The sequence below is a fragment of the Pseudoalteromonas sp. DSM 26666 genome (assembly GCF_900116475.1).
Taxonomy (GTDB): domain Bacteria; phylum Pseudomonadota; class Gammaproteobacteria; order Enterobacterales; family Alteromonadaceae; genus Pseudoalteromonas; species Pseudoalteromonas tetraodonis.
This window is the reverse complement of the sequence record NZ_FPAR01000010.1, coordinates 1-115,343: the sequence shown is the minus strand read 5'-3', so window position 1 is coordinate 115,343 and position 115,343 is coordinate 1. Positions and strand designations below refer to the sequence as shown.

The 115,343-nt window shown below is 41.1% G+C and carries 90 protein-coding genes and 4 tRNA genes (1 of these 94 running past the window's edge); 46 read left to right on the top strand and 48 right to left on the bottom strand.

Translation table 11 applies throughout. The features are described from left to right. Together BM380_RS15795 and glmS are read left to right on the top strand one after the other, a co-directional pair. A protein-coding gene (locus BM380_RS15795) for a DeoR/GlpR family DNA-binding transcription regulator (protein ID WP_016898983.1) crosses the window boundary here: on the top strand, positions 1-551 show its 3' portion. 214 nt of this gene lie to the left of the window's left edge; the window shows 551 of its 765 coding nt (coding positions 215-765); the start codon falls outside the window, past its left edge; it ends in the stop codon at positions 549-551. 46 nt (positions 552-597) lie between these two features. Further along, positions 598-2,418, top strand: coding sequence for a glutamine--fructose-6-phosphate transaminase (isomerizing) (gene glmS, locus BM380_RS15790; protein ID WP_090495154.1), 1,821 nt, complete (start codon positions 598-600; stop codon positions 2,416-2,418). Positions 2,419-2,472: 54 nt separating this feature from the next. On the opposite strand, the gene BM380_RS15785 is transcribed toward glmS, so the two are convergent. Next, a complete protein-coding gene (locus tag BM380_RS15785) occupies positions 2,473-2,835 on the bottom strand; it encodes a hypothetical protein (RefSeq protein ID WP_139232433.1) in 363 nt (120 codons plus the stop codon). A gap of 425 nt (positions 2,836-3,260) precedes the next feature. On the opposite strand from BM380_RS15785, the gene BM380_RS15780 reads away from it, so the two are divergent. Then, positions 3,261-4,553, top strand: a complete 1,293-nt coding sequence (locus BM380_RS15780) for a DEAD/DEAH box helicase (protein ID WP_090495151.1) — start codon at positions 3,261-3,263, stop codon at positions 4,551-4,553. A 97-nt stretch (positions 4,554-4,650) separates the two neighbouring features. On the opposite strand, the gene BM380_RS15775 is transcribed toward BM380_RS15780, so the two are convergent. From BM380_RS15775 to BM380_RS15765, 3 genes are all read right to left on the bottom strand, one after another. Then, positions 4,651-7,872 (bottom strand): S41 family peptidase, encoded by a 3,222-nt coding sequence (locus tag BM380_RS15775; RefSeq protein WP_090495148.1) that lies wholly within the window; start codon positions 7,870-7,872, stop codon positions 4,651-4,653. Positions 7,873-8,017: 145 nt separating this feature from the next. Further along, positions 8,018-9,415 carry a 5-methyltetrahydrofolate--homocysteine methyltransferase gene (locus tag BM380_RS15770; protein WP_090495147.1) on the bottom strand — a complete coding sequence of 466 codons (1,398 nt, stop codon included), beginning with the start codon at positions 9,413-9,415 and terminating at the stop codon, positions 8,018-8,020. A 32-nt stretch (positions 9,416-9,447) separates the two neighbouring features. Beyond that, positions 9,448-11,853: a TonB-dependent receptor gene (locus BM380_RS15765; RefSeq protein ID WP_090495145.1), complete on the bottom strand. Its 2,406-nt coding sequence runs from the start codon at positions 11,851-11,853 to the stop codon at positions 9,448-9,450. 330 nt (positions 11,854-12,183) lie between these two features. On the opposite strand from BM380_RS15765, the gene BM380_RS15760 reads away from it, so the two are divergent. The 3 genes from BM380_RS15760 to BM380_RS15750 all read left to right on the top strand — a co-directional run bounded on the left by BM380_RS15760 (position 12,184) and on the right by BM380_RS15750 (position 14,001). After that, a complete protein-coding gene (locus BM380_RS15760; RefSeq protein WP_090495162.1) occupies positions 12,184-12,675 on the top strand; it encodes a Fur family transcriptional regulator in 492 nt (163 codons plus the stop codon). After that, complete coding sequence (locus tag BM380_RS15755) at positions 12,675-13,091, top strand: MerC domain-containing protein (RefSeq protein WP_090495144.1); 417 nt, start codon at positions 12,675-12,677, stop codon at positions 13,089-13,091. Before BM380_RS15760 ends, BM380_RS15755 begins: the two co-directional genes overlap by 1 nt. A gap of 73 nt (positions 13,092-13,164) precedes the next feature. Beyond that, positions 13,165-14,001 (top strand): alpha/beta hydrolase, encoded by an 837-nt coding sequence (locus tag BM380_RS15750; protein WP_090495142.1) that lies wholly within the window; start codon positions 13,165-13,167, stop codon positions 13,999-14,001. 44 nt (positions 14,002-14,045) lie between these two features. Here BM380_RS15750 and BM380_RS15745 read toward each other — a convergent pair whose 3' ends face one another. The 3 genes from BM380_RS15745 to cynR all read right to left on the bottom strand — a co-directional run bounded on the left by BM380_RS15745 (position 14,046) and on the right by cynR (position 16,369). Then, positions 14,046-14,948 (bottom strand): homocysteine S-methyltransferase family protein, encoded by a 903-nt coding sequence (locus BM380_RS15745; protein WP_090495140.1) that lies wholly within the window; start codon positions 14,946-14,948, stop codon positions 14,046-14,048. 181 nt (positions 14,949-15,129) lie between these two features. Then, entirely contained in the window at positions 15,130-15,375 is a 246-nt protein-coding gene (locus BM380_RS15740) for a DUF3297 family protein (RefSeq protein ID WP_008112798.1), read from the bottom strand. A 100-nt stretch (positions 15,376-15,475) separates the two neighbouring features. After that, complete coding sequence (gene cynR, locus BM380_RS15735) at positions 15,476-16,369, bottom strand: transcriptional regulator CynR (RefSeq protein WP_016898996.1); 894 nt, start codon at positions 16,367-16,369, stop codon at positions 15,476-15,478. A 105-nt stretch (positions 16,370-16,474) separates the two neighbouring features. Here cynR and BM380_RS15730 point away from each other — a divergent pair, with 105 nt between their 5' ends. From BM380_RS15730 to BM380_RS15705, 6 genes are all read left to right on the top strand, one after another. Continuing rightward, positions 16,475-17,134 (top strand): carbonic anhydrase, encoded by a 660-nt coding sequence (locus tag BM380_RS15730; protein ID WP_028834724.1) that lies wholly within the window; start codon positions 16,475-16,477, stop codon positions 17,132-17,134. Positions 17,135-17,158: 24 nt separating this feature from the next. Continuing rightward, positions 17,159-17,629, top strand: a complete 471-nt coding sequence (cynS, locus tag BM380_RS15725; protein ID WP_090495139.1) for a cyanase — start codon at positions 17,159-17,161, stop codon at positions 17,627-17,629. A gap of 78 nt (positions 17,630-17,707) precedes the next feature. Beyond that, a complete protein-coding gene (locus BM380_RS15720) occupies positions 17,708-18,916 on the top strand; it encodes a CynX/NimT family MFS transporter (RefSeq protein ID WP_090495138.1) in 1,209 nt (402 codons plus the stop codon). Between the two features lie 186 nt (positions 18,917-19,102). Then, complete coding sequence (locus BM380_RS15715) at positions 19,103-20,692, top strand: alkaline phosphatase (protein WP_090495136.1); 1,590 nt, start codon at positions 19,103-19,105, stop codon at positions 20,690-20,692. An 11-nt stretch (positions 20,693-20,703) separates the two neighbouring features. Beyond that, on the top strand, positions 20,704-22,500 hold the full coding sequence (locus tag BM380_RS15710; protein ID WP_090495160.1) for an alkaline phosphatase: 1,797 nt from the start codon (positions 20,704-20,706) through the stop codon (positions 22,498-22,500). Between the two features lie 120 nt (positions 22,501-22,620). Next, positions 22,621-23,349 carry a hypothetical protein gene (locus BM380_RS15705; protein ID WP_090495134.1) on the top strand — a complete coding sequence of 243 codons (729 nt, stop codon included), beginning with the start codon at positions 22,621-22,623 and terminating at the stop codon, positions 23,347-23,349. Here BM380_RS15705 and BM380_RS15700 read toward each other — a convergent pair. The 9 genes from BM380_RS15700 to BM380_RS15660 all read right to left on the bottom strand — a co-directional run bounded on the left by BM380_RS15700 (position 23,324) and on the right by BM380_RS15660 (position 33,758). Then, positions 23,324-25,219 (bottom strand): monovalent cation:proton antiporter-2 (CPA2) family protein, encoded by a 1,896-nt coding sequence (locus tag BM380_RS15700; RefSeq protein ID WP_090495132.1) that lies wholly within the window; start codon positions 25,217-25,219, stop codon positions 23,324-23,326. The genes BM380_RS15705 and BM380_RS15700 overlap by 26 nt on opposite strands. A 102-nt stretch (positions 25,220-25,321) precedes the next feature. Continuing rightward, complete coding sequence (locus BM380_RS15695) at positions 25,322-26,215, bottom strand: DUF4097 family beta strand repeat-containing protein (RefSeq protein WP_090495131.1); 894 nt, start codon at positions 26,213-26,215, stop codon at positions 25,322-25,324. 207 nt (positions 26,216-26,422) lie between these two features. Then, positions 26,423-28,957 (bottom strand): TonB-dependent receptor plug domain-containing protein, encoded by a 2,535-nt coding sequence (locus tag BM380_RS15690; protein ID WP_090495129.1) that lies wholly within the window; start codon positions 28,955-28,957, stop codon positions 26,423-26,425. Between the two features lie 275 nt (positions 28,958-29,232). Then, positions 29,233-30,078: a DUF4198 domain-containing protein gene (locus tag BM380_RS15685; RefSeq protein ID WP_090495128.1), complete on the bottom strand. Its 846-nt coding sequence runs from the start codon at positions 30,076-30,078 to the stop codon at positions 29,233-29,235. Positions 30,079-30,112: 34 nt separating this feature from the next. Beyond that, complete coding sequence (locus BM380_RS15680) at positions 30,113-30,622, bottom strand: DUF2271 domain-containing protein (protein ID WP_090495126.1); 510 nt, start codon at positions 30,620-30,622, stop codon at positions 30,113-30,115. Continuing rightward, entirely contained in the window at positions 30,622-31,254 is a 633-nt protein-coding gene (locus BM380_RS15675; RefSeq protein WP_013466239.1) for a PepSY-associated TM helix domain-containing protein, read from the bottom strand. The genes BM380_RS15680 and BM380_RS15675 overlap by 1 nt, the downstream gene beginning before the upstream one ends. Before the next feature lie 82 nt (positions 31,255-31,336). After that, a complete protein-coding gene (locus BM380_RS15670) occupies positions 31,337-31,732 on the bottom strand; it encodes a YbaN family protein (RefSeq protein ID WP_090495124.1) in 396 nt (131 codons plus the stop codon). Positions 31,733-31,874: 142 nt separating this feature from the next. Next, complete coding sequence (locus BM380_RS15665) at positions 31,875-33,161, bottom strand: porin (RefSeq protein ID WP_090495123.1); 1,287 nt, start codon at positions 33,159-33,161, stop codon at positions 31,875-31,877. Positions 33,162-33,272: 111 nt separating this feature from the next. Further along, the gene (locus BM380_RS15660; protein ID WP_008466785.1) at positions 33,273-33,758 is read right to left on the bottom strand and encodes a MarR family winged helix-turn-helix transcriptional regulator; all 486 of its coding nucleotides are present in this window, start codon (positions 33,756-33,758) and stop codon (positions 33,273-33,275) included. 415 nt (positions 33,759-34,173) lie between these two features. Between BM380_RS15660 and BM380_RS15655 the strand changes: the two genes are divergently transcribed. The 4 genes from BM380_RS15655 to BM380_RS15640 all read left to right on the top strand — a co-directional run bounded on the left by BM380_RS15655 (position 34,174) and on the right by BM380_RS15640 (position 40,087). Then, entirely contained in the window at positions 34,174-35,028 is an 855-nt protein-coding gene (locus BM380_RS15655) for a D-hexose-6-phosphate mutarotase (protein WP_008466787.1), read from the top strand. A gap of 16 nt (positions 35,029-35,044) precedes the next feature. After that, complete coding sequence (locus tag BM380_RS15650; RefSeq protein WP_036950028.1) at positions 35,045-35,590, top strand: PH domain-containing protein; 546 nt, start codon at positions 35,045-35,047, stop codon at positions 35,588-35,590. After that, positions 35,580-37,130 (top strand): PH domain-containing protein, encoded by a 1,551-nt coding sequence (locus tag BM380_RS15645; RefSeq protein ID WP_090495121.1) that lies wholly within the window; start codon positions 35,580-35,582, stop codon positions 37,128-37,130. The genes BM380_RS15650 and BM380_RS15645 overlap by 11 nt, the downstream gene beginning before the upstream one ends. A 143-nt stretch (positions 37,131-37,273) precedes the next feature. Next, positions 37,274-40,087: a TolB family protein gene (locus BM380_RS15640; protein WP_090495119.1), complete on the top strand. Its 2,814-nt coding sequence runs from the start codon at positions 37,274-37,276 to the stop codon at positions 40,085-40,087. 17 nt (positions 40,088-40,104) lie between these two features. On the opposite strand, the gene BM380_RS15635 is transcribed toward BM380_RS15640, so the two are convergent. Together BM380_RS15635 and BM380_RS15630 are read right to left on the bottom strand one after the other, a co-directional pair. Then, positions 40,105-41,268, bottom strand: coding sequence for a tetratricopeptide repeat protein (locus BM380_RS15635; RefSeq protein WP_090495118.1), 1,164 nt, complete (start codon positions 41,266-41,268; stop codon positions 40,105-40,107). Positions 41,269-41,316: 48 nt separating this feature from the next. Next, a complete protein-coding gene (locus tag BM380_RS15630) occupies positions 41,317-42,450 on the bottom strand; it encodes a PepSY-associated TM helix domain-containing protein (protein WP_090495116.1) in 1,134 nt (377 codons plus the stop codon). A gap of 272 nt (positions 42,451-42,722) precedes the next feature. Here BM380_RS15630 and BM380_RS15625 point away from each other — a divergent pair, with 272 nt between their 5' ends. Continuing rightward, on the top strand, positions 42,723-43,337 hold the full coding sequence (locus BM380_RS15625) for a PQ-loop domain-containing transporter (RefSeq protein WP_016899022.1): 615 nt from the start codon (positions 42,723-42,725) through the stop codon (positions 43,335-43,337). Positions 43,338-43,402: 65 nt separating this feature from the next. Then, positions 43,403-44,191, top strand: a complete 789-nt coding sequence (locus BM380_RS15620; RefSeq protein ID WP_090495114.1) for a PhzF family phenazine biosynthesis protein — start codon at positions 43,403-43,405, stop codon at positions 44,189-44,191. Between the two features lie 52 nt (positions 44,192-44,243). On the opposite strand, the gene BM380_RS15615 is transcribed toward BM380_RS15620, so the two are convergent. After that, a complete protein-coding gene (locus tag BM380_RS15615; RefSeq protein WP_090495113.1) occupies positions 44,244-46,766 on the bottom strand; it encodes a zinc-dependent metalloprotease in 2,523 nt (840 codons plus the stop codon). A gap of 292 nt (positions 46,767-47,058) precedes the next feature. Here BM380_RS15615 and BM380_RS15610 point away from each other — a divergent pair, with 292 nt between their 5' ends. The 4 genes from BM380_RS15610 (at position 47,059) to BM380_RS15595 (ending at position 54,459) form a co-directional block, all read left to right on the top strand. After that, positions 47,059-48,237: an efflux RND transporter periplasmic adaptor subunit gene (locus BM380_RS15610; RefSeq protein WP_028834707.1), complete on the top strand. Its 1,179-nt coding sequence runs from the start codon at positions 47,059-47,061 to the stop codon at positions 48,235-48,237. Positions 48,238-48,250: 13 nt separating this feature from the next. Beyond that, positions 48,251-51,382, top strand: a complete 3,132-nt coding sequence (locus BM380_RS15605; RefSeq protein ID WP_013466226.1) for an efflux RND transporter permease subunit — start codon at positions 48,251-48,253, stop codon at positions 51,380-51,382. A gap of 277 nt (positions 51,383-51,659) precedes the next feature. Beyond that, the gene (locus tag BM380_RS15600; RefSeq protein WP_013466224.1) at positions 51,660-52,235 is read left to right on the top strand and encodes a hypothetical protein; all 576 of its coding nucleotides are present in this window, start codon (positions 51,660-51,662) and stop codon (positions 52,233-52,235) included. Between the two features lie 151 nt (positions 52,236-52,386). After that, positions 52,387-54,459, top strand: a complete 2,073-nt coding sequence (locus BM380_RS15595) for a S9 family peptidase (protein WP_090495111.1) — start codon at positions 52,387-52,389, stop codon at positions 54,457-54,459. Between the two features lie 64 nt (positions 54,460-54,523). Here the strand turns inward: BM380_RS15595 and BM380_RS15590 are convergent, their stop codons facing one another. After that, positions 54,524-54,997, bottom strand: a complete 474-nt coding sequence (locus BM380_RS15590) for a Dps family protein (protein ID WP_090495109.1) — start codon at positions 54,995-54,997, stop codon at positions 54,524-54,526. A gap of 399 nt (positions 54,998-55,396) precedes the next feature. Here BM380_RS15590 and BM380_RS15585 point away from each other — a divergent pair, with 399 nt between their 5' ends. After that, positions 55,397-55,606: a hypothetical protein gene (locus BM380_RS15585; RefSeq protein WP_016899028.1), complete on the top strand. Its 210-nt coding sequence runs from the start codon at positions 55,397-55,399 to the stop codon at positions 55,604-55,606. Here the strand turns inward: BM380_RS15585 and BM380_RS15580 are convergent. Beyond that, complete coding sequence (locus BM380_RS15580) at positions 55,603-56,208, bottom strand: PGAP1-like alpha/beta domain-containing protein (RefSeq protein ID WP_028834704.1); 606 nt, start codon at positions 56,206-56,208, stop codon at positions 55,603-55,605. The genes BM380_RS15585 and BM380_RS15580 overlap by 4 nt on opposite strands. Positions 56,209-56,392: 184 nt before the next feature. Beyond that, the gene (locus BM380_RS15575; protein ID WP_090495108.1) at positions 56,393-56,929 is read right to left on the bottom strand and encodes a YaeQ family protein; all 537 of its coding nucleotides are present in this window, start codon (positions 56,927-56,929) and stop codon (positions 56,393-56,395) included. 91 nt (positions 56,930-57,020) lie between these two features. Between BM380_RS15575 and ylqF the strand changes: the two genes are divergently transcribed. Further along, positions 57,021-57,965 carry a ribosome biogenesis GTPase YlqF gene (gene ylqF / locus BM380_RS15570; RefSeq protein ID WP_013466219.1) on the top strand — a complete coding sequence of 315 codons (945 nt, stop codon included), beginning with the start codon at positions 57,021-57,023 and terminating at the stop codon, positions 57,963-57,965. 425 nt (positions 57,966-58,390) lie between these two features. Next, on the top strand, positions 58,391-61,846 hold the full coding sequence (locus tag BM380_RS15565) for a PAS domain-containing hybrid sensor histidine kinase/response regulator (RefSeq protein WP_090495106.1): 3,456 nt from the start codon (positions 58,391-58,393) through the stop codon (positions 61,844-61,846). A gap of 104 nt (positions 61,847-61,950) precedes the next feature. Here BM380_RS15565 and BM380_RS15560 read toward each other — a convergent pair whose 3' ends face one another. The 4 genes from BM380_RS15560 to BM380_RS15545 form a co-directional block, all read right to left on the bottom strand. After that, positions 61,951-63,495 (bottom strand): tetratricopeptide repeat-containing sulfotransferase family protein, encoded by a 1,545-nt coding sequence (locus tag BM380_RS15560; protein ID WP_090495104.1) that lies wholly within the window; start codon positions 63,493-63,495, stop codon positions 61,951-61,953. 71 nt (positions 63,496-63,566) lie between these two features. After that, positions 63,567-65,963, bottom strand: coding sequence for a TonB-dependent receptor (locus BM380_RS15555; RefSeq protein ID WP_090495102.1), 2,397 nt, complete (start codon positions 65,961-65,963; stop codon positions 63,567-63,569). 370 nt (positions 65,964-66,333) lie between these two features. Then, a complete protein-coding gene (locus tag BM380_RS15550) occupies positions 66,334-66,996 on the bottom strand; it encodes a response regulator transcription factor (RefSeq protein ID WP_010392247.1) in 663 nt (220 codons plus the stop codon). 102 nt (positions 66,997-67,098) lie between these two features. Continuing rightward, positions 67,099-69,387: a TonB-dependent receptor gene (locus BM380_RS15545; RefSeq protein ID WP_090495100.1), complete on the bottom strand. Its 2,289-nt coding sequence runs from the start codon at positions 69,385-69,387 to the stop codon at positions 67,099-67,101. A gap of 257 nt (positions 69,388-69,644) precedes the next feature. On the opposite strand from BM380_RS15545, the gene BM380_RS15540 reads away from it, so the two are divergent. From BM380_RS15540 to fusA, 6 genes are all read left to right on the top strand, one after another. Beyond that, the gene (locus BM380_RS15540) at positions 69,645-70,946 is read left to right on the top strand and encodes a GntP family permease (protein ID WP_090495099.1); all 1,302 of its coding nucleotides are present in this window, start codon (positions 69,645-69,647) and stop codon (positions 70,944-70,946) included. A gap of 9 nt (positions 70,947-70,955) precedes the next feature. After that, entirely contained in the window at positions 70,956-72,137 is a 1,182-nt protein-coding gene (locus BM380_RS15535) for an E22 family MetX-like putative esterase (RefSeq protein WP_090495097.1), read from the top strand. Positions 72,138-72,141: 4 nt separating this feature from the next. Beyond that, on the top strand, positions 72,142-72,903 hold the full coding sequence (locus BM380_RS15530; protein WP_090495095.1) for a 3-hydroxybutyrate dehydrogenase: 762 nt from the start codon (positions 72,142-72,144) through the stop codon (positions 72,901-72,903). Between the two features lie 9 nt (positions 72,904-72,912). Continuing rightward, positions 72,913-73,620, top strand: coding sequence for a CoA transferase subunit A (locus BM380_RS15525; protein WP_090495093.1), 708 nt, complete (start codon positions 72,913-72,915; stop codon positions 73,618-73,620). A 10-nt stretch (positions 73,621-73,630) separates the two neighbouring features. Next, positions 73,631-74,290 carry a CoA transferase subunit B gene (locus tag BM380_RS15520; protein ID WP_016899057.1) on the top strand — a complete coding sequence of 220 codons (660 nt, stop codon included), beginning with the start codon at positions 73,631-73,633 and terminating at the stop codon, positions 74,288-74,290. A 278-nt stretch (positions 74,291-74,568) separates the two neighbouring features. Beyond that, the gene (fusA, locus tag BM380_RS15515; RefSeq protein ID WP_090495157.1) at positions 74,569-76,653 is read left to right on the top strand and encodes an elongation factor G; all 2,085 of its coding nucleotides are present in this window, start codon (positions 74,569-74,571) and stop codon (positions 76,651-76,653) included. Positions 76,654-76,835: 182 nt separating this feature from the next. Here fusA and mdoH read toward each other — a convergent pair whose 3' ends face one another. The 14 genes from mdoH to BM380_RS15445 all read right to left on the bottom strand — a co-directional run bounded on the left by mdoH (position 76,836) and on the right by BM380_RS15445 (position 93,410). Then, on the bottom strand, positions 76,836-78,800 hold the full coding sequence (gene mdoH, locus BM380_RS15510) for a glucans biosynthesis glucosyltransferase MdoH (protein ID WP_033103539.1): 1,965 nt from the start codon (positions 78,798-78,800) through the stop codon (positions 76,836-76,838). Continuing rightward, positions 78,772-80,391, bottom strand: a complete 1,620-nt coding sequence (locus BM380_RS15505) for a glucan biosynthesis protein G (RefSeq protein ID WP_064662681.1) — start codon at positions 80,389-80,391, stop codon at positions 78,772-78,774. Before BM380_RS15505 ends, mdoH begins: the two co-directional genes overlap by 29 nt. A gap of 323 nt (positions 80,392-80,714) precedes the next feature. Beyond that, positions 80,715-83,378, bottom strand: coding sequence for an ExeM/NucH family extracellular endonuclease (locus BM380_RS15500; protein ID WP_090495092.1), 2,664 nt, complete (start codon positions 83,376-83,378; stop codon positions 80,715-80,717). Between the two features lie 273 nt (positions 83,379-83,651). Further along, positions 83,652-84,659: a porphobilinogen synthase gene (hemB, locus tag BM380_RS15495; RefSeq protein ID WP_008108557.1), complete on the bottom strand. Its 1,008-nt coding sequence runs from the start codon at positions 84,657-84,659 to the stop codon at positions 83,652-83,654. A gap of 13 nt (positions 84,660-84,672) precedes the next feature. Next, positions 84,673-86,532 (bottom strand): sensor domain-containing diguanylate cyclase, encoded by a 1,860-nt coding sequence (locus tag BM380_RS15490; protein WP_090495091.1) that lies wholly within the window; start codon positions 86,530-86,532, stop codon positions 84,673-84,675. After that, complete coding sequence (locus BM380_RS15485; RefSeq protein ID WP_016899061.1) at positions 86,532-87,317, bottom strand: TatD family hydrolase; 786 nt, start codon at positions 87,315-87,317, stop codon at positions 86,532-86,534. The genes BM380_RS15490 and BM380_RS15485 overlap by 1 nt, the downstream gene beginning before the upstream one ends. Then, on the bottom strand, positions 87,317-87,826 hold the full coding sequence (locus tag BM380_RS15480) for a hypothetical protein (protein WP_090495089.1): 510 nt from the start codon (positions 87,824-87,826) through the stop codon (positions 87,317-87,319). Before BM380_RS15480 ends, BM380_RS15485 begins: the two co-directional genes overlap by 1 nt. 1 nt (position 87,827) lies before the next feature. Next, positions 87,828-88,568, bottom strand: coding sequence for a twin-arginine translocase subunit TatC (gene tatC / locus BM380_RS15475; RefSeq protein ID WP_013466202.1), 741 nt, complete (start codon positions 88,566-88,568; stop codon positions 87,828-87,830). A 49-nt stretch (positions 88,569-88,617) separates the two neighbouring features. Continuing rightward, entirely contained in the window at positions 88,618-88,950 is a 333-nt protein-coding gene (tatB, locus tag BM380_RS15470) for a Sec-independent protein translocase protein TatB (protein WP_013466201.1), read from the bottom strand. A 5-nt stretch (positions 88,951-88,955) separates the two neighbouring features. Beyond that, on the bottom strand, positions 88,956-89,216 hold the full coding sequence (gene tatA, locus BM380_RS15465; RefSeq protein WP_090495086.1) for a Sec-independent protein translocase subunit TatA: 261 nt from the start codon (positions 89,214-89,216) through the stop codon (positions 88,956-88,958). Between the two features lie 79 nt (positions 89,217-89,295). Continuing rightward, a complete protein-coding gene (gene ubiB, locus BM380_RS15460) occupies positions 89,296-90,897 on the bottom strand; it encodes a ubiquinone biosynthesis regulatory protein kinase UbiB (protein ID WP_090495084.1) in 1,602 nt (533 codons plus the stop codon). Between the two features lie 17 nt (positions 90,898-90,914). Further along, entirely contained in the window at positions 90,915-91,574 is a 660-nt protein-coding gene (locus BM380_RS15455) for a ubiquinone biosynthesis accessory factor UbiJ (protein ID WP_013466198.1), read from the bottom strand. 12 nt (positions 91,575-91,586) lie between these two features. Further along, positions 91,587-92,342 (bottom strand): bifunctional demethylmenaquinone methyltransferase/2-methoxy-6-polyprenyl-1,4-benzoquinol methylase UbiE, encoded by a 756-nt coding sequence (ubiE, locus tag BM380_RS15450; RefSeq protein WP_008108541.1) that lies wholly within the window; start codon positions 92,340-92,342, stop codon positions 91,587-91,589. A 108-nt stretch (positions 92,343-92,450) separates the two neighbouring features. Beyond that, positions 92,451-93,410 (bottom strand): GGDEF domain-containing protein, encoded by a 960-nt coding sequence (locus BM380_RS15445; RefSeq protein WP_016899066.1) that lies wholly within the window; start codon positions 93,408-93,410, stop codon positions 92,451-92,453. A gap of 334 nt (positions 93,411-93,744) precedes the next feature. Here BM380_RS15445 and BM380_RS15440 point away from each other — a divergent pair, with 334 nt between their 5' ends. Next, complete coding sequence (locus tag BM380_RS15440) at positions 93,745-95,523, top strand: DUF885 domain-containing protein (RefSeq protein ID WP_090495083.1); 1,779 nt, start codon at positions 93,745-93,747, stop codon at positions 95,521-95,523. Positions 95,524-95,600: 77 nt separating this feature from the next. Beyond that, positions 95,601-97,082: an FMN-binding glutamate synthase family protein gene (locus BM380_RS15435; RefSeq protein WP_090495081.1), complete on the top strand. Its 1,482-nt coding sequence runs from the start codon at positions 95,601-95,603 to the stop codon at positions 97,080-97,082. A gap of 70 nt (positions 97,083-97,152) precedes the next feature. Here the strand turns inward: BM380_RS15435 and mtnK are convergent, their stop codons facing one another. After that, the gene (gene mtnK / locus BM380_RS15430) at positions 97,153-98,370 is read right to left on the bottom strand and encodes an S-methyl-5-thioribose kinase (protein WP_217644061.1); all 1,218 of its coding nucleotides are present in this window, start codon (positions 98,368-98,370) and stop codon (positions 97,153-97,155) included. Between the two features lie 130 nt (positions 98,371-98,500). On the opposite strand from mtnK, the gene mtnA reads away from it, so the two are divergent. Beyond that, complete coding sequence (gene mtnA, locus BM380_RS15425; protein ID WP_090495077.1) at positions 98,501-99,526, top strand: S-methyl-5-thioribose-1-phosphate isomerase; 1,026 nt, start codon at positions 98,501-98,503, stop codon at positions 99,524-99,526. Between the two features lie 63 nt (positions 99,527-99,589). Here the strand turns inward: mtnA and BM380_RS15420 are convergent, their stop codons facing one another. The 3 genes from BM380_RS15420 to BM380_RS15410 are packed head-to-tail and all read right to left on the bottom strand — an operon-like array spanning position 99,590 to position 101,429. After that, positions 99,590-100,132 carry a 1,2-dihydroxy-3-keto-5-methylthiopentene dioxygenase gene (locus tag BM380_RS15420; RefSeq protein ID WP_090495076.1) on the bottom strand — a complete coding sequence of 181 codons (543 nt, stop codon included), beginning with the start codon at positions 100,130-100,132 and terminating at the stop codon, positions 99,590-99,592. Further along, positions 100,129-100,815, bottom strand: a complete 687-nt coding sequence (mtnC, locus tag BM380_RS15415) for an acireductone synthase (protein WP_016899071.1) — start codon at positions 100,813-100,815, stop codon at positions 100,129-100,131. Before mtnC ends, BM380_RS15420 begins: the two co-directional genes overlap by 4 nt. Next, entirely contained in the window at positions 100,812-101,429 is a 618-nt protein-coding gene (locus BM380_RS15410; RefSeq protein ID WP_036957053.1) for a methylthioribulose 1-phosphate dehydratase, read from the bottom strand. The genes mtnC and BM380_RS15410 overlap by 4 nt, the downstream gene beginning before the upstream one ends. 107 nt (positions 101,430-101,536) lie before the next feature. Here BM380_RS15410 and BM380_RS15405 point away from each other — a divergent pair, with 107 nt between their 5' ends. Genes BM380_RS15405 through BM380_RS15395 form a run of 3 tightly spaced genes read left to right on the top strand, consistent with a single transcriptional unit; the run spans position 101,537 to position 104,923 of the window. After that, positions 101,537-102,679, top strand: a complete 1,143-nt coding sequence (locus BM380_RS15405) for a methionine aminotransferase (protein ID WP_090495074.1) — start codon at positions 101,537-101,539, stop codon at positions 102,677-102,679. Then, a complete protein-coding gene (locus BM380_RS15400) occupies positions 102,667-103,440 on the top strand; it encodes an amidohydrolase (protein WP_090495073.1) in 774 nt (257 codons plus the stop codon). The genes BM380_RS15405 and BM380_RS15400 overlap by 13 nt, the downstream gene beginning before the upstream one ends. A 58-nt stretch (positions 103,441-103,498) precedes the next feature. Then, positions 103,499-104,923 carry a mannose-1-phosphate guanylyltransferase/mannose-6-phosphate isomerase gene (locus BM380_RS15395; RefSeq protein WP_090495071.1) on the top strand — a complete coding sequence of 475 codons (1,425 nt, stop codon included), beginning with the start codon at positions 103,499-103,501 and terminating at the stop codon, positions 104,921-104,923. Positions 104,924-105,026: 103 nt separating this feature from the next. Here the strand turns inward: BM380_RS15395 and BM380_RS15390 are convergent, their stop codons facing one another. The 3 genes from BM380_RS15390 to BM380_RS15380 all read right to left on the bottom strand — a co-directional run bounded on the left by BM380_RS15390 (position 105,027) and on the right by BM380_RS15380 (position 108,505). Then, on the bottom strand, positions 105,027-107,183 hold the full coding sequence (locus tag BM380_RS15390; protein ID WP_033103589.1) for a response regulator: 2,157 nt from the start codon (positions 107,181-107,183) through the stop codon (positions 105,027-105,029). 80 nt (positions 107,184-107,263) lie between these two features. After that, positions 107,264-107,920 (bottom strand): helix-turn-helix transcriptional regulator, encoded by a 657-nt coding sequence (locus BM380_RS15385; protein WP_008108518.1) that lies wholly within the window; start codon positions 107,918-107,920, stop codon positions 107,264-107,266. Positions 107,921-108,133: 213 nt separating this feature from the next. Continuing rightward, a complete protein-coding gene (locus BM380_RS15380; protein WP_064662696.1) occupies positions 108,134-108,505 on the bottom strand; it encodes a histidine triad nucleotide-binding protein in 372 nt (123 codons plus the stop codon). A gap of 92 nt (positions 108,506-108,597) precedes the next feature. On the opposite strand from BM380_RS15380, the gene BM380_RS15375 reads away from it, so the two are divergent. Then, entirely contained in the window at positions 108,598-109,200 is a 603-nt protein-coding gene (locus BM380_RS15375; protein ID WP_064662697.1) for a DUF2057 domain-containing protein, read from the top strand. A 57-nt stretch (positions 109,201-109,257) separates the two neighbouring features. On the opposite strand, the gene BM380_RS15370 is transcribed toward BM380_RS15375, so the two are convergent. Then, positions 109,258-111,099, bottom strand: a complete 1,842-nt coding sequence (locus BM380_RS15370; RefSeq protein ID WP_090495070.1) for a M1 family metallopeptidase — start codon at positions 111,097-111,099, stop codon at positions 109,258-109,260. A 142-nt stretch (positions 111,100-111,241) separates the two neighbouring features. Here BM380_RS15370 and murB point away from each other — a divergent pair, with 142 nt between their 5' ends. The 8 genes from murB to BM380_RS15330 form a co-directional block, all read left to right on the top strand. Next, on the top strand, positions 111,242-112,252 hold the full coding sequence (murB, locus tag BM380_RS15365) for a UDP-N-acetylmuramate dehydrogenase (protein WP_090495068.1): 1,011 nt from the start codon (positions 111,242-111,244) through the stop codon (positions 112,250-112,252). Then, entirely contained in the window at positions 112,249-113,241 is a 993-nt protein-coding gene (birA, locus tag BM380_RS15360) for a bifunctional biotin--[acetyl-CoA-carboxylase] ligase/biotin operon repressor BirA (protein ID WP_090495066.1), read from the top strand. Before murB ends, birA begins: the two co-directional genes overlap by 4 nt. Then, positions 113,238-113,936 (top strand): type III pantothenate kinase, encoded by a 699-nt coding sequence (locus BM380_RS15355; protein WP_013466180.1) that lies wholly within the window; start codon positions 113,238-113,240, stop codon positions 113,934-113,936. The genes birA and BM380_RS15355 overlap by 4 nt, the downstream gene beginning before the upstream one ends. Before the next feature lie 126 nt (positions 113,937-114,062). Continuing rightward, positions 114,063-114,138: transfer RNA gene (locus BM380_RS15350), tRNA-Thr, on the top strand. A gap of 39 nt (positions 114,139-114,177) precedes the next feature. Beyond that, positions 114,178-114,262, top strand: a tRNA-Tyr gene (locus tag BM380_RS15345). Between the two features lie 46 nt (positions 114,263-114,308). Beyond that, positions 114,309-114,383 (top strand) — tRNA-Gly (locus BM380_RS15340). Positions 114,384-114,393: 10 nt separating this feature from the next. Then, positions 114,394-114,469 (top strand) — tRNA-Thr (locus tag BM380_RS15335). Positions 114,470-114,604: 135 nt separating this feature from the next. Next, the coding region (locus tag BM380_RS15330; protein WP_139232432.1) for an elongation factor Tu at positions 114,605-115,343 on the top strand (739 nt) is incomplete at its 3' end.

Genomic DNA, 115,343 nt, shown 5'->3' with positions numbered 1-115,343 from the left:
ATTCTAAGCGCAAAGTAGCGATTGCTAAGGCAGCAGCGGCGCTTATAAAAGATCATAACCGCATTATTATTGACAGCGGCCGCACTACTGCAGCGATGATCCCTGAGTTAGCTACCAAGCAGGGGTTAGTTGTTATGACTAACGCAATTAAAGTGGCAACACGTTTATTAGCACTTGAAAACGAGCCAACCCTTTTGATGACAGGTGGCACGTGGGATCCGCATTCAGAATCGTTTCAAGGGCAAGTAGCTGAAAATGTTCTATGCTCATATGATTTTGATCAGCTATTTATAGGTGCCGATGGCATTGATGTAGCGCGTGGAACAACCACGTTTAATGAGCTTGTTGGATTAAGCCAAGTGATGGCTAAAGCGGCGCGCGAAGTTATTGTGCTGGTTGAGTCAGAAAAGATTGGCCGAAAAATACCAAATTTAGAATTACCGTGGCAAACAGTAACCACATTAATAACCGACAGTGGCTTAGCAAGTGATAAGCGTGCAGCCATAGAGGCGTGTGGTGTAAAACTAATTTGCGCAGAGATTATGGAATAGCAACTACATCGTGAGTTGCTAGAATTAAAAAATTAATGGAGACACTATGTGTGGAATCGTTGGGGCTGTTGCAGAACGTCCAGTAAATAAAATCTTAGTTGAAGGCCTTAAGCGTCTTGAGTACCGTGGTTATGACTCAGCAGGTGTAGCTTTACTTGAAGGCAATACTCTTAATACAGTTAAAGCAGTAGGTAAGGTTGTAAACTTAGAGTCAGCACTTGAACAAGCTGGTGTTAGCGGTCACACAGGTATTGCACACACTCGTTGGGCAACTCATGGCGGTGTAACTGAAGCCAATGCTCACCCACATGTTTCAAGCAATCAATTAGCGCTTGTACATAATGGTATCATTGAAAACCACGCAAGCTTGCGTGCAGCACTTAAAGGCGACGGTTACGAGTTTTTATCAGACACCGACACTGAAGTCATGGTGCATTTAATTCATCAGTTACGTCAGCAGCACACGACTTTATTAGCGTCAGTTCAAGCAGCTGTTAAACAGTTTGAAGGCGCATTTGGTACCGTTGTGTTTGATAAAGCGAATGATAACGAAATTATTGTAGCGCGCTCAGGCAGCCCGTTAGTTATTGGTTTAGGCCTTGGTGAAAACTTTATTGCTTCTGATCAACTTGCATTATTACCGGTAACTCGCAGCTTTATCTTCTTAGAAGAAGGTGATGTAGCGCGTATTACTCGCGACACCGTAGAAATTTTTGATGCAGATAGCAACGCGGTTGAGCGTGAAGTTGTTGAATCAAACATCACACAAGATGCATCAGGCAAAGGTGATTACCGTCACTATATGCTAAAAGAAATTTATGAGCAGCCACTTGCAGTACGTAACACCCTTGAAGGACGTTTAAACGACGATCGCGTAGCGATTGATGCCTTTGGCGACAGTGCACAGCAAATATTTAAAGACGTAAAACACGTACAAATTATTGCCTGTGGAACGTCATACCACTCTGGTATGGTTGCTCGTTACTGGCTTGAGCAATTTGCAGGTGTTAGTTGTAACGTAGAAATTGCCTCTGAGTTCCGTTACCGTCAATCGTTTGTACACGAAAATAGTCTGCTAGTAACGATTTCACAGTCAGGTGAAACGGCTGATACTTTAGCTGCACTGCGTTTAGCTAAAGAGCAAGGCTATATGGGGTCAATGACTATTTGTAACGTACCAGGCTCATCGCTTGTACGAGAATCAGACCTTGCCTTTATGACCAAAGCTGGTGCTGAAATTGGCGTTGCATCTACTAAAGCATTTACTACGCAGCTTGTTGGTTTGTTAATGCTTACTGCGTCTATTGCGCAAGAAAAAGGCTTAGATCAAAGCACGATTGTTAACGCTATTAAATTGCTTCCAGCTAAATTAGAGGAAACGCTATTGTTGGCTGATGGTATTGCAGACCTTGCAGAAGAGTTTGCTGATAAGCACCACTCACTGTTTTTAGGTCGCGGATCGCAATACCCAATCGCAATGGAAGGCGCGCTTAAGCTTAAAGAGATTTCATACATCCACGCTGAAGCATACGCAGCCGGTGAGCTTAAACATGGCCCATTAGCGCTAATTGATGCCGACATGCCAATTATTGTTGTAGCACCAAACAACGAATTGCTTGAAAAGCTTAAATCAAACGTAGAAGAAGTACGTGCTCGCGGCGGCATCATTTATGTATTCGCTGATAAAGACTCACACTTTGAGTCAGACGACACAATGCGTGTAATCAACGTAAACCACGTAGATGACGTAATTGCCCCTGTTGTATATACAATTCCACTACAGTTGCTGTCGTACTATGTAGCGGTCATTAAAGGCACAGATGTTGACCAACCACGTAACTTAGCAAAATCGGTTACTGTTGAGTAAAATCAAAATGTTATAATTTTTTGGTTGAATGTGAAAGGCGCTTTATGCGCCTTTTTAGTCTACGCGATTACCTAAATCATAGGCAAAGTAGCCATAGGCAATTATTAGCATCAAACCTAAAAATGATATGTGCATTACACGAGCTAAAATTAAATCTATAGGCCGAGCGTGTCGTAAAATCGCTTCGTCATTAACAACCGTCGCCTTTGCGGGTTTTTGCCGCCTTATTACTTTGCCATACATGCTCACTCTTATACCCAGCCCTTTATCCCAAAGTGGCTCATGTATCCCTTCTTCGCGCATTTTTTTCTCAATGTGTTTCCTTGAAATACGAGTGAAGCATAAGGTTGAAATGAGATAGCTAATTACTATCGGCAGAGATATAAATAAAAATATCTTTTCAGGTATCACATACATAGTTTAATGCTAGCCCCTCTCAAAATTAGTGTTGAGAACTAGCTCCGAAAAATCTTAGCTCTATGCTAAAGTCATGAGATAGCAGGTTTGATTTATCTTTTTATAAAAAGATAAATCAAACTGAGTCATGGTATTCCCAGTGTCTAAATTCAATTCACTTGAGTAGTGAAAATAACATATTCAAATTATTAAAATCAAAAATATAAAGTTTCCTTATGAAAGCCTTAAACTGTGATTAGTAATTATTAAGAAAGCTATTTTTGTACTACAAAACAGTTGGTGGCGAGCTAACTTTGCTCAACGGGGTAATTTAGCTGTGTGGGTACTAATCAAGGTAAATATTTAAAATCACTAACCCCTACTTAATACGTGCTAAATACGCTAAAATTACAGGCTACTTTTTTAGCAATAAGCCCGTAATAAATATGACCTCAGCCGCAAGCCCTAGCACGTTTACCGAACTTGGCCTTATCCCAGAGCTACTAGCTCGTTTAACCGAGCTGGAATATACCCAGCCTACGCCAATTCAAGCTAAGGCAATACCCAATGTATTAGCGGGCAGTGATCTTATTGCTGGTGCAAATACCGGCTCTGGTAAAACAGCGACCTTTGCATTACCGATATTGCAAAAAATATCACAAGGTGCACTCAAGCGAGATACCAAGGGTAACTATGTATCGGCGCTTATTTTGGTACCTACCCGTGAGCTTGCAACGCAAGTAGCTGATAATGTTAAATCGTATTCTGCTAACTTTAATGGCGCCATTAAAACGGTGGCGGTATTTGGTGGTGTGTCGGTTAATACCCAGATGCAGGCACTTCGCGGCGGAGCTGATATTATCGTAGCAACCCCAGGGCGTTTACTCGATTTAATCTCAAGCAACGCCATTAAGCTCGATAAAGTAAATACCTTAGTGCTTGATGAAGCTGATCGCATGTTAAGCCTTGGCTTTACCGAAGAGCTTGCAGAGCTGTTGGCGTTAATGCCAGCTAAAAAGCAAACCATGTTGTTTTCAGCTACTTTCCCAGAGCAAGTAACGCTTTTAACGCAAGAGCTTTTAAATAATCCGGTTGAAATACAAGTACAAAGTAAAGAAGAGAGCACGCTTGTACAGCGCGTATTTACAGTTAATAAAGGCGAAAAAACCACGGTTTTAGCGCATTTAATTAAGCAGCACAAATGGCGCCAAGCGCTGATTTTTGTCAACGCTAAAAAAGACTGTGAGCACTTAGCCAGCAAGCTTGAAAAACGTGGCGTGAATGCGCAAGTATTCCATGGCGATAAAGGCCAAAGCGAACGTACTCGCGTAATAGAAAAGTTTAAAAATGGCGAAATAGAAGTACTAATAGCCACGGATATTGCCGCCCGTGGTTTAGACATTGCCAAACTGCCAGTAGTGATTAACTTTAACTTACCGCGTAGCCCTGCTGATTACATGCACCGTATTGGCCGAAGCGGCCGTGCTGGTGAAGTAGGCCTAGCGTTATCGTTAATTGATTATGAAGACTTCCATCACTTTAGAGTTATTGAAAAGAAAAACAAACTTCGCTTAGAGCGCGAAGAGGTAGCCGGCTTTGCAGTAAATCAAGCAAACCTTGATGCGGCTGAGGCGCTAAAAAACGAAAAGCCAATGGCCAAGCCTGAAGGCACAGGTAAGAAAAAGAAGAAAAAATCCAACCAAGAAGATGACGTATGGAGCGGCTGGAGAAAAAGATAAGCCTTAATACATATAAGTTATTAAACCCGAATTATAAAAAAACCTGCAAATTTGCAGGGTTTTTTATTGGTATTAGCTTGTTTAGCTATGCAGCAAATTAAAACTTAGAAGGTGCTGGTGGTATCACTAAGGGTTGTTTAGGATTTTCTTTAAGCTCCTTTAATAACTCTTGTACAGCACGCTCTATTGATGGGTCTTGGCCTTTATAAATAAGCTCAGGACGATCGATTACTTTAATATCTGGTGCAACACCTTCGTTTTCTATGATCCAGTTACCTTTTGTATCTAAAATACGGAATGTAGCAGCAATTACTTGCCCGCCGTCTACAAGGCTTGGGTTACCAGAAATACCAATTAAACCACCCCATGTACGGGTACCAATTAGCTTACCTAGACCAGCTTGGCGGAAGTAGTAAGGAATTGCATCACCACCAGAACTTGAATAGCCATTTATTAGCATGGCTTTAGGACCATTGTGTGCAAACTGCGGTGTTTTAGTTGGTTCTACACCACGGCGTTTCCAATAGTTAAGCGGTTTACGCGCAAGCCAGGTGATCATATGCTCAGGAATAAAACCGCCGCCATTGTAACGGTCATCAATAATCATGGCATCTTTGGTTGTTTGCGGCATGTAGTTTTTAAACATGGCGCGATTGCCCTCATAGGCTGTATTTGGCAGGTGCACATAGCCAATACGCCCATTTGATAGCTTATTAACGTAGGCTGCACGCGAATTAACCCAGTCTAAATAACGTAGGCCTTGCTCACTTGCTATCGGTTTTACAGTTATTTGCCATGCGCCTTTGCTACGCGGCTTGTTGTTTAGCACTAGCTCTACTTGCTCGCCTTGGGTGTTTTCAAGGAGTTCGTAAAAGTTAGCAACGTCTTTTACCGAGCGGCCATTTACCGCAATAATGTAATCGCCGTTATGTGCTTTTACACCTGTGGTGCCAAGCGGTGAACGGAAATCGTCATGCCAGTTTTCACCTTTAAAGATTTGTTCTATTTTTACATAACCAGATGGGTCGCTTGCAAGCTTAGCGCCTAATAAACCATGGTTTTTACGCTCTGCTTTAGGCATATCACCCGACTGCACATAAATATGGCCAGAGTTAATTTCACCGGCAATTTCGCTAAGAACATAATCAAGGTCGCTACGATGGCTAATGGCATCAGCCATAGGTTGGTATTTAGCTAAAATAGCATCCCAATCTTGTCCGTGATGGTTTTCGTCGTAGAACCAATCGCGCAGTGTGCGCCAACCTTCTACATACATTTGTTGCCACTCTGCTTGCGGATTAATTTTAAGCGTCATTTTGCTTAAATCGAGCTTATTTGCGTCTAAATCTTGTTTTGGCTTAGGTTCAATTAAGCTGTAACCGCCATCTGTATGTACAAGTAGGTGTTCGCTATTGCTTGAAATGGTGTAATTACTAACGCCTTTGGCGATTGTTTCTAGCTCACTGTTGTGATCGGTGCCTATTAGCTGTAAACCGCCATTAGCAAGAGTCAGTACGCCGTCTTTTACTGCGGTTAAGCCACGGTAATCGCCCGCAGGGGCATTAAGTGCGGTAACACGTTGCATAAAGTCATTGCTTTGCAGTGCATTTTTAACTTTTTTGTCGTCTTCTTTTTCATCTTCTTTATCTTGGACAATCGTGGCTTCATCACTTTGTAAGGCAATAAGCGGTTTAACACTATCGTTTACTGCAGCTGCATAAATACGAGTTGCACGATTAAACATGTAATCAAACTCGTAGCTACTAAATGCCAGGTTAAAGTCGCGCTCTGAGCTAAAGTAAAGATATTGACCATCAGGCGAAAAAGTAGGGTTTTGCTCATTACTCATTTCGTCTGTTAAGCGCGTTACCTTTTTCTTTTTAAGGTTGTAGTGCCATAGCGAGGTATAACGGTTTTCATTATTTTTAACAAATACAATGTCTTGGCTGTTAGGCGACCAAGTATATTGAGTAATGCCGTCTTCGTCGTAAATACCGGTATCAATTTTGTGTTGCTTGCCCGATTTTGCATCTAACCACCAAAGTGTGTTGTTTTTATCTGAAAACAACAATTTAGAGCTATCTGGTGACCAAATAGGCGTAAAGCGCCAAATAGTGCCATTGCTAGTGAGTTGCTTAATAGCATTATTTTTACTGCGATCTTTTAAGTAAATTTCGTACTCGCCGCTTTCATCGCTCATGTAGGCTATGTAGCGCCCATTTGGTGACCAGCTTGCATCTATTTCGCGGCTTTTTTCTGTGTAAGATAAGTTGCGTGTAGGCCCTTGTTTAATTGGTACACTAAACAGCTCACCACGGGCAGTAAATACAGCGCGTTTACCATCGTGAGAGAGCGACATAGAATCAATAAAATCGCTAACATTTTTGCTATACGGCATTGCGTATTGGCGCACGCCAGCAATGTTAATGCTTAGCTTAGCGCTTTTTTGTGTTTTTGCGTCAAAGCGATATAAATAACCGCCGTTTTCATAAACAATCGCATTTGGGCCAGCTGAAGGCCAAAGTACGTCAAAGTTTTTATAGTTGGTAAGTTTTTTTGGTTCGCTGCCTTTACGGTACTGGTAAAGGTTTAGCGTGTAATCACGGTCAGACACAAAGTAAATATCGTCACCGACCCAAGTTGGTTGCTGGTCGGTTGCACGGTTTGTAGTTAGTTGTTCTGAGGTGTTTTTTTCTAAATCATAAATCCATACATCTTGCGCACGACCACCACGAGTACGTTTCCACGTACGAAACTCTCGGTCAATTGGCGTATAAACATACTTGCTGCCATCTGGAGATAGCATGCCGCCACCAGTTTCTGGAATCGCTAATGGCTGTTCAAGTCCGCCATCTGCAGGAACCATGTAAGGGCGGCCCATACGTTTTCCCCATGGTGTGCGGTTAGCTCTAAATACCACATTTTTACCATCGGCGGTCCAATCTAAAACGCGGTAATCAAAACCTCCACGCGGTGGCATTGGGCCAACGTCATTATAATAAGTAAGTTGCTTTAGGTTTGAACCGTCACTGTTGATCACATAAATTTGTCGGCTACCGTTATACTCGGCTGAAAATGCAATGCGCTTACCGTCAGGGGAAAACTTAGGAAATGTTTCAAAGCCAATATGGTCGGTTAAGCGTTTGCTTTCGCCTGTTTGCGTATTCGCAATATAAATATCGCCACTGTAGACAAAGGTAACGGTTTGGTTATGGATATCTGGAAAGCGGAGTAAACGAGTGTCTTTAGTCTCATAGGCCGATACACCCGGCGCGATTGCTGCAGCCAAGGCAAGAGCCAATGTTGTTAGTTTTTTCATGGAATTACATCCTATATTAATAGCTATACCATCATAACAATAAGGTGAAAAATAGCGATGCACTTACGATAAAAGGTCTGTTACAAAATGTGAATAAAAAAGGTTGGCAAAAAGCGCCAACCTTTAAGTAAATACAGATATAAAATTAATGTTCGTGTGCGTGTTCTTCCTCTTGTGCAATACCTAACCAAGTGATTGCAGCTGGTGGGAATGTAAGCTCTAGTTCGCCTTCAATTTCTAAGTCTTCTAGGTGTACTTGCACAACGTGTTGGGCTATTGGGTCGGCTACGTAAGCAAACTGACCATTTTGCGCTACTGTCATACTAAACTTCATGCCTTCAGGCATAGTTGTTACGTCTTCTTGCGTAATATCAACTTGACCTGCTAGCTCCCAGTGTATGTGATCGTCGTGCGCATGCGCCTCAAGCACATTTAAAAAGCCTAGGCTGTCTAAAACTAAAAAGTGCTCGCCATTCGCTGAGAAAGAGTAAGAAACAGCGCTTGCGCCATCGGCTAGTTGCCATTCAAATTCTTCCATTTCAGCTTTCGCAGGATTTATACTCACAATCACAGCAGGGCCGCCGCCGTGACCAGACGCTACGCCAATAAAGGCCTCGCTATCTTCGTGGCCATAAATACTACCAATGCGTAAGTCGCCGACGGCATCAATATTTACTACTTTTTCAGCGTGGTATTCGTCATCATGCTGGTGGGCTAATAGCACACCGTCACTACAGCCGAACGCTACGTAATCATGGTTTTGTGCTGCGCCGTGCAAATCAGGGCATGTTAACTCTAACGTTTGTTCAAGTTCGTATTCGCCATCATGAAAGTGATAAACCCCTACCTGATCCGGCAAAATTTTAGCGTTTGATGTACTTTGAGCATCATCGCGGCGAATGGTCGCTAATAAATGCTCTCCACGAGGTTCTGCTACACCATGCATATTAATGTCGTAACTAATACCAGGTAAGGTCGCTGTTGAGTTTGTTATGTCGTTATCTGTTAATACTTCAACAGACGCAGTTGTGCCTGATGCTGCATCACCATCGTAAAATACCGCTAATTTACCATCGTGCTTTACCAAGTGAGTAGGGCGACTGCCGCTAGTTAGCTCATAACTGCTAAACTCAGGGCTTTGTTCGTAATCATGAAGGTGTGCGCCGTGATCTTCACGCCATAAGCCACCGTCTATAAAGCCGAGGTAATCTTGAGCGCGGCTAGCAATCACGGCATAACGAAAGTCAGGCGACGACGATAGCGTGTTTGAATCATTAGTAAGAGTGAATGTATCAAGAAGCTCATTGTCGTCTAAGTCGAAAAAGTTCGCTTCGTTGCTATCGCCAGCAAGTATCGCAAGCCTACCTAATGAATCAATAGTGTATTCATCACCGTGGTCGCCACCATCGCCATGATCGTGGCCGTCATCAGGTACTTCTATTGGGTCTTTTTCGACAATGTTTGTTTCTGCATCACCACAAGCGGTGATTAATGTGCTGCTTATTGCCAGTGCAATTAATTTTAATTTGAATAGTTTAGTCATGATAATTTCCTTTATTTATAATTTTTTAGCGCTTAAAAGTAACCGCGAATACCTAGTGCAAAGCTACGACCTGGACGTGGTGCTATATTCTTTAAAAATGAGCTATGCACGCGCGCTTCTGTGTCTGTTAAGTTAGTGCCACGTAGATACACAGACACATCTTGATTTAGCACTGATAAGTCATATGAAACGCTGGCATCAAGTATGGTGTAGCCGTTTGTGGTTGTTTCTTCTGGCGCGGTACGGTCTTGCTCTTGATAACGAGTTACGTGAAGGTGCGCACTCAGCTTATTTGTTTGGTAGCTAAACTCAGTACCAAAACGTAGCGGTGGTGTGCGCGGTAAATCGCCACCGTCTTTAAGGCGTGCACGAACGTAATCTGAGAATAAATCAACTTTAAACTCATCGGTTAACTGCCATGCAAATTGGGCTTCAAAGCCATGTAAAATTACGTCATCTGTTTTAAATAAATAAACTGGGAGTTCAGATGAGTGATCATGCTCGTCACCGTGGTCATGATTATGCTCATCACCATGGTCGTGGCCGCTTTCGGCGTATAGGCCTGTGTCGATTTGGTAATAATAATTGTCGACTTGGTTGTAGAAAGCATTAAGAATGAAACCGATATCACCTTGGGTTTTACGAAACGTTAAATCAATATTGTTTGCTGTTTCTAGGTCAAGCGCTTGCTCAGATAAACCAAAATGGCCGTCTTCATGAATATCAAATAGTGCGCCTACTTCATAAGTACCAGTTCCAATGTGAGGGCCGAATGATAATAGCTCCGACACCGAAGGAGCACGCTCAGAACGAGATACCGATAAACCCAAGTTGTAGCTAGGTGCAAAATCCCACACGACACCTGTTGATAAACTGACAGGAGTGAATTCTTGTTCTACGTCAAATACGCGAGTATTGCCGGCATGTTCTTCATGAGCATGATCGTCATGAACATCGGTGTCATGGTGTGCGTGTGCATCAATGTTAGGTAGTAACACGTTATCAGCATCGATGGTTACCCGTTCAACTCGGCCACCTAATTGCACTAAAAAGTCACCAAAGTGTTTTTCTTCCATTAGCGCTACAGCAAAGCTTTGTGTTTGTGACGGTGGTGTGAATGCCTCAGAGCCTTGCGCTTCAACATCACTGTGTTTGTAATGAAAGCTCAAACCACCATTCCACTGCGCAAACGGGTTATGCATTAAGTCTACGCGTAACTCATTGGTTTCATTTTCAAACGTGGTGCCCACCGCACCATGTTCAATTTCAGCATGTTCGTAATCTGTAAAACCTGCGCGCAGATTTACTCTATTAAGCCATTTGTTATCAAGGTTATACTCACCTAGCAACTGCACTTTAGTTTGCTCTAAGTCGGCATATACGCTTTCTTCAGCGCTGTGTTCTTCTTCGCCACCATGGGTGTGGCCTGGAATACCGTATTGACGATTAAGTTGCTCAACAGCTATACCAACAAAACCTTGATCAAATAGATAGCTAGTACCTAAGGTAAAGCCGTCAGACTCCTCATTGCTGTTTGCAACGGTGTAATCGCCACTATGCTCTTCATGGTCATCGTGGGCTAATTCAGCGGCCACAGGGATTTCATAGTCATCAGCTTCACGCCAAAAGGCATCAGCATAAAATGCAAAAGAATCAGTTCCTGTAGTGGCGTTAAACGAGGCTACTTTTTGATTATCAACAGAGTTGTGCTCAAGGTTCCACTCACCGCGAGTAGTGCTATCTGTTGGCACGCGATCATCAACTACATTAACCACACCACCAATTGCGCCGCTGCCATAAAATAATGTGGCAGGGCCACGTAATACTTCGATTTGTTTTGCGGTTGATGCCTCTGATGCGACTGAGTGATCAGGGCCAACGCGCGAAACATCACTGACATCAAGGCCATTTTGTGTAATTAGAACACGCGGCCCGCTTAAGCCACGAATAATAGGAGTACTGGCTACTTTTGCATGAAAGTTAGTATTAACCCCCGGGAGTTTTTCAAGGCTATCGCCAAGGGTTGCAGCTTGCTGCCGTCTTAATTGTTCGCCAGATAACACGCTAACGGGAGACGAGGATTCCATTGCCGACATGTGAATAGGCGTCGCTTCAATATCAATTACTTCAATGGGTGAACGTTCTAAGTTAAAGGTAATTGATTGGCTTTTATCATCACTAAATGTGATATCTCGATGCAGATGGGCATAACCAGGGGCGGTAATATGAAGTTCTTTTAAACCACTTTTTAAATCAGTTATTACGAACTTACCGCTTGCATCTGTTACTGCTGTTATATCTGAGCCTTCAACTTCTACAGTTGCGTTGGTCACAACTTTACCTTGGTTGTTTAGAACAACACCTTCGATGGTATTTGCAAGCGTATTTGTTGGTAGTAGGGCTGCTATAAACAAAGCTAATTGAGATTTTCGTGTCATTTGAATTCCTTTGCGAATGTTATATTGTATCAATTGTGCTTGAAATGTTATATTGTATCAATAGTTAATTAACTAAAAATCACTCAGGATATATAATTTGGCTGCTTCATCTACATAATTTAAATTAAATTTATTTAAATTCAGTACTTTAAGTTTTTCTGTCATTGTTTAGGTGTTGTTCGTGGGGGATCTGTTTGCTGTAAAGCAAAAGTTAGTTGTTACATTTATTTAGCTCTAGTTAATAAATTTTTAGGTAAAACCACAGCGGAGGCATTGAGCAACAAGGATGGCAAAGTTAAAACATCAGCCCACTACATTAGAGTGGGTAATATGAATAAGCAGCAATTTAAAGAGATGATGGGTTTTGCGATAAAAAGATGTGAAGCCTTTGAAAAAAAATTAACGCCAAAACGTCAGCAGGTATTTGAAATTCTATTGAAAGCACATAAACCTTTGTCTGCTTATGAGTTAACAGATCAATTTAATAAGCAAATAAATACACCGATTTTGGCAATGTCCGTTTATCGGATATTAGGTTTTTTAGAGTCGGTAGGTCTGGTACATAGATTAAAGTTAGAAAATAAGTTTATACCGTGCAGTCACGTTAATGATGATAGAGAGCATCAACTATCGATGTTTTTAATTTGTAGCTCTTGTAATAAAGCAAGTGAGGTGAGTGACCTTAACAATTCGGTTAAATCTTTGTTTAGGGAACTGAAAATGAAAGGGTTTACGCCAGCAACTTCGCAATTAGAAATCTCAGGTGTTTGTTTTGGTTGCCAGCAAGGTACCGCTAACACAATTAAAAAGAAGGATAAATAATGAAGCTGACTCAAACGACAGCAGACAAGTTTGCCATTGGGCTTTCGTTAATGTGCACGGTGCATTGTTTTGCAACACCGGTTATTTTAGCGCTGTTGCCAAGCTTTGCTGTACTACAAATAAATGGTGAACAGTTTCACTTATGGGTTCTTGCTGCAGTATTACCAACAAGCTTATTAGCTTTAAGCTTAGGCTGTAAAAAGCACAAACGTACACGTTATATGGCGTGTGGAGTTGTTGGTCTAGCTTTTTTGATAATTGCAGTATTGCTAGGTCAAGAAGAGACCGAAAAAGCACTCACTTTAATTGGCTCCGCTTTTATCGCATTAGCCCATTGGTTTAACTACCAACAGTGTTTTAAAAAAAATAACGAAAAATGCCGCTGTTCAGGTGATAAATCAGACCAACTTGTTTAACACTGCCAGTGTTAAACATAGCGACTATGTGGCATTGTAATTATAAATATCGTTTTTTAGGTAAACTAATTTAGTGAATACTGCTTTAAAGCTTTTGCTGTTACTTTGTGTTTTCATCTGTTTTAAATTAAGCGCAAATACCCCTTACGAAATCCCCAGAAGTACTGTTGTAGAGCTTACGGAGCCCTCAACTAAGCGTGTTTATTCTATTTTTATTCAATTGCCTAAGTCATATTCAGAGCAGCCTAATAAAACGTATCCTGTTATTTATTTAACCGATGCGCCGTATGCATTTCCTATAGTTGCCGGTGCCACACGGTTTCCAATGAATAGCGGCAAGATGCAACAGGCTATTATTGTGGCGATTGACTATGAAAAAGGCTCGAGAGGATCTAATAGTCGAATTAGGGATTACACACCGACTCAGACTCAAAATTGGAAGAAGCAAACGGGTAATGCCAAAGGGCACGCTACGTTTTTGCAAAGTACGGTATTTACTTTTATCGAAAAAAATTACCGAGCAAGCAACACGCAAAGAACGTATATAGGTAACTCGCTAGGCGGCTTATTTGGCGCCACTATTTTATTTACAGCACCTGATTTATTTAGCAATTATATTATTGGCAGCCCGTCGGTTTGGTTTGATAACAATGCACTGCTAGCGTTAAAAGCGAATAAGCCCCAAATGCCAATAAAGGTTTATGTATCTGTTGGGGCAAAGGAAACGCCAGCCTTTGGTGAAGGGCAAAATATGGTTGAAGGCGCAGCGCAACTTGTGCAAAAAATTAACGCGCTTAATAGTGATAATATAAAATTAAAAAGTGTTGTTATTGAGGGAGCGCAGCATGCCACTGCATTCCCAACCACAGCAATACAAGGGCTCGATTGGGTATTGGGAACCAGTCAATAAGCTCGAAAGGGATTCTCGATACTTTTGTAATTAAATAAATGATATTAAAGCGCTTCAATATCGCTTTTCCACTTTACCAGCGCTGCTATGAATTCGGGGCCAATACCACAGCAGCCGCCAATAATTGTTGCGCCTAGGCTATGCCATTGCTTTGCAAACGCTACATACTCAGCGGGTGATAAGTCGCGGTAACCTTGCGAGCCTTCATTGGCTTTATAATCGCTGGCGATTGGTGTAAAACCATTTGCAAAGACCCCTAAATCAACATTTTTATTCTGCTGTTTTAGTACACGATTAGTGTCGCGTAGCGCTTGTTCAATAACCTCAGGGATAGAGCAGTTAAAGAATATGCCCGCTATATTATGTTCGAGTAATGCTAAGATAGCGTCGGATACTAATTCACCAGAGCGCAATGTCGCTTGTTCGCTTACTTCATCATTTAAGGTAAATGCGTAATAACATGGTTTGTTTGAATTCTTAAGCACCCTTGCCATAACCCGCGCTTCTTCAATGTTTGATATGGTTTCACCAATCCAAACATCGACATATTCGTCTTGTGCTTTATACAGGGTATTTAAAATAGTAAATGCGCGATCACTTTGGAAAAAATCAGCACGATACGAGCCAAAGGCAGGAGGCAGTGAGCCGGCAACGAGTACCGTTTGCTTTGCGTTTTGAGCCACCTTTTTTGCAATAACCGCTGCCTGCTCAGCAAGCGCAGCACCTTGTGCTTGGTAAAGCGTTTCACCTAAGTGAAAAGGTACACAGGCATAGCTGTTAACGGTAATTATTTCAGCCCCCGCATTTATAAAAGCTTGATGCGCTTGAGTTACGCATTGTGGTGCTTCTATTAAAGCTTGTGCACTCCAAAGTGGCTGTGAAAATGGCGCGCCCATGCGTTTAAGTTCACGACCCATGCCGCCATCTAATATTGTTAACCTACTCATAATGGACTTCTATACGTCTAAATAATTAAGGCTATTCAAACATACTTTTTGAAAATTCATAATGAAACTTCATCAGGTTGAGTATGAAAAAAGTTCAACATGTTAAAGCTGTTTTTAAAAGGCACAAAAAAAGCGACTACCCAGTAAGTAAGGTGTCGCTTTTCTTTTTACAAGTAAGCAATTACTTGTAAAACGCTTCTACAGTGCCTTTTACTTTCATAAGTAATGGCTGACCGCGACGGTCTAGCGCTTTAGGTGCCGCTACTTTTATCCAACCTTCGCTGATGCAGTATTCTTCAACGTCAAAACGCTCTTTACCGTTAAGTGTAATACCGATTTCATGCTCAAATACTTCTTCTACATAAAATTTGCTACGTGGGTTGATAGACAGTTGATTTGGTAATTCTGGTTTGTTTGTATCAGTCATATTGGTGATCTGCGTTGAATTAATTATGCGCTATTGTAGGCAATAGCTGGCTTATGCTCAAGCACGACATTCATAAACTGAGCGGCTTTTAGTTTTATCGTTATATGTTTGAGCTTATTGCCTCAGCGGTGCTGTGAGCAAGCTCTATAAAAGCGGCTGTTGCGGCACTTTGGTAAGCATCTTGTCGCTGTAATAACACCGCGGTACGTTTTAATAATGAAGGTGCAAGAGTAATGGCAACTAACTCTTCGTGTTTACTCGCTATGTTAGAGGGAAGCAAAGTAGCTAGTTGTGTATGGCGCACTATTTCAATAACGGCACTGAGTGAATTGGCTTCCATAAGTACATTAGGCTGCACCTTGTGTTGGCGACAATGACGTTCAATTTGTTCGCGAGTTGCAAACTCATTACTGAGCAGCACCAGTGATTGTTCATTTAAAGTGCTCAGGTCAATACGGTGTTTGCTAGCTAAAGCATGGTGTTTATTTACTACTAAAGCGAGTGTCTCTTGTAATAAAGTTTGGGCGTGTATGTCTGCACTATGGTTGCCTTCAAAGGCTATACCTACATCAAACTCATCATCTAACAAACGATTTTCCATGCGTTCTTGCGACATTTCTTCCATGCTTAAGGTGATGTTGGGGTAGTGCTGATGAAATGCGTTGACTAATGGCCCAATAAAATAAGTAGTAAACGTCGGCGTAATAGCCACTCGCAATGAACCTCGGCTGAGGTTTTGTACATCATGAATCGCCCGCTTACCTTCTTCTAAATCCTGCAAGGCTCTGTGTGCATAACGAGCATATACCTCACCCGCATCGGTTAACTTTACGCTGCGCCCTGAGCGGTCAAATAAAGGTGCACCGAGGGTTTCTTCAAGCTGTTTAATTTGTTGCGACAACGCAGGTTGAGACACATATAAGGACGCTGCTGCTTTGGTGAAGTTTTTGTGCTTGGCAACGGCCAAAAAGTAATTGATGTGGCGAAGTATCATAGCTAACTATAAGTATTTCTTATCGGTATCATAATATACCAGTCTTTTACCTTATTAAAAAGCGGGCGTAATATTCACCTCATCGACAATATAGAGACACCCGTTATGAAAGATATCATTGAAGGTTTTTTAAAGTTTCAAAGTGATGCATACCCAGAGCGTGCCGATTTATTTAAAAATTTGGCTACTAAGCAAAATCCACGGACTTTGTTTATTTCATGTTCTGATAGTCGTTTAGTGCCTGAGCTCGTAACACAACGTGAACCTGGTGGATTATTTGTTATTCGCAATGCCGGAAACATCGTCCCATCTTACGGGCCTGAGCCTGGCGGGGTTTCTGCATCAGTTGAATATGCAGTTACTGCACTGCAAGTAACCGATGTGGTTATTTGCGGCCATTCTGATTGCGGAGCAATGACGGCAATAGCAACCTGTAAGTGCATGGATCACATGCCTGCTGTTGGCAGTTGGCTGCGTTACGCCGACTCAGCTCGCATTGTCAATGAAGCGCGCAATCACGCAAATGAACGTGAGCGCATTGAAGCTATGGTACGCGAAAACGTTATCGCACAACTTGAAAACATTAAAACCCATCCATCGGTGCGTCTTGCGCTTGGCGAAGGTCGCTTGGCATTACATGGCTGGGTTTATGATATCGAATCTGGCGGCATTGAAGCTTTAAATGGCGCAACGAATACGTTTGTTTCCCTTGTCGAACATACCGATGTTCGTGCATATCCAATTCAGCTTCCTGTAGCTGTTTAACCAACCATTGTAAGAGGTACTATTATGATCCAATCTCAAGTGAGCAACACGGCGCGCCTAGCATTAACCGATATAATTATTGCTGCAAAAGCAGAAAAAAATCTGTCGTTTGAACAAATTGCAGAGGGCACAGGTTTAAGCGACGTTTACGTGACGGCGGCTTTATTAGGCCAGCACCCATTGCCTGCAGAAGCCGTTGAAAAAGTGGCACAAACGCTGGGCCTTGATGCAAGTGCGGTTGAATTACTTAAAGCTATTCCACTACGTGGTAGTGTCGAAAACAATATGCCAACCGATCCGACTATTTACCGTTTTTATGAAATGATGCAAGTATACGGTACAACGTTTAAGGCATTAGTTCATGAGCAGTTTGGCGACGGTATTATTAGTGCAATTAACTTTAAAGTAGATATGAAAAAAGTTGAAGATCCTGAAGGTGGCTCACGTGCTGTAATTACGCTTGATGGTAAGTTCTTACCTTACAAGCCTTTCTAAACGCTTTATAATATTTTGTAAATAAACAGTCGGCGCTAAGCGCCGGCTTTTTTTGGTTATTAAGGATGGTTTTTATTGATGAGTAATCACAGCACTTCTACTTCTTCTTATGTATCGGCACTTTCGCTTTTTTGGCCAATGTTAATTATTGCTGTGCTCGCAATGACCTTACGACCCACGCTTACCTCTACCGGCCCATTACTTGAAGAAATTCGTTTAAGCACTGGGCTTGGTTTACAAGGGGCGTCTTTGTTAACTGTACTCCCTATGTTTTGTATGGGTGTGTTTCCATTATTACTTCCTTGGCTTGGGCGTTATTTAAGTGAAAATGCGTGGATTGCTGGTGGATTGTTTGCAATTGCATTAGCTGGTTTTTGGCGTTTGTGGCTTGGCAGTGGTTGGGCGTTAATAATCAGTGCGCTATTGGGCGGTACAGGCATTGCAATAGTGCAAGCGATGGCTCCAGGAGTGGTTAAACGTTGGTATCCACAGCGAGTTCCTTTAGCTATGGGGGTATATTCTGCCTCACTTATGGCAGGCGGTGGTATAGCTGCAATATTAACGCCGCGGGTGGCGGTGCACTATGGCAGTTGGCAAGCAGGGCTTGGAGTGTGGCTTATTATTCCTGTTATTGCTCTGTTGCTTTGGTGGTTAAGGCCGCAGGAGCCGATGGACGCAAAGCATAACAGTATTAAGCTTAATTTATTTTTTAACCAGCGAGCATGGTTACTTGCTGCCTATTTTGGACTCGCTAATGGCGGTTACGCGTGCATGATTGCTTGGTTACCTAGTTACGCTCAGGATTTAGGATGGAGTGCACAAAATAGTGGGGAGCTTATTGGCGTTATGACTGTTTTTCAGGTAATTGGTGCATTGGGTGCACCGGTACTTTCAGCAAACCGCTTAGACAGGCGACCTTGGTTATTTTTTGCTGTTGCGATTCAGCTAATAGGTTTTATAGGATTAATATTGATGCCCGATTCTATGATGAACGTTTGGGTGGGGATGATAGGGTGTGGTTTAGGTGCTTGTTTTTCGCTAACACTCACCGTAGCGCTCGATCACTTGTCTAATCCAAAATTGGCAGGTGTACTCACTGCGTTTGTCCAAGGTGTTGGTTTTATTATTACCGCTATCGTACCTTATATAGCAGGTGTTTTACTTGATGTTACTGCACGCTATCAAGCATCTTGGTTTATGTTGGTAATAACGCTAATTGCAATGCTGTTTATGACAATCCGCTTTGCTCCTGCAACGTATGCAAAAGCAATAAATATTACTCATTAACTATTTAATGGGGTTTAAGCTTTTTTAAATCCCATCCCCTTTCACTTTTTCTGCGTTTTATTGCCACCGTCATTTTTTCTTCATCAAAATTACCTTTATTAGTCATATCTCTTTTTTAGAGTACAGCGGTTGATGTTTTTTGTGTTCACACTTTTAAAAATAACCACTACATAATGGGAATTACGGATGAAAATTAAAAAAGTTGCTGCGGCAATCGCACTAACCTGTGCGTTTAGTGCCGTTAGTCATGCCAATGTTTTACCGCAAAGTCAAAAAGACAGCAGCTGGTACAGCGCTGCCCAAGCAAAACTAACAACAAAAACAACGCAAGCGCAGGCAATTAAAAACACTAAAGCTAAAAATGTTATTTTATTTGTAGGCGATGGCATGGGTATTTCTACCTTAACGGCAGCGCGTATTTTACAAGGTCAACGCAATAATCAGCTTGGCGAAGAAGGCTATTTAAGCTTTGAGCAGTTCCCTTACTCTGCGCAAGTTAAAACCTATAATGTGGATGCACAAACGCCAGACTCTGCAGGCACCATGACGGCCATGATCTCAGGTGTAAAAACCGATGTGGGTGTTATTGGTGTTGATGAAGATATTGAGCGCGGTGAGTGCTCAACGGTGGCTGGTAATGAGTTACTTACAGCCACTGAGCTTGCTGAAATTAAAGGCCTAGCAACAGGAATTATCTCTACTGCCCGCATTACTCATGCAACGCCTGCGGCAACCTATGCTAAATCGGCTGATCGCAACTGGGAAGATATCTCAGACATGCCTGAGGCAGCAGTGAATGCTGGCTGTGAAGATATTGCCTCACAGCTGGTTAATTTTGAAAAAAACCTAGAAGCACGCTTTGTCGGAACCGATGTTGATGGCTTAGATTTTGTGATGGGTGGCGGCCGTCGTCACTTTTTACCAAAAGAGGCCGCGGCTAATTCTACTGACGCTATGAGCGCCGTAGAAGGCGATCGTACCGATGAGCGTAACCTTGTTACTGAGTGGCAAACACAGTATCCAAATGGCACTTATGTGATGGATGAAGCCGGTTTTAATAGCATTGTCGATGACGCCACTAAAGTATTTGGTTTATTTAACGAATCGCACATGCAATACGAAGCTGACCGTGCCAACGATATAGCAGGCGAGCCTTCACTTACCGATATGACCACCAAAGCCATTGATGTACTGGGTAAAAACGAAAAAGGGTTTTTCTTAACGGTTGAGTCGGGGCGCATTGACCATGCTCACCATGCGGGTAACGCATACAATGCACTTAATGACACCATTGAATTTGCAAAAGCAGTACAAGCTGCCGTTGATAACACCAATCCAGAAGAAACCCTTATTTTAGTTACAGCTGACCACAGCCATGTATTTACTATTGCAGGTTACCCTAAACGTGGTAATCCAATTTTAGGTAAGGTGGTTGCTGTAGGGCAAACTACACCAACGCTAGCTGCTGATAACATGCCATACACCACAGTAGGTTATGCAAATGGCCTCGGTTTTAGAAACTTAATCGATGAAACGGATGCGGACGCAAGCTATGAAACAGCTGCGGTTGCAGGACGTGTTGAGCTAAATGGTGTTGATACAACAACGCCAGGTTTTCACCAAGAAACCACGGTACCACTGAGCTCTGAAACACACGCAGGTGAAGATATTTCACTGCATGCAACCGGACCGGGTGCTCACCTAGCTCAAGGTGTTATTGAGCAAAACGTTGTATTTCATTTAATTAATCAAGCTCTTGAACTAACTCAGCAATAATGGCGGCTCACATGAATAAATTAACAGTACTTTCTTTAGCAGTAATGGTCGCATTAACGGGGTGTTCGAGTGATGACGACAAAAACAGCAATAATATTTTAGCGGTCGATCTCCCAATTGCAGTGGGATCTGCGCAATGTATCAATGGCGGCGTAGAAACACAAAGCGGTGTTGATACCAATACAAACGGGCAATTAGAGAGCAACGAAGTAACGCACACTAACTTAGTCTGTAACGACCCAGCCACCTCATTAACGAGTGAGCAGCTGGCGTCTCTTAGCAATAACGTATGGTTTAGTGATGCACAAACTAAGCTCGCCGGCGCGCAAGATGCTGCAAGTAAAGTGGTAACTGAATCGGGTAAAGCTAAAAATGTGATCTTGTTTGTTGGCGATGGAATGGGTATTTCTACTGTGACAGCTGCCCGTATTTTAGCGGGGCAATTACAGGGTGAAATGGGTGAAGATCACCAATTAAGCTTTGAAACCATGCCGTACTCTGGGTTTGTAAAAACCTATAACGTGGATGCACAAACGCCAGATTCTGCCGGTACAATGACGGCAATGGCCTCAGGTGTAAAAACCGATGTGGGTGTAATTGGTATAGACGAAGCGGTTGAACGTGGTAGTTGTGCATCAGGCAAAGGACATGAGCTTGTTACGTCATTAGAGCTGGCTGAGATTGCCGGTAAGTCTACGGGTATTGTTTCTACTGCGCGTATTACTCATGCAACACCTGCGGCAACCTACGCTAAATCGGCAGACCGTAACTGGGAAGATATTTCAGATATGCCTGCTTCTGAGTCAGCTAATTGTGAAGATATTGCCTCACAGCTGGTTAACTTTGAAAAGAACCTAGAAGCACGTTTTAGTGGTGTTGATGTAGACGGAATTGAAGTGGTTATGGGTGGCGGGCGTCGTCACTTTTTACCAAAAGATGCCGCGTTTAACTCAGCTGATGCTGTTAGTGCTGTAGAGGGCGATCGTACAGATAATCGCGACTTAACCGCCGAGTGGAAAACGCAATATCCAAATGGTGCTTATGTGATGGATCAAGCGGGTTTTGCTGCTATTGATGCAACCACAACTGAGCGTGTATTTGGTTTATTTAATGAATCTCACATGCAGTACGAAGCCGACCGTGGCAATGATATTGCAGGCGAGCCTTCATTATCACAAATGACCGAAAAAGCGATTGATGTGCTTAATAACAACGAGCAAGGCTTTTTCTTAACGGTTGAGTCGGGACGTATTGACCACGCGCATCATGCGGGTAATGCATACAACGCACTTAACGATACTGTAGAGCTGGCTAAAGCAGTAAAAGTAGCGATGGAAAACACCAACCCAGAAGAGACGCTAATTGTAGTAACAGCCGATCACAGTCACGTATTTACCATTGCGGGCTACCCTAAACGCGGTAACCCAATTTTAGGTAAAGTGGTTGGTGTAGGGCAAACAGAGCCCAGCCTTGCTGCCGACGATATGCCTTATACTACAGTTGGTTACACTAATGGTTTAGGCTACAGAGACCTAGGTGCAGAAACCGATGCTGATGCATCTTACTTAGCAGCACCCGTTACAGGGCGTGTTGATTTAAGTAATGTTGATACTACAACGCCAGGTTTTCACCAAGAGGCACTTGTGCCACTATCATCAGAAACTCACGCAGGCGAAGATGTAGGTGTGTATGCAATGGGCCCTGGGGCGCATTTAGTAACAGGTACTAATGAGCAAAGCTTTTTATTCCATGTTATGGACTTTGCCGCTGACTTTGTAAAAGCCGCGGATGAAAAAGTAGCGCAATAAACCTTGCGATATAAAACAACCCGCACACTGTGCGGGTTTTTTTATGTCATTAAACTGCCATTATTTTTGGTTATGTTAAAGGCAATTAAGCTAAAAGCGATTAACTAAAGAGATAGTCCAATGAAAAAAGTATTTTTAATAATGAGCGCATTATTTAGCGCAAGCAGCTTTGCTGAGCAGTGCGATATAAATCCACAGGTATTAAAAGCCACTTACACTATTATTAATAAGGCTCCACAAGCGCTTAAAAATAATAAGGAAAACAGCCAAACTCTCACCCTTTGGCGAAATGAGCAACAAGTGGCGCACCAAAGCCAAGTTATAACAGAGCTTTGGCAACATACGAGCAACAATCAAATACGGCCTATTCGTTATTTTAATGCGCAGCAGCGCGGTATTGAATATCAGCCCTCAGAGGTGCAAGGAGTGCAAAACTGGAGTGCAAAAGTACAGCTGGTAGATAATCATCTTATTGAAAAAATGACATTAGTGAGCACCGAAGGTGAAGGCTGCAACGAAATAAAAAATTACAGCTTAGAAGAAAATAACTCTCAGTATAACTTGGCATTTTTTACCCATTCAAAACTGGTAAAAACATTTAGCATTAGTAACCTAGCGAATAAAGCAAGCATGTCACTTAGCTTAGACGCGGTGCAAAATGACACACCAGCTATTAAGGCTCAGTTTGCAAAATGGGATAACTTTCAAACCACCGACTATGCCGACATTGGCGATAACGAAAGCGACCCATTTTTAGCAAAAATGATTAACCTAGGCTTTATAGAGCACGGCGCCACCGGTTTTTATAATCCTCAAGGTGAGGCTATTCAAGGTGGACATCATCATTAGGTCGTTTTTTGGGCTTAGCAGAGTCTTCTGTTAAGCCATTTTCATAATCGTTGGCATCACAGGTATTTAAATTTTGCTGTGCTTGCTTATCTTGCTGTAATACCTGTTTTAAATCTTCCATACGTTGGCGTACTGCAACGCCGTAGCTGGCATCATCTCCCCAAAGCTCAGAAAGTTGTAACACAGATGCACGGTCATGATCCCTAAATAATTTACCAGCACGCTCAGCGTCTTCTTTGCTATTGCCAAGTAGCTGCAGTGATTCTATGGCTAAGTTAATGGCTGAGTCGACGGTTTCGCGGTTAAACGCATCCACTTTTAGATTCAGTAGTTGATACGCATGGCGACGATCGATTGCGCGCGCCACTATTTTTAATTGTGGGTAGTTTTTATGTGCCAGCTTAATAATTTCAATGGTTTTATCTGGGTTATCAATCGCAACAACCAGCATTTGTGCAGTATGCGCGCCTGCGGCTTCAAGCAGTTCTTGGCGAGCAGCATCACCGTAAAATACGGTGTTACCAAAGCGGCGCAGCAGTTCTATTTGGCTTGGGCTGTGATCAAGTACGGTAATTTCGTAGCCTTGTGCATGTAATAAACGTCCCATAATTTGCCCAAAGCGGCCATAGCCCGCAATAATTACATGTTTAGCGGTATTTATTTGTTCTGGTTTATCAAACTCAGGCTTAGTGCTACTACTGCGTTTTTGTATTTGCTCATACAGCATCAGTAATAAAGGAGCTATCAACATAGATACCGCAACCACTAAGGTCACTAGACTGGTTTGTTCTGGGGTTAAAATACTTAATGTGGTGGTCACGCTTAAAAGTACAAAAGCAAATTCACCACCTTGTGCTAGTGCCAATGTAAACAATAGTTTTTGCTTTGAGCTAATTTTAAATGTGACAGCAAGGGCAAACAAAATGCAGGCTTTAATGACAATTAATAAGGCAACTAAAGCAACCACGGTACTAAATTGATTAAATAATAGCTCAAAATTAATTGAAGCCCCTACAGTGATAAAAAATAGTCCTAGCAATAGGCCTTTAAAGGGCTCTATGTCGGCTTCTAATTCGTGTCTAAATTCACTTTCGGCCAATACTACACCGGCTAAAAAAGTACCTAAAGCAGGTGATAGGCCAATACTGTGCATTACAAGCGAAATAGCCACGACCAAAAACAATGCAAAAATAGTAAATATTTCACGCATGTGAGTTTGTGCGATGTATCTAAACAGTGGTGCCGACACATATTTACCGCCAGCAATGATAGCGGCAATAACGCCAACAGAGACGCCTACTTGTTGCCAAACAGGCCAGTCAGCAATGATTGAATCGCTAATTTGTTTTGAGCTACTTGGTGCAGCAAACGCGAGTAAGGGGAGTAGCGCTAAAATAGGAATAATGGCAATATCTTGAAATAATAAAACCGAAAATGCATTTTGCCCAGCTTCTTGCTTTAACCAGCCTTTTTCTTCGAGGCTTTGCAATACAATCGCGGTAGAAGAAAGTGCCAGCATTAAACCAATGGCCAATGCGGTTTGCCAATGCATGGTAAAAAACCAATAACAAAAGGCAAAAATAACCGCCGCAGTTAGCACCACCTGTAAGCCACCAAGCCCTAAAATAGAGTGCCGAAGCTTCCATAGTCGTGAGGGTTGTAGTTCAAGTCCGACCAAAAATAGCATCATCACTACGCCAAATTCGGCAAAATGCATTACATCGGTTTGATCCCCTACGACTCCCAATGCATAGGGACCAATCAGTATGCCAGCAATTAAATAACCCAGTACTGATCCTAAGCCAAGTCGTTTGGCAATAGGAACAGCCACAATGGCGGCGGCTAAATAAATTAAAGCAATTTCTAACACGCGTTTATCCTAATAATTTCAAGACATTTAGCATGGCTTAGGTGTTAGTAAAATACAATAACTGATGTAGTGAACAGCCATTTATTTCGCTTTATTAGTGTATTAGCGGTCTAATTTTACAGTGCCTGAAATATTATCAATACTGACATCACCCGAGCCTGCTTCTGTAATAGTTAGCGCTTTAGCGTAATTAACGCGAATATCGCCAGAGCCATCTTCAATCGTCACGCTTGAGCCAATATGTTCTATCAACATATCTCCTGAGTTATCGTCTACGGTGACTTCGCCTTTAATATGTTTAATAGTTATGCCGCCCGAGCCATCTTCAACATTTAATACGCCTGTTACGTTAGTCACTTGCATTTCGCCAGAGCCATCTTCAATAGCGACATTACCACTGACATTATCAATATCAATGCTGCCTGAGCCGTCATTTAATACTAAGTCGCCGACCACATTTTTTACGTAAATACTGCCAGAACCATCATCAATATTTAGGCTTTTAGCACCATTGATAGATAAGCTGCCAGAACCATCTTTTACATCAATATTGCTTTGCATCTCGTTAATAACAATATCGCCTGAGCCGTCGTTAATATCTAAATTTAGGGTGTTAGGTACGGTAACAACTAAATTGATACTTGGTGATTGCCCGCTGTAAAAGCTAATCCCATTATTACTTGTATTTTGTGCAACAAGTTTTGCTTGTGTACCGCTTTTCTCAAGGGTGAGTTCGTATTCATCGTCAATGTCGGCGGTGTAGATGATGGCATCAACGCTAATATTGGTTGCAGTATTAGAGCCCTGAATATCGAGCGAACCGGCACCACTTAATATCGTTAGGTGCTCAAGGTTATTGCTTGGTAGTGAAAGCTGCTGGGTTTGTTTAACTGATGCGACACTGGGCGATATGTGAAATACACAACCGCTGAGTAATAAAATGCCGCTAATTAGTGAAACGGGCTTAGTGAAGTTGAATAGAGTTGATGCGCTCATGTTTAGTCCTTTGATATTGATTATTTTAGTTAATATACAAAGTATAGAGCAAAATTGAGGCCGAAATGTAAGTTGTTGTTTTATATGAGATGGCAGCAGTAGTTAAAAAGTTAAAATGCCAAAATATGGTTAAAAATACTAAATGTTAATAAAAAGGATGCACACTGCATCCTTTTGTAATTACTCTATTGTTAATGGGCGTTTTACTTAAAAATTGTAAGTAATGTTACCGTATAAAAAGCGCCCATCTAAACTGTAGGGTGTGTAAGGCGTGTACGGAAATATTTGGCCAAAGTTAGAGTAGCCAATATTATCTACCGTTGCTTGAGGGTACTGATCAAATAGGTTATTCGCACCTACTGCAAACTTCCACGCTTCGTTAGGACGATAAGCGACTTCTAAATCAGCAATCCATTTAGCATCTAAATATTCATCACCCTCGCTGGTGGTTGAAATATCTGCCACTTCCCCATAGCGAGTTGCACGCAAGGTTGTTTGCCATTGGTTAAAGCTCCAAACAGCCGATAGGTTTAGTTTGTTATCGGGTGTGCCTTGCTCAAAACGGCCTACTTCACGACGGGCAAATACCACGTAGTCATCGCCTAAAGAATTTAGCTCGCTCGGGTTTGCATCTACATGAGTCACTTCGGTATCGTTAATGTTTGCCGCCGCATTTAAGCGCACATCACCCAATGTATTTAAATCAAGTGTGTACGTTGCCACAATATCAACACCTTGCGTGCGCGAATTGATAGCGTTGGTAAAGTAACGAACACTTTCGGTATTTAGTTCGCCAGCATTAGCTAGAATTTGCTGCACAGCGTTACCGCTTAAGTTTTCAGAGAGCACAATCCGGTCATCAATATCAATGCGGTACGCATCAACTGTTAAGCTAAAGCCACCTTGGGTATAAACAAATCCAGCGGTAACGTTAACTGAGTCTTCTGCATCGAGCTGTTTTGCACCTAACGCTTGGGCTGCAGGTGCAGAGCTTGGGAATAGACCAACTTCAAAAGGCTGGTTATTTTCGAGAATAGTCGATATTTGACGGTACGAGCTTTGTGCAAGTGACGGCGCACGAAATCCAGTACTTGCCGCACCACGCAACGATAGGTTGTCGTTAATACTGTAACGCGTGGCTAATTTTGAAGTAAATGTGTTACCAAAATCGCTGTAATCTTCATAGCGACTGGCTAAAACAATATTCCATTTATCAGTTAAGTAAGTATCAAATTCAGCAAATACAGCAACATTATGACGACTTTCATTGGTTGCGCTTTGCGGCCCAAACCCAGGAAGCACTTGCGCACCGCCAGCAGCAATTGGGTTGCCGTTGTTATCAAGCGCAGTAATATAAGAGGCTTCCTCGCCTAGCTCTATTTTATAGCTTTCACGGCGATACTCAGCACCAATAGTGAAAAACACATCATCGGGTAGACCAAAATCAACGCTGGTATTGGCATCAAAGTTAACTAAAAACTGATCGTAAACCATGGCGCCGTTATCAAACTCAGTTTGGCTGTTAGTACCTAACGAAGTATTGAGGCTATTTACAACCCCTAAACCAAAGTCATTTCGGCCGTAGTTGGTGCTTACATCCCAAGTCCAGTCGCCACTATCGCCTTGTAAACCAAGTGCCAGCGAGTAATCTTTTACGTCGGTAGCAATTTGTGGCAAAAAGCCATTAGGGTATAGCTCTAAAACATTGCGGCTGTCTTTTGCACGACGGTAAAATCCGCCCGAGTTACCTTCACGCTCTGAATAGCTACCAAACGAATAAACATTAAAGCCATTCTCTAAATCGTATCCCATATTGTAAAACAAAGCGTAGTCTTCCAACGCTGCTTTACCAAAACGGTGATTGTAGCGATCAATTGTAAATTCGCGTGGGTCTAGGCTGCCATCATCTAGGCGGTTGTATTGTTCGCGTGGATCAAAACCAGAGCGTTGAGTTGAGTCGTTATCACGGTATTCAATTGATACATTTACAAAACCATTGTCTGTTAATGAAAAACCTGAGTTTGCGCTAAGTGTGCGGGTACTACCGTCGTTAACGTGACGATCGTCGCCTAAATTAAATGCAAGGTTGCCGTTATCATCCGCATAAGTGCTATTTAGTTGCGGTACACCGGCCATTTGGCTGTCGTATTGGCCATAAGTTACGCTAACACTGCCGCCTTCGGTGGCATCTTTTAAAACAATATTGATTACTCCCGCAATGGCGTCAGAGCCATATTGTGCTGCAGCCCCATCGCGCAGTACTTCAACACGCTTAATTGCAGAGGTTGGGATCATGTTTAAATCAACCGCGGTAGAGCCGCGACCAACCGTGCCCCCTAAGTTTAATAACGCACCAGAGTGGCGACGCTTACCGTTAATAAGGACTAAGGTGTGATCGGGTGCAAGGCCTCTTAAAACCGCTGGGCGAGCATGATCGGTGCCATCAGAGAGTGTGGCACTTGGGTAGTTAAAGCTCGGGACTTGGTTAGCGAGCACTTGGCTAATTTCAAGTTGCCCCGTACTTGCCATATCGTCACTGCTAATAATATCTACAGGCACAGTACTTTGCGCAATACTACGCAAACTGCGGCGCGTGCCTGTTACTGAAATTACTTCGATATTTTCTTCGACTTGGTTAGTTTGCTCAGCTGCATTAGCAGCTGAAAAAGAGGCGCTAAGTGCGGTGGTAATAGCCAAGCTAAGTGCTAATTTTTTATTAGCTGATAAATGCTGAAAAGTCATTGAGCGTGCCTTGAAGATTTTGAAAAGGGCGCATCATATATAAGCGGCTAATGCATCGCAAAGATCTAAATTGACTAAGTTATTTAACTATTTTCATAAAAATAAGTGATCGGAATAATAGATTGAAATAGGAACAGACAAGGAGGCTAAAATATAGGATTATGCTTATTTAGGCAGCGAAAATGACTAACTTGGTTTAAAGCTTTGCTAAAGGGTTTAAATTATAAAGAAGCTACAGGCCAAGCGATTAATGTGGCCTGTAGGGAATTAAAAAGTTATTCAGGTGCTACTTCAAGGGTGGTAAATAATACATAGCGGCTGGCGTCTACACCTTTTTCGTTTACTGTCACTTTTTGAGAGGTTTCGATTAGGTATAGGCCTGGCTCTTTCCACGTTGTGCTAAACATGCCGTTTTTGTCGGTCGTTACTTTTATTTCGCCACGTTCGTTACGGTAGCGTGTATCGCCTTTTAAAATGCTTACTTCAATGCCTTCGCCAACCGGCTTTCCATCGCTTATTAGCTGAAAGCGCGCTTGCTCGCCAACAAATAAATCGTTTGGATGCGTTGGGCCGCTAAGCTCTAAGCCTTGACCTAATTGTGCTGGTTTAGAGGTACCATTATGACTAACAAAGGTATCAACAGTAGAGATGGTTTTAATTGTAGTGATGTCGCTGGCGTCTTTAGGTAGATTGGCATCTGCTTTTTTGGCGAATACACGGCTTCGCTCACCTGCTGTATTTTTGTAGAATGTCATGTACATAGGTTTTTGCGTCATCGCAATATGATAGGTGCCTTGTTGCTGAAGTTTTACTGCAGCAGAGCTTTTGCGTTGTAGGTAATAGGCACGAATGGTATCGGTAACTTGCTCGCCATTTGGGGCAAGTGCCATAAGCAGAGTGTCGTCGTACTCTGCGCCTTTTGTGCTTGGACGAAATGCTTTATCAGGTGCAAAAATTTCGTTAGAAATACTCGCATCAATCATTACATAATGGGCTTTATCCCCTGATAGCGAAGTATGCGAAGGTAGTAACCAGCGGCCATGTGCACTTGCAGCTGTTGATACCAGCGCTGATAAACTCAGTGCGCCAATGAGTGCTGTTTTTAATAAATTAACGTTCATTATTTTTCCTTTAAATTTGAATGATAAGTAGGGACTACCTAGCGGATACAGTGACAAAGCTGGTTGAAAATTCGTTTTTGCCATCAATGGTTATTTTTCCTGATTGGGTTAAATCAAGCTCAATACGGCTGTAATCACGCCCGCCTTCTTCACGAACAACTTCAACATTTAACAGGTATTTTCCTGCGATAACTGATTTGCCATTAAGATCGTTTCCGTCCCAATTAATGGTATAAGTGCCTGCGCGTTTGGTTGCGCTACTAACCCCATCGAAGTTTGCATCACTTTTACCTGCTTTACGCCACCATTGGCGTAGGTCTTTAAACCATTCCGCTTTTTGTACCCAAAGCGCTAAAGTTGTGACATGTTTTCGCTCTGGTGTTTCGAGCCAAACTGCAACATAAGGGCGATGATAGGGCTGCACATCTAACTCAGGTAGAGTTAATTCGATTTCTAATTGGGGCGATTGCGCTGCCACCGAAGTGTGAAAACACACGGCAATTAACAGCAATACGGTGTTAATTAAAGATTTAAACTTGAACATTAAAATACTCCTTTAATTTGTGGAACCCAGCATAAATAAATAACCAATGGTGTTGCGATTCCTAATACGGTTATCCATATTCCTGCTAAGCGTTTTTTTCTGTTTTGAAATAAAATAATCATGCCGGTGATGGCAAATAGAATCATCAGCACCGCTGATATATCAATAACCCAGCTCCATACTTCTCCTGAATGACGACCTTTGTGCAAATCACTGATAACACTTAAAAACCCCCCGGTTTGATAATCGAGCAACAATTCACCACTGATAAAATCAAACTCTGCATAGGCATAGCCTGCTGGTAATGGGTAGTCGAGCATAACCAGTGAATCTTGCTTTTCCCATTCAATGCTTTTTACTTTATTAAGCCCATAGTGTTTGGCTAAGTAAGCTTCAATTTGGGGATAAATAGCAGGTAGGCTATTTAATTGTGTATTTGCTTGAGTAAGCAGATCTTGGGGGATTTGGACCGTAATTTGGCCATTGTTTTTATCGTTTTTTAACCAGTCAACATGGTTTAGCACTATACCGCTTACACAAAATAGAATAAGTAAAAAAAACAAAGCGGTGGAAATATAGATATGTAGAGTACGACTTGTACTATATAAAGTGCGTTTATTAACAAAGGGCATAAAAGGTACAAACTTATTTAATTTATACGGATGATAATGATTTGCATTAGCTGTTACAAATTTATTTACCAAACTTTACACTTTATTTTTTAGGAGGAGCTGAGGGCTTAGAAATTAAGTAAGCCATAACCAGCACTTCAACAACAGCCACTAGGGCAATAATCCAAGCTGGAGGGCTGGTGTATAATAAAAATATAAAGCCTATTAGCATACCTATACCTGCAGCATACTTTGCCTTTACAGGAACCACTTGATGGGCGCGCCAATGTTGTAATGTTGTACCAAAGCGAGGGTGGTTTAATAGCCAAGATTCAAGCGCGCTAGATGAGCGAGCAAAACAGGCTAAGGCTAAAATTAAAAACGGCGTGGTTGGCATAACAGGTAGGGCAACACCAATAATGCCCAGTAATACACACAGTAGCCCCAGCAATTTAAAGCCGAAATTTTTATAATAAATAAAAACGTTTTTTATGCTCACTTTAGCTCTTTTTTAATTAATTAAACGGTAAAAGGGTAAGCTAATTAAAAGGTAAAATGAAGAGAAAATGGCTTAGTTGCATGTTATCAACTAAGCCATTTAGGGTTAGCAAAGGAAAAGAATTTCCTGATTGCACTACCTATTAAAAGTAATAGCCTAAATTAATATTAAAACGGCGCTCGGTATCGCCATCACCAATAATGGTACCGCCAATAAAGGGTTGATTGCGGGCTTGTACGAAATCAACATAACTAAAGAATCCGCCAGCAGTAATGCTCATACCGGTTACATTCATCCAAGTATTGGCGCTATTATCTGACTTGTTGTAGATGATCCCATAGTCGTTATAAAACTGCAGGTTGGTAACTTGGCCCCACTCTATTGCGTAGTCATAGGCAATATTAAAGTTGGTCATTGTGGCTTGGCTCGATACACTATCATAATAGTCAAAAGCACCCACCGCAAAGCGGTTATTACCATCGTCTAAGTCGTAGTTATATTCACCGTGTTGCAATTGAATATTCCAGTTATTAATGTTGCTGTTTAAGTGAACAGCCCAAGCACTGTAATTACCAGCGCGGTCTTCACCGTCGTGAAGTCCGCCACTGAGTAACGATACCCCGATGTCAGTGGTGATATTTTTACTATGCTCAAGCTGATAAGTAGCGCGACCAGCAAAGGTGTTGTATTCACCAAGTTGCTTTGCAGGCTCGGCATAGGTGCCTTCATCTGCAGGACGACTACCAACAATATCATAAGAGTAACGATGATTTTTGTCTGATGCTGAGCCATCAACTCCACCCAGTTCATCATTTTTGAAAAAGCCTAAATCAAGTGTCCAGTTGTCTTTAAGTTTGCGCTTAGCAACCATACCTAAATCAAAATCATCTTCTAGGCCCACATAGTAGTTAGTGCTAAAAAAGTAGCTGTGAGAATTATAAGGGCCGTTACCAAACGGCACGGCTGTTATGCCTGCCTGAGCTTCCCAGCCATCAATAAATTCGTACCCTAAGTAAGCGTACTTTACGACAGTCATATAATCGTAAAAGCGTATTTCACCATTGACTGAAATATCATTAATTTCGCCAGAGACATTTAACCGGAAAATATCAAAATCAAAGTCACCACCGCGATCTTCATTGTCTTCATCGTAAGAGTTTATACCGTAGTTAGCGCGAATAGCACCTCCTACCTTTATTCCAGATGATTGCTTTTCTTGCTGTGCAGTGTCTGTAGAAGTAGCTTGCAACTGTTTACTAACTTGGTCTACTTGCTGAGACTTTTTTTCAGCGAGTTTGCTTTCAAGTTTATCTACTTGTTGCTTTAACTGCGTTAATTGGCTTTGGAGAGGTTGAAGATTTGATGCATAAGAATTGCTAGCAACACCACTTAAAATTAATGCGAGTGTTAGTTTTGAGAGTTTAGTCATAATAGCCGTTTTGATTGTGATTAAAAAAATAAAGGCGCAACGATGCGCCTCTTAGTGTGGAAAAAGGAGAAAATGGCAGACTAATTTAGTTTATTGTTTTTATACTGCGTTTTATTCTTTAGTAGAAGTTTGAAACAGTGCGCCTACTTCTAAAAGAGGAGAGGCATCTAGCTTATCTGCATCCATCATTGCGGCAATACGTTGCATTGATGAAAGTAGTAGGCTCTGTTCCCATTCAGCAAGCGCTGAAAATTTTTCGATAAAGTGTTCTTGCAAGGGCTGAGGCGCTTTTTCGAGTAATTCTTTACCTTGTTCAGTAAGGTATAAGCTGACCCGGCGTTTGTCCATTTGACTACGAACGCGTGTTACCAAATTCTTGCTTTCTATTCGGTCAAGAATATTTGTGACCGTTGCCGGACTTAAATTGACGTTTTGCGCAATACGACTGGCGGTAATACCATCAGTTTGAGACACTTCTTGCATAATAAGCAGTTGTGGTCCAGTTAAACCCGCTGTTTTATTAAGTTGTTTTGAATGTAAGTCAATCGCACGGATCACCTTGCGTAAAGAAACTAGTAACTCGTCATATTTTTGCATTTGTTTGTCTCATGAAAGGCGAATCAGTTGCCGTAATCACGAAATGTTACACATCAAATAAATTGAATTCAAATTATATATGTTGTTTTAGCCCGCTGTTATTAGTTTTTATTGGTTTTTATTAATTTGAGCAGTAATTAAAATGGAATTTATTATCTTTATTTTATTAAAAGTTAATAACACTCTGTTTGCTAAGGCTGCGCACCTTACGTAAGTTAAAAGCGATACGCAAGCCACAGGTTTAAAACTTTAGTCGTAATTGAGCCGTTGATGTGGCATAAAAATATAGTAACTAACTCAATTTAAATAACTATTCTATGTAGCTTATGCTTTAAGCATGCATTATTGTTTGTGTACAGTAATCTGAATTCAGGTTAAGTACTAAAAAATTAGTCTCAGTGTTAAAGGAAATAAAATGCAATTATCACCCTCAGTATGTATTGAGCGTACACATAGCGGTTTGGAATTTATTAGTATTAATAGTCGCCAATGTAAGGCGAAGATATTTTTACAAGGTGGGCAAATAACTGAGTTTACACCCAAAGGAAAATTGCCACTATTGTGGGTGTCTGGGGATGAAACCTTTAGCGAAGGGAAGGGCATTCGTGGCGGTATTCCTATTTGCTGGCCTTGGTTTGGTCAACATGAAAATAAAGACTTTCCAGCACATGGTTTTGCGCGCACGCACGTATGGCAAGCCGATGAAGTGCATGAAACCGAGAACGAGATTACTGTTAGTCTTAAATTACCAATGAAGCAGATAGATTCTACCTTTTGGCCTCATCAATCTTCTTTAAGGGTTGAGTTTATTTTATCTGAGCAGTTAGAGGTGCGTTTAACCACCTGTAATTTAGGTAACACCCCATTTAGTTATACACAGGCGCTGCATACTTACTTTCCAACTGATGATATTAATAATACTCGCGTAACAGGGCTGCAAGGGGCGCAATACATAGAATTTGGCCAAGGGCCTTATCAGCAAAGTGATGTGGTTGGTTTTACCCGTGAAACCGATATGGTTTATACCCAAGCCGCGGCTGTGCAAACCATTGAAACTCCTCAAGGGATGATCAGCGTTAGCAGAGAAAACTCGCGCTCGTGCGTGTTATGGAATCCATGGATTGAAAAATCAAAGCGACTATCAAATTTTGCCGATGATGATTATAAAAGCATGTTATGCCTAGAGGCTGCGAATGTACTTGAAGATGCGGTTACGCTTGAGCCAAAACAAAGTCATACCCTAGTAACAACAATTAAGTGGCTTGGCTAAGCCTACCATACGTGTAATGGAGCAAAGTGTGTTTACTAATCAACAAATAACCGACCTACCGCAACATAAAAGCATAGTGTTTGAGCCGCTTGCGGACAAAGCATTGTTGCATGCACAATTGAATTGGTTGTTATTTTTCATTCCTTTTTGCTTAGTACTAGCGGCTGTTTGCTATTTTAATACAGACTTTGCTGCTATGGCGCAAGGTTACTTATTGGTTGCTGTTCCGCTATTAATTTTACTGTGTATGTTATATAGCGTGTTCAGCATAAAATTACAGGGCAGCGCGTTGCGTACCCACGATATTGCTTTTAAAAAAGGCATTATTTGGCAGCAGGTGACAATTTTACCGTTAGCGCGTGTGCAGCATATTGAAATACACCGTGGGCCCATAGAGCGAAAGCTTGGTTTAGCCAGTTTAAGACTTTATAGCGCCGGCGGTATGAGTGCCGATTTACAAATTAGCGGCCTGACCCACGAAAAATGCAAAAATATTCGTCAGTTTGTACAAAGCTATCGCCACGATGAAACCGCAAGCGAGGTAGCTGCCAGTGAGTGTTGATGCTGCGCAAATAACGTCACCTTCACTTAATTGGCAAAAAGTGTCGCCCTGGGCGCTGGCTTATTTTGTAATGCATTTTAGTGTGCGCTTCATAAAAGACGGCTTATTTAATTTACTGCCCGTGTTGGTGGTATTTGTTACCCAAGTAGAAAATAAACTATTTTGGGGGCAAGTTGGGCTCGCGGTTGCTTTGACTTCATTGCTTGCCTATTGTTTTTTGTATTACCGTAGTTTTCGTTTTTGTATTACTGACGATCATGAAATTTTACTTAATAAAGGCGTATTTAAAAAAGAGCGACTTACCTTAAAATTTTCTCGAGTGCAAAACGTAAATATAGCGGAGCCATTTTACTTCACCCCCATAGGGTTAGTTAATTGTATTTTTGATGCGGCAGGCAGTGTGGCTCAAGAAGCTGTTTTGCCAGGGGTAACTAAAGATTACGCGCAACAAATGCGTAAACGAGTGTTTGACTATAAAGCGCAGCAACAACCATCAGTAGAGCCCGCTGATACAGCGCAATCTCATATTGAAGAGCAGAGCGAAAATAGCTTACTCATCTCAAATAAAGAAATAGCTAAGTTTGGTTTAATGTCGAATATGGCTATTTTAGCACTTGCGGCAATTGCCCCTTTTATGAATGTGGCCATCGACTTTTTAGAGCAGCAATTTATAACAAAAATAGAGAGTTATTATCAACAAGAGCTCGGTTTGATGGCTAATGCAGCTGTGTTTGCAATAATTACTCTGATCATTATTTTGGTATTTATAGCGGTACTTTTATCGGTAACTATGTCGCTCATTCGTTTTTATAACTATCAGCTTTACTTTAAAAATAATAAATTCAAACGTATTGCAGGGCTGTTAGAGCGTCATCAACTATCAATTAGTTTAGACAAAGTACAGTCAATCGTTATTAAGCAAAACCTAGTTGCTAGGCTATTAAAACGCTTTACTGTGGAGTGTTTGCAAGCCAGTAGCGGCGGTGCTGCAAGCATGGCGAAAAAGAATAAACAAACCTTAGTGCTGCCTGTACTCACGCAGGAGCAAGTTGATAATGTGTGTCAGTGGATTTATCCGTGGTTTGACAGTAAAAAGCTGGCATTCAATGCGGTAGAAAGGGCGTTGTTATATAAAAACACGGTGTTTTATGCTTTGCTACCGAGCGTTGCTTCTGGTTTTTTTATTAGCTTTATGCAACTTAATATATTAATTGCATTAGCATTATTCTTGGTATTAGCCGCGTTAGTGTTTTTATCTTATAAACGTTATGGATATTACCTTCATCAACAAGATGGGCGTTTTTATTTGGTGGTACGCAAAGGTATGATTGGTGTGCATTACCGGGTATTTGAGCTGTACAAAGCACAAAGCGCTCGCAGTGTGAGCACCTTTTTTATGCGTCGTTCTGGCTTAAAAAGCCTGTATATACAACTTGCTGCAGGCGGTGCGTACGTCCCATATTTAAAACAGCAAGATGCTGACTTCATTATAGATTTTACACTTATGCAGGCTGAGTCAGACCCTCGCAGTTGGATGTAACTTCCTTTGTTCAAAACTCAGATTAAATAATAAAGCGGGTGTAAATACACATTTGCACATGCTTTATTACACTTTTTTACTGCCCGTTTTTTCCATTTGATAATACTCTAAACATTATCAAATGTACTATTTAAGGGATTATTGTGAAAAAGTCACTCATTGCATCAGCCTTATTATTGGCTGCACCTAGCTTTGCTGCTAATTGGCAAACCATTCATACCGAGCATTTTAATGTGCACTTTAGTAGTGAGCATACTGATTTTGCTAAATCGACTGCTGTGGAGCTGGAAATTGTTCGCACTAAAGTGCTTGAGCAACAAAACCGTGCGCTTGATAAAATCGTCGATGTGGTAGTGTTTGACCCTCTAAATGCAGCGAATGGCTTTGCCTTACCAACCTCTAATAATCCTGTTATGGCGCTTTTTACTACGCCACCGCAGTCGGATACCGTGATATCAAATTCATCGGGTTGGCAGCAATTGTTGGTGTTGCACGAATACATTCATTTAGTCCATTTAGCGCAGCCAACCCGTAACGACTGGCAGCAAAAGATTCGCGGTGTATGGGATATATACGATTTAACCTATGGTGATACACCGCGCTGGGTAGCCGAAGGGTACGCCACTATAATCGAATCAAAAATGACAGGTCGAGGGCGCTTATTTGATAACTATGCTGAGGCAATACTTAGAGAGTTTGCTCAGCAGGGAGCGCTTCCCACCTATGGGCAACTAAATAGCGATGAGGGCTTTATGGCGGGCTCTATGGCGTATTTAATGGGAAGTCGTTTTTTATATTGGCTAGAGCAAAATTACTCAGAGCAGCTACTCGATAATGTATGGGTTCGTATGCGAGCAGTGAAATCACGAGATTTTGACGACGCATTTTCTGGTGTATTTGGGCAAAGCGCTGCAAGGTTATATCGTCGATTTATTGCAGAGTATACCTATAAAGCGATGCAACAAGAGCAAACCGAATCACCACTTAATAGCAAGCTTTGGTTAGAACTTGATTTATACGCTAGCAATCCAGCTCTTTCAAATGATGGTAGCAAAATTGCGATAGTTGAACGTGATGAAAAGAGTAAAACAAAACTAATAATTTACAGTACAGAAGACAACACCAAAGCACGAGATAAGTTTACTAAGGTGCAAAAGGAGCTCCTAGAGAACGATAAGCAAGATGTTCCTGATACCCCGCCAATCGTGTTTAAGCGCGAACAAAAACAAGTACTAAATCAAATTAATCGCGCAGGTATTGCTAACCCGCAATGGGTAAATAACAACACACTTTATTTTAATGCCTACAGTAGTGAAGGATCGGGAACTTATAACAAAGTGTCTGACATTTTTAGCTACAACACCGACACTGGCAACATAGAGCAACTTACAGAGCTGGCCGGTATTCGCCGTTTTAGTGTTACCCGTGATGGTGAAACACTTTACGGTGAGCAAATAAGAGCTGGGTATTCTGAATTAGTAAAAGTCGATCTTAATACACAAGCAATCACGCCATTTTTTACTAAGAGCTTAAAAACAAGTTATGATTACCCGACACTGAACCCCGATGAAACAAAATTAGCTTACTTATCAGCATCATTAAACGAAAATTGGCAGTTGTATATACAAGGCTTAAACGGTGATGCCAGGCGGTCAATCCCAATGCCTAACGGGTATCAGTATTTAAGTCAGCCGAGTTTCAGTCAAAACGGGGAGTCTATCTATTTTGTTGCTGGCCTAAATAATAAAACTGATATTTATAATTATCATATAAAAAATAACACCCTCACCCGCTTAACTAACGGGCAAGAAGCGCTCGCATACCCGATTGAGGCTGAAGATGGCTCACTACTTTACTTCTCCATTAATGCCGATGGCCCTGATGTAAAAACGCTAACAACAAAAAACCGCACAGCCGTGACTGATTTCGCTGTAAACAGTGAAGCTCCATTGTTGATGGTAAATAAGCATACTCTGCCACCGGCAAAAATATATACCGATGAGATAGCAGAACAAAGCGATTACGCAGTACTTGATCAGCAAGCGACGTTTGCCTTGGGATCTCAGTATTATTCAGCGTCAACCAGTTTGCTAAGTGTAGGTATAAAAAGTAGCGACCTATTAAAACAACTTGATTTACAAGCGGGTTATAACATTGATTTGCATGACGGTGCATTACATGGCGGCTTTATACAAGCAAAATACAATGCGTTAAATACAAAGTTTAAGCTTGCGCTATTTGATTATAATTTGGATACATCACATCAATATCAACCTAGCTTAAACGCTGATATTGAAGCCCGAGGTGGTTATGCTGCAGTAAGCCACCCATTGAAATTTGGCCAGTTACATTTAACCCCAGAATTGGCCTATAACTATACAGATTATAAAAATAGCCATAAAAATTGGACACGGTTGAGTATTGCTCAAAGCTGGCAACATGACCGCCAAGCATTTGCTATTGGGCAGAGTATTTATGCCAGCATTTATGATGGGCAGAATCACAGTAGTCATTGGCAAGGTTATGACTTGGCAGCAAAAATATTTGGTAAAGCGTTTGATATACCACTTTTTGTTAACTTTGAGCAAAAGCAAAGAGATGACAGTAGCCTGACATTAGGCGGCTTTAGTTCTAATTTAATTAATCAGCAGCAAAGTAGTGAATTTGTGCTTGCTGCTGAACTGCCTTTTTATAGTGCAACCACTGAGCGCTACCAAGGGTATGGTGGTGGCGTTAGCTTTAAAGAGGGGATGCCTTGGCTTTATTACAAACAACATCAATTAGATAGCAACGTTTATGCACAAAGTTACGGCTTAAAATACCAAGGTGACTTTAGCTTTGGTATGGGGCCTGCGGGCGTTAATGACTTAACCTTTGATATGGGGTTGTCGCGAGTAGAAGGTGACAGCTTTGAAGATGAAATGCGCGCGTGGTTAAGCTTTTACTATTCATTGTAAAAGCCTATTTAGCTAAGTTACTTACTCGCTTTTAAGGACAGTAACTTAGCTTGATACACATTTAACTTTTGCTTGTCTTTTTCGAGCTCTATCGCTTTCTCAAGTAATTTTTGTGTTTGGTGATTTTTTCCTTGTTGATAGCGAATTTTAGCAAGCTCTAAATAAAGTTCTGCAATATACGGCGCTTTTGTTATGGCTTGTTCAATATGCTCTGTAGCGGTATTAATTCGTCCTGTTTCTAGGTCATTTTTTGCAATAACTAAAAGTTCATAAGGATCTTTTTCTACTTCAGCAAGTCGGCTTGCTAATTGTTCAACAAGTTGCTGATCACCAATTTGTTTGGCTAAAACTTGATAATTACTAAGTAAATTTATATTTATCAGCTTATTATCTAAAGCAGTTTGGTAAATAAGCTGTGCACTTTTTAAATCGCCAGCTCGTCGATGTAAAATTCCAGCCATATTAAATAGCTCAGGATCATAAGGGGTGTATTTATTTGCTTGTAAAATAAGAGAGTACGCTTGATCAAGCTGCTTATCTAAAAGCGCGTCAGCAGCTAAGTTACTATAAAATTTAGAGATTAAATCATTATAATTAGCACTATCAGAATACACACTACCTCTGGTTGGGAAGTAGTCTATTAAGGTTCCTGGGCGAAAAAAAGTGATCACATTTTCTTCTTTTTCAGGCAGTTCCTCTTCTGGGGCATAAACTTTAGTTCTAAAATGGTTTGCTACATAAACCAAGTTATCTTCCTGTGCGTAAACTGGCTCGCTAGTCATTTCTTGAAAGCTGGTTTTAAGCCCTAATGTTTGTGCATAACTTTGGGTAAGAACAGCAAGGCTGATACAGTTACCTTGTGCAAGGTTGAGAGATTGAGATGATGTAAGCGTATCGCCATGATACTTAAAATTAGAGAGCTGATTTTCAAGGTAGTTATAAATAATACGGTCACTACGAATATTAGCTGTTTGTTGTTTTGTTACGAAGGCTAAAAAGCGTGCTTTTTCTGCCTCGGGAAGTTCAAATATAACCTTTTCAGAAGGTGTGGTTTGTTGTACAAATAATGTGTGATTAATTAATGAACTTAATTGTACGCGCTGAGTTTGCGTATTGATTTTGCTGCTGCACCCCACAACAAATAAAAAAGTTAAACTTATTATTACCTTTAACATATTCATTAACTCACTCCCTCGTTGGTTTCACTTTACAAGGGAGTGATTGTTTTATCAAGCATTCGCGCTTCGTCGTTGAGTTAAGCGATTTTTGTGTGATTGCTTTTTACGTTTACGGCGTGTGAGCCATAAATAAAAGCCTGTACCAGCGAGCCATACAGGGCTAAGGCCAACAATACACCATAGTATTTTACTGATAAGCCCAGCAAAATAACCAAAGTGTAGTTTTCTAAAACTGTCTATTACTTGCCAACCAGCACCAGCCTCTCGAATATCCCAGTTAGCGATGTGTTCACCTGTTTGCTTATTATAGGTTATGGTATTGGCATATTCACTGGTAAGTGGGTTACTGGTATTTACTTCGCCATAAAGAGTGATATTTTCATCGGGCTCTCGTGGAAAAACTAAAAAAGTTGTATTAAAAGTGGGTATTTGCAGCTTGCTATCATTAAGAATCCGCTCAAAAGAGATGTCGTCACTATATAATTTATTTGTAATAGTGTGGTGCTCTTCTTCTGCGTGTTCTATTACTTCGTGATACCACACTGCACCATTAAAATAACCACCTGTAATCGCTAAAACGATAAGGATAGGTGAGCCTAAAACACCGGTCATCTTATGAATGTCACTGAGTACTATTTGTAACGTTGCGCGCCAGCGTACGCTAAATAGTCGCTGCCAAAATTTGCGGTAAATAATTAAGCCAGTAATACCTAAAGTTAATAAAAATAAAGCAAAAAAGAACCCTAATACGGTGCCTGTTTGCCCTGGTAAACTTTTTAAGTCGTTAAGTAAAAAGGTGTAATGGAGCTCTAAAAACCAGTCGGTAAAATAATGAGTTGTGCTTACGGGTTCTGATAAAACTTCTCCTGTGTATTGGTCTAAATGCAACTTATACCAATCGTCAGTGCCACGCTTAACCAAATAAAGCCGGTCGGCGGTGGTGTTATTAAAAAGCTCCCAGCTTCCTACTACATACTCAGGAAAGGCTGCTTCGGCTTTATCTATTAATGAGTCCATAGGTAAGCGAGCAGCTTGCTGCTGTACCACAAAGTGTTTGTCAGGCATCAGTAAGCCGTCTATTTCACTTTTAAACACTAAAACACTGCCAGTAATGCTAATAACAATTAAAGGAATAATGGCAATTAGCGCCAACCAACTATGAATTTTAAACAGTGTTTTTCTCATTATTTTAGCTTGTATGTTAAATTACACGTATGCGCATGATAACAGTTATCATTTGTATTGCAATTAGTTGAAGTGGCGTGCTGTGAAGTTTTAGTAACGGTTTTTGTATACTCAAGTTGCCATCACTAAAAACTAAAGTAAGCATGAAGCTTGTATAAAACCTAGCCAGCCCTACAATGCGCGCACACAAATAAAGCCTTTAAAAACAGATGTTTAAAAAATGTTTTATTTCTTCCTTTTTATTAACAACAATGTAACGAGCGAGGTTTGCTTTGGCGTATTATTTGCCTATTTTGTCAGTGTTTATTTTGGTTTTTAGTTTTTTACCGCTACTTAATAAAATTATTAAAAACCGCAGTGTATCGGGTGTATCACTGCTGATGATGACATTTGGTTTAGCGCAAAGTGTGTACTTTATTAGCTACAATCTTTATTTTGCTCGCTTTTATATTGCCTTGCCGTTTTTTGCGACAGGATTGTTGAGTGGTTTAATTTTATACTTTTTTGCCCGTTATAATGCCGCTAAACGTCAGAAGCTGCAGTTACTTGGCATGCTTAGCTTTTCGTTATTACCTTTTTTGTTGCTGTTAAACCCTAACCTAGATACTGCCTCTGTGCTAAACGGCTTAACTTATGTGGGCTTAATTATGAGTTCGGTTCGGGTTATGCCACAAACCTATAAAACACTGCGAACAGGGAATATTAGTAACCTGAGTGCGCGCTATTTTAGTTTGCAATTTATAGCAGGTATCTGTGGTTTGTTTGCAGAGCTAGCCATGCCAGTGCAAAGTACTTCGCATATATTAATGTTTATTATGATATTGCTAACTAATGCGCTGCAATTTGCGTGTATGCAGTATTATCGCGTACGTCCTGTGTTGGCATAAAATTATAGTGACCGTTAATTTCATTTGTGGCACTTTGAGTGACCAATAAATAAAAAGTGCCCACTATGAAATTAACTATCCATCAAATCGATGCATTCAGCAGTGAACTGTTTAAAGGTAATTATGCTGCCGTGATCCCACTGGAATCTTGGCTTAGTGATGATCTTATGCTGAATATAGCTTCGGAAAACAATGTGTCTGAAACCGCTTTTACTTGTCAGTCGGCAGATGGAAGCTTTTCGATACGTTGGTTTTCGCCATTAATGGAGATTGATTTTTGCGGCCATGCTACTTTAGCGGCGGCCTATGTGCTTTGTGAGCAACATAGTATATCGCAGGTGTACTTTAGTGCAGAGGCGGTGGGCAAACTGATTGTTAATAAAAATAACGATGGCAGCTTTGCTATGATCTTTCCTAAACAAGCCCCTGAAGAGGTTCAGCTCATCCCTGATGCTCTATTAGCTGGCCTGTCTATACAACCTGTTAAAGTGCTGAAAAACCGCCAAGCTTATTTTGCTATTTATGACAATGAGCAGCAGGTTGTAGATCTGAAAACAACCAATGAACAACTAAAAAAATTAGCCCCATTAGATGTGATTGCAACAGCACCGAGTGTTGAGTATGACTTTATTTCTCGTTATTTTTGGCCTGCCAGTGGGGGTGATGAAGACTTTGTAACCGGCTCAATTCATACTGGGCTTGCCCCTTATTGGGCAGGGCAGTTTGGAAAAAATTATCTCAGTGCTTATCAAGCCTCACAACGAGGTGGGAAGCTACACTGTGAAGTGGGCAATACAACAGTGACATTAACGGGTCATGCCGTAAGGTACCTTAAAGGCACTATTTACCTTTGAGTTAGTGTAAAAAAGGCCACGTATAACGTGGCCTTGGTTTACTCAGTGTTATTTACGCTTCTAGCGCTTTGCTAATTAAGCGGTCGATATATTTTTTATGTGCTTTGGTTGCGGTATCAGCGCCCCATGCAACCTTTTTATCGGCTATTTGAGTTAGCTGATATAGCGCGGCTGTTTTCGCTAAGTTATCGTATTTACTTGCTTTTTCTAGACCTGCAATCGCAATTAGCTGATTAACATATTCAATCTGTAAATTATGACTGATTGAATTAGCGGTTTTACTATCAACAAAGATACTCGCAGTTAAATCCTCCATAAATTGCGTAAGGCTGTATTCATTACCATATAAAGCAGTATCTGAAATACGCAGTAACACAGCAGGATGTAGTAGTTGCGCTAGTACACTCTTTTGCATACCTAAAATCATTTTATGCGGTTTAGGGTCTTCGTTTTTACCGTAATGATTAAACCCACGACGCTGCTGCTGCATAAAGTTATACAATGGCTGCATGCTTTGCAGTACATTTGGAGCAAACACATACTCAGCTAAAATAGCCATTGCTTGGGTTTGACGCTCAAGTGGTACCGGTGTAAAAGGCTTTGCTGCATTTTCATCGCCCACGACGGCACGCTCTACATACACGCCACCAATTTGACGAGATACCACGCCTGCTTGTGCACGATACTGGCCAAATAGGCTGTTAGCTGAAGTAACAAGCTGTTGGTAAGACTCACCTTTTACTGTAGCTTTGTCTTTAAGTTCTGCAAAGAGCGTATTGATCAGTGCCATTCTATCTGCCCCGTAAGCTGCAGGGTTAGACGACAAGTCACCTATCATCACGCGAGGGTCTATATGGCGGCCAGGGGCACGCATATCGTCGGCATCGTTACCAAAGGCCAGTGCATGTTCGCTTGAGCGAGCGAGTATTTTATCAAGGCGAGCTTGCTCTGCTGCTTCATCTTTAAGTGCTGCGCTGTAGCCGTAATTTATTGCCCAATCATCGTATGGACCTGGTTTAGTTTGGAAAATATCGCCTTGAGTCACACCCGTTGGTGCTATATTTGCTGGCGCATAGTCCATTACCGAGCCGGTAACTATGCCTTGGGTTTTACTTTTGTCGTGAACTTCTTTCTCATCCCACAAAATAGAAGACTTCATGTTGTGATTAAGACCTAGAGTATGCCCTACTTCATGTAAAACCAGCTGAGTTAAGCCTTGGCGTAACATTTGGGTATCTTCAATATCAGCGCCATTTGCTAAGCCCTTGGCCATTATTAGGCTTTGCTGTAATTCATGACCTAAAGAGCAATTGAGTTCTGAATAGTTGGTTGGCTGTGTATGGCTCATCGTGCCTTGAGTATACAGTGTGTCGTATATCCAGCGGTTTTTCATAAATACAAACTCAAGCATAATGTCTGAGCCTAAAATTTCACCGGTTAACGGGTTCGCTAATGCTGGCCCATACCCACCAAACGGTGGTTTGGGTGATGAAGTCCAGCGTAGTACGTTATAGTTAATATCGCCGGCATCCCAATCGGCATCGTCAGGTTGTATTTTCACTTCAAGTGCATTTTTAAAGCCTGCTTTTTCAAATGAGGTGTTCCAAGCAAGTACGGCATCACGCACGGTGTCACGCCATTCAACCGGTGTGGTGTTTTCTATCCACCAGGTAATCGGTTTTACTGGTTCTGAAAGTGCAGCGTTTGGATCTTTCTTTTGTAAATCCCAGCGCTTAATGACATCTTGGTATGGCGCCCAGTCGGTTGACGTCATTTTATCAAACTGATTGGTGAAATAACCAATACGTGCATCATCAAAGCGAGGTTGGTAATTGTTTTCTGGTAAAGCCACAAATGAATGTTGTACTTTTACCGACACACTTCGGGGGTCGCTTATCGCACCTGAACCTCGAACGGTTGGGCTGCTATTGGTAAAAACATAATCAACAACCACATCTAGGTTGTTAGGGTATGGGCGCTGTTTGATGATGCGTGATTTTTTATCGTCTAATTTACCTACTTTAAAACGCTTTTTAGCATTTTTATCGTTCGGGTTAGGCGTAGGAGACACTTTATGTAGCGCTTCACTTAAAAAAAGCTTATTTACATTAAAGGCTATTTTACCTTCTTCTTGTTTTTCTATTTTTATACTTGCAAGCACGGCTTCGCTGATATTAGCTTCACTGGCTTTGGCAAGTGCGCTATTTTCGTTAAATAAGTAGCGAGGGGTTTTACTAATAATATCAATACGATCAAAGTATTTTCTAAATTCAATCAGCTTTGTTTCACGATACGACCCACGAAAATGACCCGTATCAGTTACACCATCAATGGTATGCGCAAAGTACACAAAGGGCGTATCGAGCTGTGATTCGTTTATCACCATTAAGTGATCGCCGGTTTTTTCATCTTGGTAAAGATTAAAAATACCCGCAAATTCGGTTTGCCCTTTAATCATTTCAGTTAATGTTTGTGGTTTCTTTTCTTCTTTTTTTTCTGCTGCAACAGCATAGCTGCCACTAAGCGCTATACTCAGCGCTATACTCAGCGCCAAGGTAAGTGTGGTTAATTTCATCGTTTAGTCTTTTTTAGTTGTTAATTTAATTTTACTGTACGGTGTATCATGCTTTTTCGCACAGTATGATTAATAAATACTAACCTAAAGTGATTAGCTTTATGATTTATAATGGTAAAAGATTGTAACAATACATTTATAAAGCGGCTTAACAGTGCTTTTGACTTACCTTTTATTTGCTGAAGAAGACCTTATTTATACCTTTTTGTAACAGTTGCTTACAAATGTCACGTTAATGTTTCATTAAGCTTTGGTATCATAGTGCTAATAGTAATTTGGGAGAAATAAACAGATGCAAGGTAATGTACTTAGATGGGCTTTTCCATTTGTAGCACTGGCATTAGGTGTTGCTGGTTTTGTTGCAATTAATGCGATTGCAAAAGAGTCAGACAAAAAAGAAGTCATAGACACTCGACCAACGGTGCAAGTTGAAGCCGTTTCCGCCAACGATCATCAAGTTATCATTAATAGTTATGGTGAAGTGCAGCCACTAGAAAATACCCAACTTTCAGCGCAAGTGTCAGGTGAAGTCGTCAGCTGGCATCCAAGCTTTGTGGCGGGTGGTGTTGTGGGTCGCGGCGAAACCTTATTTACTATTGAAAAAGATAACTACGAGGCTGCGGTATTGCAAGCTGAAGCTGAACTTGCCCGCGCTCAAGCGATGTTAATTGAAGAGCAAGCGCAAGCCAAAGTCGCAGAAGACGAAGCAAAACGTTTCCCAAATAAAGCACGTACAGATTTATTTTTACGCAAACCACAAGTGCTGAGTGCGCAAGCATCAGTTAAGTCGGCGCAAGCAGCATTAAAAAGAGCCCAACGCGATTTAGACAATTGTGAAATCACCGCACCTTACGATGCATTAGTGGTTAGTCGGAATGTGGGGGTTGGCCAGTTTGTTAGTATGGGCGCTCAAGTTGCCGAGCTGAATAATATTGAAACCGCTGAAGTGATTATTCCGATCGCTGGCTTTGACAGTGTGTTTTTACCTGAGCGCGTTAAAGGGGTAACGGCAACCGTTATCAAAACAGGATTCAATGGGTTTACTCGCCAAGCAGTAATAGACCGCGATTTAGGGATTGTTGATAACGCGACTCGCATGAGCAGTTTAGTGGTAAGAATTGAAGATCCTTACGGACTGACTAATCAGCAGCCTGCAATTAAATTTGGCACTTATGTACAAGTAAACTTTGCCGGCACTATGCTCAATAATATTTATCGTTTACCGCAAGAGTTAGTAAATAACCAAACCGTGTGGATAGTTAATGATGAGCAACAGTTAGAGCCGCGTAAAGTAAAAGTGATTCGTGAAGAAGGCGAATATTTTTATATTAGCGATGGCTTACAAGCCAACGATAAGCTCGTTACCACCTTACCGGAATACCCTCAAAAAGGCATGGCAGTAAAAATAGCCGGTTTAACAGAGACTAAAAATACAGATGCAGCAGAAAATGCATCCACTGAAAAACTTTAAGGTAGGGTGAGTTATGAATAACACAGAACAGCCCAATACAACCAAACAAACAGGGTTAATTGCGTATTTTGCTAACAACTCTGTTGCTGCCAATTTAATGATGTTTTTTATTATTGTAATGGGGCTTATAAGCTACTTTACCATTCAGCGACAAATGTTCCCTAATATAGAAGTTAACTATATTACTGTAAATGCAAACTACCCGGGGGCGTCGCCACAAGAAATTGAAGAAAGTATCTTAATAAAAATTGAAGAGTCGCTAAAAGATATAACTGAGATAAAAAAAGGGGTATATCGCGCTTTTCGTAATGGGGGTTCTGCCAGCCTTGAAATTAATACTGACGCAGAGCTTACCGACGTTCTCGATAAGGTAAAACTGCGAGTAGATGGTATCGCGACTTTTCCTGCAGGAATGGAGCCGGTTACCATTAGCCAAATAGAGTTTCGCCAAGATGTAATTGGCATGACGCTCGTTGCCGACCTACCGCTAAATGAGCTTAAGCCAATCGCAAATCAGGTTGAAGATGAACTCTTGCAGTTATCGAATGTATCTTTAGTGGTAAACGATGTGCCACTGGATGAAATTGCCATAGAAATAGAACCCGATACATTGCGCCAATATAATTTAACCTTATCGGATGTAGCGAACGCGGTACGTCGTTATTCGGCTAACTTTTCAGCCGGACAATTAAAAACTGATGCGGGTGTTATTTCGGTTCGAGTAGAAAATCAGTTTTATTCTGGTGAAGAGTTTAGGCAAATTCCGGTAAAAATTGGCGCCAATGGTGCCAAAGTGTTGCTACAAGATATTGCTATAATCAAAGATCAGTTCGTTGAAGGTGAGCGTTACTTTAAATTTAATGGCGAAAACGCGGTTTATTTATCGGTAAAAGCCACCGAAGATCAAAACATTATTCCGGTGGCCGATTCGGTTAAAGCGTATATTGATCAAAAAAATAAAGAACTGCCATTGGGTGTACGTATAGAGCCGCTAATGGACTTTACTTACTATCTAAATGCACGCTTAGACATGATGAAAGCTAATTTGCTGCAAGGTGCAATTTTAGTCGCTATTATGCTTTCGTTATTTTTACGTTTTAAGCTCGCCCTGTGGGTAATGATTGGTTTACCAGTGTGCTTTTTAGGTGCGATGATGCTGATGCCGTTATTTGGTATCACAATTAATATTGTGTCTTTATTTGCCTTTATTATGGTGCTGGGGATTGTGGTGGACGATGCCATTGTCATAGGTGAAAGTGCCTACACCGAAATAGAAAAAAAAGGCGGCGGTGTTGTTAATGTGGTTAATGGCGCTAAACGAGTGGCAACCCCTGCCACCTTTGGTGTACTAACAACCATTGCGGTATTTGCGCCGTTTACGCTTTCAAGCGGCCCTGAAAGTTCCTTTTTTATAGGTATTTCAGTGGTGGTGATTTTATGTTTAATATTTAGCTTGATTGAATCTAAGCTGATATTACCGGCGCACATTGCGCATACTCACTTTTCTCCTATTAACCCTGACGGTTGGCGAGCACGCTTTAATAAGCGCTTTTTTGGCTTTGTAAATGGGCCGTATAGGCAGTTTATTGTTAATTGTATAAAGTGGCGTTGGACGGTGCTGTTTAGTTTTATTGCGCTACTAATTTTCACCTTTGCGTTAATATCGTCAAATCAAGTGAGAATGATCCCATCGCCTAAAGTGCCGCATGACTTCCCGCAAATTAATGTTGAGATGAACGATAACGTATCAGACATTCAAACTATTAATGCTATTCGCCAAATCGAAGCCATGGTGCTTGAAATAGATAAGCAAACCGAGCGCGAAGAAGGGCAAAAGATGATTCGCGATGTATTGGTATTTAACCAAGGTCGTACAGAGGCGCAGTTATTAGCGCCATTGGTTGATGAAGATTTACGCCCTTATAATGCCTTTGAGCTTTCGCGCCGCTGGCGTGAAGCGATGCCTAATATTGCGGGCGTTAAATCGTTAACTATTCAGGATGATGTTGGCGGTGGAGGTGGCGGCGGTAACGGTGAGTTTGGTTACTTACTGTATGGCTCTGATATCGATACATTGAATGAAGCAGGGCGTCGCTTTATTGGATTATTGCAGCAGCAAGAAGGCTTATTTGATATAAGCTCTACCATTGACCCTGCTAGCAAAGAAGTACAAATGAGCTTAAAACCAGTCGCCTTTGACTTAGGGTTAGATTTGGCCTCAATTGCAAATCAAGTCGGTGCCAGTTTTTATGGTGGCGAGGCGCAACGTGTTATTCGTCGCGGTGAAGAAGTACGGGTGATGGTACGTTACCCTAAGCTTACTCGCGAAGCGTTTTCATCGCTTAAACACGCGGTTATCACCACGCCCCAAGGCAAAGAAGTATTGCTAGGAGATGTGGTTGAGCTAACTGAAACCCCTGGTATTAGTTATATTCGTCGTGAAGGCGGTTATCGCACTGTTTATGTGTATGGCAACATTGATGAGGAAGTGATTGAGCCAGGCGAAGTGGTTAAGCAAGTAAAAGAAAATTTACTACCACAACTGTTGGACGAATACCCAAGTGTTAAGTCAGAACTAGGTGGCGCAATTGAAGAACAACAGGCGCAAGCTAATGAGCAATTGTTATTTTTTGCTGGCGGTATGATTTTAGTTTATATATTACTTGCCGTGCCGTTAAAAAGTTACTCACAACCTCTCATTGTAATGTCGGTTATTCCATTTAGTTTAACGGGAGCAATATGGGGTCATTTTTGGTTTGGTTTAGATATTAGTTTAATGTCGGGCTTTGGTTTAATTGCTGCTGCAGGGGTGGTTATTAACGACTCTTTGGTGATGACTGATTTTATTAATCAGGCGCGTCGAGCTGGTATCAGTATAAAAGATGCGGTTATTGAAGCAGGCTGTGCACGCTTTAGGCCCATATTACTTACCTCAATTACGACCTTTGCAGGGGTATTGCCGATTATGTTTGAAACCAGTTTACAAGCCAAATTTGTAATACCTATGGCGGTAGCTCTGGGCTTTGCGGTTATGTTTGCAACACTGATCACCCTTATTTTGGTGCCGTGTTTGTATATTATTTTAACCGACATAGGCGCGCTATTTAAGCGCCCGTTCGCAAGTAAAAAAGCGAGCGTAAGTTAACATCACCCAGATCATGTAGCTGAAAAAAGCCAACCGTTTATAAAGCGGTTGGCTTTTTTGTTTTATGCTCATTAGTGCAAACTTTAGTATTGTTTTTAAACTCTGGTTACATTCTTTTGTTTGATTATTGCAACATTGCGAATTACAATCAGTCGGTATTGGTATTACACAATGGTTTTTAACCTAATACTTTAGTTAACGCATATTAGCTCACGAGCTAGTTTGCCTGTTGAAAGCCATATGATATGGGCGACGTTTGACTCTTTAAGGTGTTGCAGTGTTTATACATTCATCATTAACATGTGGAGAATGGTTAACTATTGGCTGTCTTGGGCTCGATCAGTATAGCCAGCTCTTTGTTGGTGATACGGTTAGTGTGAGCTTTTACGATGAGCATGGCGAATTAACTCAGCTAGCGTTTGATTATGAAATACTCTCTCCAGAGCAGGGCGAACCGCATGCTTGGAGTTTGCTGGTGGTTGAGCATATTAATATGCATATTCCGCTTGTGTGCGCTGGCAGAATGACAGAGCAAGGATTGGTGGTTGCGTACCGACATAACAAAATATTTGCACTTGAAAGCAGTGGTATTTGTAGCGCGGTGGTTCACTTTAATCGCGCTGAAAAAAATAAAAAATTAATCACAGTCAATAGCCTTGGATACGACGCGGTTTATCCTCAAAATGGCGATATGTACAGTGCGGGCACCAAAGTATTACAGCCAAAAACAGGGCATATATACCAGTGTAAGGCATGGCCATTTAGTGAGTTTTGCCGTGTGAATGAGAATAGCGCTATGTTTGAGCCAGGCGTTGGTGAAAGCTGGGCGATGGCTTGGCAGCAAATACAGTAAATCAACTTCCCTTAGGTATAACGACAACAATAAAAATTCTCGTAGTTTTTAGTTATCGAATTTATACCGCTTTAGCCCACTCAACTATGAGTGGGCTTTTTTATTTTTATGATAAACTGACCGCCATTGTTATTTTTTAAGCGGTTTTTTTGTGTCTTCTTCTGATTATTCTTTAAGCTTATTACCTAATTTCCCTGTTGCTAAAAAGCAAGCTCATGCGCTGACTACTCATGCTAAAACACGCAGTGATGATTATTATTGGATGCGCGATGATGAGCGACAAAATGCCGATATACTCGCACATTTAGCGCAAGAAAATGCCTATTGTGATGCACAATTAGCTGCCATTAAGCCACTACAAAATACATTATTTGAGGAGCTTAAAGGTCGTATTGTAAAAGACGATAACACTGTACCGGTAAAAGACGGCCAGTATTGGTATCACTCAGAGGTTCGCGGAGATGATGAATATGCGCGTCATTATCGCAGCCGCAGTATGGCAATGGCTGATAAAGAACTACTACTTGATGTTAATGCACTTGCCAATGGCTATGAATTTTATGAGTTAGGGGAAGTGGCACTGAGCCCCAACGAGCAATTAATGGCTTACTCTGAAGATACCGACGGCAGACGGATATACACAGTACGGTTTAAAGATTTAAGCAGCAATAAAATGCTCGACGATGTACTTGAGATTACCGAGGGGCAAGTTGTTTGGGCGAACGACAATAAAACCGTATTTTATGTAAAAAAGGATTTAAAAACCTTATTGGGTTATCAAGTTTTTAGACATGAACTAGGGACTGAGCAACACCAAGATGTACTGGTATACGAAGAGCAAGACAGCAGCTTTTTTATGGGCTTAGGTAAAAGCCGTGATGAAAGCTTAATTATTATTGATTTGGCGAGCACAGAAACTAACGACATGTGGGTGCTTGATGCCAATCAACCGCAAGGTGAGTTTACCGCTTTAATGCCGCGCGAAGAGGGGCATGAATTTGATATCGATAAGCTTGGTGATATTTTTTATATAGTAACTAACTGGCAGGCCAAAAACTTTAGATTAATGACCGCAACAAGCGACACCATTGCTGATAAAAACCAGTGGCAAACACATACCCCTCATCGTGAAACTGTATTATTAGAAGGCGTTGAACTATTTAACGACTTTTTAGTGCTTAGCGAGCGCGAACAAGGCCAAGCACGCTTTGTTGTGGTTAATCAAAACGGCGAGCGAATGAACCTTGAGTTTGATGATCCTTGTTACTACGCCGCTATTGCGATGAACCCAGAGCCAAGTGTAACCCATGCACGCATTTACTATTCAAGCTTAACAACGCCAGGTTCGCTCTATAATGTTGATTTAACCACAGGCGAAAAAACCTTACTTAAACAACAAAAAGTACTCGGTGATTTTAACGCAGAAGACTACCAGTCAGAGCGGCTTATGGTAAGCGCTCGAGATGGAGTAAAAGTACCCGTGTCGTTGGTATATCGTAAAGATAGCTTTAACAAAGATGGCTCAAATCCGTTGTTTCAATATGGTTATGGCGCGTATGGGATCACCATAGATCCTAGTTTTTCGAGTACGTCACTTAGCTTACTCGACCGTGGCTTTGTCTATGCGATTGCGCATGTGCGTGGAAGCGAAATGCTAGGACGTTCATGGTACGAACATGGTAAAAAACAGCATAAACAAAATAGCTTTAATGACTTTATAGATGTAACCAAAGCGCTCACTGAGCAAGGATATGGCAACAAAAGTAAAGTGTTTGCCTCTGGTGGCAGTGCTGGGGGGTTATTAATGGGAGCTGTGGTAAATCAAGCGCCTGAGCTTTACTGTGGAGTGGGCTGCCATGTGCCATTTTTAGATGTACTCACCACAATGTTAGATGAAAGCATTCCGCTTACAACAAATGAGTATGATGAATGGGGTAACCCAAATGACCCCCATTTTTACGACATTATTGAAGCGTATTCACCGTACGACAATATTAGTGCGCAACACTACCCCAATATACTGGTGACAACCGGTTTGCACGACTCACAAGTACAGTATTGGGAACCAATGAAATGGGTGGCTAAAATGCGTGAATATAAAACCGATGATAATATTTTAGTGTTTAAAACCGACATGGATGCAGGACATGGTGGGGCATCGGGTCGCTTTAAGAGCTTAGAGGAAAAAGCGCTAGAAATGGCCTTTTTTATCGCTTTGTCATAGCCCGTAAATGATTTTTACAAAAAAGCCTCAGTAATAACTGAGGCTTTCTATTTTTTAAAATAACTTAATCTAGGTAGGCTTTTAACATCCACACTAGTTTTTCTTGCTCTTTAATGTAGTCACTCATTAATGACGCGGTACCTTCATCATCAGCTTCAGCGGCTTGTGCAAGAATATCGCGCTGCATTTTAATTAAGCTGCTGTATCCGGCAAGTAAGTTCTCTACTGCGGTTACGCCGTCGCTGATCCCTTTTGCTTCTTTAATTTCACTTACTTCTAAGTAATCTGAAAATGCATGTAGCGGTGCACTATCAAGCGTTAAAATACGTTCTGCGATTTCATCTACTTTTAACAGTAGTAAGTTATAAATTTCTTCAAACTTTAAATGTAATTCAAAAAAGTTTCGGCCTTTAATATTCCAGTGAAAACCGCGCGCATTCATATATTGAATTTGATAGCTGCTTAAAAGCGTATTCAGTGACTTAATAATATCTTCACTTTTTGTACTGTTTAAACCAATTGCATTTACTTGCGACATACTTTGCTCCTTAAATAACCGTTTTATGAATTTGTTTACACCTTGCTCAATACAGTCAGTATTACCTAAGATGGTGTATTAATAAAATCGTTTATACATATTGGTGTCATAGCTAAAAGCTATCACCGTAGCTCGACTTTTTAAATAAGTTAGCTAACGCTGTTCAATAGATATGGGTTGTGTTTATAAAAATACTACCTTGAGCAGCGAAATTGTTTATTTTGTGAGTACAAAATATGATCTAAAACAAGCTTTTGACAGGCGCAGCGCACACTTATTTTATTTATTGATGTAGGTCAAAAAACGCTCATAAGTAAAGCGCATAATCACTATAACCCAACTTGATAGGGATCACTTTATTGAGTTAAGGGGCTACTTGATTAGATGCGGAGAGAAATTATGGAAGCTAAAACACGTAAAGAAAATAAAGCTGAACTCATCGTTATTGGTATTGCTTTGCTAGGGTTTGTATTAGGGTTAGTTGCGCACTTAGCGGGTGCGAGTTTTGCAAACTCTGATGCCTTTGGCTATATTGCTGCACCAATGCCCTTAGTGCTAGGTATTATATTTTTGATCAGCTACAAAGTGGCGGCTGCAGCCGAGGACTAAATGTCCTCATTCAAGCGCTCAAGAATATAATTAACGACTTGGCGTGAGTAAATCATACTGGTATGGCTTAAGTGAAATACCTTATGTTCGGCCATACCCTTTAGCTTTGTTTCATCTAGTAATACGGTGCCATCAGAGCGGCTGCCTTTTACAATGAGTGGCATTAAGCCAATCGGTAAGTCGCCGGCAATGCTATATAGCTTGGCTTTAAAAGGCCAATCACCATTCTTAGAGAGTAAAAACTCAACGCTATTTTTTAATAATAGCTCGAACCCTTTTTGCTGCATTTTTTCAGCAATATGGCTGCCAGTATGTGGCGTTCCTAAGGTGATTACCTTTTCAACATGATGACTTGGCGCTGAGTTTGCCTCTAAATAGGCGCGAGCAACTAAGCCCCCCATAGAGTGACACACTAAAGCAGAAGGCTCGTTGCCAATAAATTCATCTATTTGCGAAAAAATAGCATCCCGATTAGGGTCACGCGTATTGTAGGTTAGGTTTAAAACTTTCACCCCCGACTCCTCCAAGCGTGAGCACAACGGGCGCATCACTAAGCCAGACATATATAAGCCATGTAAAACAATCACGTGTTTAACTTTCATACGCCCCCTAATACCAATTTTATTAAAAACATGATCATTCTAGCGTATTAAATAATCCGCTACCTACGTTAAAAATTATTTATATAGAACAACTATATGTCATAATTTTCGCCTTGTTACCGACTTATTTATTTGTCGCTATAATAGATAACTAATTTAATGCAATTGGTATAACCTATTCTAGTTACATTAATTGCTGAGGTTTTATCTCAATATTGGTAGTGTCGGTATTAACCCAAACTTCACCATCTTGAATGGTAATTGCCAATTTAATATTACGATCAATCAACGCAGCTAATAGCTGAGTAGCAGCATAATCAAGACTAAAGATGCTTAAGTTTTTAAACTCATACAATTTAGGCTGATGCTTTTGCCACCAAATAGCTTGGTTATTCTCGCCATAGGTATATAAAATTACTTTTTTAGCTTTATTACAGGCTTTTTTAAGGCGCTTTTCATCTGGTAACCCCAGCTCAATCCACAGCTCTATTTCTTCACTGTAATTGACATGCCAAAGCTCCGGCTCATCATCAGCGCTTAACCCTTTGGTAAACTCTAAACCATCACAGCTATTAAGTGCAAAAGCGAGTAAGCGGATCATCAACCGCTGATCTGTTTCTGATGGGTGTTGTGCCAAGGTCAGGTTAAAGTCTTGGTATACGTGACGGTCCATATCGCTAAGTGATAACTGCGCCTTCATGATGGTAGATTTGAGAGCCATAGTGTCTTATATGAAAAAATTTGCGTCAGTATAGCGCAATTAAATGAATTGCCAGTTAAAATAGCTACAAATTATATTTTAGGAGTTAAAAATGGCTATCCAGTGGTTCCCTGGGCACATGAATAAAGCCCGAAATGAAATTAAAGAAATAATGCCACAAATGGATGTGATCATTGAAGTGCTAGATGCGCGCATTCCTTACAGTAGCGAAAACCCGATGGTGGCTACCCTGCGTGAAGGTAAGCCGGTCATCAAAATTCTCAATAAAGCCGATTTAGCTGATCCTAAAATGACGCAAACCTGGAAAGACTATTTTGAGCAAGAAAATGGCGTAAAAGCCATTGCATTTGGTAACGATAAAGCCGCAGAAGTGCATCGAATTAATGAGCTGTGTAAAAAGTTAGTGCCACATAAAGTCGGTGCCGATAAGCAAATTAAAGCCATGATTATGGGTATTCCTAACGTAGGTAAATCGACGCTCATAAATGTGCTTGCTGGGCGTATAGTGGCTAAAACGGGTAACGAGCCTGCAGTTACTAAGGCGCAGCAACGTATTAAACTTGATGATGGCATTATGCTTTACGATACGCCTGGGATGCTGTGGCCAAAAGTAGAGAACGAAAACTCAGGTTATCGTTTAGGCGCAACCGGTGCGATACGTGATACCGCTATTGAGTACGAAGAAGTGGCAAGTTACACCGCTGAGTATTTATTGCATGCTTATCCTGAGCTTTTAAAAGCGCGCTATAAATTAGATGAACTGCCAGAAAGCGATTGGGAGTTTGTTGAAATGGCGGGTAAAAAGCGCGGCTGTATTCGCGGTGGTAACCAAATCGATACGTATAAAATGTCGGAAATTCTAATTAATGAATTACGAGATGGCATTATTGGTCGTATTACCATGGAAACACCTGCTATGCGTGAAGAAGAAGAAATAATGGTGGCTGAATTGCGCGCGGCAGCAGAGGCGAAAAAGCAAGCCAAAGAAGAAGAGAAAAAACAACGCCGAGCACGTGCACGAAAAAACCGTCGTTAATTTATAAAAGCGCAGGTTAAGGCCTTACGCACTAAATTACAGACATAAAAAAAGCCCGTAAGGGCTTTTTTAGTTTCATATCTACCGTCACCGATATGAGCAATGTAGCAAGTAAATGAGTAGGGCGGAAACAGGTCATAAACAGCAAGGGGCGTTGTGGTTTATAACAGGTTTCCATAGCTGTTAACGTGCGCCACACGTTGTTTCAGGGTCGAGAAACAAATGAACTTTTCCGTCACAAGAAGTATGCTTCGTCTTGTTGATAGTGATTATCAATTAGATTTAAATAACTGTCAACACCTAAATGCAAATAATTCTTATTTTAACTTTTTGTTCATTTATAGCACTAAAGTAAGTGCTGCTTTTTGCTATACATCCCCTTATGCTAAGTTAAGTATTATAAAAATAATAACAAGAACAAAAATATGTTTTCAATTTGGTTTATTAGCCTTATTGCTGTGGTGTATCTAGGGATATTATTTGCAGTTGCGGGCTGGGCGGATAGGCGTAAGGTGCTTCCTTTTAAAGGTTTAACCTACGGGCTGTCATTGGGTGTTTATTGTACCTCATGGGCTTTTTACGGCACCACAGCACAAGCGGCTAGTAATGGCTGGTGGTTGGCGCCTACCTATGCGGGCACGATTATATTATTTATTTTTGGCTGGCAGCTGTATTGTCGTATTGCGCATATTTGTCGACAGCAAAAGCTTACCTCTATGGCTGACTTTATTGCTACTCGCTATGGGCAGTCGTCGAGTTTGTCAGGGCTTATCTCACTTATTTCAGTGATAGCAATTGTACCGTATATTTCTTTACAACTTAGTGCGACCGCACAAAGTATTAATTTACTCACCGACCGAGCCCCCACTCAAAGTAACCAAGTATGGGCAGACAGTACGTTTTATATTACGTTATTGCTGGCTTTATTTGCTATTTTATTTGGCGCTCGCAGGCTTAAGCCCAGTGAGCATAACCCCGGGTTAATTGCCAGTATTGCCTTTGAATCAATTGTTAAGTTACTTGCCTTTATTGCGGTGGGCTTGTATGTGTGTTTTTCTATATTTGATAGCCCTATTGCTCTGTATGAACAGGCGCAAGCGCTAAACATACCAACACACGTTGCCGCGACTCAAAGCCCCGTTTATGTTTATGTTGCACATACCTTGTTGGGGATACTGGCAACGTTATGTTTGCCGCGTCAGTTTCATATGAGCTTTATTGAAAACAATAACAATAATGAGCTGGCAACAGCTCGCTGGTTATTTCCGTTGTATTTATTACTGATCAACTTATTTATTTTACCTATAGCTTACGCTGGGCTGGTTTATTTTAGTGATAGTAGCGTTGGTCAAGATACCTTCGTATTAGCGCTGCCAATGGCGACAGATAATAGCGGGGTAACCTTACTGGCCTTTTTAGGTGGCTTTTCAGCGGCCACAAGTATGGTGATTGTGTCGGCAATTGTGCTGTCGGTGATGATCACTAATGATTTTATTAATCAGTTTATTTTGCGTCGCTCACAGTTAACGTCAAGCAGCCGAGGATTGGATAAAAACAACTTATTGCATGCGCGTAAAATTGTAATTGTACTTATTTTATTACTCAGCTATTTCACTCATAGAGTGCTGGCAGAAACCACCACTCTTGCAACCGTTGGGCTTATGTCGTTTACCTTAGTTGCGCAATTTGCTCCTGCGATGATTATTGGTTTATGGTGGCGCCACGCATCGTGTCGTGGTGCACAGCTCGGTATTTTAAGTGGCTTTGTAATTTGGGGTTACACTTTACTGCTACCTAATTTAGCCAGTGGTTTTGGCAGCCAAAGTAGTTGGTTAATAGAAGGGCCATGGCAAGTTGCTTGGTTAGCGCCCACTAATTTACTTTCATTGAATTTAGAAAGTATTAGCCAATCATTACTGTTGTCGTTAGGGTTTAATACGTTAGTGTATTTGCTTGTACCACTATTTAGTCGTGCAACGCTTGCTGAGCGCCTGCAAAGCAATAAGTTCATATCTCAATTAAACGACTCGCGATTAAACACCACATTACAGCCACTCAATTATGAAGATTTAGGGGCATTACTACAGCGTTTTGCTGAAAAAGACGCGAGCCATTCTTTAGTGCAGCAGTATTTTCCGCATGACAAAAGCCAATGGAAACGGATTGCTAATGTTGAGCTTGAGTTATTAGTTGAGCGTGAAATGTCAGCGGTTATTGGTGGTGCATCAGCACGGCTAATTTTAGATGTAGCGAAAAATGAGCAGCGTCAGCCTTTAGAGCAAGTTGCTGAGTTTGTCGATGAAGCTAGCCAAGTGCTTAAATTTAATCGTGATTTACTGCAATCTACCATTGAAAACATTCAACAAGGGATTAGCGTAGTAGATAGTGAGTTGCGTTTGGTCGCTTGGAATCAGGGCTATAAGCACATGTTTAATTACCCCGATAGTGCTTTGTATATAGGCCGACCCGTTGCCGATATTATTCGCTTTAACGCTGAGCGAGGCTTATTTCGTGGTGAGGATATTAATACAGAAGTCGATAAGCGTTTAGCCTATTTAAAACAAGGCAGCGCGTATAAATATCAACGCGCACATAGTGATGGCCGAGTATTTGAAATGCAAGGTAACCCTTTACCTGGCGGTGGGTTTGTAACGACCTACACCGACATAAGTGAGTTTGTAAAACAACAAAAAGCACTCACCGAAGCGAATGTTAGTCTTGAAGAAAAAGTGGCTACGCGCACTGCAGCATTAACACAGGCTAACCAAGCGCTTTCTAAAGCTAAGCAAGTAGCAGAGCAGGCAACAGTAAGTAAAACGCGTTTTTTTGCCGCGGCGAGTCACGATTTATTGCAGCCATTTAATGCCGCAAGTTTATTTTGTTCGCTAATGAACGAAAAAGCCCAAGATACTGAGCTTAAAGATCTAGCTATGAATATTAAAAATTCCTTAGCAAGTGCAGAAGAGCTACTTTCGAGTATTTTAGAGTTAACTAAACTCGATTCAGGTTCGTTTAAAGTGCAGTTAACGGAATTTAATGTGAGTAGTTTAATAGAGCCACTGCGTAATGATTATTTAGCACTAGCTCAAGAAAAAGGCCTCGGTTTTATCGTTGAGTCGTGCGATGCGCGAATTTATACCGACAAAGCATTACTTAAGCGTGTACTACGAAACCTACTTAGTAATGCTATACGCTACACAGAGTATGGTGAAGTACGTTTAAAAGTTTTACTTGATGAACATCATGTATCGTTTGTGATTGAAGATACAGGCATAGGCATTGCTACCAGTGATCAGCAGAGTATTTATCAAGAATTTAAGCAGCTGGGCGATAAACCTAACGCCGAGGGATTAGGATTGGGGCTTTCTATCACCAAACGTATTTGTGATTTATTAAATATTCCTTTGGTAATGGGCTCTCAGCTTAATAAAGGCACTCAATTTACTTTAACCATGCCATGCAAACCTAGTTTAAAAACACCAGCCACTGCGCATGTACCTGCCAATTCAGAAACTGAATTGGGTCGTTTATGTATTTGGCTTGTGGATAACGATCGTAATGTACTTGAAGCGCTAAAACAGTTGCTAGAAAACTGGGGCTGTGAAATTGCCACCGCCACTAACTTAATTGAACTTGAGCAACTCAAAGCAGAAAATACACTACCACAACTACTTATTGTTGATTATCAATTGGATGATGGTGTAACGGGGCTTGAGGTGATTGAACAAGCAGGATTAATGACGTTGCCTGCCATTGTTAATACTGCAAACCACGATGAGCAAATACGCGAGCGCGTACTTGATGCAGGTTATCCTTTATTGTACAAACCACTTAAAGCACCGGCATTAAAAAGAATGATAAAACGACTGACTTTACTTTAAGGTAAGTGGGTTAATAACACACCAGAGCCTTGTTTTTCATGATTTTTAGCTATGTTTGAATCACTAATTGCGGGTGAAAGGCATGACTTGCTAATTATTATCGATTAATTAAACTTACTCGATAACATATCACAGGCTTGCTGATAATGTTGCCAGTAGCCAATACTCTTACTATTGAGTGGTTGGCGAATTTGCACTTTGCTAGCAGTAGCCGAGGCGCTGTTGCTTTTATAAAACGCTAAACAGCTGGGCTGCCATTGTAAATTACAAAAATTAAATAATGTTTGAGTTTGCAAGGTGGCATCTGTTACTAGCTCTTCATAGTGTTGAATCATTACATTATTAGGATACTTTTTCTGAAAGTGGTTGATAAGTAACTTATAATCTTGATAAAAATGAGCAATATCTTGTAAGTCATAGCTGTAATGATGAAATGCACTGTGCGGGCTATATAGCTGCCTGTAATTTGCAATACAGCTATCCACAGGATCGCGCAGCATACAGACTATTTTTGCCTCTGGAAACGCAGCTAAAATAAAATCAATAAAGTAAAAATTAAAGGGTTGCTTGTCACAGCTTCTAGGTGAAGTCATCATGCTTTCGCAGCGCGATTGGTAGCCATTTAAGGGGTTATCAAGCGTAAACTTTTGAAATGCCTGCTCAATCATACTGATATCTAAAACATGTTTTGACGCCGCAGTGCTTTGAAGTAGCTGTGCAATGTCATTTAGCTCCCCAAGGCCGGTCACCTCGGTACTTTGATTAATAATTTTTTCTACTAATGTGGTACCAGAACGAGGCATACCCATGACAAATATGGGTGAGAAGTCAGCGTTTTTTGCTGTTAATTGAATCTTTTCACTTAATGCTATTAATTGTTGGCAAAATATTTGGTGTTTGCTGGCTTCATAGTTTACTTGATGTTTTATAGCCAATTTACTATCACGAAAGTAACTAAAAGCTTGTTCATAATCACCAATATGTTCGTGATTTAGTGCCAAACTGTGATAAATCATTTGCTGTTCTGTTGCAGTTAAGCTACTACTAAGTCGTTTTTTTAGCTCGGTAATATGTGTTTTTGCTTCAGTTGAGGTATTTAGTTCTGCAAGAGAGTAATGTGCTTGTAAGTAACTTGGCTCGCGTTTTATAAGCGCTAATAATAGCGTTTTTGCGTGATCTAATTGGCCATTTATTTTATAGGCAATGGCTAAGTTGTAATTAATTTTGGGGTGTGTAGGTGCGGCTTCATAAGCTATTTTTTGCCATGCTAAAGCATGTTCATAGTCACCAAGTCGAGTCGCTATATTAGCTAATGTATCCCACTCTAGAGGCCCATAACCTTGATACTTGATAGCTTCCTGATAGTAACTGGTCGCCATTGTTACGTCACCCTTTAGTATCATTAGCTTAGATAAATGCAGCACATATAAAGGATGGTTATTGATTGTTAAGGCTTTTTCTATCAGTTGTATGGCTTTGTAGCTGTCGCCTGCAGCAATATTCACTTCGGCTAGTAGATAATAGCAAAAATGGTCTGTCGCATCGTACTGTAATTGCTTAACTAGCAGTTGGTGAGCGACAGATAACTGGTTATTGTTTATTGCTGTAAATACCTGTGTTTTTAACTGATGTTGATGTGCTGTTAGCATAAATAACCTTAACTAGAGGTAATAATAAAGCCTTGCTGATTATCAACAAGGCTTTTAACTATCGCTCAGTTTTATAGTTCAAAGTTATAAGTAAACTTCATACCAATAGTGCGAGGAGTTGTTGTATAGTGAGCGTATACGCGTTGTAATTCAGGTAACGCTTTATTAGCGCCAGAGGTCGACATACCAGCCCATGACTTATCACGGCGTACCGAAGTAAAAGCATACTTATCGAACAGGTTGTCGATATATAATGTAGCTGACCACATATCACCTGTTAACTTAGCTGATAAGTTGCTTAATGAATAGCCAGCTAATGTCTCACCATCGTCTCTTAAGCCTACTTTGGTAATCATATCGCTTTGTGCAGTCATACCGTAGTTAACGCTCAGTAGTTTATCGTCTAGCACATCTTGCTCATAACGAAGGCCGAATGAAAACTGATGCTCAGGGGCGCCGGGTAATCGATCCCCATTCATAGCGCCAATGCCAATACCAAATAAATCTGGTGCATCTTCAGTTAGTTCTGCTTTTGCATAAGCGTAAGTCGCATAAGCTGTCCAGTGATCGCCAATGATTGCACGAGATGAAATTTCTACGCCTTTTGAGTTTGCTGAGCCTGCATTTGATGTAATAAGCTCTTGGCCATTAACAGTAGAGCTACCCACCTGGGCGTCATTCCAGTCAACATTAAAGAGTGCTGCATTAAAGTGCAATCGATTTCTGAGCCAGGTTGATTTAAAGCCAATTTCATAGTTTACCGTAGTATCAGCCTTATAGTCTTCTTCACTTGGAAGAGCACAAACAATTTGCTGTTCTGGTAACACATCTGGACACGGCGCAATACCATTACCGCCACCAATTCGAAACCCTTCACTGACAGTAAAGTAAGCGAGTACACCAGAATCAAACGTATAGTTTGCATTAAACTTAAATAGATTACCGTTATCATTGGCGCTAACATTTTCCATCTCAATTTGGTCAAGAGACGAGAAATTGCCAGAATAAAGTGGTGTAGCTGACCCTGCATTGGTGGAGATATCATATTCATATAAACGCGCGCCCAAAGTGATATCAAACTGATCAGTAAAGCTATAGCCAGCCTCACCAAATAATGCTTTTTCTGTTATTTCTGAATTACTAAGGGCGATATATTCTAGATCTTTTTGTACGTTCGCAATACCACCGCCCCAAAAGTCAGTTAAGCCTGGGGTATATTCGCGGTCATCTGATAAGTTTTCTTGCTTATTATAGTAGCCGCCTACAATCCAACTTAATGGGCCCTCTGAAGCCGATACTAAACGCAATTCTTGAGTGAAGTTATCTTGATCTGAAGTATCTAAAGTTTGACCAACAAATGCAGGAAAATCAGCGTAACCAGTCCAAATATCATAAAGTAAGTCGGTTTGATCTCGCTGCCCAGACTGCTCATAGCTTGACCAACCAGAGGCTGATACAAGTTCAGCAAAGCCTAAATCAGCTTTGATTTCTAAGCTAAGTAAATCGTTTTCTTGCTCGCCCGGTTCAAGCACGCGAGCTGCGTTTTCATATTTACCTACAGTACCTTGAAGTGCGCTGCTATTTGCTAATGCGCCATATTGTGACGTTGAGTTGCCGCCATTTTCTTGTTTTTGATAAAAGTAATTGAGTGTTGCATCAATTGATGAGTTTGGCTGCCAACGAACAGAAAAGCGTCCCGTAGTGATTTGCTCATCGTTAACGTCATTAACGCGTTGTAAGTTTTCATCAATATCATCTTGGTTTGTAAAATCTGGATTAGGGTTTGAGACCCCTGGGTTTCGTACTACGTATTTATAATCAATATAACCAGGTCTGTCATAATGATTAACGCTGGCACGAACGGCTAATACGTCATCGATAAGCGGGGTATTAAATACCAGACCAAACTCACCCCCAGTATCATCGCTTTCATTAATTGCGAATAAATCGCCACTCACGCTACCTTCAGTAATGTCTAATTGTGGTTGCTTTAATAAATAGCGTATAGCACCACCTAAAGTACCAGCACCATATAAGGTACCTTGCGGGCCAATTAATACTTCGACTCGATCAATATCAGTCAAGCGAAGATTAATATTAAGCGGTATTTCACCAACATAAGTAGCTACAGTGCCCCCATCAGAGCCGCGATCTGACGAGTTAGTATTTAAACCTCGAACAATAATTGGAGAGCCTTCACGACCACCTTGATCTGAAACTGTTAGGCCTGGGACCCAACGAGCTACATCTTCTAAATCACCAATGTTTTGATCCTTTATGACATCACTATTAAGCGCTGTAATATTTAAAGGAGCCTCTTGAATTGAACCTGAGCGACGTGTAGCAGTAACCTCAATCTGTTCAATTTCTTTATCAACTTTAGGCTTTTCTTCTGCTGAGGCATGATAAGAGGTGATTAATTGAGTTGTAATTGCGCAAGCAAGAATTTTTCTTTTAAACTTTTTCATTTTGACCCTGTGAATGTTTGTTTGATTATTGTTTTATATCAAGAAAGCATGTTAATGAGGTGTAATCAAGTGTGGTGGGTGTGGCTTTAAAATCAATATTCATTAATCTAGGGAGGTTATTCATTAAAAAGGTTTTTTTCGGTGTTTTTTAGTTTTTTATTGCATAAAAATATCAACATGAAATTTTTTAAATTTGGTTTGTTTTTTGCAATTTTACATCATTTGTTAACTTTTTGGTTGGCACGTTTGGTGGGCAGTACAGTCCGCGTATGAGCCAGCTAGTTGCAGGTGCTAATGTATGTATTAACAATTTCAGCTAGACAGCCTTAAAAAAGATTATAAAGAAATACTTAAAGTGTATTAATTCATATTAGCTCGCCTCTAACTTACCAACTTGAGATAGCTGATTAAACAAAATGCCTGCTTGGGTACGGTTATACACATTCAGCTTTCGCAAAATGGCCGATACATGTTGTTTTATGGTGGTTTCTTGAATCGACATTTCAAAGGCAATCTGTTTGTTCAAGAGCCCGTCGGCTATCATCGCGAGTACACGGTATTGCTGTGGAGTGAGTTTTTCTAGGTTGCGGGCAAAATTGCTCTGTTCGTCATTAACAACCACATCAGTTAAGTCAATATCTGTTGGCAACCAAGAGTCTCCATTGAGTACATGTTCAATGGCTTCACTGATCACATCAAGGGATGATGACTTTGGAATATAGCCTGCAGCACCTAAGCTCATGGCTTGTTTTATGATAGTGGGGGTTTCGTTAGCCGATACCATAATAATTAATATATCAGGGTATTGATTTCTTAGTTGCGAGAGCGCTTGTAAACCATTGGCGCCAGGAATTGTTAAATCTAAAAATATCAGCTCTATCTCGGGGTGTGATTTTAATAAGCTAAACAAACCGTCGATATCGCTGGTTTCTTTTATATATTGTTCTGGTACTGAAGTCGCTGCTGCTTGACGTAGCGCACTTCTGAATAAAGGGTGGTCATCAGCAATTATGGTATTCACAGCACAAGCCATTTCAAATAGTCTCCAATGCATTAAGTTATATGTGATTTTGCGATGTGAAACAAGGTTTGTCTGTGGGGATATACAGACAAACCTTAACGCTTAAATTAAATTTTAAAAACGATAGCCCACAGTGAGTGATATCGTGCGGGGGTCACCGTAATAACCAATTAAGGTATTATCGCCACCAAGACCCGGTGTGTATTTGCTGGTATCAGTTGGATCTGACGGGTCAGGAGCCACGAACTGATAACCACCAATCATGTATTCTTCATCGGTTAGGTTTTTACCATAAATACCCGCAGTCCAATGGCCATCTGCGCTATACCAAGTAACACCAATATTTAATAATCCGTAGGCGTCTTGTGTTAAGAGGCTATCTTCTTCGAACAGTGCGTAATCACCGCGATGGTAATAATTTCCATTCATAACAAAGTCGCCCATATCTGTGTATAAACGATAGGTAGCGCCCAAGTTAAAAGTTAGATCTGGGGTGTTTGAAACACTAAAACGGTCTGATTTATCAAATGTTTCACCGGTATCAGGATTGGTATCAATTACATTTTCAAAACTACTGTCGATGTAACCTATTGACGCGTCAAAAGTTAGTGCATCGTTTGCAACATAACTAAGTTCTAATTCAACGCCATCAGACTTAGACTCGCCAATATTACCTAAGCGCTGGTTTAAATCGGCGGCGCTGTCACCGGGTAATACCGATATGTATTGACGGTCTTTATGATCAAGTGTGAATACAGTTAAATTTGCGCGTAAATTATCATTCCATTCGCTTTTCATGCCTAACTCAATAGAGTCAACCACTTCGGGCCTTGCTGCAGGTTCTGCTGTTGTAGCTCGTGGATTAAATGTCCCTGACTTAAACCCTTGCGAGTAACTAGCAAAAAACATGATGTCGTTATTATATTGATATTCAACACCCGCACGAGGCGTAAAGCGTGACCAATCTTCGCTGTCATCTAGTACCGTAGGCACGAGTTGTCCTTCTGGGCGAACATAACCCGGGATCCAACCTGATTCAGGGTAAACAATGTCAAAAATAAGACCATTATTTACAATCGCTTCTTTGCTGTCTTTGGTATAGCGCGCGCCAAGTGTCATTGACCATTTTTCATCAAAGTCGTAGCTTCCTTGTATATAAGCCGCTTTACTGGTGGAATTGCTGCAACCGCTTACTTCACGCGTAAGCCCTGGGGCACCTAAACTTTGACCAAGCACACCTAATATTGCTTCAAACTGGCCACACGATTCGCCATCATAGTAATAAAGCCCTGAGACCATTTTATAGTTATCGCCATTGTGATTTAGCTGCAACTCATGCGTGGTTTGTTCATCGTCATAAATGGCTGGAACATCAAAAATAGGTAAAGAGGTATTATCAAAGTCGATGTTAGTTGGTGAATAGCTCTCTCTTGTTGCTGCAACGTATTTAATACTCGTGTTTGCACTCATATCCCAACGAGCAGTTAAGCTCATACCTTCAAGCTCTACTTTGTTCCATGTAGGTAAACTAGTATAAGAGCCATACACGCTATCGGGTACAGGCGCATTCGTTAACAAGCTTGGAAGTAAGCGATACCCGCCTTTCGCGTTGGAGTCATCATCAGTTTTATCCCACGCGAAACGAAAGAATAAGTCATCGGTAGGGGTGTACTCTAACGTAACCCGTGCTGCGGTAACATCTTTGTTATAGTTTTCGCGGTCTTGATTATCAAGCGCTGACGTTAAAAATTCACCATAGCCATCACGGTTCAATGTGGCAAAACCAAAACCAACATAGAGTTTTTCGTCAATAAGCGGGAGCTGCCCAGTGACTTTTAAATCTTTTTGGCTGTAGCTGCCTACGGTGCCTTGAATATTTAGCGTTGCATCTCCGCTCATTTCTTTGGTGACATACTTAACTGCACCACCAATGGTGTTTTTGCCATATAGCGTACCTTGTGGGCCACGTAACACCTCAATTTGTTGTACATCAAGTAAGTCGAGCACGGCACCTTGCGGGCGGGCGATGTATACATCATCAATGTAAATACCTACGCCAGGTTCATAGCCCCAAAGCGGGTCTTGCTGACCTACACCGCGAATAAACGCAGTGATGGTAGAGTTAGTGCCTCGGCTTGATTGTAGCGTAGTGTTGGGTGAAAACTGCTGTACTTCAGTCATTACGCTGATGCCGTTTTCTGCTAATTCTTGTGCGCCAATTGAGGTTACGGCAACCGGAACTTCTTGTAAGTTTTCAACGGTTTTGCGAGCGGTTACTTCTATTCGCTCTAACTCTGCTTTTTTTACTTTAGGCGCTTGTTCAGCTGCCACACTTGTTGCACTTAATAAGGCGAGTGAAACAGCGAGTGTAACGGGTGTGATATTTTGTTTGAGCTTTATCATTGGTGTGTTCCTGTTGTTATTAGTTGATTATTTGTTTGCTCATGTCACCTGCACTTAATGTAGAAGATAGTGTTAAAAAATGAATTAGTACCATAGTGCTATAAAAGCTTAACACCTTGACTTATATGATTTTTGTGTAAGTTTTATAACGTATAGTACCTTAGTGCTATGTCTTTATTTGCGCTGAGCGATAAAACTAACGACAGTTACTGCGATGTCACCTCATCTGGGTAATAACAATAATTATAGGAATGTCTATGCTGAGCATGATAGGGCTGTTAGGCGGTTTAATACTGCTAATAATTTTAACGTTGCGCGGGGTCAATTTATTTATTGCCGCGCCAATATGTGCATTGTTGGTGGCACTAACAAGCGGGATGGCTATATTCCCGGTGACTGCCGACAGTAATTTTATTAACGCGTACATGGATGGCTTTGCTGGATTTTTAAGTGCATGGTTTTTTATGTTTTTACTGGGCTCGTTGTTCGGTAAGTTTATGGAAGATACTGGTGCAGCAGATAGTGTAGCCAGTTACATTGTTGGCAAGTTAGGTATGAAGCATGCGGTGCTGGCGGTGGTGATTGCTTGTGCCGTGCTGACTTATGGCGGAGTCAGTGTATTTATTGTGGCGTTTTCGGTTTACCCGATGGCGCTCAGTTTATTTAAAGATGCCGATTTGCCGCGGCGCTTTATACCCGCAACGTTAGCGTTTGGCTCAGTGACGTTTACTATGACCTCTGCGGGCTCGCCTGAAATTCAAAATTGGATACCCGTAAAGCATTTAGGTACCTCACCCTATGCGGCATGGGAGGTAAGCTTAGTGGTGGCCATTTTTATGGCAACAGCCGGTTACTTTTGGCTAAATAAAATGATTAAAAAGGCGGTTGCCAAAGGTGAGCGTTTTGCTGCAAGAGACGATGACCCAATTATTTTAGAGCGTGAACGCCCTCATCCAATCACCGGCGTAATTCCTTTGCTGGTGGTGCTACTCTTATCATTTATGTTGCATGATGTTTTACAACAAACCGCACTAATTGTGGCGTTGCTTGGTGGTGTTTTAAGTATTGTGGTCATCAATTATAAGTATTTTCATAACATGGCAAATGCCATCAATATGGGTACCACTGGCGCCTTAGTTGCTATAGGTAACACTGCTGCTGTAGTAGGGTTTGGCGCAGTGGCTAAAGTATCACCGGCGTTTATTGCTGCTGTTGATGCTATGACTCATATGCCAGGTAATGAGTTGGTGGGGGCTGCTGTTGCCGTGAGCGTAATAGCCGGATTAACGGGTTCAGCATCCGGCGGGCAAGCGATTGCACTACCGCTTGTGGCTCCTGGATATTTGGATATGGGGGTTAATCCAGAGCAATTACACAGAGTGGTTGCTATTAGTTCTGGTGCATTAGACAGCCTGCCACATAATGGTTACGTGGTCACAACTATACGTGCCATTTGTAAAGAAACACATCAACGCGCTTATTGGCCATTAGCCGCATTGACGGTGGTTATCCCATTGGTTGGGGTGGCTCTTGCGCTGAGCTTATTCATCACTTTTTAAGGAATTGCAATGAAAACAATATTAATAATAGGGTTGCTGTTTTTATTTAGTAGTACGGTGTCTGGCGCTGATAAAGCCGAGCCGTTACTAGTAGAAAAGCAACATTTCAGCACAGAAAACTTCACAACGGTTTCAGGTACAACGTTGCCACAGGTTGATATTGGTTGGGAAAGTTATGGTGAGCTTAACAAAGCCAAAGATAATGTAATCTTGATCACTCATTATTTTTCAGGAACCTCTCATGCAGCAGGTAAATATTCAGCCGACGACGCCGTAGCAGGGTACTGGGATGCGTTAATTGGCCCAGGAAAAGCCATAGATACTAACAAGTATTTTGTGATCAGCTCTGACACCTTAGTCAATGCTAATTGGCATGACCCACACGTAATCACTACGGGTCCTGCATCAGTTAACCCTGCGACAGGTAAGCCTTATGGCTTGGATTTTCCAGTGGTCACTATTACTGATTTTGTTAACGTACAAAAACGCTTATTAGAGAGTTTGGGTATTACTAAATTACATGCCGTGATGGGCGCATCTATGGGCTCTTTTCAGGCGTTAGAGTGGGCAACGCGTTATCCAGATCATGTTGAACGCCTAATCCATGTTATTGGTGCAGCAACCATGGATGCATGGACTGTCGCTGCGCTTGAAAAATGGGCACTCCCCATTCGTTTAGATAAAAACTGGCAGCAAGGTAATTACTACGACAAGGATCGCCCATTAGATGGACTTGCCGCAACCATGCTAAATATTACCCAAGATGCGATGCATCCAATTATTTATAACGCTAGCTTCCCTGACTTTAACGTACTTGATGAAGGCGCGTTAAAAGACATTCGTACCTTGCCTAAGTTAAACCAAGTACTAGCACAGCGTGCAATGGCGCGTGCAAAAACTCAAGATGCAAATCATGTATTGTATTTGGTACGGGCATCACAACTGTTTACTGCCGGTATGGAAGGCAACTTAAGCGCAGCACTTAAAAAAATTAGCGCTAAAACACTGTTATTGCCTGCAACCAATGATTTACTGCTACGCCCTGAAAATATGCGCACTGTATATGAGTCAATGAAGTCGCTGGGAAAAGAGGTTCAGCTTTCTGAAATTGAAGGCGGCTGGGGGCATCTCGATGGAATTTTTTCAATCTCGCCTAAAGCGCAGCTGATCAGTGAATTTTTAGAGGAGTAGCAGTATGAGTAAAAACGTATTAATCACCGGCGCGGCTAGTGGTATAGGGCTACACATTGCTGAGCAGCTAGCCCGAGCTGGGCATAGCATTATTGTGACCGACCTTAATGAACAGGTAGCTCAACAGGCAGCGCAAAAAATAGTTAATCAGGGCGGTACTGCTCGGGGCTATGCATTGAATGTGGCAGATAGCCAAGCGATTGAAGATTTTTTTAGCACTTTTACGCAACCTGTGGATGTATTAATTAATAATGCAGGAATACAGCATGTAGCTAAATTAGAAGACTTTCCTGCAGATAAGTGGCTGCTTTTACAGCAAGTGATGTTGGTAGGTCCCGCAATGGTGAGTAAAGCGGTACTGCCACGCATGCGTGAGCAAGATTTTGGCCGCATCATTAATATAGGTTCTATTCACGCCATGGTGGCCTCTAAGTATAAATCTGCTTATATCGCCGCGAAGCATGGCTTAATTGGCTTTGCTAAAACCATGGCATTAGAAACAGGTGATGCCAATATTACTATTAATACAGTGTGCCCAGCGTATGTAAAAACGCCATTAGTGGAGCAGCAAATTGCCGCACAAGCCAAAGAGCATGGTATTTCTGAGCAACAAGTAATTGACACCATTATGCTGGCACCCATGCCGAAAAAGGCATTTATCGGCTTAGACGAAATCTTGCATACCGTGAGTTTTTTAATGGCAGATGCTGCACGCAACATAACCGCTCAAGCAATCGCTATTGATGGCGGTTGGACTGCACAATAGGAGGAGCCAATGGCAGGTTTTGATAAAGTAGTAACAAGCTACAGTGACGCTATGACTGGGCTTGAAGATGGCATGACCGTGATTGCTGGTGGTTTTGGTTTGTGTGGTATTCCTGAAGGATTAATTGCACAGATTAAGCGCCAAGGCACCCGAGACTTAACCTTAGTATCGAATAACTGTGGTGTTGACGGCTTTGGATTAGGATTGTTACTTGAAGACAAGCAAATTAGCAAAATGATTGCCTCGTATGTGGGCGAAAATGCGTTATTTGAGCAGCAGTTACTGAGTGGCGAGTTAGATGTTGAACTAACGCCACAAGGGACGCTAGCTGAAAAAATGCGCGCAGGCGGCGCCGGAATTCCAGCGTTTTATACCGCAACGGGTGTTGGTACGCCTGTGGCTGAAGGTAAAGAAACCCGTTCAATCAAGGGGCGCGAATATTTATTAGAGCCCAGTATAATCGGTGACTTTGCCATTGTTAAAGCATGGAAGGCTGATCGCTATGGTAACTGTATTTATCGTCATACAGCGATGAACTTTAATCCTATGGCAGCCACCGCTGGTAAAATTACCGTATTAGAGGTTGAAGAAATTGTCGAGCCCGGAGAGCTTGAGCCAAGCCAAATTCATACGCCAGGTATTTATATCGATCGCGTTATTAAAGGTGAGTTTGAAAAGCGTATTGAAAAAACCACCACTCGAGCGGCAAAGTCCTAAGGAGCACATAATGGCATTAACACGAGAGCAAATAGCAAAACGCGTGGCAATGGAATTACAAGATGGCTACTACGTTAACTTAGGAATAGGGATACCTACATTGGTGGCCAATTATGTGCCTAAGGGCATTGAGGTAATGCTGCAATCAGAAAATGGGTTACTGGGCATGGGGCCCTATCCTACCGCTGAAAATGTAGATGCCGATATGATCAACGCAGGAAAAGAAACAGTAACCGCAGCTACGGGTGCCGCTATTTTTAGCTCTGCTGAGAGCTTTGCCATGATCCGTGGTGGGCATGTTGATTTAACCGTGCTGGGTGCGTTTGAAGTGGACCAAAACGGTAACATTGCCAGTTGGATGATCCCTAATAAATTGGTCAAAGGTATGGGCGGGGCGATGGATTTAGTGGCGGGGGCAAAAAACATTATTTGCACTATGACCCATGCTAATAAACACGGTGAATCAAAGCTACTGAATAAATGCAACCTACCGTTAACCGGTGTTGGTTGTATCAATAAAGTAATTACTGATTTGGCTCTATTAGAAATAAAAGATGGCGCTTTTCATTTATTAGAATGTGCACCCGGTGTGACTATTGATGAAATCAAAGCCAAAACTGCGGGTAATTTAGTTATTAGCGACAAAGTCAAAACTATGAGTTTTGAGTGATTTTACTAACGATTTGCATGGGGCAAAATAATTGTATTTGCTTCATGCCATTACTCAGTTGCGCTTTTGATGTTTAACAATGACGCTGATAAAGACTTAAGTCGTTTAAATACAGTTTATAATATGCCACTTTTAAGCCCATCTCATACCTCAAAATATCTTTAAAGCAAGTTTTTTATAAATTGATTGCATTTTAAGCGACTTCTATGGTGATGTTCGCTTTAAGTAATGCTATACTCCCGCCGAATAATTTATCGACTTTATTAAGAGTAAAATTAATGGCAGATTTATCGAAGTACAGAAACATTGGTATTTTCGCGCACGTTGATGCGGGTAAAACCACAACTACTGAGCGTATCCTAAAGCTTACAGGTACTATCCATAAAACAGGTGAGGTTCATGATGGTGAATCTACAACTGACTTCATGGAACAAGAAGCTGAGCGCGGTATTACTATCCAGTCTGCGGCAGTAAGCTGTTTCTGGAAAGATCACCGTTTCAACGTTATCGATACTCCTGGACACGTTGACTTCACCGTTGAAGTTTACCGTTCACTTAAAGTATTAGATGGCGGTGTTGGTGTATTCTGTGGTTCTGGTGGTGTTGAACCACAATCAGAAACTAACTGGCGCTATGCGAATGAATCAGGCGTTGCACGTATTATTTTCGTAAATAAATTAGACCGTATGGGTGCTGATTTTTTCCGTGTAACAGCGCAAGTACAAAAGGTACTTGGTGCTACTCCACTTATCATGACTTTACCAATTGGTATTGAAGATGAGTTCTGTGGTGTTGTTGATGTTTTAACTAAAAAAGCATACATCTGGGATGAGACAGGTCTTCCAGAAAACTACACTATTGAAGACGTTCCTGCAGACATGGTAGAGAAAACTGATGAATACCATGAAATGCTTATCGAAACTGCTGTAGAGCAAGACGATGACCTAATGGAAGCGTACATGGAAGGTGAAATCCCTTCAATCGAAGACATCAAGCGTTGTATCCGTAAAGGTACTCGTGACCTTGCGTTCTTCCCTACATTCTGTGGTTCTGCATTCAAAAACAAAGGTATGCAACTTGTACTTGACGCAGTAGTAGATTACCTACCTGCTCCTACAGAAGTTGATCCTCAACCTCTTATGGATGAAGAAGGTAACGAAAACGGCGAGCATGCAATCGTATCTGCTGACGAACCTTTCAAAGCGTTAGCATTTAAGATCATGGATGACCGTTTCGGTGCATTAACATTCGTACGTATCTACTCTGGTGTGCTTAACAAGGGTGACACTATCCTTAATGCATTTACTGGTAAAACTGAGCGTGTTGGCCGTATGGTTGAGATGCAAGCAGATGAGCGTAAAGAGCTTACTTCAGCGCAAGCGGGCGATATCATCGCTATCGTTGGTATGAAGAACGTGCAAACTGGTCACACTCTTTGTGATCCTAAGCACCCAGTAACACTTGAGCCAATGGTATTCCCAACTCCAGTAATCTCGATTGCTGTACAGCCTAAAGATAAAGGCGGTAATGAGAAAATGGGTGTTGCTATCGGTAAAATGGTTGCAGAAGATCCATCTTTCCAAGTTGAAACTGATGAAGATTCAGGTGAAACTATCCTTAAAGGTATGGGTGAGCTTCACTTAGATATCAAAGTAGATATCCTTAAGCGTACTTACGGTGTAGACCTTATCGTTGGTCAACCACAGGTTGCTTACCGTGAAACTATCACTCGTGAAATCGAAGATAGCTACACGCATAAGAAACAATCTGGTGGTTCTGGTCAATTCGGTAAAATCGATTACCGTATCAAGCCTGGCGAAGTGGGTTCTGGTTTCACGTTCACATCTTCAGTTGTTGGTGGTAACGTACCTAAAGAATTCTGGCCTGCAGTTGAGAAAGGCTTTAAGTCAATGATGAACGAAGGTGTTCTAGCTGGCTTCCCAGTACTTGACGTTGAAGTTGAACTTTTCGACGGTGGCTTCCACGCCGTGGATTCATCAGCAATCGCATTCGAAATCGCAGCTAAAGGCGCTTTCCGTCAGTCTATCCCTAAAGCGGGTGCACAACTTCTTGAGCCAATCATGAAAGTTGACGTGTTCACGCCAGAAGATCACGTAGGTGACGTAATCGGTGACCTTAACCGTCGTCGTGGTATGTTAAGCGACCAAGAAGCTGGTTTAACTGGCGTTCGCATTAAAGCAGACGTACCGTTATCAGAAATGTTCGGTTACATCGGTTCACTACGTACAATGACATCAGGTCGTGGTCAGTTCTCTATGGAGTTCTCACACTACGCACCATGTCCACAAAACGTAGCTGACACAGTAATCGCTGCAGAAAAAGAGAAAAAAGCAGCTAAGTAATTAGCACTTTAACTCTTTAAAAAAACCCGCACTTGTTGCGGGTTTTTTATTGTCTGAAGGTTATTAAGCTCGAAAATTAAAACGTGCGGTCATAAAAAAGGAGCAACAGTTAGTTGCTCCTTTTTTATTTATTATGACTATACCAATCTTCAAAATGGCTGACTTAATTAAGCGAATTGGTATTAATTTAGCTTATTAGCTGTTTTTGTGATGAGTGCTTTAAACTTCTTACGATGTGATTCACTACTAAAGCTCTGAATAGGCATGGTTACTTTATGTTCTTGTGGTAACAGCGGTATTGCTGTTGAATAACGCCCTGCAGGTGGAACGGTTATCTCTTTGAGGTGTACTTTAAGTGCCGCTAATGTTGCGTCATTATCGACTTCACTCGGGCAGAGAAAAATCCCCCATTGTCTGAGCTTAACGCCTAGCTTGATACTACTTGAATAGCGCACAATAGGTGCAGCGAGTATGAGCCCTAATAAAATAGGAGATAACCACCAAAAAAAGACTGGCGTAAAGTAATAAGCAACGCTACCCCATACAATGGCAATCAGCGAAGAAAGCAATGTATAACTAAACGCTTCTTTCCATGGCACCATTCTGCCTTCACGCGGTTGAGCGTCCCATTTTACTTTTTTACCTAAAAATACACAGACTACAAAATATGCATGAAAAACCATCATTAATGGTGCCACAATAATGGCAAACACGGTTTCAATTATAGATCCTAAAGTAAGTTTTAATGCACCACCAAAGCGCTGCTTACGGTGTACTAAGGTAACAATCACGCCCATGAGTTTAGGCAATAATAAAATAATGATAGTTAGGTAAAGTAATGAGTCAATGAGTTCTGTTTTGGCTATTTGCCAAGTTGGAAATAGTTGATAGGCGCGATTAAAATAGACATCGCTATTTAAAGCGCGTGTTACCGCATCTATGGTACTTAACGCCAGCATAGATAACCAAATGAGTGATGATATATACGCGGTTGCACCCAGTAAAAAATGCAGCTTACTCATTAGCTTTAATTTTGCTGATGATAATAAGCCAAGGTGTTGAATATTACCTTGAACCCAGCGTCTATCGCGTACAGCATAATCTAATATGTTGCTCGGAACTTCCTCGTAACTGCCTTCAATATCGGCAAGTAATAATACGTCCCAATTCGCGCTATGTAATAAAGAGGCTTCCACAAAATCATGACTTAAAATTTCACCACCAAAAGGCGCTTTACCTTTTAGTGTTGGCAAGCCACAGCAATCAATAAATGCTTTGACGCGAATAATGGCATTATGGCCCCAGTAATTGGCTTTGTCGGTCTGCCAAAAAGCAGAGCCGGTAGCTAACATTGGACTATAAAGAATTGAAGCGAACTGTAAAAAGCGTCCAAAAAAGGTATCTTGGCGCACAGGAATAGGGATAGTCTGAATCAATCCCGCTTGTGGATTATTTAGCATACTGGTAGTGAGCTCTAGCATGCATTGACCCGTCATTACACTATCGGCATCCAATACAATCATATGCTCGTATTGGCTACCCCAGCGCTCACAAAAGTCGGTTAAGTTACCTACTTTACGATGTTTGTTATCTTCACGGCGACGATAAAATACCTGCTTTGCAGTATCACCTAAGCGCTCACATAACGCATGCCATGCACTTAATTCATTACTAGCAATAGCTGTATCTTGTGTATCGCTTAGTAAATAAAAATCAAAGTGTTTTAATTGCCCAGTTGCTTTTAATGATTGTAAGCTGACTTCAAAGCCTGCAATCACTCTGTGCGTATCTTCGTTATATATAGGCATAACCACAGCTGTTTTTTGCTGTGATAGTGCTTCACTGTTAATAGAGACCGGCTTTATTTTTTTAAGTGTGAGTGGATCTATCCGAAATAGCTGCAGTATAAAACCAATACAACCACTACAAAATGCGGTGACTATCCACGCAAAAGTAATAGAAAATAAAGCAAGAAGTGCATACTCAAGCAAGGTCATGCCATTTGAGTTTAAAATTTCAAACATAATTGAAATGCCATAGCCTGAAAGACCAATAGCAGCAATAGCAAATAACCACACACGAAGTGTTTTAAAAGGCATCGGCGTGCCTGTGCTTTGTTTACTTGATGTCATTTGGATACCAAACATAGCTCCATACCTCGCTCACTTCTTTATTACGTAGCTTTAGCGATAAACGCATATCTACAGGATCACTACCTTGGGGAGCGACTTTAAAAGCAACACGCCAACCTAATGATTTTGGTAATTTTTGCACTGTAATATCGCGGGCTTCACCGGTAGTCAGCTGAAGATCTGCGCTAAGTGCTAATTTTGCTGATAACTGATTGATATCAGGGCCGGTAAAGTCAACAGTAAATTGACGATGGCTTTTCGGCGGTGGATTATCTTCACCAGGTAATGCGGCACTACCAATACGCGTTCTAGCTACATTGGCCAAATTATTTTGGCTTAGATAATCGTTAAACGTCGTCATCTTATAGCTAAACTTTAATGCCTCTCCAGCTTTGAACGGCTTTTCAGGAACCCAATAACTTACAATATTATCGTTTGTTTCAGTATCTGTTGGAATTTCTACTAGCTCAACACGGCCATTACCCCATTCACCTTGTGGTTCTATCCAAAGGCTAGGGCGGTCATGGTAATGCGCTTCTATATCAAAGTAGTTATTAAAGTCACGGTCACGCTGCACAAGGCCAAAGCCTTTTGGATTCTCATATGAAAAAGAGGTTACACTGAGTTGGGATGGATTATTAAGCGGACGCCATACCCAATTACTCTCTTGTGACTGCGTGAGCAAACCATCTGAATCATGTACTTCAGGGCGGTAATCATCAAAAAACTTAGTGCTATTTTCACCGTGATAAAACATGCTCGTTAATGGCGCTATACCTAGCTTTTTAACATCTTTACGCGCAAAAATTTGCATGTCGACGTTAACTCGTGTCTGTGTGTTTGGGTCTATTTCAAACTTGTAGGCTCCCGCTACCGATGGGCTATCGAGTAAAGCAAAAATAGTAATATTAGTTTGCTCTGGTGTTGGTTTTACTAACCAAAACTCTTTGAATGAAGGAAACTCTTCACCAGATGTTTGTGCGGTATCAATTGCCAATCCGCGTGCTGATAAGCCATAAACTTGATTAGGTCCAACTAGGCGAAAATAAGAAGCGCCCTGAAACACCATAATTTCATCTTTATAGTCATCGTTATTTAGTGGGTAGTGCAATCTAAAACCAGCATGCCCTAACTGTGTACCTTCAACACTTTTCGCTATTTCATCTTTTAGGTGTGCTGCTGTTCCATCATATTGATAAAAGTCTGTGCTAAATGGGAGACGGCTAAGCTTGGCATCTTGATCAACGATATTGATTTTGACTGGGGTTTTATATAAAAAACCTGGGTGAAATAGTTGCAGCTCATAAAGCCCTTCATCTTTCCATACCGATTGATCGTGTTTGAAGCGGATTGAGCGGTAGTCTTGATAATCAATACTATTAAGCGCTTCTATTTGTATGTTTTTAGGTGCAATGTAATCTTGCTCAGCAAGCTTTTTAGCACGCGCACTTATCACATCAAATAAGCTGCCTTGTGGTATTGCCGCTTCTAATGAGGTTGCTGCAATGGCGTTGTTCGTTCCCCACAGTGAAAAAACTATCAACATCCCTACCAAAGGTTTAAAAGCCCTTTGACAAGTTGATATAAGGTGAATGCGTTCTTTCATTTTGAATCCTTTATAAAAATATATTTACAGCGAGAGTAACGTCTATCTCAATGGTTTTTATATGGGTTAGCAGGACTGGGCAATTATCGTTTTAGCGCAGGTGTAGTAACGCAGCTTCACACTTTGTATTTATTAAACAATAAATGAAAGGTGTGAAATTTAATAAAGGCCATATCAAGGTTTGCATAGATAGTAAGCAATGTTTGCTGAAGCTTGTCTGAATTACATTTGTATAAAAAATAAAAAAGCCGCGAAAGCGGCTTTTGAGTAACTATATAGATATTTTAGGTCACAATACCTAATTGTTAACCGACTAATTAAGCTTAATCAGCATACTTTGTTGCTTTGTACGTTAATTTAACATTACCAAAAGGAATGGCGCCGTTTACACGCACTCGCCACTTACCTTCTTTAGGGTTGGTAAATGAACAGCTTTCACTATTACCGAAGCTTATTGAGGCGCAATCTTTTCTGAAAAGAGTCGGGTTTCTTTTATGGCGTACAAATAAGTTTGCATCACCCCAGCCACCGTCAAGGCTAACCGTTAGCTCGTCATAACCTTGTGGGATTTCAAAGCTGTAGCTTTTCCACCAAAACCACCCGCCAATATTATTAATTTCGCCAATAATTACTTCAGGTTCTGGCTCAGGTGGCGCGATAATGGTCGAGCGAATATCGACAATAACAGGGTCATGATCTGACGCTCTGTAAGGACCTTGAGCATATAAGGTTGATTGTTGTGCGTCAGATTTAAACTCAACGTTATAATCAAGCGAGATAGGCTCATCGGCATTAATGTGCCAATCGGTTGCACTGACTACTTTATTTAATAAGCTTGGACTGACTAGGGCGTGATCTAAACTACCCGCTCGGCCAGAAAAGCTATAAGAGTAACCTAAAGTGTTGCCATCTAGCTCAGCAACCACATTTTTAAGGCCTTTATCAGCAAATGCACGGATAGGATCTTCCATTGCATAGGCGTTCATGTCGCCAACAAGAATGATATCTTCATCATCAACCCCTGTTGGTTTGCTATTTAACCAATCAGCAAATGCATTGGCGCCAGCAGTTCGAATTTCGTTCCAACATGCTTGGCCGTCATTTTGATCAGCGTTTCCACCAGTTGCACTTCCACAACCACCTTTAGATTTTAAGTGAGCAACGGCAACAGTAAAGACTTCTTCTGTCTCTAAAGACTTAAAGCTTTGCGCAATAGGTGCGCGATTGCTGTAGTCAAAAGGCGCGTCAGTTGTAATCGCTGCTGTTCCTACTTGCTGTACTTTATCAGCACGATAAATAAGCGCGGTAGTAATAGCGTCGGTGCCGATTTTATCAACGCCAAAGTCCACAAATGCATATTGATTTTGACTGTCGGCATCATTAAGTGCATTTACTAAGCTTGCAACTGCGCTAAATTCGCCAAAGCCGTCATTTTCAATTTCCATTAAGCCAATCACATCAGCTTGCATAGCACTGATAGCACTAACTAGTTTGGCCTGTTGACGAATTAATTCTACTTCTGAGTCAGCGCCTCGGCTAGTTGGGAAACCGCTGCCTTGGCCGTCGCCATTAAAGTAGTTAAGTACGTTAAAGCTGGCAACACGTAAATCAGCGTCAGGGTTTAACTCTGGTGCATCGGTACGCGGATTCGTTGCTATAAACTGAGGTGTGACCGTTGGGTGAATACGGTAAGTGCTAAAACTGTACGCTAGGGCGCCAGTAACGGTATTTACTGTATCGCCAGTACGCAGCGTATTCTCTGCTGATAATCCAGGTACAGGGTAAGCAATAGGGTCGCGATTTTGACGAGTTGAGCCATCATCTACGAGTATTTTTTTAGTTAGATTTTGCGCTTCAACCGCATTTGCTGCCGCACCAGGAAGTGCAACTTGTGTCCCTTGATATAAACGTTCGGTGGCAAGCTCTAATTCACCGTAGCGACCTAAACCATAGTTATTCGTGACAACTAATGGCTGCTCTAGGGTCACCAACATACCTTCAAATGCTTCTAACTCACTTTGATCGATAACGGGTAAAGTGATTTTAGTCGGATAAGCTGAAAGGCCGGTATCACAAATAGCAACTTGGCTAACATTACCAATTTGGGTGGCATCAAAGTACTCTTCAACAGTACCTTGTACGCGAACATGGTCGCCAACATTAACATCAGTATTGGTAAAGTAAACAAATACACCTTCAGAAGTAAGGGGATTTGCATCTTCATCACTATTAAGTGAATTTACAAAAAAGCCTTTGAGCTGATCATCTGCTTGGAAATCAGCCGTCACAACGCCTTCAAATTCAACCACAGTGTTAACCAGTGGACTGCTTGCGCCTTCACCTTGAATACTGCTAATTAATGTTTTATCAGCGCCACATAGTAAAGGATCTTCAGGTTCTGGCTCAGGATCTGGATTAGGTGAAGAATTCCCCGCAAAGATACCTAGATCACTAAAATCATCTTGATCAAATTGCAGCCATAGCTCACTTGGATTAAAAGCGCCATCGGCATCAGTGCGTCCGTTTAATTGAGTTTCTTTACGGCGCAGTGTTTTATTTTGCGTTTGTACGCCACCTTCAGACCAAAATGAACCTGGATCTACGCCGCGTTGACCAAAGCTGTCAATAACGGTTGAGCCTTGCGTAAGTACCAGTGCGTCATCACCATTAAAGTTAGTGACGGCGCTGAGTTGATCTGCTTTTTCTTTTAATTCAACTGAAGCATTACCATTAACAATGACATACGTGCTATTAGCAGCAAGTTCACCGGTTAAATCGAGCGTATTGTTTGCCTCTGTATTGCCATTTGAATAGAGACTTAGGGTGTAGCCATCCAATGACAGTGGGGTTGTCGAATTATTAAATAGTTCTACTGCTTTATTATAGCTACTGCCCTCTACGTATTCTGATATAACGAGGTTAGCGGTAGCGGGTGCACTGAGGCTTGCTAACACAAGCGCCAATGGCGTTATTTTTGTTTTCAACATTATTATTTTTTCCCGTGTTTTTGTTTCCCCAAATGGGACGCTTAGTGTAATGAAAAATGATTACAAATAGAATACAGAATGTTAACAATATTAAGTTTTGTTATTTTTTGAGGTTGAACGTACAGTTGTGTGTTTGGTTTTAGGTAAGGCAGAGCCTGTGTAGTGTGATTACTATCTATAAAAATAGGGGGTAACGCTGCATAAATGCCAACTATGTGTTGTTCTTAAACATAAAAAAAGGGCAATAAAGCCCTTTTATATCAAATGCTTTTATTACTTATTTAAATAGCGGGCAGCCTGCTTTGCAAAGTAAGTCAGAATGCCATCAGCACCTGCACGTTTAAATGCTAATAGAGACTCCATAATAGTGGCTTCCTCACTCAGCCAGCCGTTATCAATAGCGGCTTTATGCATCGCGTACTCACCACTTACCTGATAAGCAAATGTTGGTACACCAAATTCATCTTTAACGCGGCGTACAATGTCTAAATAAGGCATACCTGGCTTAACCATTACCATATCGGCGCCTTCTTGCAAATCAAGAGCCACTTCACGAATAGCTTCATCAGAGTTGGCAGGATCCATTTGGTAAGTTTTTTTATCAGCGCCTTTTAAGTTTCCTGCTGAACCGACAGCATCTCTAAATGGGCCATAGTAGCTTGATGCATACTTTGCTGAATAGGCCATAATGCGAGTGTGAATAAAGCCATCGGCTTCAAGGGCTTCACGAATTGCACCAATACGCCCATCCATCATGTCTGATGGGGCAACAACATCAGCACCTGCATGTGCGTGTGATAGCGCCTGCTTCACCAAAATTTCGGTAGTGACGTCATTAATCACATAACCTGCATCATCAATAATGCCGTCTTGACCATGCACAGTAAATGGATCAAGTGCAACATCGGTGATCACGCCAAGCTCTGGAAAGGTTTCTTTTAATGCGCGAACAGTTCTTTGTGCTAAGCCATCATCGTTATACGCTTCTTCAGCGAGTAGAGATTTTTTATCTGCAGGCGTAACAGGGAAAATAGCGAGCGCAGGGACGCCTAAATCAACTAATTCTTTAGCTTCTTCTAGCAGTAAATCAATTGATAAACGTTCAATGCCGGGCATCGATTCAATGCTTTCACGACGGTTTTTACCTTCAAGCACAAAAACAGGATAAATAAGATCATTAACACTCAGCTGGTTTTCAGCCATAAGGCGACGAGAGAAATCATTACGGCGCATTCTACGCATGCGAGTATATGGGAAAAGGTCTAGTCCAGATTGGGCCATAAGTTATACGCTCCTACTGTGAGATTGGAAAATTAACCACTTGATTGCGGCCATGTTGTTTTGCTAGATAGAGTGCCTTATCGGCACGCTCAGTAAATGTTTCAGGGTTATAAACATCATCGGCAATATGAGTATAAACACCGGCACTAATGGTGTATTTAATCGTAGTACCTGCAACACTGACAGTGTTTTTTTCTATTGCGCACCGTATTTGCTCGGCAATAGCTAACGCACCTTGATTATTAGTATTGGGTAGCAGGACGACAAATTCTTCACCACCATAACGCGCCACTTCATCAAGAGGACGTTTTAATTGTTGTTTAATAACATCACAGACTGCTCGAATTACCTGATCGCCGGTTAAGTGGCCATACGTATCGTTGATTGCTTTAAACTTATCTATATCAAGCATAATGATGCTCAAGGGTGTTTGCTCACGGCGTGAACGGCGAATTTCCATGATTATTTTTTTATCAAAAAAGCGTCTATTTTTTACCCCTGTTAGAGCATCTTCCATATTGAGTTGTTCAAGCTCGCGGTTTTTATCTTCAAGTTCCCTAAGTGTGACTTGTAACTCAAAGGTGCGCTCATCAACTTGGTTTTCAAGTTCATGGCGAGTGCGCTCTTGTAATTCAATCCGCTCATTTAAGAGCGCATCTTGCGCTGCACTTTTTGCAATCAATGCCTGTTGCGTTGTGACTTGCTCATCGCGTTGTAATATAAATAATTTTATGACGGTGTAGCTTAAACAAAATGAGCAGCTTAATGAGGCCGCGAAGGTGAGTATTAAGCTGGATCTAGTGACTGTATACAGGCCTGTTAACGCAACGGAAAAATGAATGACTACAATTAAAAAGAACCCGAGTGCCATTAATAGAGATTTATTGGGGCTCGTGGGGTTTTTTCGTAGATAAAATAATGTTGTGACAACATGATAACTTAAAATGACAGGAATGCTTAAAATAGCAAACAAAGCCACGCTTGGAGTAGGCAGCAACCCTATAAGTACAATAACCAATGCATATAAGGTGGTAATTATTGTTTGCCCTTTAACTAAGTTGGATTTAATGGGTATGCAAACATGGCGCTGTAAAGGAAGAAACAATACCGTGATCAGCATTAGCAAAATAGGCAGCATCAATTGCTGTAAGGCTGCTATGCTTGGAGGGGCATAACGAAACCCAAATCCGCCTAAATATGCTAAAAATAGGCTAAGCATCAGTGTAATCACACCGGCATAGGCAAAATAATGTTTACGTGAAAAAGCAAATAAAACCAAGCTACTGATAGCCAAAGAAAAAATAAATCCAATCAGTAATCCATAGTGCAAGTTAAGCATACTTTTATGGGCTAATAATGCATCTTGTTGCCATAAGGTGAGGGGGACGCGAAGCCCGATTCCCGCATTATTATTAACGTTAAGATAAACGGTGGTTTCGCTGTTAGCGGGAAGTGTTAATTTAACCAGCAAAGACTCACTTTTAATCGCTCTATTAGATAAAGGAAGAGCATCACCAAGATGTTCCGATTTTAGTTGCTTCTCACCCATAAAGTGGTACAGGTATACATTGTTTAGAAGTGGGTTATCTAACGATAAAATTGGCTCTGTTGGCTTATTAAGATAATTATTTAGTTCAAATTTAATCCACACAGGGCGAGTTTCAAGACCTAAATTAAGCGGTTTATTATTAAGTGACTGCCATTGTTGTAAGTTGCTTTGTTGTGCATCTTCTAGTGAGTTGGGGGTAAATGAATAATGAATAGACTCTATTTTTTTTGAGCTAAATTCACTATTTATATCAATTGCAGTTGCAGGGAAACAGGATGTAAAAAACACCATGATGAATGCCAGCAAGGTGCTAAAGATGCGCATTATTTTTTCTCTAATCCAAATAAGCGATTAAAGTTTTCACGAGTATGCTTTGCCACTTCAGATGCCGGAATGCCATAAAGCTGAGCAAGCGTGTCACACACATAATGCAGCAGTGCTGGCTCGTTTCGTCTTGATTTTGGCTTTGGTTTAACTGTACGAGGAATTAAAAAAGGCGAATCGGTTTCTATTAATAAACGTTCAATAGGAATACTCGGTATAAGTTGTTGTAACTCCTCGCCACGTCGTTCGTCACATACCCAGCCGGTAATACCAATATAAAGTCCTAAGTTTAAGTAACCTGAGAGTGCTTGCGCATTGCCTGTAAAGCAGTGCAGTACACCGCGAACAGTAAACTCTTTTAAAATAGTGAGCATATCCTCACTGGCATCACGTTCATGCAAATAAACAGGCAAGTTGAGTTTTTCAGCTAATGCAAGCTGACGACGCAAAACAGCACGTTGTATATCTCTTGGGGAAAAGTCGCGATTATAATCTAGCCCGCACTCACCTATAGCAATAACTTGCTCATTTTGAGCGAGCTGAGTAAGTTGTTGCTCAAGCTCAGGGGTTGCTGTTTTAGCGTCATGAGGGTGAATACCAGCGGTAGCATATTGATTATAGTGCGCAGCAAGTGCTAATGATTCTTCACTGGAGGTTATATCACAGCCAATAATCAGCATCTGGTTTACGCCCGCATCTTTTGCTCTGGCGAGCACCTCTTGATGCTGACCATCAAATTGATGATTAGTTAAATTTACGCCAGCATCAATTAACGTGTATTGCATTACTGAGTACGTTTTACACGAATTGAACGGTTTTGATCTGCTTTTTTAAGTAAAAAAGAGTTGAATACGCCACGGCTAATAATAACGGTATCACCTTCGTCTAATCTTAAGCTATCTGAGCCAATTTGACGCCATTGCTGGTTATTTTCTAAGGTAATGATTAGCTCACCATAAGGTGCTTTTTTAACAGATGAAATCTTTGACGTAATAGACTCTTCACCATTTTCCGCAATTTCTTTATGCTCTAAACCAAACTCTTTTGCTTTGGTGGCCACAGGCGCTGTTGCAGCGGGAGCCTCAGCTTTTACATTTGTTTGTGCCGATTTGCTTAGCTGGCTTTGTGCTGGTTGTGTTAAAGACTTTCCGGCAATGGTGTTGTCGTAGCAGAGTAAACGATTAAAGTCGTTTTCAATAAAACTACAGGCTTGCAAAGCTTGCTCATTAATAGGAGTAGCGGCTAAAACCGGTACGCTGACTAAAGCGAGTAAAGAAAGTAAATACTTGTTCATATTATTCCTTAGATTCTTGTTGTGGTTTTGCGGTATAAAATTTAGCTAAAATTAAACCAAGCTCAAATAAAAGCAGCATAGGTAGTGCCAATAGGGTTTGTGAAAGCACATCAGGAGGCGTTAAAAACATTGCCACTACAAATACGCCAACCACTATATAGGGGCGCTTTTCTTTTAGACTTTGTGTGGTTGTTGCACCGCTCCAGCAGAGCAACATAATTGCAACTGGGATTTCAAATGCGATCCCAAAAGCAAAAAACAGCTTGAGCACAAAGCCTAAATAACTACTTATATCGGGCGCAAGCGTCATCATTTGCGGCCCTACACTGGTGAAAAACCCTAAAATTATAGGTAGCACCACAAAGTAACAAAAAGCAATGCCACTATAAAATAAGATAATACTGGAAGCCAATATGGGCATCAGCATTTTCTTTTCATGTTGATATAAACCCGGGGCTATAAACCCCCAAATTTGATGCAAAATCCAAGGAATGGCAGCAAATAAAGCAACAAACAACGTCAGCTTAAAAGGGGCAAAAAACGGTGCAGTAACATCCGTTGCAATCATAGTGGCTGTACTAGGTAAATGAGCAACTAAAGGAGCGGCTACAAAGGTATAAATATCGTTTGCAAAGTAAATTAAGCCAATAAAAATCACTAAAATACTTAATAACGATTTAATTAGCCGGTCACGTAATTCAATTAAATGAGCGACAAACCCTGATTTTACTTCCTCAGTCATTGTGTTTTATACCGTGTATTAAGTGCATGAAAAAAAGAGAGTGCTATGTTCACTTTGAGTCATCTGTTTGTTGGCTATTTGATGCTGGCGTTTGACTTTTTTTATAGCTATGGGTGACTGATTGCGCCGCTTGTTGTAGCTCAGAAACAGAGTTTTGTAGGTCAGGACTTAAATCTTTAAGACCTTGTTGCTCTGCTTTTTTGAGATTTTCGTGTAGTTCATGCACACGAAGCTCCTCGCTCACCTCCGCTTTTACGGAATTGGCCATTGCTTTTGCTGTTTTAACCCAACGGCTCACAGTTCTAATAGCGACAGGTAAGCGCTCAGGACCAAGCACCACCAAACCGACAATAAATACAACAACAAGCTCCCACATTCCCATGCTGGTTAAACCCTGTCGTTGTCTTTAGTTTTGCTAGTTGTACTTGAATCGATAGGTGTTGATTCTGCTGATTTTTCAATGTGTTCTGTTTTATTTTCGCTGGCTTGTTTTTCAGCGCTTTGTTCATCCGACATCGCTTTTTTAAAACCTTTAACTGCGCCGCCTAAATCACCACCGATACCGCGTAGCTTTTTGGTACCAAATAAAAGTACAATGATTGCAAGTACAATTAATAGCTGCCAAATACTAATACCACCAAACCCCATGGTTTTCTCCTGCTTTTAAAGCCGTTAATATTAAGATTAAATGCTGATTATACGCCCACAGCGGTAAATAGCACTTAGTTTATGCGCGGCGCCAAGCCGCTATAAAGCCAACTACAGCACAGCCTAAGACAACGCCAGCGGCCATTAAGTTGTGTTGTAAATAAAATAAAGCTGAAACGATCATCGCTGCACTACTAAAAAGTCCTAAAACCAAGGGCTTATGTGAAACCGTTGATGTTGGAGGTTGTGCGTGCGGTGCTCGTTTTAAATTTTGATAAATTAAATCAGGCAACTCAGGCATCTTTTCTGCCCAAAACGGTAAGTTTGCATACATTTGCTTTAGTACAGAAAGCGGGCCAACCTGTTGTTTTACCCAGTCTTCTAAAAACGGTTTTGCGGTTTTCCACAAATCTAGTTGTGGATAAAGCTGGCGACCTAAGCCTTCAACATACAACAAGGTTTTTTGTAATAATACGAGTTGTGGTTGAACCTGCATATTAAAACGACGTGCGGTATTAAATAAATTAACCAGTACATGGCCAAATGATATTTCAGCAAGTGGTTTATTAAAAATGGGCTCGCAAACGGTACGAATAGCAAATTCAAACTCTTCAATGCTGGTATCGGGCGGCACCCACCCTGAATCAACATGTAGCTGAGCTACTTGGCGGTAGTCACGATTAAAAAAGGCAATAAAGTTTTCAGCTAAATAACGTTTATCTTCTTTGTTAAGTGTTCCCACAATACCGCAATCTATACCAATATATTTAGGATTATGCGGGTTTTCGCGCGACACAAAAATATTCCCAGGGTGCATATCTGCATGAAAAAAACTATCGCGGAATACTTGGGTAAAAAACACTTCCACTCCGCGCTCAGCTAGTAATTTCATATTGGTATTTTGTGCCATCAGTGCTTCAGTATCTGACACCGGAATACCGTAAATTCGCTCCATAACCAGCACATTATTGCGGCTGTAGTCACTGTATACTGTTGGAATATATAGCGATTCTGAGCCTTCAAAATTACGCTTTAATTGAATGCCGTTAGCACCCTCACGCATTAAGTCTAGTTCATCGAGTAATGTTTTTTTATACTCTTTAACCACTTCTACAGGGCGTAAGCGTTTCGCTTCATTAATTAACTTACCAACAACTTTAGCTAATTTTTCCATTAAGGCTAAGTCGGCGTTGATTTGTTGCTCAATATTAGGGCGAATAACTTTAATAACAACATCTTGCGATTCGCCCTGCGCATCAACTAGGGTGGCAGTATGCACTTGAGCAATTGAGGCCGATGCCAAGGGGGTTTGTGAAAACTCGCTAAATAGCTGGCTAATATCATCTATTTCTAATGCTTTTTCGATGATCTTTTGCGCTAATTCACCTTCAAAAGGTTCTACCTGATCTTGTAAAAAGGCTAGCTCTAGCGCGATATCGTGGGGTAACAAGTCACGACGGGTTGAGAGCATTTGGCCAAATTTTATCCATACCGGGCCAAGTTGTTGCAGCGCTAAACGAAGTCTTAAGCCCGGGGGGTTATTTTTGTGTTGGTTGCGCAACCAAAACAAACTTCCTCGTGCAAGTTTAGCAAACCAAGGTACTTTGTGTTTTGGAATAAGCTCATCGAGTCCGTAGCTAAGCAGGGTTTTAGTTATGTAATACAATCGGGCAGTTGACACAAAAAATCCTTAGCGCGTTAAAGTGCTTTAATTAGGGCGTTAATGCGTTGCTCAATGGCAGCAACTTGGCTTTTTAGTGCTCTATTTTGTTGTTTAAATTGCGCAAGCTCTAATGGGTGAATTGTAATTGCCAATTCATCTTGGAACAGGCTAATCAAGGTGCTATCGAGCTGTGATTTTGCTTTTTTACCTTGCTGCTTAAACGACTGAAAGTGCAAATAAAGTTGCTGTGCAGGTGCATCCCCAACATACTTTGCTAGTTGCTCTGGCCAATCAATGTCTAAACTTGAAAAGGCGGAGCTATAATTTTGAGCTATGTTTAAATCCCCTTGCAAATCAAGTTTGTCTTGACGTATAAGCTGGGTAAGCATGGCTGGATTTTTAAGAGCTAACAAAGTGTTTATATTGGCACTGATCATACAGTCAGCGTCAGCATGTGCTAATGCAGTGTAAAGATGTAGCTGCTGATTGGCATAAGTAATGGCTATTTTTTGCTGCCAATCTCTAACTTCAACTAATAAACGCTGATGTTCTACCGCTTTTAGCTTATCGACTAAGCTCGGGTCGAGTTTAAGCGCTTGATTTAATACTTGTTCAATAAGCGAAAGCACAAAGCTCGGTAGCATAAAAAAACTGCTTTCAGCCGATTGTTCTTTATTGTTTTCTTCAAGCGCCATAAATTACTAACCTTAGTATTTAAACCCACGGTGAAGTGCAACAATGCCGCCTGTAAGGTTTTGATAAGTCGCTTGTTCAAATCCTGCTTCGACCATCATCGCTTTTAGCGTTTCTTGATCTGGGTGCATACGAATTGACTCAGCTAAATATTGGTATGATTCACTGTCGTTAGCAACCAACTTACCCATAGTAGGTAAAATGTTGAAAGAGTAAAAATCATACGCTTTGCTCAACAATTCTTGCTCTGGTTTTGAAAACTCAAGAATGAGTAAACGACCACCTGGCTTTAAAATACGATACATAGAGCGCAGCGCTTTATTTTGATCCGTCACATTACGTAAACCAAAAGCAATCGTAATTAAATCAAAGCTATTATCAGGGAAAGGCAAGGCTTCGGCATTCATTTGTACGTAATCAATGTTGCCTACAAGGCCTAAGTTATGCAGCTTTTCGCGGCCTACTTTTAACATTGAAGAGTTTATATCACCTAAAACAACCTGACCGGTTTCGCCAACAAGCTGGCTAAACTTTGCAGTTAAATCGCCAGTACCACCGGCTAAATCTAATACATGATGACCTTTACGAATACCTGAGCTGGCAATTGTTTGACGTTTCCATAAACGATGAATACCAAAAGACATGAGATCATTCATAACATCGTACTTTGTCGCAACAGAATGAAATACATCAGCAACCATAGAAGCTTTTTCGGTTTCGGCAACAGTTTTATAGCCAAAATGCGTGGTCTTTTCAGGGTTCTCGTTCATGATTAATCTCTATCGTGGTAATAAAGACTAGTGTACTTGATTGTGCACCAAGGGTGCAATTTGAATATGATTTATCAGTTAATTTTATTGTTTGAACAGTGTACTGGGTTATTGAGAAGAACGTGACTTAAAAGCGGCGTTTGAGGCACTTTTAACCAGCTGGTTAAAGTCGCCTTGTTGTTGCTCAGTGATCCCTAGTGAGAGAGAAATGGGGGGTAGTTTTAGATCGCTTTTTGAACTAATAAAACGTAGCTTTTCAACTCCGCTTATCACTTTTTGTGCAATAAGGTTAGCGGTTTCGGGTTCTATGTTAGCAAGTAAAACGATGAATTGATCTTTTGCAGAGCGCCCAGCTAAGCCACTTTGCGAAACATATTTTTGCACTTGCTTAGCCACTTTATTTAAAATCACTTCGCCAATGGCATCGCCAAAATTATTAATAAAATGCTCTAAATTATCAATTTGAATGGCAATAGCTGAGATTGATTTGTCTTGTTTTAACCATAACTGTGTTTGTTTGGTTAAATAATGGCGTTTGTATAAGCCAGTTTGTGGGTCAATCACATGTTGTTTGCGTAAGGTATTAAGTTGTTTTTTAGTTGCTTCGTGTAGTTTTTTGGCCTGACTTAGTTGGTGTTTAAATTGTGCTTGTTGCGTTAATAAAAGCTGAGTTTGTTCATTAAGCCTTTCTAAAGCAATACGGCTGTTGGCAATATTATTTTCATCTAGAGAGTGCATACAGTCATTAACATGACCTGCAAAGTCGTTTAGCTTTTTTTCGGTCTGTTGAGCATTTTGCGATAGTGAATTGATCACGCCATTGACGTTTTCAATCATTGCTACTTCGGTTTTATGCCCTTGATTTAAATATTCAAAATAGAGTTGTTCAATAAACAGCTCATCAATATTTTGATGGGCATCTATGGCATCATCAATGGCATTATTAAGCGCAAAATGGATTTTACTAATGTATGTATACACAACTTGAAAATTTAAGGGGGTAGGAGGCAAAACATGATGCTCTAAAAACATACATACTTTTGTCATTTTTTCTTGTGCTAAAGCCATGGAATCATGGAACATCATTTGCAATTACCAACCAAATACGCATAAATGCTGATTTATAAAACTCGTCCAATGAGGCAATTTGCTTCCAAGCAACGATACAATAATCATTATATCCGTTATTTAAAAGTAAAATGAGTCGTAGTTGGCTAAAATAGCACTATAATTTCAATAACCGTTGTTTTTCTGAGCAATTACTCTAATTGTTAAGTATTAACTTAAGTTAATACAATGTCTCACGGGCGTATATTTTGCGCAGTTGGTCGTATATCTATTTGCTATTTATCTAGGCTACGATAGGTTTATCACATCTGTAATATTACTAAGATCAATCACTATGAATTTATCTCTTTCAAAACAAATGCGTCTTTCCTTATTAAGTGTCACTTTAATGTGCTCACTAAGCGCGTGTCAGCTCACCGCAATTAATGCGGATCAACAATTTACGCAAACAGCTGAAAATATAGTACAGCATCGCCAAAATGTTAGCCCGTATAGTAACCCCGAAGGAGTTGATGGCTACTTATTACCTAATTTGTCAGCTGAATTTTTAGCGCAGCAATATCAAAAAAACACCCAGCTATTAGCAGATTTAGATGCCATAGATGTAAGTAAGCTCAGTGATGAAAACCAAATTAACTACAGTATTATTCGAGCGCAAGTGCAAAATAGTGTTGATGAATATGTATTTAATACGCACTACATGCCTTTAACGTCAGAATATGGATTCCATTCAAGCTTATCGTTTATTGTTAATAGCTCTGATTATAAAACCGCACAAGATTATCAACACTATTTAAAGCGATTACAGCAAGTGCCGCGCTTTTTTGAGCAAAATATGGCATGGATGCGCAAAGGATTAGAGGTTGGTTTAACTCAACCCAAAGCGGTGTTAATTGGTTATCAAGACTCGATTACTGCTTACATTGTTGATGACGTCACACAATCTGAATTTTATAAGCCATTTTTAAACAATACCGCGGGTTTAAGTGATAGTGAATTTGCAGCGTTACAACAACAAGCTAAAGCAATTATTAGCAGCCAAGTTATTAATGCCTACAAAGACTACTTAACTTTTTTTAATAACGAATACTTACCAGGCGCACGTAGTGATATTGGTATTTCGTCAACACCGAATGGTGAGGCCTTTTATGCAAATCGTGCTAAATATTACACCACCACACAAATGACCCCAAAAGAAATACATGAGCTGGGTTTAGCGGAGGTTGCGCGCATTCGTAGTGAAATGGAAGCGGTTATTAAAGAAGTAGGTTTTAAAGGCACATTTGCAGAATTTATCCACTTTTTACGAACAGATCCGCAGTTTTACGCCACAACGCCTGAGCAATTATTAAAAGAGGCCGCGTATATTGCAAAAAAAATGGATGCACAGTTACCTAAATTATTTCATACCTTACCGCGTAAACCTTATGGCGTAGCGCCGGTGCCTGCCAATATTGCTCCTAAGTACACTACTGGGCGCTATTCGGGTTCGAGCCGTGATGATCAAGCCGGCTTTTATTGGGTGAATACCTACGCTTTAGATAAACGACCACTCTATGCTTTAGAAGCATTAACTTTGCACGAAGCTGTTCCGGGTCATCATTTACAAATATCACTCAATGCAGAACTTGAAAGCTTACCTAGCTATCGCCGTGATGCGTATTTATCAGCGTTTGGTGAGGGCTGGGGACTGTATTCAGAGTACTTAGGCGTTGAAGCGGGTTTTTATCAAGACCCGTACAGCAACTTTGGTCGTTTAACCTACGAAATGTGGCGTGCTGCACGTTTAGTGGTTGATACGGGTATGCACATGTACGGCTGGAGTCGTGAGCGTGCAATGAATTTTATGGCCGATAATACGGCGCTTTCATTACACAATGTAAAAACAGAAACCGATCGTTATATTTCATGGCCTGCACAAGCGTTGTCATACAAAATTGGTGAGTTAACAATTAAACGTCTGCGTGCAGAGGCCGAGCAAGCATTAGGTCAGCAGTTTGATATTCGTGAGTTTCATCATCAAATATTGCGCCATGGTTCAGTGCCTTTGTCGGTGCTTGAGCAGCAAATACGTTTGTATATACAAGCAGAATTAGCAAAAACAGATAGCTAATAGCGCATTATTTTGAAACTATAAAAGCGTGGTGTTATTTAATGACATCACGCTTTTTTAGCATTTAAGGATAAGTAATGAGTCAATTTATAATGTTCAGTATCGATGTGTTTGCCAGCTTATTTATTGTTGTATTTGGATTGCTGGTTATATTAATTGCTATTTTTTATGTTCGAGATGTTACCCAAACAAAGCATGCTATTAGGCGTAATTATCCAGTAATTGGACGTTTCCGCTACTTTTTTGAACGCCAAGGTGAGTTTTTTCGTCAGTATTTTTTTGCTCTCGACCGTGAAGAAATGCCCTTTAATCGCGCCGAACGCAGTTGGGTATATCGGGCTGCTAAAGATGTTGATCATACGGCTGCTTTTGGTTCAACCCAAAGCTTAGAAACGACAGGCACCGTAATGTTTATGAACTGCGCATTTCCTACCTTAGATGAAGAAGCCTTAGCGCCTAGCAATGTAACGCTTGGGCCTTATTGTAAATTTCCTTACACCACAAATTCGTTATTTAATATATCGGGCATGAGCTTTGGCGCGTTATCCAGTCCTGCTGTACGTGCACTCTCAAAGGGGGCAAAATTAGCCGGTTGTTGGATGAACACGGGGGAAGGCGGACTTAGTCCGTATCACTTAGAAGGTGGTGCCGATATCGTGTTTCAAATTGGTACGGCTAAATATGGTGTGCGCGACGATCAGGGAAATTTAAGCACAGAAAAACTAAAAGCCGTTGCTGCACACCCAGCAGTTAAAATGTTTGAGCTGAAAATGAGCCAAGGTGCCAAGCCAGGTAAAGGCGGTATGTTACCTGGGCGAAAAGTGAATGCTGAAATTGCTAAAATAAGAGGCATACCTGAGGGGCAGGATTCAATTAGCCCAAATGGGCACCCAGAAATAAAAAATCCAAACGATATTTTAGACATGCTCACCACGATAAGAAGTACAACCGGTAAACCGACAGGCTTTAAAGCGGTAATTGGTGAACATGCTTGGTTAGAAAGTTTATTTGCCGAGATAAATCATCGTGGTATTGAGTCTGCACCCGACTTCATTACCATAGATAGTGCTGATGGTGGTACCGGCGCTGCGCCTCAGTCTTTACTCGATTCGGTGGGGTTACCGCTAAAAGAAAGTCTTCCTTTAGTTATTCAGTTACTAAAAAAGCATGGCCTTAGAGAGCGAGTTAAAATTATTGTCTCTGGCAAATTAATTGTGCCCTCAAAAGTTGCGTGGGCATTAGCACTAGGTGCCGACTTTGTTGTGTCTGCACGTGGACATATGTTTGCACTAGGCTGCATTCAGGCTATGCAATGTAATAAAGATACCTGCCCCACAGGAATTACTACGCATAATGAACGTTTACAGCGTGGTTTAAATGTTGAGGATAAAGCGCAGCGGGTCGCAAATTATAATAAATACATTCATTACGGTGCGGGGCTTATTGCACATTCTTGTGGCGTTACCAGTGCTCGCGAATTAAAACGCAAACATGTGCGTATAGTGCAAGAGAGCGGTCTTTCTGAGCCACTAGATAAAATGTACGAGCACTATCATTAAATATAGCTTAAAAGGCGCTTAAAGCGCCTTTTTTAATAAAATAAAGACTTAGTTTAGGGTCAAACAGACCCTAATTTAAATGGCTTATTAGCAAGCTGAAAAACGCGTCTTTAGTATCGCAAGTGTGGGCATTTAAAATCAATTGCTCACCCAGTGCTAATGTTTGTTTTTGTACGTTTAACCGTGCGGCCTCATCGGTAATGCCTTCTATATCAATTACATTAGCAAGGCCTATAGTGCGTCTAATTAGCTCTATGCCACAGTAGCCAATAGCATCTTGTAAAACATGTTTCATAAAATACTCTGCGTAGCCTGAAGCTTTAAGTGTTTCATCAGTTGTTTGCTTATTTATGAGCTCAAACCACTGTTGTTCAAATGTGGCGTAGCATTCAACCAATGTACTTAATAAATGGGTTTGATAATTACGACGTGCTACAAAGTCGTCAATGCGACCGTGCTGAGCACAGTAATTTAGTAGTAAGTTACCGATAAAAGATCCAATATCAAAGCCAATAGGGCCAAAAAAGCCAAACTCAGGGTCGATCATTTTAGTGGTAGTTTGATTAACAAAAATACTTCCGCTGTGCATATCGCCATGCAACAAGGTTTGTGGGTTCGATAAAAAGTTAGCTTTTAGCTTTGCTACTTCAAGTTTTAATGCCCCGTTTTTACGAATAGCCTCAACTTCAGTTTGTAATTGTGCCGGATAGTTGTTGCGTTCATGCTCTGTGTACGGATCGCTAAAAAATAAATCTTCAGTAATTTGGCACAGTTCAGGGTTGGTAAATTGGCTAATACGTGCTTTTTTATCTTGCGCTAATAAATAAAAGTCAGAGTTATAAAAGCCCGTTTGGCTTAAATATACAGCTACGTGGTGAGCAAGGTTTGGAAATTGTTCAGCATTATTTTGCGCTGTACGCAAAATTTGCAAATCACCTAAATCTTCTAAAATGGTCAGAGCTAAGTCTTTATTGTAATGTAAAACAGTAACCGTATGCGCAGGGCAAATAGCCCCATGATTAAGTAAAACTTCTGCCTCAATTCGTGCCCTATCAAGTGTTAATGGCCACGACTCACCTACACAACGCGCATACGGTAAAGCTTGCTTTAATATAATACTGTTGTTTTGCTCATCCGTAATTCTAAATACTAAGTTGAGATTACCGTCACCAAATTCATAAGCGGTAAGCGCTTGCCCCGGCTTAAAAAAGTCGTATTGATTAGATTCAATTAACGAATTGATGTAATTAATAGCGTGCTGTGCATTAAAAGCAACATAGTTAGTCATGGTTTTATTCTCAATAAAGATGCATTTAAGCATTCTATACCTTTAAATGTTTAGATGTCTATAAGTCTAACTTGAGAGTTCTTCAAAGTGGTGTAAAATAACCCTACGCACTTCTAATCTTTTGAGCCTTATGCAAAATTTAATCGCAAGCAGTTTAAAATATGAAAATAGTACGCTGAGTGTACTTGATCAATATTTGCTTCCTCATCAACAAGTGTGGCATGAATGCCACACTGTAGAGACCATGAAAGAGCTGATCATCAGCTTAAAAGTGCGTGGTGCGCCACTTATAGGCTTAGGGGCCAGTTTATTAATTGCTTATTTAGCTGAGCAAGGTATGACTAGAGACGCGCTTGCAACCGCCATAAATGAGCTAGAAGCCACTCGCCCAACAGCGGTTAACTTAATGCATTGTATGGCGGCGTTGCGCCAAGCGCTTAAGCAAACTGATTATGTTGCCAGTATTGTTGCAACGGCTGAGCAATTATTTGTTGAAGACATTGAGCTATGTGAACGCATGGCAACGCGTGGGGCTGAGCTAATAAATAGCGGCGACAATATATTAACTCACTGTAATACAGGCGCTTTAGCCACTGCGGGCATAGGTACTGCATTGGGTGTTATTTATAAAGCACAACAAGTCCATGGCAATGTCCATGTGTGGGTGGATGAAACGCGCCCCTTACTACAAGGTGGGCGTTTAACTGCGTTTGAATTGGAGCGTTGGCAAATACCTTACACGCTAATTTGCGATAACATGGCGGCCAGTTTAATGGCTGCAGGTAAGGTAGATAAAATTGTTGTAGGGGCTGATCGTATTGCTGCTAATGGCGACTTTGCCAATAAAGTCGGTACTTATAATTTAGCGGTGCTTGCGCATTTTCATAATATTCCATTTTATGTGGTGGCACCGGTTACTACGCTTGATGTAAAGACTGCCCAAGGTAGCGATATAGAAATAGAGCAACGTAATCCACAAGAAGTGCGTGGTGTTAGTGGTAGTTTTGGCGAGGCATTGTGGGCTCCCACTAATGCTAATGTATATAACCCCGCATTTGACGTAACACCCGCCAAGTTGGTTACTGGGTGGGTGTTAGATACCGGTGTTTATAACCAAAGTCAGGTAGAAAATGGCGTGCTCACAAAGCTGAAGTAATTTTGCGATGCGTTTGGTCCACGTTATGTTTATTAGTGTGGACCAGGGTTTTGAATGATTAACTTACGGTAATAATGGAAATTGCTCTGCAATCGGTGATTCCGTGCTTTGTGCTACCCAACCTTGTGTATTGTTAAATAGACGAATAGCGGTAAATTCTGGGTCGCTACCCATATCAAACCAATGAGGGGTCAGCTTAGGTACTGAGATCAAATCGCCTTGTTGACAAAGTACTTGGTACACTTTACTGCCAATGTGTAAGCAAAATAACCCTTGGCCTTTGACAAAAAAGCGTACTTCGTCTTCGCTGTGAGTGTGTTCAAATAAAAATTTTTTGCGCAATTCTGCAGCATCAGGGTTGCCTTTAGCCAGCGATATAACGTCAACAGTTTGATAGCCGCCTTGCTGTTTTAAGCGTTCAATATCGCCGCTGTAGGCAGTTAAAATATTATCATTGCTGGTGCTTTCAGTGATCTCGGTATTTGCCTGCCATTGCTCAAAACGCACATTAACCTTAGCAAGTTCAGCGGTAATACGTTGAACGTCGCTACTGGTCAGCAGTGCATTATTGGCGTCAGAATCTGCAAAAATAGTGAGTTGGCTCATGCTAAATGCTCCGCTTTAAATTGGCTAAAATCGTTAATGTAGCTGTGCTTTGATGAGCTTTCTTGCCCATCGCGAATTAAATGTAAAGTTTTAAGCCCAGCGGTTTTTGCAGCATCAAGCTCTGCAACTACATCACTTAAAAACAATACTTCGTCTGGGTTAAAAGGCAATTGCGTTATTATGTTTTCATAGGCGCTTGGCGCTTGTTTGGCGCCTACTTTGGTATCAAAGTAATCACTAAATAGTGGGCGAATATCGCCAAAGTCAGAATACTGAAAAATTAAATGCTGTGCTTTCACAGAGCCCGACGAATAAACGTATAACTGTTGGCCAGCTTGCTTTTGTTGTTGTAAAAATTGATAAGCATCTGGGTATAAGTGACCAGTAAAATCACCGTTTTCATAGCCTGTTTGCCAAATTAAACCTTGTAATTGCTTAAGTGGCGTTATTTTTTTATCTTCTTCAATCCAAGTAAGTAAAGTGCTAATAACGGTGTCGATATCGGCATTAGGCTCGTTAATTTCAGCTTTTACAGCGCTAATTTGTTCTGCTACTTCAGGCTGTTCTGTGTGACCGCGCACAAATGCAGGCAGTTGTTGTGCGGCATAAGGAAATAGCACATCTTTTACAAACGAAATACGCGTAATAGTGCCTTCAATATCAGTTAGCAATGCTTTGATCATAGTGCGGTTCCTGTTATTTTTAAGCGTTCTAGCTCGCAACTAAATAAAAACTCTAATGCCTCTAAATGGCGGCGAACTTCATCAATGTTACGGCCAACAGCATATAAACCATGACCTCTGATCAATACGGCATGCTTAATTGGTGAGTGTAAGTGATGGTCGCTCACAAGTAGGCTTAAACGGTCTATATCTTGATCGTTATCGAAAATAGGGATGGCCAGTGATTCTAAGTGCGATGTAATACCGCTGAGCGCTTTTTGCATCTCGTAGCCGGTTAGTTCAAGCTGATGGCGTTGAATAATATTTGAAAGTACAGTTGCCGCTACCGAGTGAGTATGCAAAACATATTGCGCGTCAGGAATAAGTTGATACAAGCTCAAATGCAGTTGTGTTTCGGCTGAGGGTTTTATTGCCCCTGCAACACGCTCACCTAAATGATTTAATTGTAGAAAATGCTCAGGCATTAACGCGCCTTTGTCCTGGCCACTGGCTGTGACTACAAAGCCCGTACTGGTGCGAGCTGAAAAGTTTCCACCTGTTGCGGGTACCCAACCTTTTTGACTGACCCATTTTCCGGCTTCAATAAGTTCTGAAATAGCGGTATTGTTTTGCATACATTCCTCACTAATGAGCATAAAGCTATTTGTTTTAGACGGCTATACTTCTGTTTTAAGCAATGATAGCATCGCTTTGGGCGTAAAACCATCATTAAGGGTAACCAGTGTTTGAAAGTAAATTGCCAAATTTAGGCACCAGTATTTTTAGTCAAATGACTGCTTTAGCAAATCAATTCGAAGCGATTAATTTATCGCAGGGTTTTCCTGAGTTTGATGCGCCTGAGCTACTTAAAAAACAGCTTAATCATTATGTGCTTGAAGGAGTTAATCAATATTCACCTTCATCTGGTGTACCGCGCCTGCAGCAACAAATTGCCCAGTTAGCAAAACGAAAATATGCGGTTGAAATAGATGCCGCGCAGCAAGTAACGGTAACCTCAGGGGCAACCGAGGCGCTGTTTGTTGCCATTCAAGCGCTAGTGCGCGAAGGTGATGAAGTCATTGTATTTGACCCTGCTTATGACTCATACCAGCCAGCGATTGAATTGGCCGGTGGTAAGTCAGTTAATATTGCTTTGCATGCTCCGAGTTATGCAATTGACTGGCAAACGGTGGCTGCGGCTATCAATAGCAAAACGCGGGCTATTATTATCAACACTCCACATAACCCAAGTGGTAAAACGTTAAAACAGCACGATATTAATGCCCTAAAAGCCTTAGTCATCGAGTATGATTTATACCTGATAAGTGATGAAGTATACGAGCATATTACTTTTGATAAGCAACCACATTTAAGTGTGTTACGAGATGAGGAATTGTTTGCTCGCAGCTTTGTGATCTCAAGCTTTGGCAAGACTTTTCATAGCACTGGTTGGAAAATGGGTTACTGCATCGCACCCGCTACACTTGCGGTCGAGTTTCGTAAAATTCACCAATATGTGACTTTTTCAAGCTTCACGCCTGCGCAACATGCACTCGCCGATATGTTAGAACAGCAAGGTGAGCATGTGGATGCGCTAAGTGAGTTTTATCAACAAAAACGCGATGTGCTCAGTAATGCTCTACAAGATAGCCGCTTTAGCATTTTACCAAGTGAAGGCACCTACTTTTTACTGCTTGATTACAGTGATGTATCGGATTTAAATGACGTAGAATTTTGCCAATGGTTAGCAGAACAAGCAGGCGTTGCAGCCATTCCACTGAGCGTGTTTTATCAGCAACCAAGCAATGATAAAGTTATTCGTTTATGTTTTGCTAAAAATGATCAAACCTTAATAGAGGCGGCACATATTTTATGTCAACTTTAACCTTAGCATTATTACAAAGCTCGCTGCATTGGCTCGATAAAAAAGCCAATTTAGCGATGTTTGAAAAACAGCTTGCTAATATCACCAATCAACCTGATTTAATTGTACTTCCTGAAACCTTTGCCACTGGATTTGCGGTTAACCTTGACTGTGGCGAAGCTGAAAATGGCTCAGTACTGAGTTGGCTCAAGGCACAGGCGAGGCACTATAATGCGGTAATTGCAGGCTCGGTATTGGTAACCCAAGGAAGTAAAAAAGCGAATCGGTTTTACTGGGTACAACCAAATGGAGAAGTGAGCTATTACGATAAACGGCACTTATTTTGTTTAGGTAACGAAGGCGAGTTTGTAGTGGCAGGACAAACGCGTGAAGTGTTTGAACTCAATGGGTTTAAAATATTGCCACAAGTATGCTACGACTTACGGTTTCCGGTGTTTCAGCGCAATAACAATGACTACGACGTGATGATAAATATTGCCAATTGGCCAGCAGCAAGGCGCAATGTATGGGACACTTTATTAATGGCACGAGCAATGGAAAACCTATGCTACGTGGTTGGCGTAAACCGGGTTGGTGAAGATGGCAATGGTATTGCTCACAGTGGTGGAACTGCAGTGTATGACTTTAAAGGTGAGCCACTGATTAAAGCGAATGACGACCAGCAAGCACTACTAACAATCACGTTAAATAAAGCGCCGCTTGATGAGTTTAGAGCTAAATTTCCGGCACATTTAGATGCTGATGCTTTTACATTGGTATAAATTAGCGCCCAGCCGATAAAGTGCTAAAATAGCCGCTGATATTTTTATTGGCGGCTTTATGAATACAACCCTTATTACACCGGTAATTTTAGCTGGCGGCATTGGCACACGGCTTTGGCCGCTGTCGCGCCAAGCAATGCCAAAGCAGTTTTTATCTTTGCTTGATAATAAAAACCAGCAGTCGTTATTGCAAAGCACGTTAGTGCGTGTTGCAACTGAGGACTTTAATCCCGCTATTTTGGTCTGTAATGAGCAGCATCGATTTATTGCCGCGCAGCAGGCAGCATTTGCAAAGCCCCATGCCATAGTACTTGAGCCAGAAGGCAAAAATACCGCACCAGCCATTGCCCTTGCCGCGCACTATGCATTAAAAAATAATATTACAGGTCCTTTGTTGGTGATGCCTGCCGATCATTATATTGAAGATTTTACGCCATTAACTGCTCAGTTATCTGATGCGGTGACACTGGCTGAGCAAGGTAAATTAGTTACATTTTCAATTACGCCAACAGAGCCGCATACCGGTTATGGCTATATCAAACAGGGCACAGCAATTATAGGTACTGCTTGCTTTGAGGTAGACCAGTTTAAAGAAAAACCTGATTTAGCAACTGCATCAACCTATTTAACTGAGGGCGGTTATAGTTGGAACAGTGGCATGTTTTTATTTACTCCCGCTGCATATCTAAAAGAGCTGGAACGCTTTGCGCCAAAAATAGCTAAAAGTGTTGCTAGTGCCACTGATTTTAAACAAGACTTAGCGTTTACAAGAGCAAATACTCATGCACTTGAATCTTGCCCAAGTGACTCGATTGATTATGCTATTTTAGAGCGTAGTAATAATGTGGTGGTAATGCCCGTTGCATTAAATTGGAGCGATGTGGGTAGTTTTTCTGCACTCGCAGCGTTGAGTAAAAAAGATCCACAGGGTAATAGCCCACACCAAGAACATATCGCCCAAAACAGTAGTAACAACTTAGTTATTAGCGAAGATGGACACACAATAGCGACGTTAGGGGTAAGCGATTTAGCGGTTATTCATACCCACGACGCCACTTTAATTGCTGATCAAAATGCGCTTGATGCCCTCCCGTTATTACTCAAGCAATTGACAACAACACATAATAACAAACTGACACACCATCAGGTGGTTTACCGCCCTTGGGGAAATTATCGTACGCTGGTAGAAAGTATCGGTTTTAAAGTAAAAAAAATAACCGTTAATAGTGGGGCTAGGCTCTCAACGCAGCGTCATCAGCATCGCGCTGAGCATTGGGTGGTAGTATCAGGCACTGCAGATATATGTATTGACCAGCAAAGCTTAACGCTGACCCATGACCAGTCTTGTTATATTGCTGCAAAACAGCTGCACAGTTTAGCGAATAATCAGCCCGAGCCCTTAGTTGTTATTGAAGTGCAAACGGGTGCCATTTTAGATGAAAGCGATATAGAGCGATTTGACGATATATACGGCAGAAAATAACAGTATAAATAGTGAAAATGCTTGATTATTTGTCACTGCAGTAAAACTTGGTAGCCCGTAGCCCGTAGCCCGTAGCCCGTAGCCCGTAGCCCGTAGCCCGTTTTTACCCTAGTCCTTGCCGCACATACTTTAAATACGCTTCTAAACTGTGTTGCCACAGTGTGCTGGCTTCATTTAACGAGTTATTTAATGGTTTTTTATCTAGTAAGCGTCGCTCAATTTTTTTTAGAGCTAGTCCATAGCTATTAAAACCAAGTTGCATAGCGGTGCTGGCTTGGCGATGTAATAACTTAATGCATTGCTCGGGGTCTTGCTCTAATAAAGCTTGGCAACGGCTCAGCTTATTACGAGCAGAAAGAATAAATTCATTATAAATAGAAGATACTTCATCAATACTAAAAGAGCTTGTCAGGGTGTCTGTTGCGGTTTCATCGTATAACGTATCAATCAGCTCGACGGCAATATTAGCTGTTTGTGTTGACTGTGAATCACTCAATGCTTGGCGTAGTTTCTCTTGCTTTAATGGCTTGCCAACAATGTCTTTAATACCCAGTGCTAAGTATTCTTTTATTTCATCAGGGCTCAAACTGGCAGTAAAGGCCAGCACCGGCGTTCGCTGATTTTTATGCTCCACTCGCTTGAGTGTTTTTAGCACTTGTTGCCCTGTTAAATCGGGTAAGTTCATATCAAGTAGCACCACATCAAAGTGGTATTTTTTCATTAACTCAATCGCACTTTTGCCATCTTTAGCGAGCTTAATTTTATGCTCGTCGTCTGCCATAAATTCAACGGCAATTTTTTGGTTCAGATCTAAATCTTCAACAAGTAATACATCGAGTCCGGTTAAATAGTCCTTACTTTGATGGCGTTGCTCTACGAGACTAAGCTCACCAATAGCTAACGTCATGTTAAAGCTAAAGACACTTCCTACTCCCAGCTCACTGGTAATTTCTAGCTGGCTATTAATTTTATCGAGAAGGCGACTGGTTATAGCTAGTCCTAGGCCTGTTCCGCCTTTTTCTTTACCGGCACTGCTTTGAATGTAGGGCTCAGTTAAATAATCAATTTCATCTTTTTCAATGCCTGGACCTGAATCGAGTACGCTTACTTTAAGGGTATGATCTAGCTGGGTTTCATTAATTAAGTCTATTTGTACTTTTACCATCCCCGTATCGGTAAATTTAATCGCATTACCTACAAGGTTAATAATAATTTGTCTGAGTTTTTGTTGGTCGCAGTAGTAACAGGCTTTGTCGGGGATATTACAGGCGAGCTCAAATTTAAGTTGTTTTTGTTCGGCCAGAGGGCTTAACAGCAAACATAAGTTTTGCAGCCACGTTTTAAACTCTATGTCTTCTTCGTACAGGGCTTCGTCGTGCTGATCTAAGCTTGCATATTCCAGCACTTTATCTACCAGTAAGTTGAGTGACTCAGCTGAGTTGATAATGGCCTCACAATAGGCTTTGTTACGGCTGTCGCTGGTTTGATTTAATACCAGTTGTGCACTGCCTAATATGCCGTTTAGTGGTGTGCGTATTTCATGACTGATGGTGGATAAAAACAGTCCGCGAATTTCTAAATCTTTATGAGCTTTTTCGGTGAGTTTATTAAGTCGTAATTCCCTGCGCTCATTACATAACAACGCCATACCTGCAGCATAGAACATGGGGGCAATAACACTATTTAAAAATAACAGTGAGTTAAACCATGAATTTAAAATGGCATCCTGTTGTGCAATGTCATCCATAAATAGGCTTCGGGTAATAAAACTTGCTGCAACTAAAGTTAAAATAATTATGTAAACAATACTGGCGTTAGGGTAGGGTTTTCGCGCATATTTTATAAATATAAATAATAAAAAAGTGGCCTCTACAATATGCTGCAGATCAGAAATATATACCCGTGAGCGCATTGAGGGCTGTAAAAATGTGAAATAAACAAGCAGCAAAGCGCTGAGCGCTGTAAATAGGCAAACAAACTTAAGGCCACGACCATGATAATTTAAAAATTGACTCAGTGACAAACAATGCACAATAGAAGCTAAAAACATCATGTTATTAGCAAGGGTAATGGCAATCTGATCAGGAATTTTGCCTATTAGCGCAAAACTAACAATGGCAGCTAATAGCAGTAAAGGATAAAAAATATAAAGTAACGTGCCGGGAACATGCTTATTGGTACGCCAGGTTAAAAAGTTCAGTAGCGTCATCACTGTCATAACGGCGATACTGGCAAAATAAAGCGTAAATGAGTCGAGCATTAAGACCCCAACAGCGTTTTTTAAAGAAGATATAAAAACAGGCACTTAAAGTGCCTGTATGGTATTTATTCAAACAAACGTTAACGAATTTCGTCAGGAATGTTTTGTTGTGCCCAAGAAAGTAATTCAATACGGTTACGACATTTAGTTTTTCTAAATGCACTGTATAAATGAGTTTTAACCGTATGCGGGCTAATACTTAACTCTTCAGCAATTTCTTTATTTTTAGAACCATTACTCATTAACGAGATAATTGCTTTTTCACGCTTCGTTAGCTTTATTGGTTCAATATCACCATCAGTTAGTTTATGCAGGGCGTCTTTATTAAATTGCAGCATGCGGTTAAGCGCATTACACATAATGTCACGACGATACCAAAGCTGATCTTCGAGTAATAAACGAATCCCTTTCATGAGTACATCGGCATTATCAGTGGTGTAAAATACACCACGAATACCGCTAAGCAATGCGCGATTAGCAAGCTCTGGGTTTTCATCTAAATTGAACAACACAATATCGCACTTGATGCGTAAATTAACGAGTTGCTCTTTTAGCTTTGTCCATGCGTCTTTACTTGATGTTTCAATGAACAATAAGCGAGTACCTACCGGAACATCTAAAATATTTGTACCCGTAGTTACGTCAAGGCCTTGCGTTTTTAACAATGGCTCTAAAACGTTAATACCAATAGTGTTAATTGGTTCTTCATCTAACAACAAAAAGGCTGAACTGCTCATGTTTTTTTACTCTTTTATAAAGCTGGCTAATTAATTTTACCACAATCCCTACACACCTTTTGTATTAGAAAATCATTATTTCACTGGAGAAAAGGTGCGATTTCCGATTATTTAAACATAAAATGTTGCAAATAAGTAATTGTTTTTTTTCGTGTAGTAAGAAAAACGCCGTATTTTTGATTTTTTTAAACTAATCTAAGATTTAACTAAGCACTATAGCGCCGTTTTTTTAGTTTCTTGGTATGGAGGCCAGCCCATTTCTTTACCTGCGAGCATATGTAAATGTATGTGATACACAGTTTGGCCACCATGTTCATTACAGTTCATCACAACGCGGTAGCCGTCATCGCTAAAGTTGTGTTGCTTGGCCAGTTTTGCGGCGACCGTGTATAAATTACCAATTAAATGTGAGTTTTCATTATTTATATCATTTATAGTGGCAATTGGTTGCTTGGGAATAATTAATACATGAAATGGCGCTTGAGGATTAATGTCTTTAAACGCCAGCGTGTCATCGTCTTCGTAAATAATGTCGGCTGGAATTTCGCGATTAATAATTTTAGTAAAAATAGTCTCTTGGCTCATAATGATGACTCTAATTTATTTGATTAATATATGTGTCACTAATGACAAATTTTGCTAGCAGTGTCAAACTGAAATCAACTAAAGGAGTAATTATGCGTAAATCAATATTATTAGGCAGTGTAGCGGCGCTCTTAGTGAGTGCATCGAGTTTGGCAGAAAATATTCACTTTCCTGAGGAATTTGTTCCTTTGCAAGTGGGTGAACGAATAATTGAAAGTTCGCTTTTTAGTCGTGTTGATGATGTTGAATTAGCACCGGGTACTTATCAGCTAAAACTTAAATACACAGATTTATATGATTTAGGTTATGACGATCATGAAGTGATTGAATCAGAACCTTTTTGGGTGAATGTAACCATTGAAGCGGGTAAAGATTACACCTTAGTATTTAATCGTGCTGAAAATGCGGTAGCGGCAAAAGTATTTGCTGAGGCACCGCAAGTGAGTTTAAAAGCAAAAGGCAGCACCTTAGCTAAGCCATTAAATATTATTGCCGAACGACAAGTTCAAAGCGCACAGTTTAAACAGCAAACAACAGCAATCCCAGCGGGCCCGCAAAAACCGAGTCGTCCCATTAAACCGATTACGCCAATTAATGGAAAAGGCATGCCAAGTGCGGCAAATATGCTCGAGTTTTGGTGGCAACAAGCAACGCTCGCTGAAAGGCAGGCTTTTTTAGATAAAGTAACAAAATAATTAAGCATTAAAAAAGGGCCAAATTGGCCCTTTTTAGTTTATTGGTAACGCTATTATTTATTCAAATAACGCGTCAATGGTACCTTGTGCAAGTGGGTGATAACCCGGACGTGCTTTTAAGTACACGCTTTGTGCCCAGTCTTTTTTACCATGTGTAATAAGTGCTTTGTAAAGTGGCACTATTAGCTTACGACGACCAATACCCGATAAGTGTTTATCAAGCGCAGGGTAAATCGGTTGGTAACCGTTACCCACTGCTAGCATGTACCATGCAAATGCGCGTTCTGCGTTAGTTGATTGGGTTAAGTTAAACTCGCCGTCTAATTCAGTCATTTTTTCAATGCTTAAATCGCGCGGTAGGTTATTTAAAAAGTGCAGCCACTCATGCACTGTCCAATTTGCAGTAGGTAATTGTGCGGCAGTTGTATCCCCCTTTAACCATGCTTTTGTTGCAGCATCTACTTTATCGAACGCATCAGAGGTAGGGTTAGGTGCATCACTTGGTAAACCAGGCTCAAAAATCCACTCGTTCACTTTATCCATGCTCACTACACCAGGGTACTTTTCAATTAAGTTAGCTTTGATGTAAGTCACAAATTGCGCAGTGGTTAGCGATTTAAACGCAAATTCATTAAAGTAAGTTTTAACAAAGTCATCAAACTTATCACGGCCATATTTTTCTTCTAGGTAGATTAAAAATAGCTGACCCTTTGTGTAAGGCACTGAGCTAAACGCATCATCCGGATCGCGGCCATTAAGTTTTAAATTAAGGCGAGTGTCTGGTGCATCAATGGTTTTAAGTTGCGCACGCAGGCCAGCTGCATCAAGCGCTTGCTCCATTACTGCACGGTCGCGACCAAATACTTCTTCCATAATGCGGTTTTCAACGTAAGAGGTAAATCCTTCGTTTAACCATAAGTCTTCCCATGTGGCATTGGTTACTAAGTTACCAGACCAAGAGTGAGCAAGCTCATGTGCAATCAGGTTAACGAGGCTTTTATCGCCAGCAACAACGGTTGGGGTAATAAATGATAGACGCGGGTTTTCCATGCCACCAAATGGGAAGCTAGGCGGTAGCATAAGTAAGTCATAGCGACCCCAAGCATATTCACCATACATCGCATTGGTTTTGTCGATCATCGCTTGGGTGTCATTAAATTCAGCAACTGAGGCATCCAAAATAGTCGGTTCAGCAAAAATACCGGTTTGTTTAGACATCGCTTTAAATTCTAAGTTACCAGCACCAATCGCAATTAAGTAAGGCGAAATTGCTTGTGGCATATTGAAGTGGTAATCACCGTCTTTATAAAGGGCATCTTTATTATCGGCACTCATTACCGCACGCACATCTTCAGGGGTATGAATACGTGCAGAATAAGTCACACGCATTGCCGGTGTATCTTGCACAGGGATCCAACTACGTGCATGTATCGCTTGCGATTGACTATACATAAACGGGTGCGTTTTACTGGCTGTTTGCTCTGGCGTTAACCACTGTAAGCCCGACGCTTCTGGGCGACTGTTGTAGTAAATACGGACTTTTTCAGCTTGGCTTTTAAATGTAATGGTTAGTTTTGAGCCTTTAACATCGTCGCGATTAGCAAGGTTAAAACTGGCTTTATACCAATTGCCATTAGCTGTTTGATACATCACTTTATCAATATCAAGATCGCGGGTATCAAGTACTAGCTTTGTGCTTTTCGCGTTTTGCCATTGTAGCGTATGCTCAACAAAACCTTCTAATTGCTTGTCGGCAAAGTCGATGTCTAAATCAAGGTTTAAATGCGTGGTGATAACATCATCAAGGTTGGCGTAGGAATTTTGATCAATAGCGCTAGCCATTGCTTGCGAGCACATACCGGCCATAGCGAGGCTTAAAAAAAGAGGTTTGATTTTCATAATTACCTTGAGTACAAATAAAAAAGTACCCGTTTTATAACATGATTGCCACAGTGGGTTGAACAATTTTTACAAGCTGATGCGCAATTTGCGACGATGAGTTAAACTAGAGCGATTAATTACTGGTACCTTTAGGACCCTTGTGGCGCACTCATTACAACCCCTACATACATTTGCATTAAGTAGCCAATGCCAAAATTTTATTGAGATCACCGACTCAGCGCAGCTTCAAACTCAGAGCTTTAACGCGCCTTTTTGTCTGTTAGGGGAGGGCAGTAATACCATTTTTTTAAATGATTATGCTGGCACGGTTATTAAAATGGCGACCCAAGGAATTAATATTACTGAACGGGAAAATGACTTTTTAGTCAGTGCGGCTGCCGGTGAAAATTGGCATCAATTAGTGACTGACTTGCTTGAGCAAGGCATAGCAGGGTTTGAAAACTTAGCACTCATACCAGGCACAGTCGGTGCCGCGCCAGTGCAAAATATTGGTGCCTACGGTGTAGAAATAGCACAATTTGTAGAAACTGTTGAATATTTTGATATTAATAGCAACTGCTTCAAATCTTTAACTAATCAGCAATGCCACTTTGCTTATCGTGAATCGGTTTTTAAACACGCGTTAAAAAGTAAAGCGGTGATCACCCAAGTGCACTTTAAACTGCCAAAAATATGGCAACCAGTACTTAGCTATGGGCCGCTACAACAACTAAAAAATCCGACGCCACAGCAAGTATGTGAGCAGGTGATACAAACACGCAATAGCAAACTCCCAGACCCTTATAAACTAGCTAATGCTGGGAGTTTTTTTAAAAACCCAATTATTACGAATGCTGCGTTAGTGCCGTTACTTGCGCAGTTTCCTGAGTTACCTCATTACCCACACGGAGCCGGTCATCATAAAGTTGCAGCGGGGTGGTTAATAGAGCAAGCGGGATTAAAGGGATATAAGATTGCCGGTATTGAAGTGCATCAGCAGCAAGCTTTGGTGCTCGTTAACCATGGTCACAGTACAGGGGATGATTTGATCAGCATGATCACCCATATTCAAAACACTGTTTTAGCGCGCTATAACATAAGCTTAGAACACGAAGTGCGGTTAATTGATCAACACAATGAATGCCATATCTCTTTGGAGCAATCAGCATGAAAGCACCTGATGGAAACAAGCTGGCTATTTTAAATGCGCTTAATAAAGGCGGGTTTGTCTCTGGGCAAGCTTTAGGAGAGGAATTAGGAATTAGTCGTGCCGCTGTTAGTAAACACATTCAAAGCCTACAAGCTATGGGCTTAGATGTATTTAAAGTTACAGGTAAAGGCTATTGCTTAAATAACCAAGTAGGGTTACTTAATCAGGAAAAAATACAACAGCTTTATGCTGAGTTAGGGCAAAATATCGCTAATATTGAAGTGCAGCCGCTCATTGATTCAACCAACAGCGAACTAATGCGCCGCATTCAGGCTAAAACACCACTTCAGTCGGGCACGGTAATCGTTGCCGAAATGCAGCAAGCAGGTCGGGGGCGTCGAGGGCGTGTATGGCAATCGCCATTTGGTGCCAACTTATACTACAGCTATTTTTGGCGATTAGATGATGGTTTACAAGCCGCTATGGGTGTATCGATTGCTGTTGGTTTAGCGGTGTGTGATGCGATAAAAGCACTTTATGGTATTGGTGTAGAGTTAAAGTGGCCAAACGACATTTACATAAACAAACAAAAGCTCGCTGGCGTATTAGTTGAATTAGACGGGCAACCACAAGGGCCGTGTCAGTTGGTGATAGGAATTGGTATTAATTTAAATATGCCACAAAGTGCCAGTCAGCACATTGACCAAGCATGGACAGATTTAAGTCAGCACACCCAGCAGCTAGATAAAAATCAACTAGTAGCTTCATTAACTTATTGGCTAGAGCAACGCTTAGCGCAATATCGTGAGAATGGCTTACAAACTATGTATCAACAATGGAATGAATTAAATGCGTTTGCAGGCGAGCAGGTAGAGCTTAATACCGGGCATCGTAGTTGGTGTGGCATTTGTGAAGGTATAGATGCGCACGGTGGTGTACGTATTCGCCAAGACGGCGAAGTAAAAAGTTATTATGGCGGCGAGATTTCATTAAGAAAGGCGCAAGCATGAGATTGTTAATTGATGTAGGTAATACTTCACTCAAAGCCGTATTGTGGGAAAACGGGCAAATACAGCCATGTGATATTAATAATATTTCATGGCAGCAAATTACGGTTGTTATTTACGCTTGTGTTGGTCGTAGCGAGTTACTTAAACAATTATTAGCGCAAGCCAAAACGCATAATATTGATTGTTTTGAGGCTACGGTTAGTAGTGAGCTCGGTGGGTTACGCTGCGCGTATCAGCAAGTAGGTAATTTGGGTATAGATAGATGGTTGGCGCTTATTAGCGGTTATACGCTTTACCCTAATATGGCTGCTATTGTTGTTGATGCTGGCACGGCTACCACCATAGACGTTCTCAATAATGATGGGCAGCATCTAGGAGGCTGGATATTACCTGGGCTTGATTTAATGACCTCATCACTCACTCAAAATACTCAGCGGGTATTTGATGATGCAAACACGCCATTTGCTAATGAGCTTGGAAAAAACACCCCTAATGGGTTAAAAAACGGAGCCTTAGTGGCAACTATGGGTGCCATTGAGCAAGCAAGATTGCATTTAAAGACAAAAAATAGCCTCTTAATTTTTGCGGGTGGTTATGGTCAGCTGTTACAAGGGCATTTTTCACAGAGTATTTTCGACCCAATGCTAGTAATGAAAGGCTTAAATTACTGGTATGAGTTAGCTAAAAAGAGTTAAAAACAACAAAAAAACAGCTTTTTGCGCGAATAGTGAGCATTTGAAGCATTAAATCACATTTTTTTTAATTTTTTGGTTGCATCCCAATAAACCTTACTCTAGAATCTCGCCCCGTACTAAAGCAGTGCCGACTTAGCTCAGCTGGTAGAGCAACTGACTTGTAATCAGTAGGTCAACCGTTCGACTCGGTTAGTCGGCACCACTTTCCTTTTACCGGAAGTGCTTAGTAAAGAATTATCGTGGAGGGGTTCCCGAGCGGCCAAAGGGATCAGACTGTAAATCTGACGGCTCAGCCTTCGCTGGTTCGAATCCAGCTCCCTCCACCACTTTATTCTAGACGGTTAGAGGTAGTTTAAGAACAGGTTCCTTAAAGCGGGCATCGTATAATGGCTATTACCTCAGCCTTCCAAGCTGATGATGCGGGTTCGATTCCCGCTGCCCGCTCCAATTTGATGATGCTGATATAGCTCAGTTGGTAGAGCGCACCCTTGGTAAGGGTGAGGTCGGCAGTTCAAATCTGCCTATCAGCACCAGTCAATCGAATCGCCTTAAACACTTCCTTTATCTGTCAGAAAAAACTATTTGAAATTTGAAAAAATTAACTTAATCTACCTATGGTGGATTATTTTCATATGTAATCTAGATACACAAAACTGATAGGTTCCGTCATGGCAAAAGAAAAGTTTGAACGCGTAAAACCGCACGTAAACGTTGGTACAATCGGCCACGTTGACCACGGTAAAACTACACTAACTGCAGCAATCACTAACGTACTTGCAAAAGTATACGGCGGTGTTGCTAAAGATTTCGCATCAATCGATAACGCTCCAGAAGAGCGCGAGCGTGGTATCACAATCTCAACTTCACACGTTGAGTACGATACTCCTACTCGTCACTACGCACACGTAGATTGTCCTGGTCACGCCGATTATGTTAAAAACATGATCACTGGTGCTGCTCAAATGGATGGCGCTATCTTAGTAGTTGCTGCGACTGATGGTCCTATGCCACAAACTCGTGAGCACATCCTACTTTCTCGCCAAGTTGGTGTTCCTTACATCGTTGTGTTCATGAACAAATGTGACATGGTTGATGATGAAGAGCTACTTGAGCTAGTAGAAATGGAAGTTCGTGAACTTCTTTCTGAATACGACTTCCCAGGTGATGACTTACCACTAATTCAAGGTTCTGCACTTAAAGCACTTGAAGGCGAAGAGCAATGGGAAGCTAAAATCGTAGAGCTTGCAGAAGCACTAGATACTTACATTCCAGAGCCAGAGCGTGACATCGATAAGCCATTCATCATGCCTATCGAAGACGTTTTCTCAATCCAAGGTCGTGGTACTGTTGTAACTGGCCGTGTTGAAGCTGGTATCATCAACGTGAACGACGAAGTTGAAATCGTTG

Coding starts and splice junctions, on each gene's coding strand:
- glmS (WP_090495154.1), top strand. CDS start 598: ATGTGTGGAATCGTTGGGGCTGTTGCAGAACGTCCAGTAAATAAAATC.
- BM380_RS15785 (WP_139232433.1), bottom strand. CDS start 2,835: ATGTATGTGATACCTGAAAAGATATTTTTATTTATATCTCTGCCGATA.
- BM380_RS15780 (WP_090495151.1), top strand. CDS start 3,261: ATGACCTCAGCCGCAAGCCCTAGCACGTTTACCGAACTTGGCCTTATC.
- BM380_RS15775 (WP_090495148.1), bottom strand. CDS start 7,872: ATGAAAAAACTAACAACATTGGCTCTTGCCTTGGCTGCAGCAATCGCG.
- BM380_RS15770 (WP_090495147.1), bottom strand. CDS start 9,415: ATGACTAAACTATTCAAATTAAAATTAATTGCACTGGCAATAAGCAGC.
- BM380_RS15765 (WP_090495145.1), bottom strand. CDS start 11,853: ATGACACGAAAATCTCAATTAGCTTTGTTTATAGCAGCCCTACTACCA.
- BM380_RS15760 (WP_090495162.1), top strand. CDS start 12,184: ATGAATAAGCAGCAATTTAAAGAGATGATGGGTTTTGCGATAAAAAGA.
- BM380_RS15755 (WP_090495144.1), top strand. CDS start 12,675: ATGAAGCTGACTCAAACGACAGCAGACAAGTTTGCCATTGGGCTTTCG.
- BM380_RS15745 (WP_090495140.1), bottom strand. CDS start 14,948: ATGAGTAGGTTAACAATATTAGATGGCGGCATGGGTCGTGAACTTAAA.
- BM380_RS15740 (WP_008112798.1), bottom strand. CDS start 15,375: ATGACTGATACAAACAAACCAGAATTACCAAATCAACTGTCTATCAAC.
- cynR (WP_016898996.1), bottom strand. CDS start 16,369: ATGATACTTCGCCACATCAATTACTTTTTGGCCGTTGCCAAGCACAAA.
- BM380_RS15730 (WP_028834724.1), top strand. CDS start 16,475: ATGAAAGATATCATTGAAGGTTTTTTAAAGTTTCAAAGTGATGCATAC.
- cynS (WP_090495139.1), top strand. CDS start 17,159: ATGATCCAATCTCAAGTGAGCAACACGGCGCGCCTAGCATTAACCGAT.
- BM380_RS15720 (WP_090495138.1), top strand. CDS start 17,708: ATGAGTAATCACAGCACTTCTACTTCTTCTTATGTATCGGCACTTTCG.
- BM380_RS15715 (WP_090495136.1), top strand. CDS start 19,103: ATGAAAATTAAAAAAGTTGCTGCGGCAATCGCACTAACCTGTGCGTTT.
- BM380_RS15710 (WP_090495160.1), top strand. CDS start 20,704: ATGAATAAATTAACAGTACTTTCTTTAGCAGTAATGGTCGCATTAACG.
- BM380_RS15705 (WP_090495134.1), top strand. CDS start 22,621: ATGAAAAAAGTATTTTTAATAATGAGCGCATTATTTAGCGCAAGCAGC.
- BM380_RS15695 (WP_090495131.1), bottom strand. CDS start 26,215: ATGAGCGCATCAACTCTATTCAACTTCACTAAGCCCGTTTCACTAATT.
- BM380_RS15690 (WP_090495129.1), bottom strand. CDS start 28,957: ATGACTTTTCAGCATTTATCAGCTAATAAAAAATTAGCACTTAGCTTG.
- BM380_RS15685 (WP_090495128.1), bottom strand. CDS start 30,078: ATGAACGTTAATTTATTAAAAACAGCACTCATTGGCGCACTGAGTTTA.
- BM380_RS15680 (WP_090495126.1), bottom strand. CDS start 30,622: ATGTTCAAGTTTAAATCTTTAATTAACACCGTATTGCTGTTAATTGCC.
- BM380_RS15675 (WP_013466239.1), bottom strand. CDS start 31,254: ATGCCCTTTGTTAATAAACGCACTTTATATAGTACAAGTCGTACTCTA.
- BM380_RS15665 (WP_090495123.1), bottom strand. CDS start 33,161: ATGACTAAACTCTCAAAACTAACACTCGCATTAATTTTAAGTGGTGTT.
- BM380_RS15660 (WP_008466785.1), bottom strand. CDS start 33,758: ATGCAAAAATATGACGAGTTACTAGTTTCTTTACGCAAGGTGATCCGT.
- BM380_RS15655 (WP_008466787.1), top strand. CDS start 34,174: ATGCAATTATCACCCTCAGTATGTATTGAGCGTACACATAGCGGTTTG.
- BM380_RS15650 (WP_036950028.1), top strand. CDS start 35,045: ATGGAGCAAAGTGTGTTTACTAATCAACAAATAACCGACCTACCGCAA.
- BM380_RS15635 (WP_090495118.1), bottom strand. CDS start 41,268: ATGAATATGTTAAAGGTAATAATAAGTTTAACTTTTTTATTTGTTGTG.
- BM380_RS15630 (WP_090495116.1), bottom strand. CDS start 42,450: ATGAGAAAAACACTGTTTAAAATTCATAGTTGGTTGGCGCTAATTGCC.
- BM380_RS15620 (WP_090495114.1), top strand. CDS start 43,403: ATGAAATTAACTATCCATCAAATCGATGCATTCAGCAGTGAACTGTTT.
- BM380_RS15615 (WP_090495113.1), bottom strand. CDS start 46,766: ATGAAATTAACCACACTTACCTTGGCGCTGAGTATAGCGCTGAGTATA.
- BM380_RS15610 (WP_028834707.1), top strand. CDS start 47,059: ATGCAAGGTAATGTACTTAGATGGGCTTTTCCATTTGTAGCACTGGCA.
- BM380_RS15605 (WP_013466226.1), top strand. CDS start 48,251: ATGAATAACACAGAACAGCCCAATACAACCAAACAAACAGGGTTAATT.
- BM380_RS15590 (WP_090495109.1), bottom strand. CDS start 54,997: ATGTCGCAAGTAAATGCAATTGGTTTAAACAGTACAAAAAGTGAAGAT.
- BM380_RS15585 (WP_016899028.1), top strand. CDS start 55,397: ATGGAAGCTAAAACACGTAAAGAAAATAAAGCTGAACTCATCGTTATT.
- BM380_RS15580 (WP_028834704.1), bottom strand. CDS start 56,208: ATGAAAGTTAAACACGTGATTGTTTTACATGGCTTATATATGTCTGGC.
- BM380_RS15575 (WP_090495108.1), bottom strand. CDS start 56,929: ATGGCTCTCAAATCTACCATCATGAAGGCGCAGTTATCACTTAGCGAT.
- ylqF (WP_013466219.1), top strand. CDS start 57,021: ATGGCTATCCAGTGGTTCCCTGGGCACATGAATAAAGCCCGAAATGAA.
- BM380_RS15565 (WP_090495106.1), top strand. CDS start 58,391: ATGTTTTCAATTTGGTTTATTAGCCTTATTGCTGTGGTGTATCTAGGG.
- BM380_RS15560 (WP_090495104.1), bottom strand. CDS start 63,495: ATGCTAACAGCACATCAACATCAGTTAAAAACACAGGTATTTACAGCA.
- BM380_RS15555 (WP_090495102.1), bottom strand. CDS start 65,963: ATGAAAAAGTTTAAAAGAAAAATTCTTGCTTGCGCAATTACAACTCAA.
- BM380_RS15550 (WP_010392247.1), bottom strand. CDS start 66,996: ATGGCTTGTGCTGTGAATACCATAATTGCTGATGACCACCCTTTATTC.
- BM380_RS15545 (WP_090495100.1), bottom strand. CDS start 69,387: ATGATAAAGCTCAAACAAAATATCACACCCGTTACACTCGCTGTTTCA.
- BM380_RS15540 (WP_090495099.1), top strand. CDS start 69,645: ATGCTGAGCATGATAGGGCTGTTAGGCGGTTTAATACTGCTAATAATT.
- BM380_RS15535 (WP_090495097.1), top strand. CDS start 70,956: ATGAAAACAATATTAATAATAGGGTTGCTGTTTTTATTTAGTAGTACG.
- BM380_RS15530 (WP_090495095.1), top strand. CDS start 72,142: ATGAGTAAAAACGTATTAATCACCGGCGCGGCTAGTGGTATAGGGCTA.
- BM380_RS15525 (WP_090495093.1), top strand. CDS start 72,913: ATGGCAGGTTTTGATAAAGTAGTAACAAGCTACAGTGACGCTATGACT.
- BM380_RS15520 (WP_016899057.1), top strand. CDS start 73,631: ATGGCATTAACACGAGAGCAAATAGCAAAACGCGTGGCAATGGAATTA.
- fusA (WP_090495157.1), top strand. CDS start 74,569: ATGGCAGATTTATCGAAGTACAGAAACATTGGTATTTTCGCGCACGTT.
- mdoH (WP_033103539.1), bottom strand. CDS start 78,800: ATGTTTGGTATCCAAATGACATCAAGTAAACAAAGCACAGGCACGCCG.
- BM380_RS15505 (WP_064662681.1), bottom strand. CDS start 80,391: ATGAAAGAACGCATTCACCTTATATCAACTTGTCAAAGGGCTTTTAAA.
- BM380_RS15500 (WP_090495092.1), bottom strand. CDS start 83,378: ATGTTGAAAACAAAAATAACGCCATTGGCGCTTGTGTTAGCAAGCCTC.
- hemB (WP_008108557.1), bottom strand. CDS start 84,659: ATGGCCCAATCTGGACTAGACCTTTTCCCATATACTCGCATGCGTAGA.
- BM380_RS15490 (WP_090495091.1), bottom strand. CDS start 86,532: ATGCGCATCTTTAGCACCTTGCTGGCATTCATCATGGTGTTTTTTACA.
- BM380_RS15485 (WP_016899061.1), bottom strand. CDS start 87,317: ATGCAATACACGTTAATTGATGCTGGCGTAAATTTAACTAATCATCAA.
- BM380_RS15480 (WP_090495089.1), bottom strand. CDS start 87,826: ATGAACAAGTATTTACTTTCTTTACTCGCTTTAGTCAGCGTACCGGTT.
- tatC (WP_013466202.1), bottom strand. CDS start 88,568: ATGACTGAGGAAGTAAAATCAGGGTTTGTCGCTCATTTAATTGAATTA.
- tatB (WP_013466201.1), bottom strand. CDS start 88,950: ATGGGAATGTGGGAGCTTGTTGTTGTATTTATTGTCGGTTTGGTGGTG.
- tatA (WP_090495086.1), bottom strand. CDS start 89,216: ATGGGGTTTGGTGGTATTAGTATTTGGCAGCTATTAATTGTACTTGCA.
- BM380_RS15455 (WP_013466198.1), bottom strand. CDS start 91,574: ATGGCGCTTGAAGAAAACAATAAAGAACAATCGGCTGAAAGCAGTTTT.
- ubiE (WP_008108541.1), bottom strand. CDS start 92,342: ATGAACGAGAACCCTGAAAAGACCACGCATTTTGGCTATAAAACTGTT.
- BM380_RS15445 (WP_016899066.1), bottom strand. CDS start 93,410: ATGGCTTTAGCACAAGAAAAAATGACAAAAGTATGTATGTTTTTAGAG.
- BM380_RS15440 (WP_090495083.1), top strand. CDS start 93,745: ATGAATTTATCTCTTTCAAAACAAATGCGTCTTTCCTTATTAAGTGTC.
- BM380_RS15435 (WP_090495081.1), top strand. CDS start 95,601: ATGAGTCAATTTATAATGTTCAGTATCGATGTGTTTGCCAGCTTATTT.
- mtnK (WP_217644061.1), bottom strand. CDS start 98,370: ATGACTAACTATGTTGCTTTTAATGCACAGCACGCTATTAATTACATC.
- mtnA (WP_090495077.1), top strand. CDS start 98,501: ATGCAAAATTTAATCGCAAGCAGTTTAAAATATGAAAATAGTACGCTG.
- BM380_RS15420 (WP_090495076.1), bottom strand. CDS start 100,132: ATGAGCCAACTCACTATTTTTGCAGATTCTGACGCCAATAATGCACTG.
- mtnC (WP_016899071.1), bottom strand. CDS start 100,815: ATGATCAAAGCATTGCTAACTGATATTGAAGGCACTATTACGCGTATT.
- BM380_RS15410 (WP_036957053.1), bottom strand. CDS start 101,429: ATGCAAAACAATACCGCTATTTCAGAACTTATTGAAGCCGGAAAATGG.
- BM380_RS15400 (WP_090495073.1), top strand. CDS start 102,667: ATGTCAACTTTAACCTTAGCATTATTACAAAGCTCGCTGCATTGGCTC.
- BM380_RS15395 (WP_090495071.1), top strand. CDS start 103,499: ATGAATACAACCCTTATTACACCGGTAATTTTAGCTGGCGGCATTGGC.
- BM380_RS15390 (WP_033103589.1), bottom strand. CDS start 107,183: ATGCTCGACTCATTTACGCTTTATTTTGCCAGTATCGCCGTTATGACA.
- BM380_RS15385 (WP_008108518.1), bottom strand. CDS start 107,920: ATGAGCAGTTCAGCCTTTTTGTTGTTAGATGAAGAACCAATTAACACT.
- BM380_RS15380 (WP_064662696.1), bottom strand. CDS start 108,505: ATGAGCCAAGAGACTATTTTTACTAAAATTATTAATCGCGAAATTCCA.
- BM380_RS15375 (WP_064662697.1), top strand. CDS start 108,598: ATGCGTAAATCAATATTATTAGGCAGTGTAGCGGCGCTCTTAGTGAGT.
- BM380_RS15370 (WP_090495070.1), bottom strand. CDS start 111,099: ATGAAAATCAAACCTCTTTTTTTAAGCCTCGCTATGGCCGGTATGTGC.
- birA (WP_090495066.1), top strand. CDS start 112,249: ATGAAAGCACCTGATGGAAACAAGCTGGCTATTTTAAATGCGCTTAAT.
- BM380_RS15355 (WP_013466180.1), top strand. CDS start 113,238: ATGAGATTGTTAATTGATGTAGGTAATACTTCACTCAAAGCCGTATTG.